Here is a 115,343-nt window from a genome sequence, read left to right on the forward strand (position 1 = left end):
ATTGCCAACTCTTTTGAACTGGCTAAAATTTTGGAGAGTTTAGACAAATCAGGTGTACATGGACATATCGTCATTCGTAATGTCGCTGGTAAAGGATTACGAGGAACGGCTGAAGATTTGGACATGACGATGCTTGATAATGTTTACATCATCGCTTTCTGTATGCCAGAACAACTCAAGTCAGCGGTGGAAAATATCAGACCCGTACTCAATAAATTTGGGGGAACTTGTTACGTTTCCGATGTGATGGAAATCCGTTCATTAAAATGTGTCGCGTCACTATGAGAAGACAGAAAGCAGAAGGTAATTCCATTAATAAATTGAGGGATTTCAAGCAAGGACACCTTTTGTCTCCACTTTGGAAGTTTCGTAGATGGAAAGAGGCTTCAAGGAAGATTAAAAGATCCTTTTACCCTTTTCTTTTGATAAGTATATTTTCAACACAACTGCCTTTTGCCTCCTGCCCTCTGCCTTTATTGAGTAAAAACCTTACATGCAAGGAAGCTTTTCATGGAACGTCGTGACTTTTTAAAGTGGGGAGCCTTTGGGGGACTGGGTTTGGTGGTAACTGCTAGCGATTTACTCTGGCAGATTAAACAAGTTCAAGCCGCTGAATTACCCGTGACGGCTAGTCTTTCTCTTAGTCCAGATGCTGCACTACAAAGGCTGATGGAGGGAAATCAGCGTTTTGTTCAGCATCAACCCCAATATCCCGATCAATCTCAGGCTCGATTGCAGGAAGTAGCTCAAGCTCAACATCCATTTGCCACTATTTTAAGTTGTGCAGATTCGCGAGTGCCTGCGGAAATTATTTTTGACCAAGGCATCGGTGATATTTTTGATGTTCGCATTGCCGGAAATATTGCTACCCCAGAAGCGATCGGTAGTATTGAATATGCAGTTGCTTTGTTAAATACTCCTTTGCTGATGGTATTAGGTCATGAGCGATGTGGAGCAGTCACCGCCGCAGTGCAAAACGAACGATTACCTGGTGATATCAGCACTTTTGTCAAGGCAATTAAACCAGTCGTAGCCAAGGTCAAATATCAGCCAGGCGATACAGTTGATAATGCTGTAATTGCCAATGTGCATTATCAAATTCAACGGTTAAAGCGATCGCCCCTTTTATCTGAACGTTTACAATCTGGAAAATTGAAAATCGTCGGTGGTCGTTATGATTTAGATACAGGTAGTGTGGGTATTATCACTTAATATCATACTGTTGGTAATTGGTAATGAGCGATCATCTGCGTCATTACCGATTACCAGCCTTGTAAATCAAGATTTGAGTTAAATAACCGCCGCTTCCACAACTGCACCCTGCATTTTCTCAAACGCATCTATTAAGGTTTGCAATTGCTGATCTGCCTTGAACACTCCCAAGCCGCGTACTGTGACTTTTCCTGGTGAATAAACAAAACGAGATTTGAGATTTTCTGGTAAATTTCCTGCTAACAAATTCCAAGCAGGTTCTTCCATTGGTGTTTCTAAAACAACGTGTTGTTTTGCTTCTGGTTTAATGCGACTAAAGCCTAGTTTTTTAGCTAATTGTTTCAATTCCATCACCCGCAATAGTTGACTAGCAGGTTTGGGAATCGTACCGTAGCGATCGCTCCACTCAGCAGCAATTTGTGTTAGTTCTTCTTTAGATTTGGCAGCAGCTACCGCACGGTAAGCACTCATCTTTTGATCGATATCGGGGATGTAATCAGCAGGAACAAAGGCTGTGAGGTTGAGATCAATTTGGGTGTCCTCAACTTTGGGTATTTCTTGTCCCCGGATTTCCCGAATGGCTTCTTCCAACATTTCCATGTATAAATCGAAACCAATTGCTTCCATTTGCCCTGATTGTTCTGCACCCAATAAGTTACCAACACCGCGAATTTCCATATCCCGCACGGCTAATTGATACCCGGAACCCAATTGTGTAAATTCCTGGATGGCTCGTAGGCGTTGGCGGGCAGCATCAGATAATGTGCGTTGTTTCGGGTAAAATAGCCAAGCGTGAGCCTGAATCCCTGCACGTCCTACCCTTCCCCGCAACTGATACAACTGTGCTAAACCAAAACGATGGGCATCTTCTATCAAAATTGTATTGACGCGGGGGATATCTAAACCAGATTCAATAATTGTGGTACAAACCAAGATATCTGCTTCCGCACTACTGAAGGAAAGCATAATCGATTCTAATTCGCCTGCTTCCATTTGTCCGTGAGCGATCGCTATTCTCGCCCCTGGGATCATTTCCCGCAGCTCCTCTGTTCTTTTTTCGATACCTTCGACACGGGGTACGACATAGAACACCTGTCCGCCTCTGTCGAGTTCTTGCCGAATGGCACTGCGGACTGTTTCTGGGTTCATTGGTGCAAGATGAGTTTTGATCGGACGGCGGGATGGTGGCGGTGTAGTAATCAAACTCATTTCCCGGATACCCGATAAAGACATATATAAGGTACGGGGGATGGGTGTGGCTGAGAGAGTCAGTACATCCACCTGAGTTTTCAAAGTTTTAATTTTTTCTTTTTGGTTCACCCCAAAGCGCTGTTCTTCATCCACCACCAACATTCCCAAATCTTTGAAATGTACGTCTTTACTCAATAGTTGGTGTGTACCCACTACTACATCTAATTCACCCGTTGTCAAGCGTTTTTGAATATCGCGGCGTTCTTGGGGACTGCGGAAGCGGTTAAGTAAACCAATGTTAATCGGGTAAGGCGCAAAGCGTTCTTTAAGAGTGTGATAGTGTTGCTGCGTTAGGATAGTAGTAGGTGCAAGGAGTGCCACTTGTTTGCCGGCGGTGACTGCTTTAAAGATAGCGCGGATAGCCACCTCAGTTTTACCGAAACCGACATCGCCACACACTAAGCGATCCATTGGGCGATCGCTTTCCATGTCCCGCTTCACATCTTGTACAGCTTTGAGCTGATCGGTTGTGGGTTGGTAAGGGAACGAATCTTCTAGTTCTTGCTGCCAAGGCATATCTGCCGGAAAGGCAAAACCTTTTTGTTGCGATCGCGCTGCATATAATTTCAGCAAGTCCACCGCCAGTTTCTTTATGGCTTTGCGGACTTTGTTCTTGGTATTTTCCCAAGCCTTACCAGTCATTTTATTTAGTTCTGGTGGCTTATCGCTGGTGGTACGAAAGCGTGATAAAGCATTGACTTGATCGGCTGCTACCCGTAACAAACCATCTGCGTATTGCACGACTAAATAATCACGGGTTTCATTGTTAACCGTGAGACTTTCCAGCTTGAGGAATTTACCGATACCGTGATTTCTGTGAACTACATAATCACCGGGACGGAGTTTGTTGGGGTCTACTTGCTTAGAAGCAGCTTGACGACGCTTACGGATATAACCGAAAGTTGCCAGAGTATGTTGTCCGTAAAATTCCCGGTCAGTGACAATCACTGTGCGAAAAGTCGGCAGGATAAAACCTTCCAACTCTGCCAAACCGGAATATTTCAGAGCAACTGGTACGTGATTAATTTGTAACTTGTCGATCGCCTGGTAGTCGCGGGGATTCGGGATAAACTGGGCAGGACAATCGTGTTCTTGCAACAGCGAGACGGAACGGCTAGGTTGTGCCGAAATTAACCAAATCGAGAAATGGCGATCGCGCTCTTGTCTAAGGGTTTCAGCAATTTTGGCATAAGCGTGGGGCGTCGTTGGTAGTCCACGACAAGCAAGATTTATACCTTGATTTTCTTCAGCAATTTCTGATAAATATACTTTCTTAAATGCTTGGGAAGCAGCCAAACAATCATCAAACCAACAATGAATTTTTGGTAAGGCAATTAAAGCTGCTTCTAAAGCTCGATCACCTTCGTCCTCATCTGCTCCCTTGCTGCCTAAAAGTAGCCACTGTTCCTCGGCATTTTCTACCCAGCGATCGCTATGAGCATGACACTGTTCTGGTTCATCAATAGCAATTAAAGTATTTGCTGGTAAATAATCTAATAATGAAGCTGGTTTTGTGAAAGCCAAGCCTAAAAAGCGACGGCTACCTTCTAAAGATGTACCTGCTTCAAACTGTTCTTTTTCGACTGCGCAAAGATAGGTTTTGACATTTTCTAGCCTTTCCCCACTCAAAGCTGCCATTACCACAGGCGCAAAGCTAGTGGGAGTGAGAATTAATTGGTCGATTTTATCTAAAGCTGAACGTTGAGTTGCCGGATCAAATTCTCGGATTTGCTCGATTTTGTCACCAAACCACTCTAAGCGGACTGGCAGTTCAGAGGACACAGGAAACACATCAACAATATCACCCCGGCGACTCCACTGCCCTTCTGTTTCTACTAATGCAACCCGTTCGTACCCCAGACTCGCTAATTTTTCACTGAAACTATTTAAATCCAATTCCATCCCTTGTTTGAGGGTAAAACAGAAAGGAGCAAAGCTTGTTGGCGGTGGTAGGTGGGGTTGTAAGGCGGCGTGGGTGGCGACGATGGCGAACTTAGGAGATGGGGACAAGGGGGACAAGGAGGAATTTTCTTCCTTGTCTTTGCCTTCCCATTGATACTTGACCAAATCTGCCAATACCTGCATCTGTCCCCAAGTCATTTCGGTTTCAGGGTCAAAAGGTTCGTAGGGGGATGCTTCGGATGTGGGATAAAAATGTATAGTTTGCCATCCCATCGCCTCCAGTTGTGCTGTCCAGCGTCCAGCTTCCTCCAAAGTGGCACAGACCACAAATAAATTCTGTCCCTTAGTTTGAGCTAATGCCGAAGCTAGCAAGCCTTTTGGCAAGCGAGGAATGCCATTTAAATGTAAATCTTGTTGCCGATCCAGCTTGGAGATAAATTCTGTGGTGAGCGGCGATCGCCCTAGAGCGCGCACAATGGAAGAAAATGCCATAACTTTTTAAATAGGTGGGAGTCGTTCTGACCAGCAATGCACAATCATAGCGTTTACTTTAACTATTTTAGAAATGTCAACGATAATCGAGCCTTATTTGAAAATAACAGAGGGTAGATGGGGTAAGAATTTTCATGTTTGGTTGTGTACCAACATTCATGAATGGCTTACTTGAAAATATGTTAGTCCCTAGTACAATTACGACTGGACAATAGCTAATATACCGAAACAGTCTTTAACAGTCTTTCTTGACTGATTAATCACTTAATGAATAATGACTAATGGCTGGGTTTGTCTACATAACTCTTTGAGGTGTCTATAGTCAGGTATCCAGGGTCAATTGTCCATAGTAAAGATTTATTTTACGATTGACGATTGATTTTTGACCTAACTGAACACAGACGCGCCTTCTTCGGCTTCCGACAGGATAGCTAAGTAAGTGTTAGATACCGGATACTAATTCAGATTAAAGTTTAAAATGTGGTTGCCGATAGCATCGGTAATTTTAAAGAATGTCACCAACTATCGAAATTCTAATTATTCTTCTACTAATCTTCGCCAACAGCCTGTTTGTCATGTCTGAGTTGGCGATCGTCTCAGCTCGAAAAGTGCGTCTGCAACAGCTTGCCGAACGCGGGGATCAGAAGGCTCGTGTTGCTTTGGAACTGGCTTCCTCTCCCAACAAATTTTTGGCTACTGTTCAGGTAGGCATTACTCTGCTTGGTATTTTATCCGGTGCTTTTGCTGAATCGACCATAGCCAGAAGACTAGAGCCTATTTTAGGTTTTGTCCCTTGGTTGCAACGCTATGCTGATGCGATCGCCACTGTCATTGCTGTTTTGATTATCACTTACCTGACGTTGATTCTTGGCGAATTGGTTCCCAAGCGATTGGCATTGAACCACCCAGAACCAATTGCCTCTATAGTTGCTATTCCGATGCGGATGTTGTCAACAATTGGCTCACCAATTGTTTCTTTATTAAGTATTTCTACTGATGCAGTGCTGCGTATATTAGGAATTAGACCATCCACAGAACCACAAATCACAGAAGAAGAAATCCGGGTTTTAATCGAGCAAGGTACTGAAGAGGGGACTTTTGAGGAAGCGGAACAAGATATGGTAGAGCGAGTATTTCGCTTAGGTGATCGCCCTGTCAGTTCTTTTATGACACCGCGTCCGGATATTGTCTGGCTAGACTTGGATGATTCTCCCACAGAAAATCGTCAAAAGATAATTGAAAATGGTTATTCTCGGTATCCGGTTTGTCAAGGAGGACTAGATAATGTCCTTGGTATAATTGCTGTGACTGACTTGTTGGCTCGGAGTTTGTGTGGAGAACAGCTAGATTTAACTGCAGCCTTGCGAAAGGCTGAATTTGTCCCAGAAAGCACCCGTGGCTTGAAAGTTTTGGAGTTGTTCAAACAAACTGTCACTCACATGGCTTTGGTGGTAGATGAATACGGTGTGATTCAGGGATTAGTCACTCTCAACGACGTGATGATTGAAATTGTTGGTGATGTTCCCACAGCCGATGAACTGGAAAATCCCCAAGCTGTACAACGGGAAGATGGATCTTGGTTATTAGATGGAATGTTATCTGTAGAAGAATTTTTTGAAATGTTCGACCTTGAGGAATATCTACGAATTCATCAAGGTAATTACCAAACATTGGGTGGTTTTGTGATTACCCATCTCGGCCGAATTCCCGCAGCCGCTGATCACTTTGAATGGCAAGGTATGCGTTTTGAAGTCATGGATATGGATGGTAATCGCGTGGATAAAGTCCTGGTTATACCAAAACAGATGCGATCGGCTGATCAGGAAAAAGGAGATTAGGGTTTTGGGGAGATGGGGTGATGACAGGGGTATGAGGGGTGTGTGGGGTGTGAGAAGTACAAGGATAGAAAATTTTTTTTACTCCTCACACTTCCCCCACTCCACCCTTACCTTAAGCCGCTACGCGTCTACACACTCCCCATACTCCCGATTCTAGGCTGTTTTAAAAAATCTAATAATCTCACGAACATGGTCGAGAAATTGCCCGTCGGTGGAAAGTTGAGCGATCGCAGCCCTTGCTTCTCTTGCTAGGCGTTCGTGTTCTGTTTGATTTGTCGCGCGTAATTCTTCTAAATAAGCAGAAAGACGAGCCAATTCTTTGCGTGTTTCTTCTGTGTAACGTTGTTGATTTGCTACTAGCGAGTAGGAATTTTCGGGGTCTAGTTGTTCTTCTATGCGTTTAATCCTGTCTTCGTTGACATCAAAGCGGTTACGGAGTTCAACAATGTCTTGGCGGGGATATTTCCATTCATTCCCAATCGCAGTTAAGCGTGTATATAAATATTCATAAGCACTGATCGCTGGACGTAAACCTGTTAAGAGTAAAGCCGCGCCAGAACCGAAATATCCGACAGCACTAATACCTTTAAGAGCGAGAATATAAAGACCAGCTGCTGAGATTAAGTGTAAAGTAATGGCAATTAGGAGCGATCGCTTGGCCAAAATCTTCACATAATCCACTTGTTTATCATCAACAGGGATTTCTTTTTCTTTTGATTGCTCTGCCTCTGCTAATACTTCTTTGGCTTTAAAATAGACATTCCAAGGCACTGTCACAATCACTAACAACCACCAAAAACTTGCACCACCAATCACCCAATCCAAAAAGTTACCAGAGGGTAAATGAAACCATTGAAATATACTAAAAATTAGCAATACGGAAACTACAATTCCAATACTAGAACTGAGAAAAAAGTTAAGATACATAATGCTTTAATTCCCATGCAGGTCTTTTTTCCCATCATGGCTTTTAGTTAATAGAAAAACATAAAAGCTTGTGATGGTTTTCAGAGCTACACACAGTTATGGGTAATGCGTATTTAATTGCCAATGCAATAAAAGTAATTACACATTTTGGCATACCCCCCGTTGCTTGAGAAATTGCTTTAGCCTAGCTGTTTTTATTGATTAGTTGTAGGCTTTAGAAATAGCCATGCGACAAAAAATGTGGCTGCTGTGAACAATTGCGTTAAATCCAATGCAGATAGATATCCATCTGCAAACGAAGCAATACTTCTATCTGTAATGCCAAATAACCAAGAAGAGATGCCAAACAGCCAAATTCCATTCTTCAGATAGCCAACAAATTCCTTGGATTCAGAAGGTTGCTGGTTATTCATGCTTTTTTGTCTCCGTTAGTTAAAAAAATACGCAAAGAACCTAGATATGACGAAAAACCACCAGTAGCTGTCTTGGCTACCAGTGAAATACCGATGTGATATTGATTACATGTGCGTTTTTCCTGACTACTATTAATTTCTGTATAACTATATTAATAAATATTTTAAATTATTGACATAACTATCCAAAGGTACATTGTGATCAAACCATGTCAAAAGCAAAAGGTTTGAGGTTAAAGTGACTTTGATGAATTTCCTTTCCCCTTACCCTTTAACCTTTTCCCCTACTGCCAAGCCGCGAAAAATAAAACTTTATACTTGAAGAAGAAAGAGTAGTTTTCAACAGGAGGGGAGAGCAATGGCTCCCAATCCCGCCATCATGCAAGCTGTAGAACGGTTGGGTTATCGTGTCACAGTGGGCGATGTGGCATCCCAGGCAGGATTAAATGTCGAACTCGCAAGTGCTGGACTATTAGCACTCGCATCAGACGCTAGTGGACATATGCAGGTAGCAGAATCAGGCGATATTGTTTACCTGTTTCCGCGCAATTTTCGAGATATTTTGCGTAACAAATACTTGCGGTTGCAGTTGCAGGAGTGGTGGAGAAAAATCTGGAGTGTCCTATTTTATATAATCCGGATTTCTTTTGGTATTTTACTCATAGCTTCTATCGCCTTAATTTACATCACTATCCTCGTGATTATTATGTCTGCTAACTCTGATCGCGATAGTGGCGATCGCGGTAGTGATTTTGGCGGAGGCTTTTTCTATTTTCCCAATTTATTTTGGTATTTCAGTCCCAACTACGACACCTACTACCCAGAAAGACAACAGGAACGAAGACAAAGCGATCTGAACTTTCTGGAAGCAGTATTTTCATTTTTGTTTGGTGATGGGAACCCCAACGCCAACTTGGAAAAACGTCGTTGGCGGACAATTGCAGCAGTAATTCGCAATAATAAAGGCGCAGTGGTAGCTGAACAAATAGCTCCCTACCTTGATGATATTGGTGAAACATATCAACAAGAGTATGAAGATTATATGCTGCCAGTTTTGACGCGATTTAATGGTCAGCCAAAAGTAAGTCCAGAAGGGCAAATTGTCTATTATTTCCCAGATTTACAAGTGAGTGCTGCGAAAAAACGCGATCGCTCAATATCACCCTATCTAGAAGAATTACCCTGGCGTTTTAGTGCAGCTTCTTCCGGACAAATTCTCCTCAGTGCTGGGTTGGGTGTCGTCAATATTGTCGGTGCTTTAATTCTGGGAAGCTTGTTAAGAGATGGTACAGCAGCAGCTGTTTTAGGCGGATTAGTAGCTTTTGCCCAAGGAATTTATTGGCTGCTGTTGGCTTATGGTATTGGTTTTTTGGGGATACCCTTAGTACGTTATTTTTGGATTCAATGGCGTAATCGTAAAATAACTGAACGCAACCGTACTAGACAAGCACGAGCCAGAGTATTAGCAAGTGCAGATACTCAATTGCAACAAAAAATAGCCTATGCAGGACAATTTGCAGCCGAAAAAATAGTTGGTAAAGAAGATTTAGTGTATTCCACTGAAACCGACTTGCTAGAACAGGAAGTTGAGCGTAGTGATCAAATTGACGCAGAATGGCAGAAGCGTCTTGAGGAAGGGAGTAGGGAATAGGAGATGGGGAGTGTGAGGAGTGTGAGGAGTGTGAGGAGTGTGAGGAGTGTGGGGAGTGTGGGGAGTGTGGGGAGTGTGGGGAGTGTGGGGAGTGTGGGGAGTAAACAACTAAGCACTAACTACTAACAACCAACCACCAACCACCAACAACCAACCACTAACCACCCCATTGTGAAAAGGGGTTTTTGACTAAATTACTGTTGAAATATCTGGGGTCTTCTGAAACTTCTTCACCAATCCAAGGAGGTAATTCAATTTTTTGTGTTTCTTGATTGAGTTCGACTTCTGCTAATATTAGCCCTTTATTAACACCTTCAAATTCGTCTATTTCCCAAACTAAACCACCCCAGCCTATTTTATATCTAGTCTTTTCTATTAAAGGGCGATCGCACAACTTATCCAGCATTTCTTGAGCATCTTCAATCGGAATAGAATATTCAAACTCAGACCTAGAGTAGTTAATACTGGGGCCTTTTATCGTTAAATAACCTTGGTTGCCTACTATGCGGACACGTACAGTAGCTTGTTTTTGTGTAGCAATGTATCCCTGACGATATACACTACCTTTAGCCAGTTTTCTCCACTCATCTCCTTTAACTAAAAATTTACGCTCTATTTCTTTCGCCATAATAATCCCTTCATTAAATTGGTGTTTTGTTGGTAGTAGTTATTAGTTATTTGTTGTATAGAGAAGTGCAATTTTGATATATAAAGTCAATTTACTAAGAGCAATAATATTTCAATAGTAATGAATAATTAACAATCAGCAATTACCATTCAACAATCAACGCATAATCTATCTGTAATCTGTGTTTATCGGTGTTTATCGGTGTTCGCTTTCTAAAACAGAAATTTTCTTACCGCCTTAATTCATATCAGATATAATTTATATTTATTTACATATCATATTTATTTCTGGAATTTTATTTAGCTATCTAGTAGTTCTATCTAAGCTTAAGTTTTTTTGAGAATTGTTTGGGTCTTGCCTTAAAAGTGCATAAATTGATTTAACTGCATCATATAGTTAAATCAGGAAATTTTTGAGAGATTTTGAAGTGTTCCCAAGCACTAGTGTGGGTGATGAAAAAGCTTGACATAAACTCTAATCTATAAAGGAGAATTTATATGTCGAACAATGCCGAGCATGTATTTGTAGATGTTGTAGAGACTAATCACAAATCAGTAGTTCAAAGATATCTACAAAATCCCTTTTCTATTGCATGGTCAAAATTGTCTACCTTAACACAATCTATCCACAGCCGCACAGCAGAAGTACAGCAAGAAAATCAATTTGAAGAAGACAGACCAGATTCTACCCAAGAGCGATATTTATACCGTCCCTTTACAGATCGCATCGACCCATCACTTTACTATGCGATTTTCTTTCACAACCAACACTTATAAGCTTGAGTGAATATAAATTAAAAGCTGTTTATTTATCCAGTTAGCTTGTGTTTGTACCCATGAGTAGCCATCATTTTTAAGCGATAGGCAATCAGTGTCTTGAAAATGGGCGTGAGGGTGTAAGGGTGTAGGGGCGAGGGAGTTCAATTTTTTATTGCCTCATTGTGTAATTTATCACATGAGTGTCTAGCTTTGTTATTCCTGTAGAAAATAAGCAGCTTTTACTTTTTACAACCATATCACTGCCTCATTTTAGTGAAACCTATATTGAAAATAGGGTAAAGGTTGAAGGGACAACAAGCTAGCTAAAGTGCTTGCTGTATGAGATTCATGCTTGGTGGTGAGTAAAAATTTTTTATTGGGACTGGCTTCTACTTATTTCCGGTCTATTTGTGTAAAACGTGTAATGATCTAGTAAGTGCTAAGTACTTAGACAGAATTAATTACACAGATTATTTCTTTATTGCCTATTGCCTATTGCTGCCTATTGCCTGTCTCCACGAATGAATTTAATTTTGTCCAACTACTTACTAGATGCTGCTTGTGCAGTTACACTACCATTGTTAAAGCTAGAATAATTTTTATTTATAGATCGTGAAGAACAATCTTTCCTGGGAGTTAATTAAAATTCTTCACTTCAATTCCCAAACACACCAAGAAGAAGTACATGCTCCGCCATTATCGGCCCTTAAAGAGCGTGACTGGAAGGCATTGAAAGAACTTTTTGACAGGAAAGATGGTGATGAAATTGAAGCAGATATCAACAGTAAATTGTGTTTGATGGTTCCAGAACCATGTTGGGAAGATGAACCCTTTGATTTCTTGCGCGAATATCTTTAAATGATTTGTTGGTGGTTAGTAGTTAGTGGTTAGTGGTTAGTAGTTATCTCTTACTGCTCACACTCCCCACCTCCCCACCACTCCATTCAGGCGACTCAGAAAAGTACGCAGGCGATCGCTAAGGCGGCTAATTTTAATGTTAATTTCCAGAGTATACCGTTTGATGGGATTATCCCAGCTTTACAAGCAAAAACAGTGGATGCAGCGATTAGTTCGATCACTATTACGGAGGAGAGGGCGAAAGCTGTTTCTTTTTCGCGTCCTTATTTTAAGGCGGGGTTAGCGATCGCTGTTCGTGCTGACAATCAAGATATTACTAATTTTGCAAGTTTGCAGAATAAAAGAATTGCTGTGCAAATTGGTACTACTGGTGCAAAGAAAGCTCAAAGTATTCCAGGGGCGAAAATTCGCAGTTTTGATTCTGCACCTTTGGCATTACAAGAGTTGGCAAATGGTAATAAAATAATAGACACACATCGATAAACTATCTGTGTGCATCTGTGTGCATCTGTGTTCGATTTTCATGGATTTTTTCTGGTTGTGAGTTATCTCATAAGTCCAATATTTTTTGGGAAGGCGAACACCGATACACACCGATAAACACTGATGATTTATCGCCTTGTACTGTGTTCATCTGTGTTCGTAATCATTTAATATTTTTTGCCTTTTAGCTTTGAGATTTTAACTTATACAAACTTCTATATTCCCAAGGTTTCACAAATTTGGCATCGCTCCAAACGCCTCTTTGATTTGCTTTGGCTTCGGTTTCGGCTTGTTGAATGATCTCTTTACTAGGACATTTATTTAAATAAGGACGATAAACTAGTGCTAACCCTTCACGTACTAACAATTCTTGAATAAAAGTACCATTACGTAATCTAACTTCTGCAACTTTGCGCCCATAGCGATCGCTATCTGTAACTGTTAAATTAACGCGATCGCCTGCTTGGTTGATTAGTTCTTGCACTCTTGCTTGCGCTTTTGTTCCCCAAGTAAATTGGTTGCGATCGCTGGCGGCTTTACTTTGTCTTTCTTTTGTGGAATGAGGTATTTCTGGTGCATCCACACAAGCAAAGCGGACGGTAAATTCATTACCTTTTGTATCTTTGATTCTGAGAGTATCACCATCGCTGACTCGTTCTACCATGTCGCCTGAAGGAAACAGGCGATCGCATCCCATCAAACCAAAAATTAGGATAGCCGTACAAAGCCAAAGTAAAGGTTGTTTACTTATTTTCACAACGCTAAAATTCATAGTCCTCCTTGTCTGGTTGCTTGCCAAATGTATCAGAATTACGGCGCATCATCACGTAGACAGAAGTTGAATAGATATTGAGCGTTAGTATAAGAAATGTAAACTCCCAACAGTAAGTATAAGTTTCTCATGAACTTTTTGACTTACGTCATGCATCTTGTGGGTTCGGGTGCAGTTGCATACTACAGCGCCGCACAAATCCGTGACTCTAAAACCCGTCCTAATGTTCTCGCAGGTTTTCAGTTAGCAGAATCTGGTTCTGTGCCTTTTTTGACAAAACTTAGCGATCGCGCCGCCGCAGAAGGCGATACATGGTTAGCAGAAAAATTGGCAAAACATGCAGCAGATGAAACCAGACATGGTCAAATTTTTGCCCATGCTTTAAAGCAGCTGAATAAACAAGTGATTGATTTCAAAAGCTTACCGCAAGCAACTGAGGAAAACAAATCACAACAAAGACGTAGCCCATTTTTTGCTGCGTACTACGATGGTTACACTCAAGAACAGTTAAAACCAGATGTGATTGACTGGGATGTTTTCATGGGTAGCACCTACATCCTAGAACTAGACGCCAGTAAGGATTTTGCACGGATGGCAAACGTGTTGCCTGATGATGATCCAAAAAGTCGTAATCTCAAGTTAGGGATGTTGAGTGTTGCCAAGGATGAAACTGGCCATGCTGGATATCTCTACGAAGCAATGATGCGACGCATGTCTGCTGTTGAGGTGCAAAAACTAGTAGATGAGTGGCGTACTCGTAAAGTAAACGCTTTGTTGGCGTTTGCGAGTAATATATTGCAAGGTAAAGGACAAACTCGTTCTTTAGTACAAGATAGTGCTGCTTCGGAAAGTGACTCCGAACTAATTGTCGCTTAATAATTGCGCAGGGGAATGTAGGGAGAAATAATTAGATCTCTTGCACAAATATTTTTTACCCCACCCTAACCCTCCCCTTGTAAAGGGGAGGGAACTATATATGATTTATGAGAATCGCAAAACCTAGATACCCAAATTTTTAGAAATGTCGGGGATCTTTGTTGTATGAACTTTTTTACAATTAGAATCCAGTATTATTTACATTGTCATTTAAAAACTACACAATTTCGTAAATTTTTGAAGAACGCATTACTAAATATACTGATCCCGAATCAATAGTTTGATATGCTGTTACAGCATATCAGTCAAAGCTGCTTAAGTACACACTTAAGTAGTATCTAGGTTTTTATTTTTATGTTTTCATTAGATCAAAAAAAGAGTTCAAAACAATCTTTTCAATCTCCGGCAAATAAAGTGTCTTGGTATTATCGAAATATAGTCTTTGTGAGTGTGTTTTTTGCTGTTATATCCACTTGCATCTATGGGATTTATTCCTTGAAATTCACTTTAATTACTTCTAATTTGAGTCGTTCATCTCAATCATTTCACCCCACATCTATTCCTTGGCTAACTAATAAAGCTGATTGTGAACATAATCTTAGTCGAGTCTGGCGTGAAGGTCATTGTTGGGATTATGAACACGATCCTAGTTTTTGAAGTACATAAATGATGACGATAAGCTCCAAGTAACCATTTAGCTAATTTTACAAGAGTTATTATGGGGCGGGTACACCAATAATACTTGCAAATTGGCTTTGGGTATCTAGATAAAACGAACACCGATGCACACAGATACACACGGATGGATCATGGGTTTGCTGTTAAGTTAATTCCTAATCCCAAATCCCAAATCCCTATTTTCAAGACATTTTCATCGGAAATTTATTAACCACACAGATTACTTGGAGTTTTGCCTAATTCAAACAGAAGCAAACATTGTCACCAAAATTAACATTACAGCCAAACCGCAAACCCAAAGTATTAAAGATCCCCAGCTAACAGAATCTTGTTGTATTTTCTGCCATAAACTATTTTCTGAATTATTGCGAGTTGCCATAATTCCTAACCTCCAATTTTTGATTGCGCCTCAATACACATTCAGTTGCTCAGCAGTGATATTTACAGCAGATTTCATCTGAGTAAGGTACGGAAGAACCCCACCCTCAAGGAGTTTTAAGGAGGGTTGTACTCCATCTTGATGCAAAGAGCCGTAAATCACTACATACGTAATTAGCAGATGCTTGCTTTTATTAAGCTTTTTCTACTTAAAAAGATGATCAATGTTATTTGATTATGTTTTTTATTCTGCTATAACAAGCGATCACACAATCAAGTATGTGAACATTCTTAATATATTTTGTGGTTAGCTCATTAGTTGCAGCATTTTTCTTTTCACTATGGAGTGTATTGCAAGCAATTGTTGGTAAAAAAAAACTGATTCTCATAGTTGATGAAATATCATCTCATACCAATTCCAAAAATGTTTGCAATAGATAACTCCACCCGCCTAACAGCACCCTTCCCGCTCTCGCTATACATCATCTTACTTAAACAAAAAGATGCTTCGAGTCAATAAAGACAAGAAGCATCCAATATTAGTGTTTTGACTTTGGCGATTTCACCATTGACAGTACTATTGTACTAAAAAAAGGTGAATCGCGACCACAAAGTGATAGCGGAAGGTAGTTACCCTCTTGTTAAACGGACATGTTCTAGAATTCGCTGTTTGCGGTCATTTGAACTGGAGTTCAGCGTAGGCTTTATAAAGTCGTTTGTACTCCGAGCTAGATGCTCCATGATTCGCTTTTGACGGTCAGATTGTGTAGCCATAATCTAGTGTAAGATAATACTCGATTCTTAGACTGTGGGCTTTAACCAATCATTTGTCTTAGTACGATTTTAGCGAAATACTAAAAATAAAATCGGATGATATACCCTAACATTTAATTCTCTAAGCAGAGTATTTTTACTCTCTATCTTATCTGCTGATTTTTGCCAACAATTGCTATGAGACTTTGATGCTAGCCAATAATGAGAACTAGGTTAAAAGAAAGTAAATATTATTCAGACTTTACCAATCAAAAATGACGAACCTTAGCACTTAACTTTAATTTGTGCTGAGAGAATTAGTAAAATTGAACAAACTAAGAAAAAATTTGCACAAAATAAAATTAAGCTTCAAGATGTCAAGGCAAATTTAGCTATCGAGGAACAGATTTTAAATAAAATTAAAATTAAAATTTTAGCAGAAGAAGGTGCGATCGCTCAACTTCAATGCCACCAGATCAAACACATCCTTATTATCGTTTTCCAGCAAATGAATGACGTGTCACCTTTTGTAGAAGATGGCACTTACCCTTTTACTAGGCGTTTATTCATCGTAATTCGCCGGGATGGTACACCTGATCGAACTGCTGGGATTGCCTACGTTAATATGTTACTATCCAAAGAAGGTCAAAAGCTCGTTGAAAAAGCAGGCTATGTCCCTCTACGTTAATTGTCTGAAATACATAAGATACGATTTTGCAAGATGTCTACTTATTTAGCCTTCATCCTTCTTCTGATGCTTCAATGAGTTTCATCAGACTATCTAAAGTTTTTGTCAGCTGCGATATTCTTTGCAGTGAATGATCCTGTGTTTCAGCCAGAGTTTGTACTGCGTCACACAATGCTAAGATTTGATAGCCCTGCTGTTGCAACTGTTTTCCTTGTTCTTCAACTTGGGTGCTAAGATTATCCACTCTTTGAGCTAAACGTTCAATAGTTTCTGTAGTGGCTAGTACAGCTTCTCCAATTTGCTCAACAATAGATTCTAAGCGACCTACTTTAATTTCCGCCCCTGCTATAACCATTTATCCAACTCCTTAATTTTGAGATCGCATCACAGTAAATTTTTTGTTGCTTAATTTTTTAATAAGTTGAATACAAGCAGCTGTTGCCACTTTATATATTAGTCTGTGATTTTTCCAGACTTCAATTAAGATAAGTTACGCTCTAGGAGCAAAAAGTTTCAACTCAAACATCATCTATCTCAGCAGGAAAACACTCTACAAAAACAAAGTGTTATTTCTAGCCACCACCATATACGATTTTTGACTTTTAGGGAGAAAATAAATGCTAGATTTACTGTATGTTTTTGCAATGATTTTGCTTTTTATACAAAGCAATTTTGCTTTTCTCCAACCTTGATAGATATCAATGTTTGAGTGGGGATTACAAGCTGATATTCTTAAGTAACATAACTGACTTTAGTGTTTCAATGTTAACACTCAGTTGATAGCAAATTTTAACACAATTAGTTGTGATATCCAGATGAAAAACGTTTTTTCATCCACCATAAGATATATTAAATACGCTTTATGTGAAATTTATAAAAAGTGATGATCCCTATCTACTAGATGAAGATTCAGTGAATATACGGTTGTATTTGAATCTTAATAATAAGGGTGAGTCTATAGTCGAAATAAAGGTACGTAAAATAACTTTTTCGCTCAACACTCGGCTTGACAATGTACGAAATACCATTTACAACCGTTGTTGAAGGTGCAACTTCTAACACATGGAACCTATCATTTCATCCTCACCCCTCAGTAACGTCTAAATTTAAACGTTGTTTAGATATTCTGGGTGGCATCATTGGGCTATTTATACTAGCTATTGTATTTATCCCGATCGCGATCGCGATCAAACTAGACAGTCCTGGCCCTATTTTTTTCGTACAAGAACGTTACGGATTACAAGGACGGCCATTTTATATTCGTAAATTCCGCTCAATGGTTCCTGAGGCTGAACAGTTAAAATACTTAGTTAGAAATGAAGCTAACGGGCTTATATTTAAAAATAAGAATGACTTCCGAGTAACCAGAGTAGGACGTTTTTTAAGAAGCACTAGCTTAGACGAACTTCCGCAATTTTGGAATGTCCTGATTGGGGAAATGAGTTTAGTAGGAACACGCCCGCCCACTGCTGACGAAGTAGCACATTACAATCAACGTCACTGGCAACGTTTAAATGTTAAACCAGGTCTAACTGGTGAGTGGCAAACTAGCGGTCGCTCCCATGTGAAAGACTTTGAACAAATTGTAGATTTAGACTTGCAATACCAAAAGAAATGGCATCCCTTATATGACTTGTTATTGATTGCTAAAACTTTCTATATTCTAATGGGTAGAGTAGGAGCTTTCTAATTAAACGAGTCGATAGTTAATAAACAATACAGAGGTCTAATAAATAAATGCCAAGCAACACAATATTTGTTACTTGGCAAATTTTTTCACTCACTTTGCCTTGTTAAAACTAATACCAAGTTGCATTCATAGACATTACATCACCCCGCCTTTGGCACCCCCTCTGGTGAACCCGCACAGAGGGGATGGGGTGAGGTTTTCTGATATTTTGCACCTACGCCATATCCCGCCGATATCCCGCCGATGAATAAATTCCAAGGCTAATAGCACAAGTCCGTGTTAGTCAGATTTATCTGACTTTGGCTATTAGCCAATAAATTTATTGAGTTAAAAATGTCTATAAATTATCATAACAATAAAATCCCATAGAACTTTAGGATCTAAACACGCAAAAACGCCTGACAAAAATGCCAGGCGTCTTGTTGCAAAATTGTAAACAGAACAAGTATTTGCAATTAAATTTACGGCCCCTCGGTTTGTTCAGTAGAAATAGCACTTACTTGTGTGCTATCAACTGTTTTAGCTTGCAAAGTAGGGATATCGGTAACGGAATTGTTAGCCAAGGTAAATAATGGATTCGACAAAATTCCGGCAATGGAAGTGGCGATTAAAGTAGTTATCAAACCCACTTGCAAAGGTCTAAACCCTGGCAAATTCCAACTAATTGCGGGATAATTCTTCACAGAATTGGACATTTCTTGGGGTTCTTTAACTACCATCATTTTCACTACCCGAATGTAGTAGTAGATGGAGACAACACTAGTAATTAAACCCAACAAAACTAACCAGTAAAGACCTGCTTGCCAACCAGCCCAGAATAGGTAAATCTTTCCGAAGAACCCAGCTAAGGGCGGAATACCACCTAACGACAACAGGGAAATACTTAATCCCAAAGTCAACAGGGGATCTTTCTGATATAAACCAGAGTACTCGGCAATTTGGTCAGTTCCCGTCCGCAGAGAGAAGAGAATCACGCAGGTAAAGCCGCAGAGGTTCATAAATAGATAGACCAACAAATAAAATATCATGCTGGCATATCCGGCTTGGGTGTCAGCAATCAAGCCAATCATCACAAACCCAGCTTGGGCAATGGATGAATAAGCTAACATCCGTTTCATGCTGGTTTGTGCTAGGGCGACGACGTTACCCAACACCATACTCAGCACAGCTAAGGCGGTAAAGACGAATTTCCACTCTTCGGCGACAAGAGGAAAAACAGTTGTCAGCAAACGAATAGCAAGGGCAAATCCAGCAGCTTTGGAACCAACAGATAAAAAGGCAATGACTGGGGTAGGTGCGCCTTCGTAAACGTCTGGTGTCCACTGGTGGAAGGGTGCTGCGGAGATTTTGAAGCCAATACCTGCAATGGCAAATACCAGAGCAATCACTATACCCAATGATTGAGATAGGTTTGCACTAGCAATACCATTAGCGATCGCATTGAGTTCCGTTTGTCCACCAGACAAACCGTACAGCAGAGAAACGCCATACAAAAATACCGCCGTACTTGCAGCACCAATTAACAGGTACTTCAGTGCTGCTTCATTAGAACGGGGATCGCGTTTGGTATAACCGGTCAGCAAATAAGAGGAAATACTCAAGGTTTCTAGCGAGACGAAAATCATCACCAACTCACTAGCGCCTGATAAAAACATTCCTCCCAAGGTCGCTGTCAGCAAAATCGCTATGAATTCTGCTAAAGCGGTGCCACTTTGTTCAACGTAGCGAATTGACATCAAAATTGTCACAGCTGCGGACAAAGCCACAATACCGCGAAAGACAATACTGAGGTTGTCACCGTTAAAAGCACCGGCAAAAAACAGGGGATTGGCATTATCCCATTCAAAATAGAGGGCGACTATGGAGGCTAACAAACCTGCGATCGCCAGATATCCAATCCAGCGTGAAGAATTGCGCCCCAAAATCAAGTCCACTATCAAAACCCCCAAGAAGGTTAAGACTACAATTCCCTCTGGTAATATAGTTCCAGCATTCAACTGGGATGCAACATTAGCAAAATCCATGAGCTGTATAGGTTTTGGCGATTAGACATTTAAGGAACCAACTGTGTTAATTCTATTGTGTTTTTAACTAAAGTTTCCTAAATCTGTCTGTATTACGGGATCAATAGCATCAAATTAATTTATAGTTAAATTTGTTATTTGTAGATAGTTGATTGTTGATTGGAAAACCATCTACCAACAATCAACCATGAACCACTAACCCATTTCCAAACAATAAGCAGATTCAGTATGTCACTGAATCTGCTGTTCTTAAGTATTATATTGCGCTTGGCAAATGGTTATTATTTATGCCTTCTAGCAATTGCTCTTTAGGTGTTGAACTCTATAAGTTCATTCAAGCCTTAATAACGTCGAGAGTATCCACCGCTGTTACTTTTTCCCCAGCTACCACCGCCGGAGCGTCCACTTTTTTCCTCCCGAGGTCTTGCTTTATTAACTTTCATTACGCGACCTTTCCATTCGGCCCCATCCAAAGCATTAATGGCAGCCGTTTCTGCTGCTTCTGATTCCATTTCTACGAAACCAAAGCCTCGTGAGCGACCCGTTTCCCGATCTGTGGGAAGTTGAACTCGCGTCACAGTGCCATACTCTGAAAATACGTCGCTTAGCTCTTCTTGGCTAACACTGTAGGATAGGTTGCCTACGTAAATTGACATTAATCTCTCCAGAATTCAGTTATGCATATGCAGAGCCGTTCATCCGGAGAGCCACTTGCAGTTTTCAACAAAAACAAGAACACCACCGCCGAACTTTATTCTCCAATCTTATTTTAACATAAATCTTATTCTAGCAAGGCTATATTTACCTTTTTATGGCATATCTTTGAGCAAAATGTATTATTTTTAACGGTTAATCCTATTATTATTGCTTATGCTTCAACTGACACAATAATTTGTCACCATACTAGGTCTTAATAAATAGTAAATATTAGATTTTATAATTATTATTAGTTTGATTGTTTATAGAAAGTTTTCGAGCGATCGCTAAGCTTAATATACTAAAGTGAAAATCTCAAATTATGTCTTAGGCAAGATGTGAAATATTTAATTTTATGAGTTTATTACTTGATTTAACTTTGATTAAAATCAAAATTTTATATTTTCAACTTGGACTTTTAAACATCTAAAATAAAATACCTATTATTTAGTATTGACCTAAAAATAAGTTTTTGTTCATGGATACTGAAGATTCCCTATGTTCACTCAACTGAAAATACAAAGCAATTGTTAACATTTTTACCTAGATTTAAACCATAATTGATGAGAGTGCATGGAAGAATACAGTGTCAGAGGATAAACATTTACGGTGCAGACAATGCAACATACATGCACATACAAGATGGGCAATCATCAAAAATCAAACAGCGATCGCGCACCATAGAATCAATGCTTTTCAATCTGCCACGTACCGCCAACCTTGAGGCTGATACTCCCGCTGAATTCGTACCATCCACGTACCTTGAGGGATAGAAATAGCTTTATGCTCTTCGTGAGCAAGTGTTGCCTCTTTTGAAACGACACGCAGGTACAAAGTACCATCTTTTTCGTATAATTCCGCTTGTCCATCAATGATGCGATGTGTGTGTCCGGTGACTTCACCTGCCGCTAAAATCAAGTGCAGTAGCTTTTGTCCCTTGATTTGCTGTATTGTTTGCTGTACAGGCAGCAAAATCACATCGCCTTGACGAATTGGTTGCATGTCTTTTGTTCTCCTAGAAAATGGTACACAGCCCCATTGACAGTTATCAGTTTCATTAATGGGTATAACTCTCAGCAATTGGACAAGAATGGGTTGGTGTAACGGACTGTGATCCCCAGCATACATCTGATAGCTGTTTACTGTTCACTGAATTTAAGGACTCTCACAAAATTTGATTCAATTTTGCCACAACCTGAAGAAATCAAGTAGGAAAAATCGGGAGATGGGTGAGCTGGAGAGGTGGAGGTAGTATGAGGAGTATGGGGAATAAATAACCACTGTTAGGTTATAGATGTCCTTTCTTACGACTGAGCGCGGGGTAGCATTTGTATGAAAATACTTCGGTTTGATGTCAAGATGCACGTTCAAATGCTATCCCGTAACGGGAGACGTGCGTATAGACGCACACTGCGGGCTTCAAGCTAAGAAGACCCCTACTACCGACCGACCCAATGCCTAAAAAGTGCAATTTTTCAAATAATAGTCGCCAATTATGCCTCAGATAAGTTAAAGATTGAAATAACTGGAAATTCGCAGTTCTACCCCACCCTTTGGGAAATACTACCTGCGGATATGGCAAATGCCTAACGCTGGAATTTAAGGGGATTACTTTGCGAGTAGTTTGTGTGAGGATGAAATCACATACCTCTAGTGACTAATAATCTTGACATTTACCTGCCAATTATTTCAACTTGACTGTTTAGTGACTGTTTAGCTTAGCAGCTATTCTTTTTTTGAAATTTCCATGTCAACTCTTGTCATCGTCGAATCTCCGACCAAAGCTCGTACCATTCGCAACTACCTGCCAAAAAACTATCGGGTAGAAGCATCTATGGGTCATGTGCGTGACCTACCCCAGTCGGCTAGCGAAATTCCCGCCAATGTCAAAGGGGAAAAATGGGCGCAGCTTGGGGTAAATGTAGACGCCGACTTTGAACCACTGTATGTCGTTCCCAAGGACAAAAAGAAAGTTGTCACTCAGCTAAAAGAAGCTCTCAAAGACGCTTCCGAACTGATTTTGGCAACAGACGAAGACCGAGAAGGTGAAAGCATTAGTTGGCATTTGTACCAGTTGCTCAAGCCCAAAGTACCAACTAAGCGGATGGTGTTTCACGAAATTACTCAAGAAGCCATCAAAAAAGCTCTGCAAAACTGCCGCAGTATCGACGAGCAATTAGTTCGTGCCCAAGAAACACGGCGAATTTTGGATCGACTTGTGGGTTATACCCTGTCTCCTCTGCTGTGGAAAAAAATCGCTTGGGGATTATCTGCGGGTCGTGTACAGTCGGTAGCAGTGCGGTTGCTGGTGAACCGAGAACGGGAACGCCGTGCTTTCAAACAAGCGACCTACTGGGATTTGAAAGCTACTTTGACCCCACCGCAAACTGAAAAGAGCAAAGAGCAGTCCTTTACTGCTGTACTTGTCACCTTAGCAGGAACTAGACTAGCAACTGGTAGCGATTTTGACCCTTCCACAGGGAAGATAATCGCTGATCGCAAAGTCGTGCTGCTCAATCAAGCCGAAGCAGAAGCCCTCAAACAACGCCTAAGTGATAAGACCTGGAAAGTTACGGATATTGAAGAACGTCCAGTAACGCGCAAACCAGCACCGCCGTTTACTACTTCCACCCTGCAACAGGAAGCTAACCGCAAATTGCGGCTTTCGGCACGGGATACAATGCGGATTGCCCAAAGTTTGTATGAACAGGGATATATCACCTACATGCGTACAGACTCGGTGCATTTGTCGGAACAGGCCATAGCAGCAGCCCGTAGCTGTGTAGAACAGCTTTACGGTAAGCAGTACCTTAGCCCCCAACCCCGACAGTACACCACCAAATCTAAAGGCGCACAAGAAGCTCACGAAGCGATTCGTCCGGCGGGTAGCAGCTTCCGTACTCCCCAAGAAACAGGCTTGAGCGATCGCGAACTCAAACTCTACGATTTAATTTGGAAGCGTACCGTCGCCTGTCAAATGGCTGACTCTCGCCAAACCCAAATCACCGTGCAACTGCAAGTGGAAGACGCTGGTTTCCGTTCTTCTGGCAAACGCATCGATTTTCCTGGCTACCTAAGGGCGTATGTCGAAGGATCTGACGATCCCGAAGCTGCACTAGAAGACCAAGAAATCATTTTGCCTGATCTCAAAGTCGGGGACCACCCAGACTGTCAAGACTTAGAAACAGTCAAGCACGAAACTCAACCCCCAGCCAGGTATACTGAAGCTACTTTAGTAAAAACCTTAGAAAGTGAAGGTATTGGACGTCCTAGTACCTACGCCAGCATTATTGGCACAATTATTGACAAAGGTTACGCCCAACTGACTAATAATGCCCTCATTCCCAGTTTCACTGCTTTTGCTGTCACTGAACTGCTCGAAAAATACTTCCACGATGTCGTTGATCCCAGTTTTACCTCCAAAATGGAGCAAACTCTCGATGATATCGCTGCTGGTGAAGCTGAGTGGCTACCATATTTGCGGCAATTTTATCTAGGAGATCATGGTCTAGAAACCCTGGTCAAACAAAAAGAAGACCAGATTGATGCCAACCAAGCTAGAACTGTAGAACTAGAAAACTTAAACGCCAAAATCCGCATCGGTAAATTTGGCCCCTACATTGAAGTTGAAAATGGTGATGGTGTCGTTACAGCATCGATTCCTCGAGATTTGACTCCTGCTGACCTCGATCCCCAAAAGGTAGAAACCTTACTCAGGCAAAAAACCTCTGGTCCGGACGAGGTAGGACGTCACCCTGAAACAGGCGAACCAATTTACCTACTCATAGGTCCCTACGGCCCTTACGTGCAATTGGGTGACAAGTCTGATGAAAATCCTAAACCTAAACAAGCTTCTCTACCCAAGGGTGTCAAGCCAGAAGATGTCACCTTAGACATGGCTGTTGGTCTTTTATCCCTACCCCGGACACTAGGCACACATCCAGAAACAGGCGCAACCATTCAAGCTAATTTGGGACGCTTCGGCCCCTATATCGTCCATAACGCCAAGGAGGGCAAAGACTATCGTTCCCTCAAAGCAGGTGACGATGTATTGACAATTTCCTTGGAACGTGCATTAGAATTATTGTCTGAACCGAAAAAAGGACGCAGTACAAGTAGTAAATCTAAGGCGGCTTTACGGGAATTGGGAGCTCACCCAGAAGATGGAGAACCTGTAAACATCTATGATGGACCATACGGGCCTTACATCAAGCACGGCAAAACCAATGTCAGTCTTCCAGAAGGTACATCACCAGAAAATATAGCGCTGGATACAGCATTGGAGTTGCTAGCAAGCAAAACATCAAGCGGTAAATCCACTCGCAAAACCACTAAATCTACAACTAGTTCGCGTAGCAAATCAACGAAAGCCAAATCATCAACGACTGCTGCCAAAAAAACTAGCGAAAGACAACAGTTAAATCAGTGAACAGTTATCAAACCCATGGTGTTTCGCTAGCAATGAAACTGCTAACTGATAACTGCGAATAGGGCATAGTCCGCAGTCTGACTATTGGCTATCTATATGTATGGGCGAAGCTTTTAGGTAATATTTTATTAACTGAGTGAAAATATTTATTACTTATCAAATGCTTCGCCCCTAATGACTATTGCTATCAATAATATAAACAAAACTTCCATAAACTTAAATGATTTTGGATTTTGTAAAAAGTTTGTAGATGAGGTAGCTCACACCTAAGGGGGTTCTACCCATGAGCAACTGGCGTTACCCATCGTGCGCTCATACGAATAATTATCGGTAATCATAAATCTATTGAAAAAACTTATATAGCAAGTACTTACTTACAAAATAGTCTGGATGACAAAATTATGTTTCTTTTGCCAAAAATAAAGTTTTTTCCCTTTTTATTCTTACTTTGTTTTCATAATACTTACTGATAAAAAATCTTTTCCGCCAGTTGCTTTATTGCGGGGAAAGAGTCTACCACAGTCGCTTCCCTTATCTTCCTTTTCCTCCTGAGTCTAGTCGCCAAATTTATTAGACTCACAATGAGACGGTATTATTCTCTAATCCCTAGTCCCTTTTTTCAAAAAGCTATCTTTAGTAAGATGAGTCGTCTAGGTAAGGGATGTGATAATCTAAAAAATAAGGGAGAAAATAACACTATAATTTTAAGAAATGGCTCAAACCCGAAATACGGGAACAAAAGTTAGCCGATCAAAAGCCAAAGTGCAAAAAAGCTAGTTTCTCCGTAGCTGATAACCGAAAAATCGAGTTAGTATTTCAGGAGCGGTCAGTCCAATGGACTATATTGAAAAGGTGCTAGAAAAGCTTAAGGAGTTGGCACGCAAGCTGATTGAAGCCCTTTTAGGGCCAGAAGCTGAGCCAGAACCGGAGCTAATTCCAATTCCTGTAGATGATCGCTCGCGCCGTCGCTAAGAGAGCAAAAGTGCAGGAGTTAAAATTAGATCCCTTAAGCGTTCTGGTGCTGCATGGGCCAAACCTGAATCTGCTAGGACAGCGAGAGCCTGGTATTTATGGCTCCCTGACTCTGATCGAAATCAACCGCCAGTTAGAAACAGAAGCACAAAAACTGGCAGTGAAAGTATTCACCATGCAGTCAAATCATGAAGGGGTATTGGTAGATGCAATTCATGATGCCTTGGGAAAACACCAAGGCATCTTAATTAATGCTGGGGCTTACACCCACACCAGTATAGCATTGCGAGATGCGATCGCTGCTGTAAATTTACCCACAGTAGAGGTACATCTAAGTAACATTTACAAGCGAGAAGAGTTCCGTCATCACTCCTACATAGCCCCCATTGCCATTGGCCAAATCAGCGGTTTTGGCGCACAAAGTTATATTTTAGGATTACAAGCGTTAACGTTTTATTTGAGAAAAAATATATAAGATTAGTTAATGGTTAGTACCAATGCCAAATGCCCACTTTTCACACTTCCCCAATCCCCGATTACCGATCCCCATGTCCTATTAGATTATGCATTATTCTCTTGTCAGCCGTACTAGAGGAACCATATTAGGGGCTTTAATTGGGGAAAATTTGGCCTTTCAAGGCGGACAAGTGCAAAAGTTGGCATCTAGCTATTGGCAAAAAATCGCAATTCTGAGTGCAGAAAGTTTAATCGAACTGGGTAGATTTGACTTAGGCGACTGGAGTAGGCGTCAGCAACAATCAGGAATTATTTTAGAGAATCATCCAGACACTTCGTTACAAGTAATTTTAGCTACACTACCAGTAGCATTTTTTTTTCATGAGCATCCTATCAAACTGCGACAAAACTTGCTAGATGTAGTTAAATTTTGGCAAAATAACCAAGCTGTAGAGGATTGGGCGCTAGCAGTAGGCTATGCGATCGCTCAGTCTCTGACAGAAAAACTTACTCCTGCTACTCTCATCCCCCAAATGATTAGCTTTTTGGGAGAAACAACCACATCTGTGCCACAGACTTTATTGAAATTACACAATTTGTTAGAAAAACAGGCGGGGTTAGAAATAACGCAAGCTGAATTGTGTACAGAAGAAAAGCTGAATCATGCCTTAGCAATTGCTTTTTATTGCTTTGTTAGTAGTTTAGAAGACTTTCGCCTTTCAGTTTTACGGGCTACTCAATTTACCTCCCGTTCGATTTATATCAGTACAATTACTGCTGCTTTATCAGGAGCTTATAACGCTACAGCAGGCATTCCTGTGAGTTGGCGGTTTTTATTGGCTAAAAATAGGGCGGCACAATGGCAAGTCACGGATTTATGCCAAATGGTAAAATTAACGGATATACTCATTGCTACCTGGTCGGGGGTGTATGATTCCACTTTGCATCAAAGCGAGGTAAATGCAGAATGGCCCATAACTCTGAGTGATCTACCTCTAGAGGCGATCGCAGCTCCCCGCGTGATCCGGTTGCGTTAATCTCACTTCTACCTTACTAATGATACAAAGTATAAAACATAGAAATTTTCTATTACAATAAATTAAATTTTAGTAAAAAAATATACTATAGTTTGGGGAAACATTAAAATTCAATCGGGTTCTGTAGGTAGCAATTGTGGCAAGCAGGCTTCAAGTGTTTTGACTCAAAGCAATCAAGCAAAAAACTGCGATCATAGACAATGAAAACGCAGCCATTTTTTCATCTTTGACTTAAGCGATTTATTCACTGGAAGCAACTTTACCAAAGCCCTATGCCGTTTACATTTATCGAAACCAACTGTGAAAGGCAAAGATAAAAAACAAAGAGCGCCAAAACCAAAGGTAACTAGTGGTAGTTTACCTGGAAAACCTTCTCCTGTTGTTTTCGTAATTGCAGTAGTGTCTCTGACTGGAATCATTGGGCAAAATTTCTACAACCAGCCTCAGTTGAAAATAGGAACCACCGCACCAGAAACAATTAGAGCGCCCTATAGTAGCTTAATCGAGGATACAAAAAAAACAGAAGCACAGCGCAGAAATGTCAGCAAAAAATTTGTGCCTGTGTTAATGGTTGATGAAAATATTAATAAAAAAATCAAGAAAAATTTACAAACACTTCTAGCTCAGGGTAATGAAATTCGATCTGCTGCCGGTTCTTTTCCTTTTTTTGATACTTTTGTCTTGTCAGTTTCTAGTCAGCGTTATCTGCGCTCCTGTGCTGACTCAGAATGGGAAGACTTGTTGGTGGCTCTAGAACATACCAATCAACAAAAATCAGGAGTATTAACTCAAAACCTCAGAAGCATTTTCATTAAAACTAAACAGCAGAATCAAAACGCAAATAAGCAAAGAGTTGGAGATACGGAGAATGTTTCCGTACCATCGCGTTTGGGTATCCCTATATCCTCTTCATCGAAGTCAGAGACTTCCTTGCTCAGCGTTTCCTCCACTCCAGAAGTAAAACCCAATGATTCGTTCCAAAGTGCAGAATTTGCCCAAGCAATGGCAGAATTAGAAGCTTATCGCCTCAAGACTTCTACGCAAAACTTGGTTTCATTATTGAGTAAAGTTGCTCAAGCACGCCAAGGCTATACCCAAGCCACCGTCAAGTTGTCACAACTGCTGAGTGAAAACCCCCAAACTGCTTATGAAACTACTTCTTTCCTGAATTTCTCTGATGAAGACTGGGCAAAAACCCAAATAGGGGTACAACTGAGTGCTGAGCGGATTTTAGCTCAAGGTATTCCTCAAGGACTACCCCCCAGTGTTTTACAAAATGCAGTCAATTTGCATGTGCATAAATTAGTACCACAACCAACAGAATCTTTTGCTAAGAAACTGCTGTTGGAGGTTTTGGAACCGAATCTTAAGCAAGATGAAGAACAAACCAAAATACAAGCAGCAATAGCAGCAGCAGAAGTTAAGCCTGTAATCGTGGCTGTGGAGCAAGGTGAGATAGTTGTCCGCAAGGGCGATCGCATTACATCTTGGCATTTAGATGTATTGGAACACTACCACCTGCTACGCCGAGAAATTAACTGGTTGGGATTAATGTATTTGGCTGGAAGTGTCAGCTTTTCTATAGGAATTTTTACTTTTGTTGAACGGAGTATTAAGTATCGATGGCGACACAGCGATCGCCTGTTAGTATTATTGCTGACTTTGAGTACCCCTTTGGTAGTGACGATGGGTACGCCTTATACTACCTGGAGTGGCGTGGGTTTATTGCTGGGTAGCTTTTACGGAGCAACCGCGGGTGTGACAGTGGTAGGGCTGCTGGTAGCATTATTAGGTATGAGCCTAGAAATCAGCAAAATTTCCCTGTTGGCAGGTGCAGCTGGGGGAATATTAGGCAGTTGTATGGCCCATAGGTTGCGATCGCGCGAGGAATTAGCACTATTAAGTGTAGCGATCGCTTTAACTGAAGGTGGTGTTTACCTACTCATTCAAATCTTTTTGGGTGCAGCATTTGGCCCCTATTTTTACGTTGTCCTCAAAGAAGCAGGGATTTTTGCTTTATCTGCTTTAGCTTGGAGTATTGTAGCCTTGGGGTTAAGCCCTTATTTAGAAAAATTATTTGATTTAGTTACCCCGATTCGCTTGGCAGAATTGGCAAATCCCAACCGTCCTTTATTAAAAAAACTGGCAACAGTTGCCCCTGGGACTTTTCAGCATACGCTATTTGTCGCTACTCTGGCTGAGGCTGCCGCCAAAGAATTAGGATGCAATATTGAATTAGTGAGAGCTGGTACATTATATCACGATATTGGCAAAATGCACGACCCTCAAGCCTTTATTGAAAATCAAATGGGGGGGCCAAATAAGCATGATACAGAAATCAAAGACCCTTGGCATAGTGCCGACATCATTAAAAAGCATGTCAGCGAAGGCTTAGTGATGGCAAAAAAACACAGTTTGCCTTCTTCTATTCAAGCTTTCATTCCAGAGCATCAAGGCACAATGCAAATTGCTTACTTCTATCACCAAGCTCAACAGATTGCTAAAGAAGATCCCAATTTGACAGTAGATGAAGCAGACTTTCGCTACGATGGGCCAATTCCTCAATCACGGGAAACAGGAATTGTGATGTTAGCCGATTCCTGCGAAGCAGCATTGCGATCGCTCAAAGATGCTAGTTGTGAACAAGCTTTGGTGATGGTTAACAATATTCTCCGTGCCAGATGGCAAGACAAGCAATTAGTAGACTCAGGACTAACACGAGAAGAGATGAGCAGAATTGCCGAAATTTTTGTAGAAGTTTGGCAACAATTTCATCACAAACGTATTGCATATCCCAAGTTAAAGGCTGGGAATTAAGGTGTGTAGAAACGTAGCATTGCTACGTCTCTACAAAATGTAGACAAACACAATTCATGACCAAATTCAGCAACGCCATAATTTTATTGTCGCGTGGGCTGGTAATTGGTAATGGGTAATAAAGATACTAACTATTCATTTTCCTATGCCCGATGCCTAATAACCGATACTAGTCAATAGGCAATAGACTTGATATTAACTGATCACTGATAACTGATTATCTGTAAATCACCACAGGCTCTGAACAACGTTGTTTCCAACCAACTTGTTCCAGCATTGGTTGTCCATCATAGTCTGTAGCAGGTTTTCCTATACAAAGATAACCTAGTGGTTCCCAATCATCAGGAACACTAAGTACTTGTTTGAGTTGATCATAATCGAGAATGGAAACCCAACCCGCACTGTATCCTTGCTCTGTTAGGGACAGCCAAAGATTTTGGATCGCGCACACACAGCTCCATTTCAACGTTTCATCAGTCCAAACAGTGCCTATTGTGTAGTTTTCTTTAGGGTACTCGCAAAATACTGCTAAACCAATCGGAGCATCTTCAATCGCTTCTAGCTTCAGACTTTTATGAAGCTTGAGCTTGTCTTGCTCATTTGCCAGATTTGCTTCTGCTTTTGCCCTGATTTTCACAAAAGATTGCTTGAGTATTGCCTTAGTCTGTTGATTACGGACTACCACAAATCGCCAAGGTTCACTCAAACCAACTGAGGGAGCGCAGTGAGCAGCAGTTAGCGCTTTTTTCAATACAGTTTCAGGGACATCGTCTTTTAGGAAATGCCGTGTATCACGCCTCAGCTTCAAACACTGTTCCAATTCCATAAAGCTCTACTTTCCCCTAAATACTCATCAACAATAGCTTAACCGAGTTAGTTGTCTAGTTGTACTTTTACAAATCTAACAACTTGAGCATATTACTAAGCATATAGCCAAATAATCATTTGGTAAATCTTGTAATCATGCCCAAGATATGCAACGAATCTCAAACGGGAGCATCCCTATTTTTTTCAATATACGGCTGAGGGTTTAAATCCTCAGCTTCATAGCTAAAGTCGTCTGAAGACGAGTCAAATAAATCAAACAACAGATTTAAGCTATGAGACTGCGGTTTAAATTGCAGGCGGTTTTTTGAATATTTGAGATCTGCATCTCAAACCCTTTATTGTTATGTTTAGAAATCTATTAATCACTGTTAAATAGCATAAAGTGCCAGCTCATGTAAATAGGAGCTGGCACTTTATTAGTTTTTAGCTTACTTGTTATATTTAGGGCCTTTATTTTGCTGACCCCAATGTTATCTATAGGTAAATGATCCCCTATTTTTGTAGTAAACAAAGATTTTTTAATTTTTTCTTTAGATTTACTTTCCTGACTATTTGTGAAGCTTTGTAAATCGGCGTTTTGCTGGGCTGATGGAGGCTCCCATAATTTCAGATACCCAAACTTCAAAGTTACGGAGTGGGTGCGAGCGCAAAGCAACATCAGGATGAACTATTGGTTCAACCAAAATCGTAAACATTCCCAGCCGATTACCAGCTAACACATCGGTAAATAAGCGATCGCCCACCATTGCGACTTGTTCCGCGGGCAAACTCATGGCATTGAGTGCTGCTCTGATCTTACGTCGTGAGGGTTTAGCAGCGCCCAAGTAGTAAGGTAAATCTAATGACTGAGCAATATTACCGATGCGGACTTCACTTAAATTATTGCTTACGAGATACAGAGTTGCTACCTGACGGATTTCCTGAACCCAATTTCGTAGTTCTGCTGAAGCCGATACTACTCTAATTGGTACTAATGTTTCATCTACATCCAACACCAGCCCCTTCAGCCCATATTGTTGGATAATACCAGGTGTGAGATTCAACACTGAACCTTCCAAAATTAAATCAGGCTGTAGGAGGTTGTTCCAGCGCATAGTTTAGGCAGAAGTCAATGGTCAATGGTCACTAGTAAATAACTCTTGACTATGGACACTGGACTATAGACATAATTTCTCAGAAATCTATGCAATAGCTAAAACATTTGGCAAAAAGACTGTCAAATGCTTATGCCCATAGTTAATAATAATTAAAAATTCCTCATGTAGAGACTAAATATTGCCGTTTTTGTTTTGAATTTTTAATTTTATTCAACTCCATTAAACAAATGCTCTTCTAAGAGCGGTTGCACTTGACGGAATTCTTCTGGCGAAAGCAATTCAGGTTTACCAGTTTTAGATATCCGTGCAAAAAACAGCAGTGGATCAAGAGGGGTATAAATTGCATACTCCTGCTCTTCATGGTAAAAGCTAGCTAGCAATTGTAATTGCTCTGGTTCCAAATCTGATTGTTCGTCTTCGATTTCTAAAGTGAACAATTCTGATTCTTCAACTGGCGGTAATTCACCTGCAACAGTTAAAGCATAAGCTGTATTTTTGAGGACTAGATTTTGCTCCGATAGTACAGCTTGGGCAGTGCCAAAAATTTGTTCGATCGTGGCATCATCTTCTACGAGAACAGCCTCTTCTTCTTCCTCACCTTGCCACGCAAAGATTTCTACAGGTGAGTCAACAGGAAGAAGCAAAAAGTATCCTTGCCCATTTACTTCTAGTGAATGCTCAATGTAACATTCGAGCGATCGCCCTTTGTCATCGCTCAAAGTGATGGTGCCAGCAGATTCGCGATCGTGTTCGTCCGAAAAATAAGAAAAAGACATAGCCGAGATATAAACTGTATGACTACCAGCTACTTGATAGAGGGGGAAAGGGGATTAGGGATTAGGGATTAGGGATTAGGGGTTGAAAAAATGAGCGATATCCTAATTACCCTTTTTCCGTTCCCTGTTTCTCTTTAACCTTCAATTGTTTCCTACCTTTGCTGGCTAACAGATTTCAGAATATCATGCGACAAGGTATGCTTACTCAGCAGATAATTCTGTAGATTGTAAGCCAGCTCGCCGTGTATCTAACCATTGCTGCAAAATTAAAGCTGCTGCCTTACGGTCAATTAAAGCTTTATGGCGTGATGGAGAGCGGTTTTCAGCAATGAGCAACTGCTCTGCTTGAAAAGAGGTTAATCGCTCATCTACATACTCTACAGGCAGCTTCAGAACTTTGCCTAATCGTGTGGCAAACTTTTGCACTTGTTTGGCTTGAAACCCCAAAGAACCGTCCATTGAATAAGGTAAACCAACGACTAAAACTTCTACTTCTCGTTCATTGACCAGTTTTTGTATTTGTTCTACATCTTGCCCAAAAGATGTGCGTTCTACAGTCGTAATGCCAGTGGCTATCAACCCCAAGCGATCGCACCCCGCCACACCAATACGTTTACGACCAACATCTAACCCTAAAGCAGAAACATATTTAGAGTTAAGGTAAGACACACAAGAGGGAGGAGACAGGGGAGAAAGATTACTTCCTTGTCCTCCTTGTCCTTGTTCAATATCCACACAACTACTCCTGCTGTTGTCCATCAGCTGAGTCTGGCTGACAAAATGGTTCTAGGTGAGAATTTTTGCAAGAAAAGGAAATAGTTTCTTTTGATGGATTGGGTTGTGCTGGTCTGTCTGGAGAAGTTTGCTGATGCGGTGGTAACCATGACATTCCCCCTGGTATGGGTTTGCGTGCTGGTTGCAGACCTTGTAGTACTTCGGGTAACTGAATTCCTTCCAATGAGACAAATTTAGATTCTCGTACTTTATGCCACACCGAGCGAGACATAATTAGAGTGTGTTCTATACGACTTGCTCCTATTTGTTCTAAATACTCTTCTCCTTCTGGTTGATAGTCTGCCGAAGCTAGTTGCAATGGTTGCTGAGGAAAATCCTGGGCAATACGAGCAAGTTGAGTCAACAACTCTGGATACAGCCAAGTGTATGCTGGGTGGACTGTTAACGTCGCCCAATGTGGTTCTTCACCTTTGCGGTCTAGCATAATCTGAAAATAACCGATCGCTGCTTTACGTTGGGGTTCAAACACGTAACCGGTTACTACTTCTGTTTTAGTCACCCATTGTTTGACAGCATCAACCAAGGCACTAAATAAGTTGGTTTTAAAGTCATCGGTTTGGCGGTCAAATACCTGCCGTACCAAAGGTGGCATTGATGCTGTATCTAGCTGATATAGCAGCTGAGCATCAGCGTTACTTATAGGCAGCAAATTAGGCAAATCTGGGTTAACCTGTGCCAATTCAGCTAGCAGTTCTGGTTTAATTTCCCAATAGGTCATTTCAGCTAGACGCTGAAAACCGTTTTGTCGATACAGTGCCAGTGCTTCTGTATCGTTGATGTTTACTTCTAATATCCAAGTCCGAGCCTCTAAAATTGACTCAAAGCAGTAACGCAAAAGCTGCGAGCCAATTCCTTGCTTATCGGCAGCACGCTCTAGAATCACACGGTCTACGCGCCAAGTGCTACGCGTACGATTAAATGGCGAGACTTGGATCATTCCTAAAAGCGATCGCCCCTGTTCTGCTACATAACCACAGAAAATGTACTGTAATGGGTTGGGAAACCAACTTAAAAATTTCAACAATCCATACCAGCGGCGCAGCCATTGCATTTGCCGCATAGCAAAATCGGCTCCTTTTCTGGTTTTAGCTGCGAATGAATCTAGAGCTAGACGTCCAATACTATCCAAATCTCGATATTGGATTGGTCGGATCACAACGCTAAGATTTTTCTGAAGTAATGAATTCATTTTCATTCGAGCCGCCATTGCGCCTTAAGTAACAGAAACAGAGGTACTGCTGCATTAATATTAACGGCTTTCCACCCCTTTCTATTGCTCCAAAAGAGTGATTTTCACAACTCAATATTAAAAAGCAGACTAGTTGATGACTACATTAGCCTAGGCTCAACAAGTTCTGCTTTGATTTTATTTAAATTTTATTGAAGATTTGTATAGATATAGATTATGAGCTAGATAGCTCGGCGAGAACGAGAAATTAGTTTTTCAAAATTAGCTTGGGTTTGATGGAGTAATTGCTCTCGGCTGTCTACCTGTGTATGCTTCAGGGATGGAACCAAATTACGAGCTTGCAGAGCCATGTGCATTTGGAGGTGGGCAACATATTCACTAAAGTCTTCTTCAACGATTACATTTGTACCCTTGAGGAACTGTGATTCCATCGCCACTGTTTTCTCCTTTGTTTGTTAATCCCTAAGTTACTGATTCACATTATCAAAACTTATCATGTCATTTTACCTGGCTTGTTAGGTTTGCAATGAAGTTTAACGGTTTTTACAAAGATTATGGAGAAATGTAAATTATGGTAAATGGTTAGTGGTTGGTTGTTGGTTGTTGGTTGTCAGTGGTTAGCAGTTATTTAGTTAGTAATTAATTTATTATTAACCCCTCACACCCCTCATACTCCTCACACCCCTCATACTCCCCACACCCTCCCTCCAACACTTATGCCTAAATAAACTTGGTATGCAATGATAGCGAGGTGTTAAAACTTACTTTTTTAAACGTAGGTTTGACAGCGAAGACATTTTTACAATATTATTTAAAACTTAATTGATTTAAGTATAAAAATTAATTTTGGAATCAAAAATTTATTTAATCAAAATAAAATGCCTAAAGCCTATAATTAAACCCTTGTTGTACAACAACAGTAGCCATAATAAGGTGATAAACAAGCAACAATTTAGGGAGTTGGAGTTGCGGCTCTATAACTTCTAGCTACCAATTGTTCTGGTGCTGAATTATACTAATACTCAAATGCCACTCTTCAGCTTTTTCAATCAAAGTACTGAGCAACAATCTAACCCGCAAATAGTGGGACGGGGTGTGAGGTTGCAAGCTAGTTACTCAAAACTACCTTTAAGCCAAAGAATTATCATGCCCTTTATGCTGGTATTCTTTAGCATTATGGTGGTAGCTGTGATTAGCTTTGCTTTTTGGTTTACCAGCCGAATGGAACACCAGATCAAAAATTCTGTTGCATCAAGCGCAGCGGTGATTTTGCAAGAGTTGCAAACAGAAAAACAAGACTTGGGTTCTTGGGTGCAGCTAATAGCAGAACGAAATGATGTGCGTACCGTACTGCAACAGAAAGATACTCAAGCACTGCTGAAAATCTTAGTTTCACATAAGACTAATTTGGGATTAGACCTGATCAAGGTTGTCAATCAAAATGGTGGAGTAGTGCTAGATCTGAGAGAGCCAAGATTAAATGAATCACACTTAGAAGATAGAACAACTATTTCTCAAGCATTGGGTGGGATGTACCCTTTAGATGTAGTCAGTGTTGAAAAACAACGAGGACAAACACAGTTAATTTTAGTAGGTACAGCTCCAATTAAGTCTAACGAAGAAGAAGTGATTGGTGCAGTTGAAATTGGTATTCTCATCAATAACGAATTCCTCAAAAGTCTAATAGCAGCCAAAGATGAGTACTTGATTGTATTCAACAAAGATAAAACAGTTGTTGTTTCTACATTAACATCAGTCACTCATAGAAATTGGCAGTTACCACCTACTTCTGTTCCACCAATGCGCATCTTACTTACAAATAAGCATTATGTAGCCAAAAGTATTTTTCTACCTGGACTAAGCAACACCTCTTTAACAGTGGTATTGCTAAAATCGCTTGCTGATCTCAACCATACAGTACAGTATTTATGGTTGAGATTGTGGGGTTTTTTCCTAGTGGGGGGTTTGATTTGTACCTTGGTGGGTAAGAATATAGCGCGAAATATTTCTGGACCTTTATTGACTGTGGCGAGAGTTGCTCAAAAAGCTACTCAGGAAGGGAATTTTGATTTGCAAGCTCCTGTAACAAGAAATGATGAAGTGGGAATTTTAGCTACTTCTCTTAATAGCTTAATTCGGCGAGTTGCAGAATACACTCAAGAATTAGAACAAGCTCGTACAACTTTAGAAAAGCGAGTTGAAGAACGCACTCACCAACTTTTACAAAAAAATCAGGAATTAAATCTAGCTTACGATCAACTTAGCTATGCTATTCAAGAACTTCAGCAAACTCAAGCACAGTTGATTCAAACCGAAAAAATGTCTTCACTGGGTAATATGGTAGCGGGGGTTGCTCATGAAATAAATAATCCTATTAGTTTTATCTATGGCAATATTAGCTATGCCAAAGAATATATTGAACAACTATTAGAATTACTTCATTTATACAAAAAAGAATATCCTCAACCAACTGCTGCGATTCAAACTTGTCTAGAAAAGACCGAGCTAGATTATATTAGCGAAGATTTGCCTAAAATTTTATCCTCAATGAAAATGGGAGCGCAGCGAATCAGGGAAATTGTGTTGTCTTTACGAAATTTCTCACGATTGGACGAATCTGAGAAAAAAGCTGTGAATATCCACGAGGGAATTGACAGTACTTTGTTGATTCTCAATCATCGCTTAAAAGAAGGAATTCAAGTAATTAAAGAATACGAAGAAACACTACCATTAATTGAGTGTTACCCAGCACAATTAAATCAAGTGTTTTTGAATCTCTTGAGTAATGCAATTGATGCTTTAGAAGAGTCATTCTTGAATAATTTCTCATTGGAAGATAATAAAGTCAATCCCCAAATACTAATTCATACAAACAAAGCAGCAGGAAATCGCATTTATGTACGAATTACAGATAATGGTTGCGGAATTGAACCACAAAACCAAGATAAAATTTTCGACCCTTTCTTTACAACTAAAGAAGTGGGTAAAGGTACTGGATTAGGATTGTGGATTTGCTATCAGATTATCCAAAAACATCAGGGTAAGATTGAAGTCAATTCTTTACTTGGCGAAGGAACTACTGTTACGGTGACACTCCCGCTTGTACAAAAATCATAAGTGTATCAGTGCGATCGCACCCAGATATCCCACTTTTGATAAAAGTCGGGGAGCTTGTTTAAAAATTCAAGTTCTCAACCAGAAATCCCTTATTTTAACTTTATATGCAAACATAAAAATCCTTCGCGTTCTTCGCGCCTTTGCGGTTTAATAATTATTTTTGATCCACGAAGACGCGTCAGCGGCTTCCCGCAGGGTAGATGCAAAGTTCGCGAAGAAAGACTCCGTACTTAACCAGCTAACGCTTCTGTTTTTTCCTTCTCTGGTACATAGGGCTTTTCTGCACCTTGGGCGAGATATTCCGCCAACTGGGATTCAATTTGATCACGAACAATTTGGCGATACTCTAGGAAATGTTCGTTGTGGGCGCAGGTAGCCAGGTAATGTTCGGCAACACTAGGGTTATGCTTAATAATGCTAAAGAGGTGATGCCAAAATTTCCAACGGGTTTCGCGTTTGATTCCTTGTCGCCAAATCACAATCAACAATGCTTTGACAACTACCCACTCTGGCATTTTGAAGGGTGCTTTCCATTTTGGTGTACCCATCATCATAAAACAACGATAGGTGCGGTCTAAATATTTGACTGGGTCATATAAAGTACAAAATGCCTCAACATATTCTCTAGCAATTTCTTCCAGGGGACGGGTAGGAATAAAGTTCATCAAAGTGGTTTGGTTAATGTTACCGTCTTTGTTTTCCCGTAATCGTCCTTCTTTTTTGAGGCGATGCCACAAAGCGGTATCTGGTAGCGCTTGTAACATGGCAAAGGTGGTGGAAGGAATTGCAGCTTGTTCGGCAAAACGGACAATGCGATCGCCTGCACCTGCTTTTTCACCATCAAAACCAATAATAAATCCAGCCATTGGCCGCAACCCGGCTTTGATGATGGATTGCACAGATTCAACTAGGGAACTGCGGGTATTTTGAAATTTTTTCGTTAGTTGTAGACTTTCTTCATCTGGTGTTTCGATTCCCAAGAACACCGCCGCAAAACCACAATCAACCATCAATTCCATCAATTCTGGATCTTGGGCTAAATCAACGGATGCTTCAGTGTCAAAGCGGAAGGGATAATTATGTTGCTGCATCCAAATTTTTAACTCTTTGAGCAACAGCTTGACATTGCGTTTGTTGCCAATAAAGTTATCATCTACCATGAAAACACCCCGCCGCCAACCCAATTCATAGAGGTAGTCTAATTCTGCTAATAATTGGGCAGGAGTTTTGGTACGGGGTTTGCGACCATAAAGAACAATAATGTCACAAAATTCGCACTGGAAGGGACAACCGCGCGAAAATTGAATTGACATCATGTCGTAGGCATCAAAATCTAGCAAATCAAAGCGGGGTATGGGGGTTGAGGTGACATCTGGTTTTTCTGTAGCGCGCAAAGTACCAGATGTTTCTCCCCGTTGAATTGCTTCAACAAACATCGGTAGAGTAATTTCTCCTTCATCCAGAATGAGAAAATCTGCACCAGCTGCTTTTGGTTCGCTAGGTGTAGAAGTGGGATAAGGACCACCGACAGCAACTAACTTACCACGTTTTTTTGCTTCCCGAATTTGTTCGAGCAAATCTTGTTTTTGCACAATCATCGCCGAGAAGATGACTAAATCTGCCCAAGCCCATTCTGCTTCTGTAACAGGACGAATGTTACGATCTACTAATTTAAATTCCCATTCTTGGGGCAAAATCGCTGCTACAGTTACCAAGCCCAAGGGTGGCAGCAAAACTTTCCGATTTACTAATGCCAATATCTTTTCGTATGACCAAAAGGTTTTGGGAAATATCGGATAGACTAGTAAAACTCGCATAAAGTCTCAATCCTCCTCACACTTTGATTATTAAATTATGCTAACTAAATAAAGAGTGTAATTTACTGTATCTAAATTTGTTATATTTTAACATTATTAATTTTTCTCTCGAAACATATAAAGTTTTACTTCTTATATATCTATTTTTGCTCATCATTGCACCTAACTTATTTTGCAACAGATGAGTATGAAATTTAGATTTGCCTAATTTGAGCTAATAAAACTTCTTGTTTAGCAATCAAACTCAGTTTGCAATTGATCAACTTACTAGGTTTAGAAGTGATCTTGGATAAACATAGCTAGGATGCAAAGATAAAAAATCCAGCGTTTTCAACCTTAGATTTGCAAAAAAAAATCTAACTACTGTTGGCTAAATCATATTGATGTATGTGTAATATCATGTCCGACTAATTGCTTATGATACAAAGCTTGGGCATTGGCTATTGGGCATGGGAAAATCATCAATATCTTAATTACCAATTACCAATTACCCATTACCAATTACCGACCCTACTAATTAAGGCTGAGGAGGTGCAGGGGGTGCATCTGGGATTTCTGCATCTTGTCCTTGTCTTTGCAGATATTTACTCAATACATAAGCCATATCACCACGAGTCATGGGTTTTAATGGGTAAATATTTCCTTGAGTGTCTGTATTGACAAATGCTTCGGCTACTACTGTAGCGATCGCTTTTCTAGCCCAAGGAGGAATAGATGCTGCATCTGGATGGGGAGCCAGAATTTCATTGACTGTCTCATCGGGAAACTGAAAAACACCATAGGCTTGAGCAAAAATTGCTAAAGCTTCTGCTCTTGTCACTCTTTGGTTGGGGAAAAATAAGTTACCCCGATAGCCTCTCATGATATCTGTTTTTAAGACAGTTTGAATATCTTTATAAGCCGGATGAGAGGGTGGTACATCTGGAACTACAAAATTTTCTTTGCTTGTTGCTTGTCGTTTATCTAGTCGAAATGCTTTCACCATGATCGAGGCTAAATCTGCTCGACTGATTATCCTTTCTGGATAAAATTTGTTATCTGGATAGTTAGTCATCCAGTTCGCAGCTAACACCATCTGAATTGGATCGGATGATTGCTTGGCTTGTGGTTGAACTTGGGCAGAAACAACAATTGGAAAGGATTGTATTAATGTCACTAAGGTAAGAACACTTAAAAATCGACGCATAAATGTAAATTTAAAAAACTGTAGTACTGAAAAATAACACCAACTCTGTTGTACCCCGATCCGGAAACAAACCAGATTTTTTTAGTATTTTATGATCAATTTTCTTGGTGTGGGTCAAATCAAAAAACGGGTGATTGTGTATTGTTTAACACAATATTTCACCCGTATAGTTACACAGTTTAGTAAATTTCTATCAACATAAAATTGATTTCAATCAACCTAGTTAAACTTGAGTAGCATCTTCCTGATTGATTTGCTGTTCAAGATTAGCGATCGCACCATTTAAACCAGCAAGCTTTGTTTCTAGGTCATCACGCATTGCCTTGAGAAATCTTAGCTTGCGCTCCAAACGATTTTTCCGAGAAACAGGCTCCATATCGTAGCAAGAGTTATACCAGAAATTAAAGGGAAACATAACTACCTTTCCAAATCAAAGCCTACTTAAATTCTGGCGAAATTATTTTCAAATTAGGGGAAAGGTGATGGGAGGAAAACCGATCCAATGTTGATTGTTGGTTGGTTGTTGGTTGTTGATGGTTAGTAGTTAGTGATTCTTCTATACTCCCCCCATCTCCCCACAGCCCCTAATCCCCACCAGGGGCTCCGAGTTTCCCATAGTGATTGCTACCAACTAGAACTAGAATTTGATCATGGCAGGAAGGTAAGGCACATAGTTTTGCATAGACACAGCCGATTGTAGTTGCATGGTGAATCTCAAATTCTTCTATAAAACTATCTGTTCACCTCGTTCAGTGAAGCGAACATCTTTAATTCCCCATTGCGGATTACTTGTGAGAGTTTTGCGGAGACTACCAAATAAAGCAAACTGTTCACAACTTGATAGGGAAGTGATTTGCCGTCGAGACTTAGGATCTAGGCGTAAATCTACTGTTGCAACACCGTCTTTGATATTAACTCGATATCCAAAAAAGCTAAAGTCACCGTTATCCCGTTGTTCCAAAATTTTACCCACCGCATCTGTCACGGGTTGTTGTGCTGCTACCGTGATTGTTTGCGGAACTAGTTCTTGACATTGTGTATCACTTATGTATAAAGTCACATTCACAGTTTTATCTGTCATAAGTGATTCACTCCTGGGTTGAACATTGAGCCTGGCCGTACTTTGAGTTGGTGATTGGGTAGTCGATGCAGGAGTTTCACTGTTTGGCGTTGGTGATGTTGTGATCTTAAATTTACCTTCATAAGTAGGGTTAAAACTACAACTGCTAAGACTGGCAGCTATGGTCAAAAATATGGCAGAGACAATATATTTCTTGCTAGTCTTGCTAACTTTGTTCATCTTCTTTTAGCCCCTAGTTTCCTTTACAATTCGCTTTTGCTGACAGCAAACCAGTAGAAATTTAACATTTAGAAAGGATGAAAATTCTTTGTGTCTTGGAGTCTTAGTGGTTGGTGTTTTTTTACCACCAAGGCACAAAGGCACTAAGAAGCTAAACGATTATGTGGTAAATCACACAACGAGGAGAGGAAATATTGAATTGGATCTATATATCCTCAGCTCTTGTGAGGATATTTCCCAAGAGCAAGCTAATAGGATAATTGCTCGAATGGAAGCAGCAAGAGATGATGTACTTCAGCGTGTCGAACGCATCCAAGTCTTAAAAAACTCCTATTACCTAATAAAAGCCTGCTGATGCAGGCTTTTTGGTTTTTCTGAAATATAGAGTTAAAAAATTTTACCTGGAACGAGAACCGCTGTTACGGCGCTGTTTGTGTCTAGCAACGGCTTTACGCTTTTCTTTTTCTAATGGAGTCTCAAAGTGACGCTTTTTCCTCATATCTTGGAATATACCAGCTCTGGAGACTTGGCGCTTGAATCGTCGTAAGGCTGATTCAATCCCTTCGTTTTCTCCTAATACTACTTGCGCCATTTTTATTACTCCTGGTATGGGTGGATACTTTGCATCAACTAAAGGAAAAAATATTCCAGCAGAGTTGAGTCATTGATTAAATCTGCTGGAGACCTAATATTTAAAATTTTTTATATAAATTTAGTAACGGCGATTATTGCGACCACTGTTACCCCAATTTCCGCCACCAGAAGAGTAACTTCTTTGACTGTTTCTTTCGGGACGAGGTCTTGCTTTGTTAACTTTTAAATCTCTTCCCATCCATTCAGCACCATTTAGCGCTTCAATAGCACGCTCTTCTTCTTCGTCTGACTGCATTTCTACAAAAGCAAAACCACGTACCCGTCCAGTATCACGGTCTGTAGGTAGCTGAACTTTCTTAACTGTACCATATTCAGCAAAAACCTCCCTCAGATCTTCTTCTCTAACCTGGTAGGATAAGTTACCGACGTAAATAGACATAGGGCATCTCCCAAATCAATTGCTGTAGAGAGTTAGATTCGGAGAGACGCTTGTGAAAATCAAAACGAAATTCTCAACCGAAAATAAATCCTGTTACTGGGAGTATAGCAAAAAAATTCTTTGACTACATCGCTGAATAAATGAATGTGTCTTCAAGGTTATAAAGACAGATAATACAAGCGGATTCACCAAAAACCTACGACAGCGGATATACTTTCCCGTAACAGACAAAAACTACCAACAATCAATGCTAGCTTCTACCCTACTTTTTCTGTGTAAAGACAACAAAGTTATGTTTGGCTAATTCTTTTTTTCCGGATTGGCTCCTGGCATAATTCACAAATTCTTGTACAGACTTTGCTGGTGTTTTTTTAATAGTAATTCCAATCGGTATAATCATTGGATACTTATTATTTTTAATATTTTCAAGGCTAGGTTCCACACCATTAAGACTAAGGTGGTTCACTGGTAATTTGTGATAAATAGCATATGCTAAAGAAAAAGCACCAATACTATAAGGTGTATTTTGAATGGCTGCAATCAATTCACTTTCTCTACGCAGAACAACAGCTTCTGATGAGATTTTAAGGTCTTGACCAAGATAGTATTTCCGCAATAAATTTTCAGCAGCTTCTTTTGGTATATCTAAGACAACAATCTTAGCATCAGGCCCACCTAATTCTTGCCAGTTCTTGATACTACCACTATATATTCCTTTCAGTTGCTCAGTAGTCACATTAATTATATTTTTAACACTGGGATGGGTAGCAACTAAAAAGCCGTCTTTAGCAAGTAAGTAATATTCTAGTTTGTCTGCTTTTTCCTCTTGCTGCAATTCTCGACTGAGAGTTCCAATGTCTAACAATTCATCTTTAACTCCAGCAATACCTGCTTTTGATGAAGAAGGTGTGAGTATTGAAACTTTGGTAGTGGGATTTTTCACCTCGTAAGCACTAGCTAACACCTCCAAAGCTGGATAAACACTATTAGAACCAGCAATTTTAATTTCTTGCTCTGCTTGAGTGTTTATGGCAGAATTGGATCTAGTCGCATTAGTATTAATAGCACAGCTAAAAAGTCCTAAAATTACAGCCCCCATTGCAAATATAAATAAGCTTTTCGTTTTCATATCATCTGCCTTGATCAACCAAATAAAGTTAAAACCATATCTGAGAACATAGGAAAATTCAAACTAATTTTACTGGTTAGTATTTTAAGTTTAATAATCTCCAACTACTTAACTTTCCTTGAAAAATAAAGCCCAGCCACTAAGATAGTGATGAACAAACTACTAACTGCTAGCGAAGTTCGGCAATTGTGTCGCCAGGGAAAATATCAAGCCCCAACTCCAGGAGTTGCATCTGGATATGTACAGGCTAATTTAGTCGTCTTGCCTCAGTCTGTTGCCTTTGATTTTATGTTGTTTTGTCATCGCAACCCCAAACCTTGTCCATTATTGGATGTAACTGAAGTCGGCGATCCCGAACCTCGTATGATTGCACCAGGTGCTGATCTGAGGTCAGACTTACCTCGTTACCATGTGTTTCGCTATGGTGAACTGGTAGAAGAAGTTACGGATATCAAACAATTGTGGCGTGATGATTTTGTTGGCTTTTTGATTGGTTGTTCATTTTCCTTTGAGGGGGCGCTGTTGAATAAGGGAATACCTGTGAGACATATCGAAGAAAACAAAAATGTACCGATGTATAAAACTAGCCTGAATTGTATGCCAGCTGGGGTCTTTTCTGGGCCTTTAGTGGTTTCCATGCGTCCTTTATCGCCCCTTGACGCTATTCGTGCTGTACAAATTACCAGTCGTTTTCCCAAATCCCATGGTGCGCCAGTACATCTGGGTGATCCAAATGCGATCGCGATCGCAGATATCAATTCTCCTGATTTCGGTGATCCAGTTACTATTCATGAAGGAGAAATTCCTGTATTCTGGGCTTGTGGTGTGACAACGCAAACTGCAATAGTTCAGGCGAAACCAGAGATAGCGATTACTCATGCTCCTGGACACATGTTCATCACGGATATTAAAGATGAATAAACCTTCTGTCAAAATGGGGGAAAGGTTAAAGGGTAAAGGCCAAGAAATCATTGACAAAATCACTCAACTAGAATCAATTTGTGGGCAAGATGTTGGCAGAGGAATTCAACCCTTAGTAGAAGCAACAAGGGGAGGACTACTCAAAACTGCTCGTTCGATCGCCCAACATCCTGCTCCCCATGTGGCGATTATGACAGGCTTTTTTTTACCCTACGGTAATCCTCCTGCACCGGAAACCGATGGTCCGATTGGTTGTGCGCTGTTAGCGGCAGGTTTGCTGAGGGCGGGAATTCCTGTAAGAATTATTACAGATTCTCTTTGTTTTCGTGCCGTCAAAATAGCAGTGCAAGCAGCAGGAATAACAGCCGAAATTCCCTTTGATATTGTGCCAGTAGAGACAACAAAAAATCAGCAAGCGGTTTCTTCACTCCTGAGCTTATGGGAATCTTTAGAAACACCTATTTCTCATCTGATTTCCATAGAAAGACCAGGTCCTAGTCATGATGGTATTGTCCGCAATATGCGAGGACAAGACATTACAGCCTATACTGCACCTTTACATCTTTTATTTGCATCTAAAAATATCATCACAGTGGGGATTGGTGATGGTGGAAATGAATTAGGTATGGGCAACATTCCTCAAGATATAATTCGTCAACATATTCGGCATGGCGAAAAAATTGCTTGTATTGTTAGTTGTGATTATTTAATAGTATGTGGTGTTTCTAATTGGGGGGCAACTGGTTTATTAACAGCTTTATCTTTACTTCGTCCTGATTGGAAAATAGCAATTCTTTCTGGCTTAAATTCAGAAACAGAGTTTTATATTTTGGAATCAATTGTGAAGCATGGCCCTGCAATTGACGGGATTAAAGGTGTGCCAAGTCTTTCTGTTGATAATTTACCTTTTGAATATCATGCCCACATTATGAAAGTAGCCACTCAATTAATTTAGTTGGTTGTTGATGGTTGGTGGTTAGTAGTTAGTGGTTATTTGTTTTACTCCTCACACCCCCACACCCCACCTCCCCATTACCTTAACTCTTAACTCTATCCCACTCTGCTAAAATCTTTTCTCCTTCCCGACAAAGTATTTCATGAAATTGACCGTTACTAGCTAATAAACCACCCCACTGGTTAATATCTCCGGTGTTGTATTGTAATGGTCTGCCATCGAAGTGGGTGAATTGACCACCAGCTTCTGTTAGGATTAATTCAGGCGCAGCCATATCCCAATCTTTAGGCGCAGATTTCCCAGAAAGAGAAATATAAATATCTGCTTGTTGTTCAACAATAGTCGAAATTTTACAGCCGACACTGCCAACAGCTTTTTGATTTTGGCAAGGTAGATGTTGCAGCAAATATTCGAGTCTGTCATTGCGGTGGGAACGACTAACAACGAGGGTTAAATCTTCGATGCGTTCTCGTGATGATACTTTTAAAGGCGTAGTTTGGCGATCGCGAGTTTCTACAAATGCCCCGCCACCTTTAGTCGCATAATATAATTTATCTGCTTCAGGAACTGCGACCACGGCTAACACTGGACGATGTTCCTGTACTAGGGCAAGGTGAATGGCATACTCACCTGTTTTTTCGATAAAATCCCGTGTACCATCCAAGGGATCAATGATCCATGACCATTGACAACTTGGATGCTTGGCTTGTTCTTCTTTATAGGTTTCTTCACTAATATAAGCAAAGTCTTCATTACCCAAAGCTGCTTGCAATTTCTCCAAAATAAAGTGATTGACGGCTAAGTCAGCAGCCGTAACAGGATCATTATCTTTATACTGGACATCGAGATTTTTTTGAGTTCCATTGTAATAAGACCGCAGTATCTCTGCTGCAGCCCAACCAACAGAACGAGTGAGTTCGAGTATATTTTGTAAATCTGGCATTAATTTTGTCCTATATTCTACTAACCTGAAAACAGGGAAAGGGGATCGGGGATCGGGAATCGGGGATTAACCTAACAGCCAACCCATAATCCATCGGTGTGCATCGGTGTTCATCTGTGTTCGTTCCCTTTAACCTTTTTCCGGACTTCTTATCCAATGGCGTGTGCCAAAAAATTGACAGGAAAAAGCAGCTATTTTTGCTGCTGATGCTAGTGCATCAAGGAAATTTTCCCGTAATACGTAATAACAAAAAGCACCGTGAAAAATATCTCCAGCCCCCAGTGTATCAACAGCAGTAGTTTTTGGCACGTCTACAAAGCCACTTGCACCCGTTTCCTGTATAAGATACTTAATCGGTTTTTCACCCTGGGTAATGGCGATGTGAGGAATACCAAATTTACTGAGATAGGTAAAGACTTGTTCCTGAGTCTGGCAATTGGGAGGATGGAAATTGGCAGAGCAAATGGCGTAATCTACAAAAGGTAAAAGTTTATCAAAACCAGGTTTCCAGCTACCACCATCTATGACTACTGGGATATTATTTGCTTTTGCCATTTGGGCTATTTCTATTCCTACTGTCATTTGGTGTCCGTCAATTAAAACAATATCAACATTTTGTAAAATGTCTGGTGGGATAGCCTGGCTATTGGCTTGAGTTTTGACAGCATTGATGGAAATTACTGCCCGTTCGCCACTGGCTTGGGTAACAATAATAGAAGAAACTGGTGGTGGATTGGTTGTAGCAGGATCAAGGTCAATTATTTCTACTTGATATTTTTCTAAGTCTCCACGAATTAACTGTGTCATCGGATGAGAACCTACTACACCCAACAATTCAGATTGATTACCCAAATGGCTAAAAGTAACAGCAGCATTAGTTGCAGGACCACCTGCGGTAACAGTATAGTCAGCAGCAACTATTTTTTGATTGTTTCTCGGGGGAGATTGGGCGAGATAAATTAGATCGAGGGTTACTAAACCGACAAATAAGCCATAATTGGTCATTGGTTAGTGGTTAATGGTTAGTGGTTAATGGTTACAAACCAATCACAAACTACTAACTACTATCTACTAACTACTAACTACTAACAACTTTTAATTTTCATGCAAACTGATCCAAAACCAGGAACACTTTACATCGTCGCCACCCCCATTGGGAATCTGGAAGATATGACTTTCCGAGGAGTGCGAATTTTACAAACGGTGGATCTGATTGCGGCGGAAGACACACGTCATACGGGGAAGTTGCTACACCATTTTCAAATCAAGACTCCACAAATTAGCTACCACGAACATAATCGTAACAGTCGTATCCCAGAATTATTAAGGCAGTTGGGTGAGGGTAAAGCGATCGCTTTGGTGACAGATGCAGGTATGCCAGGTATTTCTGATCCTGGTTATGAATTAGTGAAAGCGTGTGTTGCAGCAGAAATTTCTGTAGTGCCAATTCCTGGTGCAAACGCTGCAATTACGGCATTGAGTGCAGCAGGATTACCAACGGTTCGGTTTGTGTTTGAAGGATTTTTACCAGCGAAAGCTCAAGGGCGACGAGAACATTTAGAATTTTTGAAGACAGAATCCCGCACTCTAATTTTCTACGAATCTCCCCACCGTTTGCCAGAGACTTTACAAGATTTAGCAGATATTTTTGGCAGCGATCGCCAAATTGTGTTGGCACGGGAATTAACTAAATTGTATGAGGAATTCTGGCGGGGAACCCTAGCACAGGCGCTTGCTTATTGTAGTGATAAGGAACCTCAAGGAGAATATACTTTAGTTGTGGCAGGAAGTCCACCCAGCGAACTGGTGCTGTCAGAAGTAGAATTAAAAGCTGAGTTAACAAAACTCATTACTCAGGGAATGTCGCGATCGCAAGCCAGCAGAGAGTTAGCAAAAGTAACTTCCCTACCCCGCCGCCAACTTTATCAACTGGCTCTTAGTATAGAGATTGGGGATTAGAAGGGAGACAAGGGAGGTGGGGTGTAGACGCGCAAGCGGCTTCCCGTAGGGTAGGGGTGATGGGGGGGAGTATGAGGGGTGTGGGGAGTGTGAGGAGTAATTATTAAATAACCACTAACTACTAACTACTAACTAATAACAAATGACCAATGATAATTGACAATCGCCCAATACTCTATCCCTGATACCCAATTCCCAATACCCATTACAATGGATCATGATTGATAATGAGGACAAAGAATGACCCAGGTGGTTTTAGGAGAGAATGAAGGAATAGAGTCAGCTCTGCGTCGCTTTAAGCGTCAGGTTTCTAAAGCTGGCATCTTAGCTGATGTTAAGTATCATCGGCATTTTGAAACACCATTAGAAAAGCGCAAACGCAAAGCAGTAGCTGCTAGACGTAAACGGCGTTTTAAATAAAAACATCGGCACTGACGTTGCTTGACAAGATTAATGTTAAAACAGCTACAGAGCCTCCGTTATCATTTTGAAAAAAAATAAGCAAGAAGAACCACCCCTCAAATAGGGGTGTAAATTAATAGCCTTGCCAAGTTACGGAGTGCGCCGAGTGTCCGATTATGGTTAGATGGAGCAAGCTAAATTGCTGCCCATCAACCTAACTATATAAAAAAGACAAACATATTTTTCAAACTAATTAATAAAATTCTTTGATTTTATTCTGGAAATATACGTAAAATATAAGTCATACTTTTTACGTATTTATTATTTGATAGTTTCAGGTTCATGATAGACAAGACCGTTGCTGTTACAACGATTCATTGCTTTTTCCACTCCTTGTTTGAGGCATAATTCTACGCATTCACAGACAAAGTTTAATACCTCAGAAACAAACTTCGTTTCAGTTGTCGAAAATTTTCCCAACACATAAGACACAGTATTTTCATCACCATTAGTAGCACCTTTGGGTCTACCAATACCAATACGTAGGCGAGGGAAATTTTGTGTTCCCAAATGTGCGATCGCACTTTTCATCCCATTGTGTCCGCCAGCTGAACCCGACAAGCGCAGACGAGTTTTCCCAAGAGGTAAATCCATGTCATCATAAATGACTAACACAGATTCGGGCGGTAATTTATACCAATTAGTGACAGCTTGTATAGCTTGTCCAGAGCGATTCATATAAGTGAGTGGTTTCAGCAGACGAATTTTGTCGTTAGTAGGTGCAATACCTTCACCGTACTCACCTTGAAATTTGCGATTTTCTGCCAAAGGAATCTGCCAAGAACGGGATAGAACATCCAAAGCAGCAAAACCAACATTATGGCGTGTTTGGTCATACTTTGGCTCTGGATTCCCCAACCCAACAATTAATTGGGGAATCACCAAAGTTGTTTTGGCAGTAGCTTCTGTCATTTGAAGTATGAATTATGAAAATGAAGTCTTTAATATCTTATCCTCCTGCCAACTGAGCCTCCTGCCTTTTGTTCACACTTCTTCCTTTTGAGGTGCTTCTAATTGTTTTGGTTCCAGTTCAGCAGTAGTTTTGACAGCTGCTTCTATTTGAGCTGCTTCTTTTTGAAATTCATTTTGAAATTCCTTAGAAGCGTCTTGAAAACCGCGAATTGCTTTTCCTAAGCTACGACCAATTTCCGGCAATTTCTTCGGACCAAATATTAACAATGCCACCATCATAATTAAAGCCATTTCCGGCAGACCAATACCAAATACGTTCATTTGTGCTTTCTCCTGTCAACTTAAAAACTGCTACAGAAACCCATAAATTTAGTTTAGACATTAGTTCTGGTTAGTGGTTGATAGTTCTTTGTTGGTTGTTCATGGTTGTGGGAAGAACCAACAACAAACTTAACAAAAAAACCCGGAGTGACCGGGTGGGGAAGCTTTTTAATACAAGTGTAAAGGTTCTTTCTCAATTAACGTCCTAAACTCCGCCAATCCACACTGACGTCCTGGATAATTATTGACTTGTTATAGAGTTGCAGAATAATCAGCAGAAACACGAAAAATAGGCCCATAAAAACAGCCATCAGGGGAGTAGTACCCCAACCTGGGGCAACTTTACCATATTCAGAGTTCAGGGGTCTGAGAATATCTCCTAACCGCGTCCGTTGTGCCATATCTCACCTTAAGATAGTTGCCAAAGCATTTTTTAATCTTCTGTAATATTCTATAAGAATAGCACTCATAATCTATCCTTTTATGATGGAACCCGCAACAGTTCTTAGCATTTCCGTTGGCGCGATTGTGATCGTCATCACAGCGCTATCTATTTATACTGCTTTTGGTCCTCCTTCTAAGCAATTGAGCGATCCTTTTGAAGACCATGAAGATTAGACAAGAACTAGGAACTAGAAACTAGGGGTTAGAGGTGAGTGACTAGAGGCTACTAGCAACAAACTAGTAAAAATTTCATTAATAACTAGTCACTTCCTATTTCTTGGTACAGCTTTGTGTCAAATCGTAGCGATTTCAAACGCAAAGGGACGCAAAGTCAGCGCAGAGGGACGCAGAGTCTTGGTGCCAAAATTTTGCCATGGATTTATGCAATTTTGTACTCAGTCTGTAATTCACTATCCATTCATCTAAATTTAGGAGTTGAGTTGTAATCAAGTAGTTGCAGAATCACTCATTTGTAACTTTAAATTAACTATTTTCCAGGGTTTGATAGTGAATTTTTGATCAATAGCTGTAGATGAAAATTCAGAAGTAGAAAAAGGACGCTCCAACAAATCCACAGATTCCTCCAAACTCAGCCCCAGATTATTCTGTAAAGACAAATCGGCTGTTTCTCCGTGACATTCATAACAACGCAAAATCCACTTGTGTGGGTCATCTTCTGCCTGTTTAAATGACATTAAGATTAAATTTTCTGCTGATAAATCTAAGAAACTTGCTTCTAATCCATCTCCATTCACTAAAAGGGGAGGATTCGCAGGACACACTATTACTTGCAAAGGTACATTTAATTCAGACCCGCGTCGGACTGTGTGGGCTGATTTCCAATCACCAGCATGGGGATACAAAGCATAGGTGAATTCATGTACACCTCTGTCTGCTTGAGGGTCAGGCCAGTTAGGACTTCTTAAAAGTGTTAGCCGTAGTTGATGTGGTTGAGCATCATAACCGTACTTACAATCATTTAGTAAACTAACACCGTAAGGATTTTGGATTTTGGATTTTGAATTGTGGATTGGGGATTGGGGATTGGTAAAAAGTTCTTCCTTGTTCCCCTTGTCTACTTCTTCTGTCAAATCTGCCCAACGCAAGGCGGGGACTTCCCATTTTGCCTTTTCTGCTGGGGTTTGAGGTTTGGTTGGACGGCGAATTGCACCACAGGGAATTTCGTAAGTAGCAAAGTCTGCTTCAAGATTGAGAGGAAAAGCTGCTTTCACCAATACATGTTCTTGTTGCCAATCTACCTTCATGGCGATTTTCAGCATAGGTGAAGTTGTTGACAGAATGTAGTCACAGCAAAACTCTGATTCACCAAGTTGCTGTACCACACGCAAGCGGTGTTGTACTGGTCCTTGTTCTAGCCATTGGATAGATTGAAGAGTAGCTGGTGGTAGAGGGTGCTGGGCATAATTAGGGTCAATATTCCACGCATCCCAATATTGACCACTATCTTGAAAAGCTTGTAATAGATTCCCGCCTGCTTGATTGAGAACTTCTCTGTTATTAACCTTGTCAAAAACACTAGATAAATTACCAGTTTGTTCATCAATGATGACTCGCAAAAATTCATTTTCCAAAGTCAATCTTTCTGGCGAAAATTGTTCTTGCTTTTGCAAACTCAAATTGGTATCATCAGACTGGGTTGTGTTATGTGGATTTTTAGGCAGAGAAGGACACAGCCAAAAAACACGGTAGCCAACAGACGGAATATCCCTAGCCAAAAACAGTAGTGTGGAAGCTTCACCTAACTGGGAAACAATTTGGTTGCCAGAATGGTCGTAAATCTGCCATACCTGATTGAATGCAGTCGTAGAGGGTAAGGGAACAGTGACAACCTCAGAACGCTTCCAGTTTAAAGAGTTGAAGACAACCACAGGTAAACTATCTGGCTGTGGCGGTGTTGGGAAAGAAATTTGAGCTGCGATCGCTCGCAACGACTCCTCCAATATCCCCGTACCAACCTTTTCCACTTCCTGCCACTGTGATAAAGCATCCTCATAAACTTCAGTAATTGAGGAACCAGGCAAAATATCGTGAAACTGGTTAAATAAAACTTGCTTCCAAGCAGTTTCCAATTCCGCCTTTGGATAATTTACCCCACAGCGAATAGTGGCGATCGCTGCAAACAATTCCGCTTGATACAACAAATTCTCACAGCGACGATTCCAACGTTTTTGATCGCCGTGGGTAGTATAGCAACCGCGATGGAATTCGAGGTAGAGTTCGTCATCCCAGGTGGGGAGAGTGTGAGAATTGATTATTGATTGCAGGTGTTGGAGATACTTTTCAGCAGTTGTAAATTCTAACTCTGGGAATAGGGGGGATTTTTGCCAGCGTTGGGCAGTTTCTAACATATCACGGGTGGGACCGCCGCCGTGGTCGCCGACACCAGGAAGCCAAAGTGAGTGTGTAAATCCAGTTTGAGTTTGCCATTCAATGGCATAATCAGCCATTTTCACTGGATCAATACCTTCACCCACAGGCGCGGACATTAAACTCAATATTTTACTGCCATCAGGAGAACACCACCAAAACGCACCGTAAGGAAACTTTGTTGTATCATTCCAACGTAACTTCTGCGTGACAAAATACTCAATTCCTCCCTGTTCCATAAACTGTGGCAAAGTTGCACAAAAACCAAAAGTATCAGGAACCCAAACCACACTCACTAGCTTGCCAAACTTTTCTTGTACATAGCGCTGACCATACAACAACTGCCGTACAATCGATTCACCAGTAATTAAATTTAATTCCGGTTCCACCCAAAAACCACCAACAACCTCCCAACTTCCCGCTACTACTTTTTCTTGAATAGCCCTAAATAAATCCGGGCGATTTTCCTCCACCCAAGCATACAAAGCCGGCGTCGAATGGCAAAAAACTAACTCCGAAAAATCCACCTGTAACTGCAAAACCGACTCAAAAGTACTCTGCGCCGCCTCCCAAGTTTCACTCACACGCCACAGCCAAGCCATATCCAAATGAGCATGACCCAACAAATAAATTTTGAATTTTGGATTTTCGATTTTCGATTGCAGTAGATGATTACGTAAAGATAAAAGCCTCCGATCAAACTCTCCCCTCTCTTCCTTGGCGTCCTTCGCGTCTTGGCGGTTCATTACTTCCTCTACCACCACCGCCAAACGATCCAACCTCTCAGGCGCAAACCTTTGCAAAAAACGCTGCGTCACAGCCAACTCATCAGCCACCAAACCAGGATCAGGACACTCCTGTTCATTGGATTCATACATTAAAAGCGATCGCACCAACGCCCCATCACAATGTCCCGGACTCACCAAACGTATAGCTATGAAAAATTCTTCCCCTGGTGTTACCGCCTGACTAACTAAAATCCGAGGCGAACTGTCAAACAAATCTCCTTCACCCACCAACTCCCCATTCACATAAATTTTCGCGGAATTCGCCCACCAAACCAGCGCCAGCCGCAAAGACAAACCCTGTAGTGCATAACCTTCTAAATCCTGGGGAATCACCAATTTCTGTGCTAACCACAAAACTTTTTGTCCCCCAGCCCAAACAATATAGCCCTTAGCATTAATTTGGGCGGGTGTCCACTCAGACAACAAAGATGCACTCACATCAGTCACAGCCAAATCACCTGCAAAACAGCGCCAATGTGGGAGAATATTCGCTTGGCAAAAAGAGCGCAATTTCTCAATTGCTGCTGAGATGATTTTGGTATTGGATGGCGATACGGGAGAGGTCATTCGATTTGAGATTTTGGATTTTGGATTGACTCCACAGATAAATCTAGAGGCTTATACCATCAAAGATATATCTGTCATAATTTTCGCTATTATTGATGGCGTAAATATAATGTATTTCTCTTGTAATGTTAATGGATAGTAGTTAGTAGTCAATTACTAACTACTGTACAGGCGAAGTATTTGGATTACCACCAACCAACAACCAACAACTATTCACTACCATGCCTTCTGCTTCTTCTGAACGCTATCAAAGCAGACTTTTTAACTTCGTTCACAAACAATCTCGACGTTGGAGTGAAGGAGTAGGGCGCACCTTTCGTCATCTACAGGTTGCTGCCAGTTGGTCTTTAGAAGCACTAATGTACCCCGTATTTATGCTGCTTCAAAAAGTGCGAGAGTCAGCTGGTAAACAACTACACGCTACTGGACAACCAACACAAACTCCACAATTACAAGCAAATTATACCGATTTCCAACCAGAAGCACCGCTAGCACCCGACATCCCCATTCAGCGAGTGCTAAAGGTTGTAGAAAGACTAAGCATCAACCCCTCACACTCACCCCACCTCCCCTACCCTACGGGAAGCCCTTCGGGTAGTTCCCTTCGGGACGCTACGCGAACGCAGTCGCTCATGGGGGAAACCCCCATAAGCCCGCTGTCTCACCGCTTGCGCGTCTACACCCCACCCCCCCACCTATCACCAAACATCCAGGGAATCGCCTCCCAGTTATGCGATCGCCAACTGGTACTCGTCACTTGCAAAAATGAAATTTTAGATATATTAACGCCTCAGCAAAAGCACGAATTAGAAGAGCGAATGATTACAGAAATCGCGAATTACTGGCGTCAATGGCGCTTAAGTCAAGTTAAAGAAGAAACAAAGCTAGTCGGTGAAATTAATCGCTTGATGACAAAGCTGACTGGTAGTAATGGTGAAAACAAAACACCAGCACTACCATTTGTCAATGCAAAACAAAATACAGAGGAATTATCTTTATTAAATGCGAAGCGATCGCTAGCTTTTTTAGATGCAACTATTGCAAAGCTAGAGTCAAATGCTTTAGAGCCGATTTCTCATACTAGCCGTGAACTCATCCAATTCTTACAAACTCAACTGCAAATATTTATTTATGGAAAAGAGCAAATAGCATTTAGTAAACAAACAACAACCGCTCTTGAGAATACCCAAAATCCAACATCAAATATTCAAAATTTGATTTGGGCAGCATTGAATTTCTTTTTTGGAGAACGTCAGAGTAAAAAATTAGATAATTGTAAATCCAATAATCAAACTCCTCCATTTTTGTTAGTTAATCATAAAAAAAGACAACGTTATACACCCAAAAAATTACTAAAAACTTCTAAATTACAAAGCGATGAATTAGTAGAATTATGGCTGAGTGAAAGTGATGTATTTGGTGATGTTCAAGTTATCAGTAAATCTATTCATCATCCCAACAATACAAATAACATAATTAGCAGTACTACAATTTCTACCCAAGCCCTTCCTAGCAGTCAAACAACAAATAATCCTTTGCACAGCCTGATTTATCGCTTGATAAGTTTGACATCACAACCCCAAGGAAGATTAGTAATAAAGCAAAAACCAGTTACCAATATTACTTCTAATCACACAACATCTAACAAAATATCTGTTGTAACAAAAACAGCATTTGCTATTTTTCAGCAGCAACGTCAGCAAACTACAGGTGTAGAAGCAAAACCAGACTGGATTGAAACAAAAGCCAAAATCATTGGTTATGAAAAACATCCATTAGAGCAAATTTTGGCATGGTTAGATGCTGCTATGCTATGGCTAGAAGAAATGATTGTGAGAGTATTTAAATTTTTACAGCGTCTATGGTGTGGAAAATAATTTAGTTAGTAAATATTGTTCTTTGTCCATGCTTGTTTGTTAATTGAAGAACCTCAAACAACCAACAACCAACAACCAACAAATAAAATGATTAAACCTCAACGCATTGAACCTGGTCCCGGACAAGAATCAGTTTGGGATTATCCCCGTCCTCCTCGCCTGGAGGAAACAAATAAGCATATTCAAATAATATTTAATAGTGTCGCGATCGCTGATACTCACCACGCCAAACGTGTTTTAGAAACTAGTCATCCACCTGTCTACTACATTCCTCCAGAAGATATCAAAATGGAATACTTAATTCCATCACCGCAATCTAGCTTTTGTGAGTGGAAAGGAAATGCGAGTTACTACACAATCCGGGTAGGCGATAAAGAAGCGCAAAATGCTGCTTGGTTCTATCCGAATCCCACACCTGCTTTTGCATCCCTCAAAAATCATGTAGCTTTTTATGCTCATTTTATGGATGCTTGTTATGTGGATGGTGAAAAGGTACAGCCACAACCAGGTAACTTTTATGGTGGCTGGATCACAAATGATATTGTCGGGCCTTTCAAAGGTATTCCTGGTAGTTGGGGGTGGTGATTTGCGATGAGGTAACTGAAATATAGCAAAATTTAATCTGACAGCAGTAAAGTTAATTGCTGCGAACATTTTGTTTTTGCAGGTTACAGCGAAGTCCAAGAAAATATAGGTAAAAAATATTAAATTTTTTGTAGGGGCGTAAAACTGTACGCCCTTACTCATATATTTTTATCATCAAAAAAGTGAAATTGTATAAATGAAATTTTATTTGCAAAAGCTTGCGGCTCAAATATGAGATATGTACCTCCCAATCCTTCCACAATTGTGCGGGTATTAGCAGTTAGCATCTTTTGGTAAGTATCTCCATAGTTCCCTGGTTTACCCAGGTTATCAGTTAAAAGTTTCCTTTCTGAAACTTTCACATCTGCTTGTTTGGCAACTGTATTAATAACATTAGAGTTAGTTGTAGTGTCTACAAAAATTGTTGGCACCTTGGATCTTCTGATTTCTCTAGCTACAGCTTTAACTTTTGCTGGTGTAGGTTTAGAATTAGTATTAATACTTTCTAAGGCATTTATAGATGTGATATTGTAGGCTTTAGCATAATAAGCCATAGCATTATTAGTTGTAGCTAGTCTACGATTATTAGCAGGAATACTATCAACACGCAATTTAATCCACACATTTAACTGGTTTAATTCTTTTTTGATTTTTTGAGTATTCCTTCCATATAAAGTAGCATTTTCAGGTATAGCTTTACTTAAGTTACTGCTAATTACCTCTGTCATTTTGATGCCATTTTTAGGATCGTGCCAGACATAAGGGTTGGATACTAACTTGCCGTTCTTTTGATATTTCAATGGTTTAGGAACTGCACGTTGAGCAACCGCTATTTTAGCTGCACCGTTTTTACTAGCTTTAATTAATTTGAATAAACTTGGTTCAAGGTTATAGCCATTGAAAAAAATAACTTTTGCTTGTTCTATTGCTTGACGATCTTCTGGTTTTGGTTGATAACGATCTGGATCTGTGTCGGGTGAAATCAAGCAAGTCAGATTAATTGTATTTTCTGCCACTTGTTTAACTAAGTCACAAAGTACACTAGTAGTAGCAACAACTTTGGGCAGATTATTGTTTGTTTCACTTGAGGATACAGTAGTTGGAGAAGATGGCCCTACTAAATTACCAGCATAATTACAGCCGACAAGTCCAAAACTGAAGGCAACAAGGATAATACACAGAGGTCGGGATAGTAGTAAATTGTTTGACATACATGCTGAATGGCAGTTTATCACAGCTGGTCCGAAACTGAACTTTCAGGTAATCAGCTTAATAATATACAGTTAATATACAGTTTTGTTGTAGTAGCAAACAGCTGTTCACCACTACAAATAATTGTGAATTAAACGATCGCAGTTTTGCCAAGCTATTTATAAGTGGTTACTGTTTTTCTAGATACTTAAGGATACCTTGAGCGATCGCTTCAGCCATTTTATCTTGATACTCTGGGGTTCTCAATCGAGCAGCATCTTCTGGATTATCAATAAAACCTGTTTGTACTTGAATTGTAGGCACAGAATAGTTTTTGAAGACTTGGAAGGCAGATTAATTTATTAGCAAAGCCATAACCTATCCATGTTTATCTGTGTTCATCGGTGTGCATCTGTGGTCGATTTCTAGTTTTTTGGTAGAGGAATGACATTGCGATCGCCCCCATCTTCTCTTCTACCCCCAGGGTAAGCTCATCTATCCGTTTGAAGACTTATCATATCTGTGAAGGCCGGTAATTGGTAATGGGTAATAGGTAATAGGAAAAACCAATTACTTGTTACCTGCAAGACCAACCATATCGTAAGTAATTAGCCGGAATTGATATCAACTACTGCTCGCTCAAATTGTCCAAATCCCCAAGTAACTTAGAGTTGATTGGTATATAGTTGGTACCAGATACCAACCATTAACAAACAACAATTAAATAAATAGCAATTCTGGGCAACTGAAAAAGCAATATTTTTTCAAAACAGAAGTTCAGCAGTAACTTTAGGTAATAGTTTCTGCAATTTATTCTCATTTTTGAGACTTAAGATTTTCTCTAACTCTCTCTGAGTCAGGCTTTTGCAATACTTCAGCCTTGATTTCCTCCCAATAATTAAAAAAATTTAAATCGCATTTATTATCAAAAAAAAAGTGATATGTTGGATACAGAATTGAATTTCGCATCTTTCTGGAGTAGTTGTCCGTAGTCTACTCCAGATTTCTAAAACGCAAAACCGCATAAATAGTAGTACTTTGGGCTGATTGTCATGAGCCTATGAGTGCAACTTAAAGATAAGCTCAAAAAAACTTAATTTGTTTGCAAATCATTGCTGTGACTAGGTTTGAGGTGAGTACAAAAACACTTGTCCCCTTCTCCATAAATACTTGTACTTCCACCCCAAAATACTAGTACCCCTACCCAAAAAAATTTTTTAATTCTTCACAATGCCCTCATAATCAGGGCTGAAAAATTTGAGTACAAACTTAATAAATCTAATAAATCTTATCCAAGTTGCATATCCACCCTCCCTATTTCACGGCTGATATAAAACATATATCGCCAATCACTTGACGCACCAATCAAGGAGCGATGAGTGAGTGGAGGGATGAGATAGCACCATGCCCCTGTGAACAGAAGTCGTGGCTGTCAGCGCAAATTCCACCCGCATCTTCTGCATGACACACCAGCCGAGAAAACGAGGGTTAATAGCCTACCCCGAACCCCGGTGGGCAGCGCTATAAACAGACGCGACTTCCATTCCTTATAAATCAGTGAACAGTTATCAAATTAAGAATAACCTGACAACTGATTAGTGTTTCCATCTCCCACAGTGGCTGCCAAAGTCCATCGACATCTTGCGAAATTCAATGACTCCACCGTCTACAGGACTCGTCACCTCCCCAATTACGGAAACTACAATTGAAGCAAAATCCAGTGGTTGCGGCGGATGCAGCAGCAGCGCCACAGGGGAAATGGATGAAAAACTGCAACAGCGCATAGCCAAACATCCCTGCTATAGCGAAGAAGCCCACCATCACTATGCTAGGTTACATGTGGCAGTTGCTCCTGCTTGTAATATTCAATGCAACTACTGCAATCGCAAATACGACTGTGCTAACGAAAGCCGTCCCGGCGTAGTGAGCGAATTGTTAACACCAGAAGAAGCAGCACACAAAGTTTTAGTGATTGCTGGCAAAATTCCGCAACTGACTGTTTTAGGAATTGCAGGTCCCGGCGACCCCCTGGCAAATCCAGAAAGGACTTTTCGCACCTTTGAGTTGGTAGCAGAGAAAGCACCCGATATCAAACTTTGTTTATCAACCAACGGTTTAATGCTTCCCGAATATATCGATCGCATTAAACAATTAAACATAGATCACGTTACTATCACCATTAATATGGTGGACCCAGAAATCGGCGCTAAGATTTATCCTTGGGTTCACTACAAACGCAAACGTTACAGAGGTATTGAAGGCGTCAGAATCCTCCACGAAAAGCAAATGGAAGGATTACAAGCCCTCAAAGAAGCCGATATTCTCTGCAAAGTCAACTCCGTGATGATTCCGGGGATTAATGACGAACATTTGGTAGAAGTTAATAAAGTTATTCGCTCTCATGGTGCATTCCTGCACAACATTATGCCGTTGATTTCTGCACCAGAACACGGCACTCACTTTGGCTTAACAGGACAGCGTGGTCCTACTCCCAAAGAATTAAAGGCAGTACAAGACAGTTGTGCTGGTAACATGAAGATGATGCGCCACTGTCGTCAATGCCGTGCCGATGCAGTAGGATTATTGGGAGAAGACCGCAGCCAAGAATTTACCAAAGATAAATTCATGGCAATGGCTCCAGAATATGACCTTGCTCAACGCCAAGAAGTTCATGCAGGGATTGACAAATTTAGAGAAGAACTCAAAGCTGCCAAACAAGCTGTAAAGACGTTACATGTAACGTCTCTACAAAACGCGCCAAAAATTTTAGTCGCAGTCGCAACCAAAGGTGGCGGCTTAGTTAACCAACACTTCGGTCATGCCAAGGAATTCCAGGTGTACGAAGTCGATGGTAAGGAAGTACGCTTTATCGGTCATCGTAAAATAGACCACTATTGCCAAGGTGGTTATGGCGAAACAGCCACTCTGGAAAATATCATTGCAGCGATCGCAGATTGCAAAGCGGTATTTGTTGCCAAAATCGGTGATTGTCCCAAAGAAAAATTACACGCCGCAGGCATCCAAACCGTTGAAACTTACGACATGATTGACAAAGCTGCTTTGGAATATTATCAGCAATACGTCCAGGAAACAGTTAGTTAGTAGTTCATAGTTAGTAGTTATTAGTTAGTTGTTAACCACTAACCACTATCCACTAACTACTAACCATCACCATTACCCAGCACTCATTACCCAGAACCCAATCCTCAATCTACTCCCTTCAATGGAGGATAGTCATGGCTTACCAAATTACCAGCGAGTGTATTTCCTGCAATCTTTGTCAATCTGTATGTCCGACTGGTGCAATCAAAATGGATGGCGATCGCCCCTGGATTGATCCTGAACTTTGTACAAACTGCGTTGGCACTATTCACACCGTACCCCAGTGCAAAGCTGGTTGTCCAACAAGCAACGGTTGCGTCAAAGTCCCCAGCGATTACTGGGAAAAATGGTTTAACACTTATTACCCATTAGTAGCAAAATTAACAAAAAAACAAGATTATTGGGAGACTTGGTTTAATTTTTATTCCCAAAGATTCTCTGAGCAGTTACAAAAAAGTCAGCACCAAGTTGCCTAATTGTTGATAGATGGTTGTTGATTGTAACTAACAACCAACAACTAGGAACAAATTTTAAACAGAATTGGAAACAATGCAGAAAGATTGTATTTATTTAGATAATAATGCCACCACCAAAGTAGATCCTGAAGTTGTAGAGGCAATGCTACCGTACTTAACGGATTATTATGGTAATCCCTCTAGTATGCATACTTTTGGCGGGCAAGTAAAAAAAGCACTTAACAAAGCCCATGAACAAGTTGCTGCTCTCCTTGGGGCTGATGAATCAGAAATTATCTTTACTAGTGGTGGTACAGAGGGAGATAACGCTGCTATTCGATCTGCACTGTTGGCACAACCAGACAAACGACACATTATCACAACCCAGGTAGAACACCCAGCAGTCTTAACTCTCTGCAAACAATTGGAAAAGCAAGGTTACAGTGTTACCTATCTATCAGTAAATCACGCAGGGCAGTTAGACCTCAATGAACTAGAAGCTGCACTCACTGGTAACACCGCCCTAGTCAGCATTATGTATGCTAACAACGAAACTGGGGTAGTTTTCCCGATTGAGCAGATAGGTCTCAGAGTTAAAGAAAGCGGCGCTCTTTTCCATGTGGACGCGGTGCAAGCAGTCGGTAAAATTCCGATGAACATGAAAACTAGCACCATTGATATGTTAACCATGTCTGGTCACAAAATTCATGCACCCAAAGGAATTGGTGCTTTATATGTGCGGCGTGGTGTGAGATTTCGTCCGATGCTCATTGGCGGTGGACAGCAACGTGGTAGAAGGGCGGGAACAGAAAACGTTCCAGGAGTTGTAGCCCTTGGTAAAGCTGCCGAATTAGAATTATTACATTTAGAATCAGCGACAGCTAGAGAAAGAAAACTGCGCGATCGCTTAGAAAAAACGATTATTGCAACTATTCCTGATTGCCAAGTCAACGGTGATTCTACGCAAAGATTACCCAACACCACTAACATTGGCTTTAAGTACATTGAAGGTGAAGCAATTCTCCTTCACCTCAACAAACACGGTATCTGTGCTTCATCCGGTTCTGCTTGCAGTTCTGGCTCTTTGGAACCTTCCCACGTTTTAAGAGCAATGGGTTTACCCTACACAATTTTGCACGGTTCCATTCGCTTCAGTCTTTGTCGTTATACCACAGACGCCGAAATTGATGCTGTGCTAGCAGTAATGCCTGGTATTATTGAACACCTACGCTCCCTCTCACCTTTCAAGAATGACGAAGCAAGTTGGCTGCAAGAGCAAGAAAAAGCACTAGCACATCGCTAATAGGTAATCGGTAATACTTCTCATCACCAATTACCAATTACCAATCACCAATTACCAATTGAAAAATAAGCTATGTGGGACTATACAGATAAAGTATTGGAACTGTTTTACAATCCCCAACATCAGGGAGTAATAGAAGACAAAGGTGAACCAGGAATTAAAGTTGCTGTTGGTGATGTGGGTAGCATTGCTTGCGGAGACGCCCTGAGACTGCATCTGAAAGTTGAGGAAAAAACAGAGAAAATCCTTGAGGCGCGTTTTCAAACTTTTGGTTGTACCAGTGCGATTGCTTCATCTGAAGCTCTGGTAGAACTAATCAAGGGTAAAACTTTGGATGAAGCCCTTAAGGTTACTAATAAAGAAATTGCTAATTACCTGGGTGGTTTACCGGAAGCAAAAATGCACTGCTCGGTAATGGGACAAGAAGCGCTAGAAGCAGCTATTTATAATTACCGTGGGATACCCCTAGACACTCATGAAGATGATGACGAAGGAGCTTTAGTTTGTACTTGCTTTGGCATTAGTGATGCCAAAATCAAACGGGTGATTATTGAAAATAACCTCACCACCGCCGAAGAAGTGACAAATTACGTCAAAGCTGGTGGCGGATGCGGATCTTGTTTAGCAAGTATTGATGACATCATTGCATCTGTGCAAAAGGAAAAAGCATCTGTCACTACTGTAAGTAATTCCCTCAGTCAGACCAATGGGAAGTCAGCAGTAAAAACACTGACGCCAGTGCAAAAAATTGCACTTATTCAAAGAGTATTAGATGAAGAAGTCAGACCCATTTTGATCGCCGATGGGGGAGACGTAGAACTATTCGATGTCGAAGGCGTTAGCGAAGCTGGATGCGAAAGCGTCCTTCGCGTCAAAGTGATCCTGCAAGGTGCTTGTGGTTCCTGTTCTAGTAGCATAGCCACATTAAAGATTGCAATTGAATCTAGACTACGCGATCGCGTAAGCAAAGATATTGTAGTTGAAGCAGTTTAGTAATTAGTTCCTAGTTGGTAGTTACTGGTTAGTAGTAAACAACAACCAACAAACAACAAACACCAAAATTATGACAACCATTTTTGCCATAGAGCGAGCACCTCCATCGGTGACGTTCTATGAAAAGCGGTCACTGCTGACCCAACTAAAGTGAACCTAAACACAAATCCTCTAGACCCACCAAACCAACCAATTGCAGGAGAATAAATAATCATGACTGAGAATATCAGACAAATCGCATTCTATGGTAAAGGCGGTATCGGTAAATCTACTACCTCCCAAAATACCCTAGCTGCGATGGCAGAAATGGGTCAGCGCATCCTGATTGTAGGTTGTGACCCCAAAGCTGACTCCACCCGTTTGATGCTCCACAGTAAAGCTCAAACCACCGTGCTGCACCTAGCAGCAGAAAGAGGTGCAGTAGAAGACTTAGAACTCGAAGAAGTAATGTTAACCGGTTTCCGTGGTGTGAAGTGCGTGGAATCCGGTGGTCCCGAACCTGGTGTAGGTTGTGCAGGTCGTGGTATCATCACCGCCATCAACTTCTTGGAAGAAAACGGAGCTTACCAAGACTTAGACTTTGTATCCTACGACGTATTAGGTGACGTTGTCTGCGGTGGTTTCGCTATGCCTATCCGTGAAGGTAAAGCACAAGAAATCTACATCGTTACCTCCGGTGAAATGATGGCGATGTATGCTGCAAACAACATTGCCCGCGGTATTCTGAAGTATGCTCACTCTGGTGGTGTACGCTTGGGTGGTTTGATTTGTAACAGCCGTAAAGTTGACCGAGAAATCGAACTAATCGAAACTCTGGCTGAAAAACTCAATACTCAAATGATTCACTTCGTACCTCGTGACAACATCGTTCAACACGCAGAATTGCGTCGTATGACCGTTAACGAGTACGCACCTGACAGCAACCAAGCTAATGAATATCGTGCATTAGCTAAGAAAATCATCAACAACACCAAACTCACCATTCCTACTCCTTTGGAAATGGATGAACTGGAAGCTCTATTGATTGAATACGGTATTCTTGACGACGATACCAAGCACGCAGACATCATTGGCAAACCAGCTGAGGCTACTGCTAAATAAGTAATGCCGTAGTCAAAGGAGACACGGAGATGCAGAGACATGGAGTATTTCTCCCCATCTACCCATCTCCCCATCTCCCCTTTCTCCCATTCCTCCCTTCTATACCTGCAATTACCCTAACCCATAAGTCTAACCGAGGCAGACTATGACACCTCCAGAAAACAAGAACCTCATAGAAGAAAATAAACAACTAATTAAAGACGTTCTCCAAGCGTACCCTGAAAAATCTCGCAAAAAGCGCGAAAAACACCTGAACGTTCACGAAGAAGGTAAATCTGACTGCGGCGTTAAATCTAACATCAAATCAGTTCCTGGTGTGATGACCGCTCGTGGTTGTGCTTATGCAGGTTCCAAAGGTGTGGTTTGGGGCCCAATTAAGGACATGGTTCACATTAGCCACGGTCCTGTTGGTTGCGGTTACTGGTCTTGGTCTGGTCGTCGTAACTACTATGTTGGTAAAACAGGTGTTGACTCCTTCGGCACCATGCACTTCACCTCCGACTTCCAAGAACGTGATATCGTCTTCGGTGGTGACAAGAAACTGGCCAAAATTATTCAAGAAATTGAAGAACTCTTCCCTCTCAACCGCGGTATCAGTGTTCAGTCTGAATGTCCTATTGGACTGATTGGAGATGACATCGAAGCTGTAGCAAAGAAAGCTGCTAAAGAAATTAATAAGCCCGTTATACCTGTACGTTGTGAAGGTTTCCGGGGTGTATCTCAGTCCTTAGGACACCACATCGCTAACGATGCTATCCGTGACCACATGTTCCCTCGCTATAACAAAGCGAAGAAGGAAAATACACTCACTATTGAACCTGGCCCCTACGATGTAGCCCTAATTGGTGACTACAACATCGGTGGTGATGCTTGGGCAAGCCGCATGTTACTAGAAGAAATGGGCTTGCGTGTTGTTGCTCAGTGGTCTGGTGACGGTACTGTTAACGAATTGGTTAACGGTCTAGCAGCTAAATTAGTTCTGATTCACTGCTACCGCTCCATGAACTACATCTGCCGGGCTTTGGAAGAAGCTTACGGTATGCCTTGGATGGAGTTCAACTTCTTTGGTCCTACCAAGATTGCTGCTTCTCTACGTGAAATTGCTGCTAAATTTGACTCTAAGATCCAAGAAAACGCAGAGAAGGTTATAGCTAAGTATACCCCAATCATGAATGCGGTAGTCGAGAAATACCGCCCCCGCCTCGAAGGTCATACCGTTATGTTATACGTTGGCGGTCTGCGTCCTCGTCACGTTGTACCTGCTTTTGAAGACCTGGGTATCAAAGTTATCGGTACTGGCTACGAGTTTGCTCACAACGACGACTACAAGCGCACCACCCACTACATCGACAACGCCACCATTATTTACGACGACGTTACCGCCTACGAGTTTGAGGAATTCGTCAAAGCTAAGAAACCTAGCCTTGTTGCTTCTGGAATTAAAGAGAAGTATGTATTCCAGAAGATGGGCTTACCTTTCCGCCAAATGCACTCTTGGGATTACTCCGGTCCTTATCACGGTTATGACGGCTTCGCTGTCTTCGCTCGCGATATGGATATAGCACTCAATAGCCCAACTTGGGGATTAATTGATGCTCCTTGGAACAAGAAAGAACCTAAGGCCAAAGTTGCCTAAGTAAAGTCTAAGGACTAGGGATTAGGGAGTGGGGATTAGGAATTAGGTTAGAATTCTTCCCCAATTCCCATTCCCCGATTCCCAATCACTAATCCCTGGTCTGCGATCTGTAAACACCATTACCCACCCAGCAAGCAAAAGAGATACAAAAATGCCACAGAATCCTGACAAAATTGTAGACCACGTAGACCTATTTAAACAATCAGAGTACACTGAACTCTTCAAGAGGAAGCACGAACAATTTGAAGGTGCACACTCTGACGCAGAAGTAGAAAGCGTTTCCGAATGGACAAAAAGCTGGGACTACCGTGAAAAGAACTTTGCTCGCGAAGCACTAACAGTTAACCCAGCCAAAGGTTGCCAACCAGTAGGTGCAATGTTTGCAGCCCTTGGCTTTGAAGGAACTCTTCCTTTTGTCCAAGGTTCTCAAGGTTGTGTTGCATACTTCCGTACTCATCTCAGCCGTCACTACAAAGAACCTTGCTCTGCTGTTTCTTCTTCTATGACAGAAGACGCAGCCGTGTTTGGTGGCTTGAATAACATGATTGAAGGTTTGAGTGTTGCTTATACACTCTACAAGCCCAAGATGATTGCTGTTTGCACCACCTGTATGGCTGAGGTTATCGGTGATGACTTGGGTGCATTTATTACCAACGCTAAGAACGCTGGTTCTATTCCTAAGGACTTCCCTGTACCCTTTGCTCACACCCCCAGTTTTGTTGGTTCCCACATCACTGGTTACGACAATATGATGAAGGGAATTCTATCTTACCTAAGTGAAGGTAAGAAGAAAGAGCAAACTAACGGCAAAATCAATTTCATCCCTGGTTTTGACACCTACGTAGGCAATAACCGGGAACTCAAGCGGATGCTTGGTTTGATGGGAGTAGATTACACTATTCTCTCTGATAGCAGCGATTACTTTGATTCACCTAATAATGGTGAATATCAAATGTATCCAGGTGGTACTAAGTTAGAAGATGCTGCTGAAGCTTGCAACGCTGAGGCTACTGTTGCTCTGCAAGCCTACACCACTCCCAAGACCCGTGAATACATTGAAACCAAGTGGAATCAAAAAACTAAGGTCTTACGTCCCTTCGGTGTCAAGGGTACAGATGAATTTTTGATGACACTGTCAGAAATGACTGGTAAGCCCATTCCCCAAGAATTAGAAATCGAACGTGGTCGCTTAGTTGATGCGATGACCGATTCCTACGCTTGGATTCATGGCAAGAAGTTTGCAATCTATGGCGAACCAGACTTGATTATCAGTATTGTTAGTTTCTTGTTGGAATTGGGTGCTGAACCAGTACATATTCTTTGCCACAACGGTGACGAAGAGTTCAAGAAAGAATTGCAAGCTATTCTTGACGAGAGTCCCTTCGGTAAGCAAGCAACTATTTGGCTCGGAAAAGATTTGTGGCACTTCCGTAGCTTGCTGTTCACCGAGCCTGTAGACTTCTTTGTTGGTAATTCCTACGGTAAGTACCTGTGGCGTGATACCAAGATTCCAATGGTACGGATTGGTTATCCTATCTTCGATCGCCACCACTTACACCGCTATTCAACCATCGGTTATCAAGGCGGTATCAACCTCCTTAACTGGGTTGTCAATACCATTCTCGATGAAATGGATCGCAACACCAACATCACCGGTGTAACCGATATTTCTTTTGACTTGATTCGTTAAGAATCTCATCAACTCGCGGCGTGCCAATGAAGTAAAAAGTTAAAAGTAAAAACTCTAAAGATGATTCTTTTAGCTTTTTACTTTTTCCTTTTTACTTTTTCCTCGAAATAGAATTATGGAATCGATCAATCATACTCATGCTCACCCTAATTATCACCCGCCTAATGCTCAAAAATCTGGCGGTTTTGATCTTCTACATCCATTACGTCGATTAATCGATAGCATCCAAATCAAAAATTATCATCTTGCTCATTTAATTTGCCAAATGATTCCTTGCTGTTGCCCCTTTGAGCGAGATATTCACTTGTTTGGGTGCATATTTCACATTCCTTCGCTCTGTAAACTTAATCCTTTATATGATAATTTTGTAGGATTGCGTTTTCGGGCATTATCTTACCTCAGCGATGAATGTGGAGAAGATGTCTCGAAATATATTTGCTAGTCGTTACGAATTACTCATTATTAATACTCATTATCCATTACTAATTAGTTAGTGCTTATTGGTTAGTAGTTAGTGGGGAAACAATCAACAAACAACGATGAACTACTAACTACTGTCTACTAACTACTGTACGGGCGAAGCATTTGTATGGGTATCTTGAATTCAAAACGAAATATTTTCGTACAAATGCTTCGCTCCTACTACTAAAAATTCATCCAGCGCGAGGAAACAGATGATAATCACCCAAGGCAAAATCAACGAGCTGCTCTCTGAGCCAGGATGCGAACATAATCATCACAAAAACGGGGAAAAGAAAAACAAGTCTTGCACGCAACAAGCTCAACCTGGAGCCGCTCAAGGGGGTTGTGCCTTTGATGGTGCAATGATTGCCCTAGTACCCATCACTGATGCTGCTCATTTAGTTCACGGGCCGATCGCCTGCGCTGGTAATTCCTGGGGTAGTCGTGGTAGCCTATCTTCTGGGCCTCAACTTTACAAATTTGGCTTCACCACCGATTTGAGTGAGAATGATGTCATCTTCGGTGGTGAAAAAAAGCTTTATAAAGCCATCCTCGACATTCACAAACGCTATAGTCCCCAAGCAGTTTTTGTGTACTCCACTTGTGTTACTGCTCTCATCGGCGAAGACATGGATGCAGTCTGCAAAGCTGCTAGCAATAAAATCGGCATTCCTGTTATCCCTGTCAATTCACCAGGGTTCGTAGGTAGCAAAAATCTTGGCAACCGCATCGGTGGAGAAGCTTTACTAGAATACGTAGTTGGTACTGAAGAACCAGAATACACCACACCCTACGACATCAACCTCATCGGTGAATATAACATCGCTGGTGAAATGTGGAATGTATTACCGTTATTTAAAAAATTAGGTATTCGTGTTTTAGCTAAAATTACAGGTGATGCTCGCTACAAAGAAGTATGTTGCGCCCATCGTGCCAAGCTTAACGTGATGATTTGCTCTAAAGCTTTAATCAACATGGCGCGGAAAATGGAGGAACGTTACGGTATTCCCTACATCGAAGAATCTTTCTACGGCGTAGAAGACATGAATCGCTGTCTGCGGAATATTGCGGCAAAATTGGGTGATGCTGATTTACAAGCAAGAACAGAAAAGCTGATTGCTGAAGAAACAGCCGCCCTCGATGCTAAACTTGCTCCCTATCGCGATCGCCTCAAGGGCAAGCGTGTTGTCCTTTATACCGGAGGTGTGAAAAGTTGGTCTATTATCTCCGCCGCTAAAGACTTAGGCATGGAAGTCGTTGCTACCAGTACTAAGAAAAGTACTGAGGAAGATAAAGCTCGTATCAAGCAATTACTCGGCAAAGATGGCATTACTCTAGAAAAAGGTAATCCCCAAGAAATTCTACGGGTGATTAACGAAACTAACGCAGAGATGCTGATTGCTGGCGGTCGTAACCAATACACCGCCCTGAAAGCCCGGATTCCTTTTCTCGACATCAATCAAGAACGCCACCACGCCTACGCAGGTTATAGCGGCATGGTAGAAATGGCTAGGGAATTAGATGAAGCCCTCTACAGCCCTGTGTGGGAACAAGTCCGCAAACCAGCACCTTGGGAAGACGACTCGGAGACACGGGGACAAGGAGATACAGGAAAGTTCTCCTCTTCAACACACCTGCCCATCTCTGTATCTTTTGAGGAGGAGGACTACTAATGGCAAAAGTTGTCACTCCTAACAAGCCAGTGATAGTTAATCCCCTCAAGCAAAGCCAAACTTTAGGTGCAGCCCTAGCCTTTTTGGGTTTGAAAGGGATGATGCCTTTACTCCACGGTTCCCAAGGTTGTACTGCCTTTGCCAAAGTTATACTGGTGCGGCATTTCCGAGAAGCGATACCCCTTTCCACGACAGCGATGACAGAAGTCAGTACAATCTTGGGTGGTGAGGAAAATGTGGAACAAGCAATTCTAACTTTAGTGCAGAAGTCCCAGCCGGAAATTATTGGTTTGTGTACAACTGGACTAACGGAAACCAGAGGGGATGACATGGACGGGATTCTTAAGGATTTCCGCAAACGTCATCCGGAGTTGGATGAGTTGCCAATTGTACTTGTCTCCTCACCGGATTTCAAAGGCGCACTGCAAGATGGATTTGCAGCAGCGGTAGAAAGTATCGTCAAAGAAGTTCCCCAACCGGGAGAACCAAAGGCGCAGCAGGTGACAATTTTGATGAGTTCCGCCTTCACACCAGGAGATGTGCAACAAATCAAGGAAATTGTCAGTACTTTTGGGTTAATACCAATTATAGTCCCTGACCTTTCAGCTTCCTTGGATGGTCACTTGGATGACTCCTACAGTCCGATTACCGGGGGTGGAACAACTTTAGTACAACTGCATAAAGTCGGTAGTTCTGTGTATACCCTAGCACTAGGTGAAAGTATGCGGGGTGCAGCCAAAATTTTAGAACAAAAGTTTGGCACACCTTACGAAGTGTTTACTGAACTGACTGGATTAGAAGCGGTAGATAAGTTTATGCAGTTTTTGGCAAATTTGAGTGGAACCGCAGTTCCAGAGAAATATCGCCGTCAACGTCGCCAATTGCAAGATGCGATGTTAGATACCCATTTTTACTTTGGCAGGAAAAAGGTGTCCTTGGCGCTGGAACCAGATTTACTCTGGTCAACGGTATATTTTCTGCAATCAATGGGTGCGGAAATTCAAGCTGCTGTCACCACAACGCGATCGCCACTATTGGAAAAACTGCCCATCGATAGTGTCACCATCGGCGATTTTGAAGACTTTGAAAACTTAGCAGTTGGTTCTGATTTGCTGATTGGTAATTCCCATACTCAGGCGATCGCTAAACGTTTAGGAATTCCTCTGTATCGCCAGGGTATTCCGATTTTTGATCGCTTAGGTAACGGTCAATTTACCAAAGTCGGCTACCGTGGCACTATGGAACTCTTATTTGATATTGGGAACCTCTTTTTACACGCAGAGGAAACGAAAGTCAGAGATAGAGATGTGCAGGGGGATTAGGGAAATAGGGGGAGTGTGAGGAGATGGGGAACTCGGAGCCCCTTCTGGGGATTAGGGGCAGTAGGGAGTAAACCACTAACAACTAACAACTAACTACTAATCAAAAAATGAAAATAGCCTTCACAACTAGTGATCAAGTTCATGTCAATGCTCATTTTGGTTGGGCAAAGATGATTGATGTTTATGAAGTTTCCAAAGATGGTTATCAATTTGTAGAAACTATCAAATTTAATGGAAACCTCAAAGAAGATGGTAACGAGGATAAACTTGTTCCTAAACTCAATGCATTAAAAGAATGCACAATTGTGTATGTTGCAGCAATTGGTAGTAGTGCTGCTGCCAAATTACTGAAAACAGGTGTCACTCCAATTAAAGCACGCTCAGAGCAAGATGAAATTGCTGATACGCTCAACAAATTAGTTGAAACTCTCAAAGGTAGTCCACCACCTTGGTTACGCAAAGCTTTGCAGCAAAAAAATCTGAATTTTGATGAATTGGAACTGGAAGAAGAAACAACTGTATGAGTACAACTAATAGTGTCAACGGAACCGCCCAAAATCAAGTTATAAATTCGCCTTTTTTGCAAGCGATCGTCCAACAAATTCGTGGTCAAGATAGTTACGGTGTGTACCGCAATTGGTCGGATGAATTAATTCTTAAACCCTTTATAGTTAGCAAACAAAAGAAACGCGAAATTTCTGTGGAGGGTGAAGTTGATCCAGTAACAATTGGGCGAATTATGGCATTTTATCGCGCTGTCGCTGCCTGCATTGAAAAAGAAACAGGTTTGTTATCTCAAGTTGTAGTTGATTTAAGTCATGAAGGTTTTGGCTGGGCGCTAGTTTTTTCTGGTCGTTTGTTGTTGGCAGTTAAAACCTTAAGAGATGCTCATCGTTTCGGTTTTGAATCGCTGGAAAAAGTAGCAGAAGAAGGAGAAAAACTAGTTCAAAAAGGTGTGGAATTAGCTCAAAGATTTCCCGAAGTGGGAAGGTTATGAATAGTCATTAGTTATTGGTCATTAGTCATTGATAAAAGAAAATAACGAATGACAAATGATAAAGGACAAAGGACAAATGACAAATGACGAAAATTGAAGAATTAAAAACTCAAATCAAACGCCTCAACAGTAAAGCAGGTCAAATGAAAATGGATCTGCATGATTTGGCAGAGGGGCTACCAACAGATTATCAAAAAATCATGGATGTAGCTGCTGCAACTTATGAAATTTATCGCCAGATGGATGAACTAAAACAACAACTAAAAATTATGGAGCAAAAGCAATGAGCGAAGATTGGAGTAAATTCCAAAAGCTCACACAAGCAGAGGAATATTTTGATTTTTTTGGTTTACCTTATGACCAAAAAGTTGTAAGTGTAAATCGCCTACATATTTTGAAAAAATTCTCTCAATCTATTCAAGAAATTGATGAGAATTATACTGACTTGAGTGTAGAAGAGAGATTAAATAAATATTGTGAGGCTTTGCAAAAAGCTTATCAGGTTTTTCTGGAATCCACACCTCAAGAACAAAAGCTGTTCAAAGTATTTAAACAGAAGCCTAAAAATGTAGTCACGCTGACAGAAATCACTTCTGATTAGGAGGTAAAAAGTGATAGACCTAACACCTACCGAGTTAGAACGTTACCGTCGCCAAATGATGCTCCCAAATTTTGGCGAAGTAGCGCAGAAGCGTCTCAAGTCAGCAACTGTTCTGGTGACGGGTGTGGGAGGATTAGGTGGTACAGCAGCGCTTTACCTAGCAGTAGCAGGCGTTGGTCGGTTGATCCTAGTCCGGGGTGGTGACTTGCGACTAGATGATATGAATCGTCAAATTTTGATGACGCACGATTGGGTTGGTCAGCCAAGAGTTTTCAAGGCAAAGGAAACTCTCGAAGCCATCAATCCTGATGTCAAGGTGGAAGCGGTTCATGAATATATTAATCAGGAGAATGTAGACTCCTTGGTGCAATCTGCTGATATGGCACTAGACTGCGCCCATAATTTTACGGAACGCGATTTGCTAAATGCAGCTTGTGTACGTTGGCGTAAGCCAATGGTAGAAGCAGCAATGGACGGGATGGAGGCTTACCTGACTACGATTATTCCTGGTGTGACACCTTGTTTATCTTGCCTATTTCCAGAAAAACCAGACTGGGATAGACGTGGGTTTGCAGTTTTAGGTGCTGTATCGGGTACTCTTGCTTGTTTGACGGCTTTGGAAGCAATCAAGCTGATCACTGGTTATAGTCAACCTTTGTTATCGCAACTACTGACGATGGATTTGACCCGCATGGAATTTGCTAAGCGCCGTTCTTATCGCGATCGCTGCTGTCCAGTATGCGGTAACGATGCACCTTGGAGATACTTGCAATCAAAATCCACAGTCATTAGTCATTAGTAAATTGTTGTTTGTTGTTTGTTCTTTGTTGTTTGGAACAACTAACAATCAACTACCAACTACCAACAAACAACTAATTTTTAAAAGTCAGGAGGTCTAATGACTGTTACTTTGACAGAAAAAGCAGAATTTCGTCTACGGGCATTTTTAGCAGGTTCTGCTCCTGATGCCAATGGCGCTACAAAAGGTATCCGCATATCTGTTAAAGATGGTGGTTGCAGTGGTTATGAATATGCAATGGATGTCACTAGTCAACCAAAACCAGACGATCTAGTTATCCAACAAGGTAAAGTAATCCTTTACGTTGATGCTAAAAGCGCGCCATTACTTGAAGGAATCGTCATCGATTTTATCGACGGTGTAATGGAAGGTGGCTTCAAATTTATCAACCCCAATGCAACAGAAACTTGCGGTTGTGGCAAATCATTTAAAACGAGTGATTGCTCATCAGCAGGTGTACCTTGCAGCTAATTAATAAATGTTGCTTGTTCTTTGTTGCTTGTTGTACCCTGCGGGAAGCCGCTACGCGTCTATGGAACGAACAACTATCAACTAACAACTAACAATCAAGTTTTTTTGAGGAGAACACAAAAATGGCTACCTACCAAGTAAGATTAATCAACAAAAAAGAAGACCTTGACGCCACAATTGAAGTTGATGAAGATACTACTATCTTAGATGCAGCAGAAGAAAATGGTATTGAATTACCCTTCTCTTGCCACTCTGGTTCTTGCTCTAGCTGTGTTGGTAAGGTAGTTGAAGGCGAAGTAGATCAATCTGAGCAAATCTTTTTAGATGATGAGCAGATTTCTAAAGGATTCGCATTACTTTGCGTTACCTATCCCCGTTCTAATTGCACAATTAAAACACATCAAGAACCTTATCTTGTTTAAACCTCTCATTTTTTTCTCCCTTTTATTTTTCTTTCCTTAGCTATTCTTGAGGTCATAGCTATTACACAGCTATGACTTCTTTATTAATGAAGAATAAGGATTTTATACTGACTGAAGTGAGTAGTTTATAACAACTATTTTTCAAATATTGTTCCTAATTATAGGATAACGTAATTTTATAGATTTTGGTTTATTCTTTAGTTTTATTTTACAACTAACTTAAATATCTAGTGAGGACTTACGCAAAAACACTCTGAAAGCCTGTTTCCTTTGCGTTCTTTGCGTCCTTTGCGGTTCATTTTACCGTGACCACTGCGTAACTCCTACTAGTATTTTAACCCTACTAACCACTAACCAATTTAGAGACATGCCATGGCACGTCTCTACAACAATCAACAACCAACCACTAACTACTAAATGTTTAACGGTTTCAATGTCACTGGTTCTTCATTAGAATTACTGAAAATAGGAGAGCAAGGAATTATTCAATTCTGTAACACTCAGGACGAAAAGATTCTAAATCAAGTGATATCTTTAGGTCTAACTCCAGGAACATACTTTACTGTAGAACAGGAATTTCCTAATGTTGTGATCAACCTCAGGCAAGGAAGAATAAAGATTAGTAAGGAAATTGCTCGTAACATTTATGTCCGAATTGTGAATAGGTAATTATATGTTTGTTATGAATTAGGTTATTGGTTGATTTTTAATTATTTTTAGAATATTTAGATATTGCACCTCAATTTGAGTATGCCTGGAACTAAAGTTCCACGCTTATAGCTAAAGTCCGTTGTAACGGACTGAAAAATATGTAGATATGCCTTCTACTATATTTTCAAGACAATCAATCACGGGAAAATCTCCACAAGCAAATATGGAAATATAACTTTTCCTACACCCTTACACCCCACGTCCCATTTAATAGTAAAAATATGACAGGGAATACCGTCACGCGCCACTATCACAACTTTTTACAAGTCGTTCATAGTTACTATCAATTAACAAAACCTCGAATTATTCCTTTGCTATTGATTACGACAGTTGCTAGTATGTCGATCGCATCTGAGGGGAAATTAGATCCAATATTGCTACTGGTAACTTTGGCTGGTGGTACTTTTGCTGCTGCTAGCGCTCAAACTTTTAATTGCGTCTACGATCGCGATATTGATTATGAAATGGAACGCACGCGCCATCGTCCTTTACCTTCTGGTCGTGTCCAACCTAATCATGCTTTAATATTTGCGATCGCTTTAGCTTGTATTTCTTTTACATTGCTGACAGTCTTTGTAAATTTGCTCAGTGCTTTACTAGCAATGTCGGGGATTTTATTTTATGTAGGCGTCTACACTCATTTACTCAAACGTCACACACGGCTGAACATTGTTATTGGTGGTGCAGCTGGGGCTGTTCCCATGTTGGTGGGTTGGGCAGCAGTCACTGGTACACTGAGTTGGACAGCGTGGTTATTATTTGCGATCGTTTTTTTATGGACACCTCCCCATTTTTGGGCGCTAGCCTTGATGATTAGCGAAGATTATGCCAAGGTAGGTGTACCCATGCTGCCTGTGGTTACTGATAATATCACAGCCGCCCGGCAAATTTGGGTATATACTTTAATGCTTGTCCCTGCTACATTTTTGTTGATCGATCCTCTACAAGCAGTAGGTACTGTCTATGGCTGTATAGCCTTTATTATGGGAGCTATTTTTTTTAAAAAAGCCTGGGCGCTTTTGCAAGATTCACAGAATAAACAATCAGCGCGATCGCTTTTTCTTTACTCTATTCTTTACATGATGTTGTTGTGTGCTGCTATGGTAGTTGATAGTTTATCAATTACCCAAAATTTTACTCAAGCAATGATGAAATTAGTTAATGGTTAGTAGTTAATGGTTAGTGGTTAATATTCTCTACTAACTACTAACTACTAACTATTTTTTTAATCAACAGCAACCATCACATCTGTTGCTTTTACAACTGCATAAGCTTCTTTACCTTCAGCTAGCTGCAAACTATCTGCTGAAGCTTTTGTAATAATAGCAGTTACCTCTACTCCAGGTGCTAATTCTAATGTCACTTCGGTGTTTACAGATCCTGGCACGACTTTTTTCACAGTAGCTTTTAGGGTATTACGAGCGCTGATTTTCATCTTTTTGCATCTTCGGTTATTTTCTTAACTTATGTTATCTATTTAAGAAAATTAGTATGTATTTCTTTAGATTTTTTTCAGAAGCTAGTTTTTTATACTTATTTAACTCCTAGACAAGTTATTACTTTTGCTCAAATTTACTTTTATCAAGCATATTATCCTATGTTAATGTGACTGTAAACCTTTGGTTATTCAGTAGCTGTTATGCCAATTAGCAAAATTTTGCAAAATTCAATATTGCGATGTTTATACTGAAGGTTACAATGACATAGAATATCAATAATGGAACAATTTTAATCATCTATTATTGACAATAAACATATCTAAATATCATTTAAATCAAGCATGACTACTTACTATGAAAATGGCAGTATCTATCTGAAATTTAGTTTTTATTAATGTTCTATTAACTAATATTAGTGCAAAGTTTTATAACTAATCTCTTGCTTTATTTTGTTATCAATATAAGATATGAATGTAGGATAAATTGTTTCCTAAAAATCTAAATATTCAGTAGTAAAAAGTAATTACACTTTCTAAATTAATGATTTTCTAAACTTTGACTAAATTCTCAATCTAGAGAAATCAAAATATATTTCAGATAATTAATGATGGGCGAAGGCGTAAATCTTATTCTAAAAAAGTCAAAGTAATTTAGAAATCATAAAACAAAGATTGACTAAATTTAGTAGTAATCACTTTTTGCAGCAGTGATTTTCAGGAATTGCAATTTAACCTAATTATTTAGACAAGGCGTGTATCTTCGACGCTCACGCAGCTAGGAAAGAATCACAGAATAAATTTCCTTGCATAAAGGAAAAGGAGCATAAATTATGAGAGCCAAGCATATTATGACTCAAGATGTAGCTACTATTCGTGGTTCGGCTACTGTAGCAGAAGCAGTCAAACTCATGAGGCTTAAAGAATTACGGGCGTTGATTGTAGAACCTCGAAATGACGCAGATGCATACGGTATTGTGACTGAGACAGATATTGTATCTAAGGTGGTTGCTTATGGAAAAGATCCCAAAAAGGTACACGTCTACGAAATCATGAGTAAGCCTTGCATCGTCGTCAATCCCGATCTTGATGTAGAATACGTAGCACGACTATTTGCTAATACGGGTGTTTGGCGTGCGCCTGTCATTCAAGGTGAATTACTTGGCATTATTTCTGTTACCGACATTATTACCAAAGGTGACTTCCTGGAAAAACCCAAATTAGCTTTCTTGCAAAAAGAACTCCAAAAAGCCATATCAAATGCTCGCTCAATTTCCAGTAACTACGGCGCGGATTCCAAAAAAGCTGTAGAAGCTTGGGATTTTGTAGACGAACTCGAAGCAGAAGCATGTTTTTATGGCGCACCCAAGCCAGAAAAACCAGCCAGACAACTATTCTCTAATGGATGTCATCAAGTGAGCGTAGGTTAATAAATAGAAACTATGTAGCTATTATGAGGTGCGTTAACGCGGTGTAACGCACCCTAAAACTAAAAATTTAAGATTTACTTTATTAATAAGCTTTTAGTGTAATTATCTTTGAAAAATTTTCTCAAAGCTATTTTTATAAATTAATAGTCAGTTTTTATAAGCAAAAGGCTCTTGATTGAGCCTATTAAGGTGTAGTTTTCAACAATAGATAGTGTAGCAGTTTGCTTTTATGATTTAGAACTTGAGAATTATTTTCTAACATAGATATAAAAATCCATTGATATTAACTTGGAGATCATTATTTTACCCAGCAATAGTATCAATGGATTCTTTTTTTTAATTATTTGTGTTTATTATAAATCTAGCTGGAACTATAAAAGCCTGAAGTATTGCTTTGTAGATAGAAAACATCAATAATCTATGTAAACTTGCTGCTTCAGCCTTAATCTAGACAGAAACCTAAAATAAATTTTAATTTTAACGTCAGTACAACGAACCTCTCCCTTCGCTCTCCTACTCCTAAAACATAGGAATGGAGTAGTTAAAATTAGGTTTGTTAGTCTCTATCAGTCCATGAAAAAGGTTTAACGAGAGGTAAATCTATACCCTTAAAACTCACGTTAATTTTAATATATTTACTCTTGCCATCTAGAATGACTGGAGGTTTTAATGTAACCGTTGAGAGTAATAAAAACTGTAATCTCAACCATTGTGAGTGTAAATTCTATATAGTCATTAAGAGAGAAGGAGATGAATAAGGAATTTTTACCAAAGGATGATTTTCACCCTCTTCAGCTAACTTCAGCAGACATTATATTGCGCCAACAACTAGAAAGTTCTATTAGTAGTTATTTTTTTAATGCTTGCGATCGCACTATTCAAAACTTATTATCTAGTTGTCGCTGGTACATTCTTAGTCATGCCAATGCTTTGACTTTAGTAGTCGAATGTCCAGATCAAATTACTAACTGGCGTGTTCTGCAAAAAATCGTGCCAATGGCAGCAATTTTAGGCGACATTATCAGTAGCGCCAAAATTCGCATTTGTCCACCGAAAAAAGAGGGAATGCCTTTTGAGATGAGAGTAGATGAGTTATCGGTTTATCGGGATATGGCGTAGTGGTTCTTAGTTGTTTGTTGATCGATAGACACTAACTACTAACCACTAACCCCCTATTCAATCATTGCTTTAATTTCTGCAAAAACCAAGTCGGCAGAATCTTTAACAGCAGGACTCAACTCCCAACCAAAATCAAGATTCGCCGCTTCAATTAAATAAACTATCACCTCTTGAGCAAAATCATTCTGAAAGATTTTTCTGCCTGCGGCTAAAGCATTATCCCAACGAAAATCATGCAAATTATAACTTGCTTCTGGCAGGGCCTCTAGTTCTTTTCCTGGAACTTTAAATACAGCGCCCGGTTCGGAACCTGTTGTACTTGCATCAATAATAATTAGCTGTTTACAACCTCTTGCTTGAAACATCACTTCCATCCCAGCAGTACCACAATCATAAACTTGCACATGAGGATGGGGATGTTCAGCAAGATATTGCTGTAGGCGTTGAGCGACTATGACACCCACAGCATCATCACTGCGGTTAACATTTCCGCAACCAATAATAGTTATGTGTCGTTTGTCATTTGTCATTTGTTTTTCGTAAAGTTAGTGGGGTGCATTAGGCTAAATAAATCTAATGCATTATCTTTTCCAAAACTCTTTCAGCATATTGTTTTAATTCACATCAGGTGGAAATTACGAAAATAGAAAAATTACCTGATGTTTTTATTTACAAACATAAATGAATTAGTATTATACCATTATTTTTAATAAAAATTACTGAAAAATACTTTTATTAACTCGCAAAATTTTTATATTAATGCATTATTAATAATAGTTCATTATTCACATTTAGCAATTACAATTCTGATTAAAAAATACATTTTTTAGCTTTGTTTAAGAATATTATAGTTGTATGCTAATTATTAAGTTTTGATTCTAAAATTTAAACTAAATTCATCCTATTCTACAACCAAGCTAACTCTTAATTAACCAGATTTCGCCGCACAGAAATTATAACCAAATTGGTTAGGTATGAATGCTGGTAATGATATTTTGAAATGCCAATCTTGGAACTTGAGCTTATATGCAGCAGATATACCCAGGAGAATTTTATGCTTGAGTATCTAACGCGTTTGAACGACCACAATCTACCCTATCCAGATACGATTCATCCAATTGTTGTTCACTTTGTCATAGCAATGGTGTTGTTTGCCTTCTGCTGTGATGTGATAGGTTATTTTAGCCGCAATTCCCGGCTATTCGAGGTCAGCTGGTGGAACATGTGTCTTGCTACCGTCGCCATCTTTGTGGCGATCATTTTTGGTCAGTTTGAAGCAGGTTTGGCAAAGCCTTATCACCTAGCAAAGTCAGTACTGAATATGCATACTCTGATTGGCTGGTCACTTTCAGGAATTATTGCTGCAATTACAGCTTGGCGTTATGTAATTCGTACGCGCAACCCCCAGAAATTACCCATTGGATATTTAGGAGTAGGACTACTACTAGTCACCATCGTTGGTATGCAAGTATATCTGGGAGATCAACTTGTTTGGGTGTATGGACTGCACACAGTACCAGTAGTTGAAGCAGTAAAGGATGGTATTTTGCGATGAACACAGAACTGATTGATCAATTGGGGGCTAAGCTAGGCGCAAACGGACTACCTTACACCATTCCTATTCATCCCAACTTAGTTCATCTGACCTTGGGTCTGTTCATCATTGGGATTCTCTTTGATATTGTCGGTGTATTTTTCCCCCTACATAAATTCGTCTACAAATATTTGGCATTACCAGTCGAACGCGCGAACTTCTTTGATGTTGGCTGGTATAACATGCTGGCTTCAGCCATTATCACTTTTTTTACAGTAGCAGCAGGCTTTTACGAAATCATGCTTGCAGAAGCACCAGTGGATGTTAAAAGTGCCTGGGGTATGCAAGCGATGGAAACAATGCTGTGGCATGGTGTGGGTGGTGTTTTACTCTTAGCGCTAATCGTTGGTATGACTGTTTGGCGCGGATTCCAGCGCTTTATTTTGCGCAAAGACGAAGATAGACAAGTGCAGCTGAGTTATCTCGCTGTCGGAATGGCAATCATGTTTGTGATGTATATCCACGGTACTTTGGGAGCGCAAATGGCTGCGGAATTCGGCATACACAACACCGCCGATCAATTGCTCAGAGTCGGTCAAGACCTCAACGCAATTATAAAAGGTTAGTGGTTAGGGGCGAAGCATTTGTATGAGTATCTTTGTTAAAAACTATAGATCTTCGTACAAATGCTTCGCCTGTACAGTGGTTAGTAGTCAAGCAGCCACCAACCAACCATCAACAACTAACAACAAACTGTTGTATTGCTATGAAAATCCAGAAATTACTAAAAATACTGACCTTTGTAACGAGTGCGATCGCACTGACTACTACCAGTCTCTGGATTGGGAAACAAGCTTACTCCTGGCTTCCTCCCCAAGCGGCTGCGGAATCGCGACTAGTTGATGATTTGATTAGCTTCTTGGTAACACTCGGAGCATTTATCTTCCTGGGTGTCACCGGAACTCTGATGTATTCCGTAATTTTCCATCGAGCGAAAAAAGGTGAAATTGGTGATGGCCCACCAATTGAAGGAAATATTACCCTCGAAGTCGTCTGGACAGCCATCCCGATTATGCTGGTGCTGTGGATTGCTGGTTACAGCTACCAAATCTACGAACAAATGGGGATTCAAGGCCCAAATGAACACGTCCACTTCCATATGCCGATGGGGATGGAATCAGCTTATGCAGCACCAAAAGACGCATCTGTTAATGTCACCACTGCACCTGTAGAAAAAATCGACGTTCTTGCTAAACAATGGGCTTGGGTCTTCCACTATCCAGAAAAGAATGTCACCAGTAGCGAACTGCACCTACCTGCTAATAAAAGAGTGCGTTTAGCATTACAATCTGAAGACGTTCTACATGGCTTATACGTACCAGCTTTTCGCCTCAAACAAGACATAGTTCCCAACCAAACCATAGACTTTGAATTCACTCCCATCCGGCTGGGTAAATATCAACTCACTGATTCTCAATACAGTGGTACGTATTTTGCAACCATGCAAGCCGATGTTGTAGTTGAATCACCAGAAGATTACCAGCAGTGGCTGACCAAAGCTGCAACCCGCAAACCTTCTCCAGCCAAAAACCAAGCAGTTTCTGAATACGCTCAAGCAGATGGCTGGACAACCGTCGCCCCTGCTGCACCTCCTCTAGTTAATTATCCTGGCTAAAAGGAAACAAAGCGATGACCAACATTACCATCGAAAGTATGGGTATCGCAGGTGAACAAACCCATCACCCCAGTCCCGATAACTGGAAACGATACTTCAGCTTTAGCACCGATCACAAGGTCATTGGTATTCAGTACCTTGTTACCTCATTTATCTTTTTCCTAGTTGGCGGTATCTTTGCAATGATACTGCGGGGAGAACTCATCACCCCGGAATCAGATTTGATTGACCGCACCATGTACAACGGTATGTTTACCATGCATGGTACAGTCATGCTGTTCCTGTGGACATTTCCATCCCTAGTTGGTATAGCTAACTACCTTGTACCTCTAATGATTGGGGCGCGGGATATGGCATTTCCTCGCCTCAACGCTGCCGCTTTTTGGATGGTTCCAGTTGTGGGAATTCTATTGATGGCTAGCTTTTTTGTCCCTGGTGGCCCAGCTCAAGCCGGCTGGTGGTCTTACCCACCCGTCAGTCTCCAGAATCCCACAGGTAACTTAATTAACGGACAAGTCATCTGGTTGTTGGCAGTAGCCATCTCTGGTGTGTCTTCGATTATGGGAGCAGTCAACTTTGTTACTACGATTGTGAAGATGCGCGCACCAGGCATGACCTTCTTTAGAATGCCCCTATTCGTTTGGGCTGTATTCAGCGCTCAAATTATCCAACTTTTTGGACTCCCAGCTTTGACAGCAGGTGCAGTCATGCTGTTACTTGACCTCACCGTTGGTACTGGCTTTTTTAACCCAGCCAATGGTGGAAATCCAGTCATGTTCCAGCACTACTTCTGGTTCTACTCCCACCCTGCTGTGTATGTGATTATTTTGCCCATCTTTGGGATTTTCTCAGAGATATTCCCGGTTTATGCTCGTAAACCCTTATTTGGTTACAAAGTAGTCGCCGTTTCCTCAATCTTAATTGCCGTAGTCAGTGCGATCGTCTGGGTACACCACATGTATGTCAGTGGTACTCCTGGTTGGATGCGGATGCTTTTCATGCTGACAACCATGTTTGTCTCTGTACCTACTGGTATTAAAGTATTTGCTTGGGTAGCAACAATTTGGGGCGGTAAACTGCGCCTCACTACACCCATGTTGTTTGCTTTGGGTGGATTGGTGTTGTTTGTCTTCGCCGGAATTACAGGGATCATGCTTTCCTCTGTCCCTGTAGATGTCCACGTCAACAATACCTACTTTGTCGTTGGTCACTTCCACTATGTCCTTTACGGGACAGTAACTATGGGGATGTATGCAGCCATCTACCACTGGTTCCCCAAGATGACAGGCAAAATGTACTACGAAGGCTTGGGTAAGTTGCATTTTTGGTTAGCCCTCATTGGTACTAACCTCAACTTCTTCCCCATGCACCCCTTAGGATTACAAGGGATGTTGCGTAGAGTGGCTTCCTACACTCCAGAGTATGAGTTATGGAATATTGTTGCTAGTGTTGGTGCATTTATGCTAGGTATGTCTACTCTACCTTTTATTCTGAATATGATTAGTGCTTGGATAGGTGGCGAACCAGCATCGGCTAATCCTTGGCAAGCTATTGGATTAGAATGGGAAGTTTCTTCTCCACCACCTGTAGAAAATTTTGCAGAGATTCCTGTGGTTGTAAGTGAGCCTTATGGATATGGAAAATCAGAACCGTTAGTTGCTCAAACTCATAGGCATAACTATCTGTCTACTAACTCTACTTTGACGAGTGTAGACTGATCAATCTTCGCGTTCTTTGCGCCTTCGTGGTTCAAAAATAATTATTAAACCGCGAAGACGTGAAGGACACGAAGGTAAAAAATTTTAAAGGAGAATTTCAGGAATGGATGGTTATATGATTTCAGAGGAGTTGCATCTGCATCACGCAGAGCATACTCACGATGAAGAAGGCAATAAAATGTTTGGCTTCGTCGTGTTTTTGCTATCTGAAAGTGTTATTTTTCTCAGTTTTTTTGCCGGATATATTATTTATAAACTCACAACTCCTAATTGGTTACCATCTGGAGTTGATGGGTTGGAAGTGGTAGCCCCTGCTGTTAATACGGTGGTTTTGGTTGCTAGTAGTTTTGTGATTTATTTGGCAGAACGTGCGCTGCAACGTCATAATTTGTGGAGATATCGCTTGTTTTTGTTGGTAACGATGGCGATGGGAACTTACTTTTTGATTGGACAGGCGATTGAGTGGAGAGGTTTGGAGTTTGGTTTTACTTCTGGCGCGTTTGGTGGAATGTTCTACTTGCTTACTGGTTTCCACGGTTTGCATGTTCTCACAGGTATTCTCTTACAGTTGATTATTTTGGTGCGTTCTTTTATTCCAGGTAATTTTGAGTCTGGTCATTTTGGTGTGAATGCAACTTCACTTTTCTGGCACTTTGTTGATGTGATTTGGATTGTGTTGTTTGTGCTTCTCTATATTTGGCAGTAGATGTAGATTGTCAGAAAGTTAATGTTTTATAGCTGATATTGAGATCACCTCAAAATCAAAATCAACTATGAACCGTCTTGAGGATAGTTATACTCTCAAGCGGTTTATTTCAGTTTTGCTTTAAGTGCGATCGCTCCATACACAACTTTACATAAAGCTGGTCGGTTGTGCCATAATATGATTGCTCATCACCTATGGTTTTCTCCAATTAGAGACCAAGGTTCACTTAATTCATGCACAGCATTTGCGGCGATCGCTTTTTGATAATTAGCAAGCTACGGTGATTTACATGAATAATTGAAACTTTGCAAACTGTTATTTTGCTAAAAATTCATCTGTTTACATATATTTCACCAGAGGTTAAATTGCTTTTAATCAAATATCAATAAAGCAAGCATGAATTGATGATTTATTTTCCCCTGGTTTTTACCTATTTCAATATTAGAGTATATGTCTTCAAAATGAAAAGTAGATACTTAAAAGTAAGGAAGTTACCAAAAAGTTATTATTCTCACATTAAATTACAATCAAATATTAAAGTATAAAAAAGGGTACGTTGTATTGAGCATAACGTACCTAAAAAATTTGTTCTTTGTTGATTTTTGGCAATTATTTACTACATATGCCACATAACTACTTACTACTAACTAATAACTACATTGTCTTAATTATTTAGCAGCAACTTTTTCTTTGGTTTTAGCAGTTGTAGTACCATTTTCTGATTTTACTTCTGCTGGTTGCAAATGAGCTTCTAAGAACCACAGTCGCTTGTCAATAGTGCGAGATACTTCGGTGTAAAGATCGGCTGTATCTGCATCACCTAAATCATCAGTTATGTTGATCGCTTGTCTGATGTGTTTAGCATAAGGTGCAAAGCGCTCTGTCAATGCGGTAACATGCTGCATACCATCCAAAATATCAACTGGATATTCTGGCAAAATTGAATTAGCTGCTGCCATCCGGGCTGTACCACAAGCATAACCACCTAAAGCGGTGATTCTTTCTGCAAACATGTCAACATACTCTTCTAACTCATCTGCAATTTCATCAAATAATTCATGCAGTTGGTAGAAGTCGGTTCCTTTGACGTTCCAGTGCGCCTGTTTTGTCTGAGTTTTCAAATCTGTTGTTGCGGCTAAAGTTTGATTGAGAAGTTCAACAATTTTGACGCGTGCATCAGCAGGCAGGTCAATGCGGCTGGGGTAAAGACGTGATGAAAGCTTATCTGCCATAGTTCTAACTCTCTTTGTTCTGGTTCTGTTGTTTTTGAACGACAAGACAAGTCTACAGATTGTACCCTGCCGTACGAAACTCTCTGGCGATAGATAGTATTTTTCTTTTGTGGATATACAATGAGCTAGAGTTGATGGTTGTTTGTTGGTGGTTAGTGGTTTATTAGTAACTAATGACCAATGACCAACGACCAATAACTATGAACTACTACGTAATCTACGATGGAAATTGCAATCTTTGCGTTACCTTGGTGCAACTACTGGAAAATCTAGACCAGGGAAACCAATTTCGCTACATCCCTATGCAAGATCAGCAAACTCTTCAACAATGGGGAATTACACCCCAAGATTGTGAGTTGGGTATGATTTTGATTAATGCTAATGCGCCAGAACAACGTTGGCAAGGTAGTGCTGCTGCTGAAGAAATTGGCGGTATATTACCATTTGGTAGTATTTTTGTGCATGCGTATCGGGCCTTACCAGGGGTGAAATGGGCAGGCGATCGCATTTACGAACAAATCCGCGACAATCGTTATACTCTGTTTGGTAAGCGTCCTAGTACATATCAATCAGTATATTGTGCTGAAAATAATTGCAAATTTTGAAGTGAGTTATCAGAGGGAACAGAGAACATGGAACTGTTATCTGTTCCCTGTTTCCTGTTAACGTTTAGAACGCTGTTGTTGATAATAGCTAACTACCTGCTGTACATACTTACCAGTAAAACCACTGTTGCAGCCTGTGTAATTACCAGTCATCCACCAACAAGCAGCCCCACGTACAGCACCAATTTCATTATTTTTGTTAGCTGCATACTGAGTATTTAACTCACGCCGTACAATACACGAAACAACTTGACGGGCTAATTGGGGACTATTTTCAAATTGTGTTGGTGTCACTTCTTTTTTCAAACAATATCTAGACCAACCTTTGAGGGTTTCTGGTTTGACTTGCCAGTCGCTGTAGTAGCCATCGTTGGCTTTACCTGTATTGGGTGCAGCTAGTCGTAATGCTTCTACCATCGCCGCAACTTGGGCATCAGATACCTGGTTTTGCGTCTGCGCTAAAACTGGCAATGGTAAAATTCCTAAGCTAGCAATGACTCCCCACAGTAGAAATCGCATGTTTCTCCTCATCAATCCATCTGTTTTTGCAATGTAACAAATTATGACTTCTTTATATGACGAGTTCCCTGTTCCCTGTTCCCTGTTAACGACCTTTTAGTTTGTTCAGGTCATCACCACTAATAAAGTAAGCCGCACCAAAACCAATTACAAAGCGTCCCTCTTTGGGAGTGAGCTTAAACATGCGAAAATCTTGTAAGCCGCTCAATACTTCCATAATTTCACCAAAACGAGCGTGAAAATTATTCATGATTTCCCGCCACTTATCGGAATCACGCTCAATCAAAGCTGCTGTACACTCAAAAGTTAGACGACGACGGGCAAAAATTTGCTCTGTCTTATCCTCGTCCTCAATCAGCATCACACTAGCATGAGGATTAACAACTAAGTTTTGGGTGTGAGTTGACAGACCACTGATATAGATATAGATATTCTTAAACTCATCAATTACAAAGGGAGCATAGCTAGCATTCGGGATTCCTTGCACGTCAGATGTAGCAATGATCGCACTTTGAAACGTTTGAATAAAAGCTTCATATTCCGTCTGGGCTTGTTCTAGACTGTTCATAAAACAATAAGGGATAAACTAATTAGCTTCCCCCTCATGTTGCCATTTCCTTTGCTTCCACTTCAATTGACATATAGCAAAACTCTGCGCCCCTTTGCGCCCTCCTTTGCGATCCTCTGCGTTTCCAAAACACTACAATTTTACCCAACCCGTACCTAAAAAGATACTTTAACACTACTAGTGACGCGTAGAACAGATTCTTGTTGAAATGTCTTTTTATAACTTGCTATTATCTCTTCAATCTTCTGATTTTGAGTTTGGCTATTTTCATAAATCAGAATAACTAGTTTGGTTTTTTCCCTGGTTAGTTTGCCATAACTGTCTAAATACTGTCCATAGACATCCATCACAGTTAGTCCATCAGGAAGCCGAGGTGTAATCACACGGTTCAAAAATAGCTGCCATTCAACCTCAGATACTGTCTTTCCTCCTGGTTTAGATAAACCAAAGTACAACTCATCTTTAATCAGAATCTTTGTACTTGCATGAGAAATAGAAGTTTGAGAGGATTGAGCGGGAACAGGAGTACTTGTATAGATAGGACTGATAAAAAGCAAGCCTGTAATAATTAAACTGTTTAAACTTTTTTGCAAAGTAATCATAATGTAGTATTGATATCACTAAGGTATAGCTTCACATTTTGATAGTCATGTTCCGATTTTTTAGAAAGATAAAGATCCCCAACTTTTCTAAAAAGTTGGGGATCTTTGTAGTTCATGCTACTTTTTGCGTCCTATGTGGTTCGTTTCTAACGAAAGCCAAAATTAACCAATCAAATCAGCTGGTTCAACTAACTCTTCCGTTTCTCCTGACTGTTTATTAAATGCCAACCGTAAGAAAGGCGGTGCTAAAAAGGTCGTGAGAATTACCATGATAATAATCGCTGCTTGCAAAGGTTTATCGATCGCACCACTAGCTGCACCAATACCAAGGAACACCAAACCCACTTCACCCCGAGGAATCATCCCGACACCAATCGCCAAACGGTTAATTCCGGGCTGACCAAACACTGACCAACCTGTGACTACCTTACCAATAATTGCCACTACTACCAAAAAGATCGCAATTATTAATCCTTGTTGATTTTCAGGAACAATGGGATTGAGGACACCTAAATCAACCCTCGCACCCACAGTCACAAAGAAAATCGGCACTAATATATCAGCAATGGGAATCACTTGTTGATCTAATTCTTTGCGTTTATCGGTTTCATCTAACACTAATCCAGCAGCAAACGCGCCTAAAATTGCTTCTAAATGGATGGCGTTGCCAATAAAAGCCATGAAGAATGCAAAGATAAATGCTGGAATAACTAGTTTCCCGCGTGTTTGTAGTTTATCAGCAATGGTGACAAAGGTTTTATTAAAGAATTTACCCAGGAGAATTGAACCAATCAGAAAAACAGTAGCGCTGACAATCAAGTAAATCACGTTCAAAATATCTACTTCGCCAGTTTTAGCCAGACTTGCTACTACTGCCAAAACAATAATACCCAGAACATCATCAATTACAGCAGCGCCAACAATAATTTGACCTTCTCGAGATTTGAGATGTCCAAGTTCTGATAAAACTTTGGAGGTAATACCAATGCTTGTAGCGGTTAGTGCTGCACCAGCGAAAATAGCGGGAATTGCTGGGGTGTGAAAGAAAAACATCAGTCCCGCAGTACCAACAGCAAAAGGAACCGCGACCCCAACACATGCGACAATTGCTGCTTGATAACCGACCTTCTTTAGTTCCCGTAAGTCTGACTCCAAGCCAATTTCAAATAAAAGAACGATTACACCCAACTCGGCTAGAATCGAAATCGCCTCACTTTGACTTTGAAAAACAGATGTTACTGCCTCCGGACTAAGATTGCCGATGAATTGCAGTATATTCATGATTACTGAGTCTGTCGCGATCGCACCGCTTTCAGGAAATACCAGCAGATGCAAGGCGGAAGCACCAACTACGACTCCACCAACCAATTCCCCCAAAACTGGCGGAAAGTCCATCATCCTTGACAATTCGCCACCGAGTTTACTGGCAAGATAAATCACAACTAAACTCAGTAATACTCCAGTAAGGACAACAGGAGCATATTCTGATTCGCTTGCTGTTGCTAAAACAGGAAACTGTAAGTAAGGACTCCAGGAAGATACCCAAGTAACTGAATTAACTATTAATTCTGGAAAAATCATTTTTTACGTCTCTGTAGCGACTCACTCAGATTACTGATGCTGATGTAATTTTACATTTGCTAGAGACGTTGCATTCAACGTCTCTTTTTAGTTAGTTACTACTGGACTACAGCAGTGTCACCAAAATCGCTTCGGTATGTGGTGCTTGTTGCAGTGTTCGTATCGGCTACGTAACCATTAACCAAAATAAGTGCTTGTTGCAGTGCTTCTGTACGATTCATTAGTAAGTGATGTGGAGGTAACAATTGCATAATGCCTAATTTTTCTAGGCGCCGCTTAATTTTGCCAGTTGCACCAACTATGAATACATGGCGACCTTTTTCAACTGCTTCTCTGATGGCATTTTCAATTGCCAGTGAAGCAGTAACACCCAACAAAGGTACGTCACTCAAGTCCATAATGACAACATCGCAGTCTTTGATGGCATTATGTTCACGAGCGATCGCTTTGGAAACTCCAAAAACCATCGGTCCACTCAGGTAGAACAGCAATACCCTTCCGTTGGCTTGATCTAACAACTGCTTTTCTTGTTCGTTCAAAACAATGGCATCATCAGCGTCAGTAATAGTTTTAACTTCCTCTGATTGCAAGCTAGAAAGACGTTCAATGGTCAAGATATTAGCAATAAACACCCCAACGCCCACAGCCACAATCAAATCCACAAACACTGTCAGGAACATCACCCCGTACATAATGATTGTTCCTTTCAGGGATACTTGATGAGCGCGTTTGAGGAAACTCCAATCGAGAATATCAATACCGACCTTGAGGGCAATACCTGCTAACACCGCCATTGGAATAGTTTCGGTCAAATTCGCAGCCCACAAGACCACCACTAGCAAAATAATCGCGCGAGTTATACCAGATAAAGCTGTTGTCGCTCCTGTTTGAATATTGACCACAGTTCCCATTGTGGCACCTGCACCGGGTAGCCCACCACATATACCAGAAACCAAGTTACCAATACCTTGACCAATCAATTCCTTGTCAGATTTGTGTTCGGTGCGAGTCAAACTATCTGCAATTACCGCAGTTAACAAAGTATCAATACATCCCAGCATCCCCAACATTGCCCCATCAATGAGCATGACGGTGATTTGTGATGGAGTAAATGTAGGCATTTGCAATTGTGGCAAACCCATTGGGATGTCATTGATGCGTCTGATATCTGCATTCCCAAAGAAAACCAGTGAAACCACAGTACCGACAATTAATGCCACTAGTTGGGGAGGAGCATAGCGCTTGAATTTCGACGGCATTAAGAAAATAATTGCCAGTGTCAGTACTCCCAAAAGGGTTTCGATGGGATTGATATTTGATAGCAGTTGGGGCAGGTTTTGCACCATCCCCAGTACACCACCTTTGGGATTAGGCTGTCCCACAAAAGGAGCAATTTGCAGAATAATCAAAATTATGCCAATTCCAGACATAAAGCCTGAAATCACGCTGTAGGGCATGAGGGTGATGTATTTGCCCAGCTTGAATACGCCAAATAAAATTTGAAATATCCCTGCTAGCATCACCACAGTAAATGCCATTGCCAAGCCATTCTCTGGGTTATTTGCAGTCATCGTGGCGACAATACCAGTCATGACTACGGTCATCGGCCCAGTTGGCTCAGAAATAAGGGTCGGCGTACCTCCAAACAGCGCCGCAAAAAACCCGACACAAACAGCGCCATAAAGACCAGCCACAGGTCCAGCACCAGAGGCGACTCCGAAGGCTAACGCCAATGGTAAAGAAACAATTGCGGTTGTTAGACCACCAAAAAGATCACCACGTAAATTTCGGAAATGGATAGTATTAGTCAGTTGCATGGATGGGGATTTAATCACAACAGAACTGTGAATTCACAAGCTTCCAGCCTGGATTTAGCATTCAAATATGCCAAAACATGCACCTGCCTCAAACCTCAAAAACTTGCTTGCTTAAGTTCACTGCTATCATGCTACACTTAGCATTAAGTAGATATTTTTGTGCAGCAATGAATAGCCGACTCACCTGTGCAAATAATAATCTGTTTTTGAGGTAAATAGCAGTTATTATTTTGGCATATTTTTGGCAAAAATAAGCTTAATACAAGATATACGAAGACATTTGTATCTAGAAAAACTTCTTCAATCTTGTAAAAACTGCTTTGTTATACAACTTTAGTTTGCCAAAACATCTTATTGAAATATTTGATTGTGCTATTTCATTGGTCGCTCCAATCTCCACAAAGCTGAAAAGCAGGAATTGTATTTATTGCAAGCAAAACGTTACAAGAAATATATTTTATTTCTTGCTCCAGATGGCTTGTTTCCAACACAAGCGCAGCTTGCGCCGAGTTAAGCTTAAAAAGCAGACTCCCGCAATTTTATAAAATTAGCTGATGTTCGCAAAAACCGCTTTATGCGTAAAGCGTATTTAATTTTATAAAAATAGCATACAACTTTTATTGCCTAAAAAGTTAACCTTTAGGCAATAATTCTTAAATAAAAATTAGATAGCTTTGATAAGTAATTGCTTATGGTTCCTCAGGAAATGATGCTCTAAGAGTATATGGATAGATAATTATCTATGATATTCATGAGTGAAGCTGAGGATAAATACTTCTTTAGCCTCTACAAACCAAAAAGACATTCAGCACATAAAATTAGTTCCTTTTCAAACGATCAAAAAATGCAACGTAGAAGCGAGTTTCTCCAATAGACGTCTCCAGAAATTAATTATGGGTTATGTCAAGTTCGTATGATTATTTAAATTCCCGTTTACCTCACCCCGCCTTCGGCACCCCTCTCCTTGCTAAGGAGAGGGGCTGGGGGTGAGGTTTTTGATTATAAGTGATTAACCGAACTCAATATTACCTGGAATCCTTGTAGAGACGCAAAATTTCGTGTCTCTAGATTCTTTTTCAACAAATGTCTAATTAATAGACTCTTTAGATAAACCTGCCCTATCCTACGTCATCGTGAGCATAGCGGTTAAATAGGAAATCTAGGGCATAGTTACGCAATTTGTAGTATTGCGGATCTTCCATAATCCGGAGTCTATCACGGGGACGGGGAAATGGAATTTCCATGACTTCGCCGATTTTAGCGCGGGGACCGTTGGTCATCATTACCAACTTATCTGCTAAAAACAGCGCTTCATCAATGTCATGGGTAATCATCAACACTGTACAGCGGTTTTCATTCCAGATTTTCAGCAGTTCTTCCTGTAACTCTTCTTTGGTAATAGCATCTAGCGCCCCGAAAGGTTCATCCAAAATCAAGACTTTTGGACGAATTGCTAAAGCACGGGCAATAGAAACCCGTTGTCTCATACCACCAGACATTTGAGTGGGTTTCTTGTCCATAGCGTCTGCTAACCCCACCATTGCCAGGTGTTCCCTGACAATTGCTGACTTTTCTGCTTCCGGTTTGTTAGGATAAACCGCGTTGACAGCTAGGTAGATATTTTCAAAAGCAGTCCGCCAGGGTAGTAGAGCATAGTTTTGGAATACCACCATTCTGTCTGGCCCAGGTTTGGTAATGGGTTTCCCTTCTAGCAAAACTTGTCCATTGGTTGGTTGGTTAAACCCAGATACCATGTTGAGAAGGGTAGATTTACCACAACCAGAGTGACCAATTACACAAATAAATTCTCCTTCACCAACATTGAGGTTGACTCCATCTAATACGGTAAAAGGGCCATTTTTTGTGGGATAGACTTTGCTAACATCTTTAATTTCTAAGTAAGGTTGACGGTTGCAAGTTGCAGTTACTAGGGGTCTTCCCAGGGTATTTGCAGTAGTGTCGGTAATTGTAAAATTGCGATTATGCATGGTGGGTAGTTAGGGATAGCGTGGGGAGTGTGGGGAGTGTGGGGAGTGTGGGGAGTGTGGGGAGTGTGGGGAGTGTGGGNGAGTAACAATATTGTCCCCCTTGGTCCCTTAATCCCCAGAGGGGACCCCGAGTTCCCCCTTGTCTCCCTTGTCTCCCAAATTAGGCTACTCTCCTGACTGGTGTGTCAAGAATAACTTCCGCAACTGAAAAATCACGTTTAATCTTGAGGCTGTTTAGATAGGCGATCGGGTCATCAGCGTTGAAGCTGGTGCCATCGAACAACTTGATTGGTTGACGGGTATAACTAATATCCATACCCAATTCACGGGCAGCAGTACTAAACACACCAACTCGACATACTCGTTCGACAATTTCTACCCAATTTCGGGGGAAAGGCACTTCACCCCAACGCGCCAATTGCGTCATAATCCATATCTGTTCTGTGCGACTGGGGCGGTTAATGGCAGATTCCCCGTAAAATTGGTGATGGGCATATTCCCGCATGGGGTGATCTAAGTCACAGGTGCCGTTATTTGGATCTTCAATTTGGATATACTCCATATCAGTGCTGACATATTCCCGTCGTGCCAAAATCTGGCGAATTTCTTCAGCGTTTTCCGGGAGTGAACAGTAATAGCAAGCTTCTAGTAAAGCTTTAGTCAATGCTATATAGGTATTAGGATAAGCTGCTGCCCAATCTTCCCGTACACCCAACACTTTACCTGGATGTCCTAACCAAACTTCTAAGTCTGTGGCGATCGTAAAGCCAATACCTTCGGAAGCAGCGCGGAAGTTCCAGGGTTCACCTACACAATAACCATCAATACTTCCGGCTTGCAAGTCTGCTACCATCTGGGCTGGGGGAATGGTTTTAATATCGACATCTGCGTCAGGGTCAACACCTCCTGCTGCTAGCCAGTAACGCAACAGTATACTGTGCATTGAGGAAGGATGTACTACTCCCATGATGTGGGGTTCTGTACGGGTACTTTTCAGATACTGTTTAAATTCAGCAATGGTTTGTATCCCTTGGTCGTAAAAGCGTTTTGCTAAGGTAATAGCGTTACCGTTGCGTGTCATGGTGAGGGAGGTAACAACAGGTAGAGGTCGGTTATCATTTCCTCCCAGAGTTAACCAAATCGGCATTCCGGAGGGCATTTGGGCAGCATCTAAATATCTGCCACTTATACCATCGACAATACCACGCCAACTGGTTTCGCGGACTAAGTTGACATCATCTAAACCGTGTTTAGTGAAAAAGCCTTTTTCTTTGGCTATTGCTAGAGGCGCGCAAGCTGTAAGCGGTACAAAGCCGATCTCAAGATTGACTTTTTCTAAACCGTGTTTGGAGACAATTGTAGTTTTGCGCGCCCGAATTTTTTTGATGCGTTTTTGTTGATTGAGGAAGTAAATCATTTCACTCCGCAAGCTATAGTAGCTGGGATGTTCAACTACTTCCATCCGTTTACGGGGTCTGGGAATATCTACTTCCAAAATGCCACCAATTTTTGATTCTGGCCCATTGGTGAGCATGACTATTCTGTCAGAAAGTAGCACTGCTTCGTCTACATCGTGTGTCACCATGACGGCGGTGACTTCGTTTTCTTCACAGATTTGCATTAATTGTTCTTGCAAGTTACCCCGTGTGAGGGCATCCAATGCCCCAAAGGGTTCATCTAATAATAGTAACTTGGGGCGAATGGCTAAAGCGCGGGCTATAGCTACCCGTTGTTTTTGTCCTCCTGATAACATTCCGGGTGGTTTGTCTGCATGGGGACGCAAACCGACCATATCTATATGTTTTTCGACAATAGCCCGACGTTCCCCTGCAGGCAAATGTGTCATCACAGAATCTACTGCTAAGGCGATGTTTTCTCTGACTGTTCGCCAAGGTAATAGAGAATAGTTTTGAAACACCACCATTCGATCTGGACCTGGTTTGGTGATGCGTTTTCCTTCTAAGGTGACTAAACCTTCTGTTGGTAGATCCAAACCTGCAATCATATTTAATAAGGTGGATTTACCACAACCAGAGTGACCAATTAAGGAAACAAATTCGCCTTTTTTAATTTGGAGGTCAATTCCTTTGAGGGCAATATATTGACCCCCACCAGTGAGATTAAAAACTTTATCAATTTGGTCAACAGCAACGAATACGCTCATCTTTTTTTGTTGATGGTTGATGGTTGATGGTTGATGGTTAGTTGAACTGCCTAATAACTACTAACCACTAACTCCTAACTAATAACTACTTTTGTTCTGCTGGAACGATTAGTGTTTGAATCCAAGCCATGAGTTTGTCCAGCAACAGACCGACAATACCGATATAAACCAGGGCTAGTATAACTTCGCTGACGTCGTTGTTTTGATAAGCATCCCAGATGAAAAAGCCAATTCCCACAATCCCGGACATCACGATTTCCGCAGCAATAATTGCCAACCAAGCAAGACCGATCGCAATTCTTAAACCAGTGAAAATGTAGGGCAAAGCAGCAGGAATGAGGATATTAAAAAAGTAATCTTTTTTATTGAGTTGCAGAACTTTGGCGACGTTGTTGTAGTCTTGAGGAATTTGAGTCACGCCTACATAGGTATTGATTAAGATTGGCCAAATAGCGGTGATAAAAATCACGAACAATGCAGCAGGTTCGTTTTGTCTTAAAGCTGCCAAAGAAATGGGAACCCAAGCTAAAGGTGGTACGGTTCGTAATAACTGAAAGAGGGGATCTAATGCTTTGTAAATTGTTTTATTAACACCGATCGCAATCCCCACTCCAATACCAACGATCGCAGCTAAAGTGTAGCTAATTGCAACCCGTTGCAGACTTGCCCAAATCTGCCAAAACAGTCCCTTATCGATACCACCTCTGTCATAAAAGGGATACATAATTAACATCCAGGTATCTTGAATAACCTGGATTGGGCCAGGTAGTGTTGCCCCCGGAAGCCAAGAGAAAGTCTGCCAAACAACAAGAAAGATAATAAGGGCGATCGCAGGAGGTATCAGATCAGGAAATTGTTTTTGTAAACGAGATATTAAACTACTATCAAAATTTGTATTATTACGGCGTCTGCTGGCTACTGTCATTGCTCTTTTCCTTTGTACGGTGGTTGATGCTTGGGGAATAGTAAATACTGGTTGGTGGTTGATGGTTGATAGTTAGTTCCAAACAACAAACAACAACCAACTAAACACTGACTTTCTTGATTTGCAAACTCTTTAAATATGCTTCTGGTTGTTTGGGATCAAACTTAACGCCATCAAAGAATTCTTCTACACCACGAGATGTACTTGTGGGGATATCAGCCGCTGCTATGCCTGCTTCTTTTGCTGCTTCTTTCCAAATATCTTCGCGGTTGACTTTATCAATTAATGCATTTGCTTTTGTTAAATAATCTTTTGGTAAGAAACCCCAACGAATGCTTTCTGTGATAAACCACAAATCATGACTCTTGTAAGGATAAGAAACGTTTCCTTTCTCATCTTTCCAGTAGTAAGGAGCCATTGATTTATCATCAATTGTGCGCCCATCTCCCATGTCATACTTGCCTTGGAATGGCCCTGCCAAGATTTCTTCGGGAAGGTTAAAATAGTTGCGTCCAGACAGAATTGCAGCAGCTTCTTTACGGTTGTCAAAGTTATCCAACCACTGCTGTGCTTCCATAACGCCTTTAAGTAGCGCTTTAGTCGCTTTCGGATTTTTATCAACCCAGTCTGCCCGTATGGCAAGGTACTCTTCGGGGTGATTCTTCCAAATTTCTGCTGTTAATGCTGCCAAAAAGCCTATTTTATCTTTCACAATACGGTAGGGCCAAGGATCACCTGTACTGAAAGCATCCATTGTCCCCGTTTTCATATTGGCGACAGTTTGAGCTGCTGGAACTGTTAGCAGTTTGATGTCAGTATCTGGATCGATACCACCAGCGGCTAACCAATAGCGAATCCAAAAATCTTGGTTGACTGCGGGAAATGTTTGAGCTGCGGTAAAAGGTGTGTTGGTTGATTTGAGTTGACTAAATAAAGACTTAGCACCAGCAAGTCGTAAGCTAATACCCTTACCTTGATGTTTATTCGCAATAGCTATTCCATTCCCATGGGTATTTAACTGTGCTAAAACATACATGGGAATTTTTTGATTACCTTTGGTGATTATACCTTCTGTGATCAGATGTGGCATTGGCATCTGCCATTGACCACCATCAATACCGCCGCCAGCAGAGCCAATTTCGACGTTATCTCTGGCTGAACCCCAAGAAGCTTGCTTGGATAGTTCAACATCAGTCATGCCATATTTAGCAAAAAAGCCTTTTTCTTTAGCAATAATTAAAGGCGCTGCTTCCACAATTGGGACATATCCCAATTTGACAGTTTTCGTTTCTGGTGTTTGTTCTGGGCTAATATTGGCAACTGGCTGTGCTCCTGATTGGGTTTGAGCGCTACCTCCACCTGGTTCTGGTGGATTACCCAAACAACCCTTGAGAAATACTGCACCCGCGGAAGCAGTAGCTGTAACTATAAACTTGCGGCGAGAGATGTGATCAAAAATTTCTGACATAATACTCCTTTTTTTGTGAATTTCATCTTTATACGCATGAAAATTAGGCACAGGAAACAGTAGATGTTTCTTGTACAAGAAAAATATGCATGATAGTTTACATCAGCCCATATCATTCAAAGAAAGGCGACGAAAATCCCTTGTAAAAACTTTGCGTTTGCAAGTACAGTCGTGTGTATCTTCCTGAAACAATCATTAAACAATCATTAAGCCTGTTGAAAATAGCTTACAGCTTTTCCCATCAAAATGGTTCATTTCTAAACCATTTTTATTAAAAAAATATTGGATTAATTAGATAAGAAAAAGTTTATATATATAGTCAGACCATAGTTTGAGATGTATTGAATATTTAAAAAATTATGATGTATATAAGTTAAAGTCTATGCTTAATCCAAAGCTCAGTAAAATCGAGGTTCAGAGATAAAAATCAACAACATGCACAGTCTTGAGCAAATTACTAGGTTTCTCAATTTTAGTTATTAAGAGATATAAAGTTAATTAGCGATCGCGCACATAAACTGCTCTGAAAGTTGTTGAATTTAATATAGTTTATGAAAAATCTATAGTAATAAAAGATTTTTTCTATGAATTAGGTAAGACTATAAAAACCTACCTCTTTTAGAGTGTGTTATAATGATTGGAATATAAACTAAAAGGCGATCGCACTGATAAATTTGTATGATAACTCTAGTGCATCATCACTTCAATCAAGTGATCGCCAACCTTTATGACGACAAATTAATGTTTTGGAAATTAACCACCGATCTAGACGCTAAGCGGCTTGTTGTAGATGGGTAAAATTTAGTTATTCTTTGTCAATTGTTTGCCAATAATATTAATGGCGTTGACGACTGCTTGCGGCTGGGTTTGGGGAATGGCATGGCCTGTGTCGGGTAAAATAAGCAATTGCGAGTGAGAGAGGCGATCGCGCAATCGGTAAGAATTTTCTTTAGCAGAGACAAAACTATCACTGTCACCCACAACAATCACAACAGGAACATCAATCTCGCTGTAGCGCTTTTTCATTTCCTCCAAGGCTGATGGCAAGTTTTTACTGTCTTCTAGGGAAGCTTGAATTTGAATTGGTCTTGTCCATAACGCTTGTGCTGCTTTGAAATAATCTACATTTGGGGACTGTGGTAAAAATCCTTTATTTAAGTGTGCAAAAAGAAAATACCCTACCAAATTAGGTGGAATAAATTTGAGCAAAAATTCCAACAATGAGGACTGGGCAAAATTAGCTAGCGGTAAAAGTGCATGATCAGCCTTATAAGCTATTGCAGAAAGGAGAACAATACCCGCAACCTCTTGAGGATAACGCAGTGCATAGGCAAGGGCGATCGCGCTACTCCAAGAATATCCAACTAATATAGGTTTCTCGATACCAATTTTTTGCAAGGCGCTACGCAGTAATTGAGCTTGTACAAGTGGTGTGGCTATAGCTGGACGGTCACTGTAACCATGTCCAGGCAGATCAAAAGCATAAACACAATATTCTTGAGCAATGCGATCAATAGTTTCGGGTGGGTAATCTTGCACAGAACCAGGATTACCATGTAACAAAACCACTGCTTGCTCAGAACCTTTGCAAACATAGTGTAATCTTACTCCAGCCACTTTCACATATTTTCCCTGGGGAGGAAAATCAGCTTCAGCTTGTCGGATAGCTCGGTCGGTGTAAAAAGAACCAGCAATCGCAACTGCTATCAAAATCCCCAATAGGGGTATCATAAGTATCAGCCAGAGCATTGATTTACCTTTGCAAATTTTCTGCTTTCAGCTCCAGTCTACTCCCTTAAAAAACTATCTTGCAGCAATGCAACTACACAGAAAAAATAAGTAATACTTTTTTTACAAAAACCTAGCTCCACACAACAAAAGTTAACCAGTCAGACTCATCAATCCACCGAATCAACAGTAATTTCCACCAAAAAATAAGATCATCTTTATCTCTTTGTGTCTTAGTGTCTTGGTGGTTCAAAAAAATTTTTACCACAAATTTACAAAGACACCAAGTCTTTTCATCAGCTAGACTGGTGATCGGGTCTATGACTATTCCCCAGATGTGATAATTGAGCGATGAAAGCTGATGGTTTGACGATCAAAGAACTCACTGAAGCAGTCGGGGGTGGGATTACGCCCCGGATGGTACGACATTACCATCAGTTAGGATTATTACCCCAACCCATGCGATCGCACAGCAACTATCGTCTCTACACAGAGACAGATGTCATTCGGTTGCAACGGATTGTGGCGTTAAAGCAACAGGGTTTTCAACTTAACCACATTCGCCAAATTCTAGAAGTCGAACCACCAAACAATCCCAATGCCAATTTGATGTTGCAACTACAACAGCAATATCGAGCAGTTATCCAGCAAATTTCCCAACTGCGGCAAACTGCATCAGCATTAGAGGGTTTGTTGGGACGCGATCGCGATTGTCAAATTATCCAAGCTGAAGTCCTTGCCCAACTTAAGTTAATCGAGGTAGAAACAAAAGTCGGACTAGGGGAGTTAGAAAAACTCTGGAGTGGTTTAGACGCCCAAATTCATGCTCACCCAGAAGATTTTCATGAATCATTAAAGCATGTATTACCAGATTTATCGGCTCGTTCTGAAATTGAACAAGAACTGATTTCTCAACTAGTGTTAGCGTGTGGAGATGTGAGTTTAGCCTCGTTTGTCAAGTTGAGTCAGCAAGCGATCGCAGCAAGTCGTGATGCTCTCAAATTAGGATGTGAGATTATTGCAGATATTCCTACGGTCGCAGCTGCTTTGGATCAAACCCGACTATTTCATTTGGGATGTCGTATCGAAACCTTAATTGATAATCCTCACGTTACTACTGCTGTTGAGGCAGAACAAGCTTTTTGGCAGCAGCAACAATGGCGGAAAAAGTTACAGCAAGTAAAAAAAGGTTGCATTTTTGTGGTTGGCTATGCACCTTCAGTATTACTATCTATCTGCCAAGCTATCAAACAACAGCAAATTCAACCAGCATTAGTTATTGGTATGCCTATCGGCTTTAGCCATGCACCTGCTGCCAAACGGCAACTTATGCAAACAAACGGTGCTTGGATTGTGGTTGAGGGAACTATCGGAGGTGGCTTGTTAGCAGCTACTGCTCTCAATTCCTTGGTTGAGTCAGTGATTGAGAAACCTGATTGTCATTGTTATTTGAGCCATTAGACTTGTTGCAAAGGTAAAATTAACCCCCATTTACGGGTTACGGTGTACACACAAATCTGAACTTTACCCCAATACAGCAATGTAGAGACGTGCCATGGCACGTCTCTACATCTGGTTAAATAACGAAAAATCGTTCGATGAGGATGTCACCCCTGATTTGCCAGCTGCATCTTGTAAAGGGTAGGAAACTGGACTCTGGTAAGTATTTATTACAGACTGATTGACAACTTGGGCTACACAGATAATATGTTAATTTCAATACAAAAATTTTGTTAAACATATTGCTATACAAATGTATCTTGATAAAAAGCATTACACTGGCATAAGTTGACAAAGTATGCTTTTTAGCAAAAAATTCTGTTTAGCCACGCCAACAATCAAATATTTTAAAAAAATTTATTTTTAAAGGAGAATGTCTCAACTACAATACAATCCAAAAATCATATGTCAAATAACTCTCGACAATCAGGCATTATCTGCAAAAGTCACTCAACAAGTATTTAATGAGAGTGTCTGATATCCTGGTATTCGTTTAAAGTAAAGCCCTAAGCATTGAATACAATTCTCCGCTCAGAAGTATAATTAGCGCCTTTACTCTACCTAGTTTCCTCTAACTACTTGATCAGAGGGCATATGTGGCAAAAAGAAAAAAAAGATAACTCAATAGTCAGCTTGGTGTTATTGCTAACATTAGCAACGACCCCAATGGCGGCTTCTGTTGTAGTGTCCGACTTAGCACTGGCACAATCTAATGATGTTCCGTCTTTTGAACTGCCCAAAGCAGTGCAAAGTGGCACTACAGTGCGGATTGATGGCTCGAGTAGCTTGTATAAGATTAATCAAACCATGAAAGAACGGTTTGAACAGAAGTTTCCTGGCACGAGAGTAGAAGCTGCTGCTAATGGTGCGGATGTGGCGTTAATAGCTTTGAAAGAAGGATTAATAGACATAGCAGCAATTGGTCGTGGTTTAACGCCAGAGGAAAAAAAACAAGGTTTAGAACAACTGCGCTTACGTCGAGAAAAGATTGCGATCATAGTTAGCGAAGAAAATCCCTTCCAAGGAAACCTGACTAACCGGGGATTTGCCAGAATTTTTCGAGGAGAAGTTACAGATTGGTCAGAATTAGGAAGAGCTAGTGGTAAGATTCGGGTTATAGATCGTCCGCTGAATAGCGACATACGCGAGTCTTTTCGCAGCTACCCAGTCTTCAAGAATGCCAAGTTTGAAACCGGTGCAACTGCTGTTCAGCTAAATGAAGATAGCCCAGTTGAAGTAATCAAACAGTTAGGCAGAGACGGTATTGGCTATGTTTTGGCTCATCAGGTATCGAAACTCCAAGGTGTGCGTGTCCTGAGGGTGAGTCGAACCTTACCAGACAATCCCAATTATCCTTTTTCCCAGCCTTTGGTGTATGTCTACAAAAAAAATCCTGGTGTGAATGTGGCTGCTTTTCTTGGCTTCGTCACAAATGCACCAGGACAGGAGGCTATAGAAGCAGCAAGAACAACAGAAGCGGAAGCGATCGCAGCTGCAATGACTGCTGAGTCTCCAACAGCAACCACAACTGACACTGCTACTACTTCACCCAGCGCGGATATTACATCTGCTGCTGGTGTCTCACCATCGTCAGCTGATGAAAACAATATCACTACTGCTGATAGTTATACGTTAGCGGCTCCCACCCAAAGCAATCAAACCAGCCAAGATCACAAATTGCTGTTGTGGTCAATTTTGGCAGTATCAACTGTAGCTATTGCCGGGTTATTATTGTGGTTTTTACGTAAAAAGCGCCCAACTGACAGCAAAGCCACAGATACTACGATTAAATCTAGTCCCCCCGATTCTCCTGTAGATGCAAGCACACCACAGCCAACAGCGAATGTCAGTTCTGCTACGCAAGCAACACCTAGTGATCTTACACAAGACACAACCATTGTCCCATCTGAGCAAAATACAGCCAAACATTTGACTCCTACTATAGCTGCTAGCATTGCAGGTGGCGCTGCAATAGCAGCAGGAAGCACATTAGTATCAAAATGGTCTGAAAAAAATTCAGAAATCACGGCTGAAGATCAGACAGAGGTAAATCATTCATCTTCTGTGCAAGTTCCATCAACTGATGGATCTCCATTAGACTTAGAAGCACCAGTAACGGTTGTTAATGCTGCCTATCCGCAGGTGTCGGATAGTTTTCATGCTTCTAATCCGGAAGCAACATTGTTGCAAGACAATACTCAGATATTATCTGCCCATCACTCAGATGTCACAGATCACCAGACACCAGCAAATGTTGATGTCACCGAAGTGCAAGCCCCACCAGCAGGAACGGAAAATTCATATTCTCCACTGCCAGATCTTTGGGAAGATGCAACCCAAGTACAAATACCGTTAGCATCAGCATCACAACCTGAAATTACCGAAATCACATCTACGGAAGAAACACCAACTATTGCCCAGCAGCCAGATTTAGAGTTACCTGAAATTACCGAAATCACATCTACGGAAGAAACACCAACTGTTCCCCAGCAGCCAGATTTAGAGTTACCTGAAATTACCGAAATCACATCTACGGAAGAAACACCAACTATTCCCCAGCAGCCTGAGACAAATCAAGCAGCTTTGGATTTGGAAACGCCGCCGACAGTCGTAAATACTGTATATCCTCCACTTCCAGATGTTTGGGATGATACACCCACCCAACAAAATAATACTGTTGTCCCAGATGGAGAAACGACCCCAGAGCAACCACAGGCATCCGTAGAGTCATTAGATGTGGTAGCGAATACAGCCGAACCTACTGTTAATTTAACGGAGGAAGTAGCCCAAACTACCCCAACAGCAGATTCCTCTGTAATTAACTTTCACCCCCCAGAACAAGCAACTCCATCGACAGGTGCAGAAATTGGTACATGGGCTACTATTTATGGGATTGGCAACAATCAAAACTTAAATGCTGACTCACCACAAACACATAATATTGTGGATGAAGCTACCCCAGTCACCACAGCAACTGCCAAACCAAAAGATGTAGAGTCAGAAAATATTATTGTTCTCACACCGCGTACTCCCAAATGGGCTTATGTTTCTTGGCAAGTGTCTGATGATGCCAAACAAACACTGCGATCGCAAGGTGGATCGCAATTTATACTGCGACTATATGATGTTACTGACATTGACCTGAGTTATCAAACTCCTGTACTTGTGCAGCAGTATGAATGTGAAGAGATAACAGAAGACCGATATGTAGCAATTCCGACGAGCGATCGCAATTACATGGCTGAGATTGGTTATACTACAGCAGACAATCAATGGTTATTACTTGCCCGTTCAGAAATTGTTCGTGTTTTCAGTCGTCCAGAGAAAGATTTCTGGTTTATTGCTGACGCAGAGTTAATTATTCATGGGGCGACTGAACCTGGTTCAAGTGTTGCTGTTGCTGGTCATAACATTAAACTCAAACCAGATGGTACTTTCCACCTGCGTATTCCTTTTACAGACAGCTTAATTGACTATGTGATGACTGCAACAGATGCTGATTGTCAAAATGCTAAAACCATTCGTGTACATTTTTCTCAGGATGATCCCGAAGGTTGAAGAAGACAGGAGGCGGATAATAAATAGTTACAGTTCCCATGATTACTTAATAATTCCCGTTTAACCTCACCCTAATCCCTCTCCTTAGTAAGGAGAGGGGTAGTGAAGGCAGGGTGAGGTTTTTTTATTATTAAGTGATTAACCAAACTCGATATTAATTGTTTGCTGTATGCATCCTCTAGGCGCAAAGCGCCCTATCAACAATCAACAAGCAACCCCCAACACTAACATTTTTGTGTTAACTCCAGATAAATATGCTCTAATCTGATTGGCTGTCGTGAAATAGAGTCAATATGAATGCCATCAAAACGTGCAATAATTTCCTTTAATTCTAAATGCTCCGGTAGCCAAAAAGCCAAGTCATTACCATAACGCCGGGGTGTAAAACCACATGCAATTGCTCGTGCGATCGCTTTTTCTGCTTCTGAAGTTTGCACCACTAAAATTTCTCTAGCTGCAATACAAGTACGTAACTCCTCAAGGCTACCTTCTGCTAAAATCTGACCATTTTTTAAAATACCAATTTTATTACACAGGCGCTCTGCTTCATCTAAAAAATGAGTAGTTAATAAAATAGTAATTCCTTGATTTTTTAATTGTCTAATTAACTCCCAAATCTCATATCTTGCTTCAATATCTAACCCTGTAGTTGGCTCATCTAAAATCACTAACTTCGGCTGATGCACCAAAGCTACAGCTATATTTAGGCGTCGTTGCATTCCCCCACTGAGGGTTTCTACCGGACTTTTGGCTCTATCTAATAAATTTACAGCCTTAAGAGTTGCCTTAACTTGTTTTTGTCTTTCTATTCTGTTTAAACCATAAATTTTGGCAAAAAATTTGATGTTTTCTTCACAAGAAAGGCCTCTATATAATAAATTTTCTTGTGGGGCAATACCGATGATTTTTTTAGTTGCTTCTGAAACTAACTGATGATTAACTTTGACTATACCGCTATCCGCTTGTAATAAATTACAAATAATATTGATTGTAGTAGTTTTTCCTGCTCCATTTGCACCTAGTAAACCATAAATTTCTCCAGGGGCAACATATAGTGTTAAATCCTGAAGGACTTGCCTATCTTTAAAAGACTTATTGAGCTTTTCTATATACAGCATATTTAATTTAATAAGTAGCTCTAAAATAACTGCTTACACCTTTGATCCTTCACCCTTCACAGCCTTTTTTCTAGCATTACCATCCTTCGATAAGAAAACCATCCACCCAAGATCATCATCAAAGTAAACCCTGATAAAAATTGGAAGTGAGACGCAATATCTTGTACATTATCCCCCTGGGTTGATACTGCTAAAAGAGCTTGATTCATGTGATAAATAGGATTTATTTTGGCAAGTTCAAGTAGTGTTTCTGGTAAAAAACGAATTGGGAAAAAAGCTCCCCCCAAAATCAACAAAGGTACACCAAAAGCAGCTACCAGAGAATTTACATCTTCAGTACGGCGTGCTAATTGAGTACCCAAAATAAAGCCTAAACCAACATAAGCGACAATACTCATTAATATAATAATTGCACCCAAAAATACAGAACCTTTAAATGTAGTACCCCAAAAAGCAGCAATAGTATAAATAATTAGTGTTTGCCCAAAACCAATACAACTATGAGCTAAAAAAATCCCCAAAAAATAGGATGTACCACTTAAAGGCGAAATAAATAAGCGTTTGAGGGTTTGCTGTTCTCGTTCTGAGACTACAGTGGCGACACTACCACCCAAACAACTAAAAAATAGTGCTGCTCCTACCAAAGTTGAGGGTGCAGCATATGCAAAACCCTCTTCTGTGGATAGCTGCATACTTTCTGCTAACACAAATCCATTGATCAGCAGAATAGAGATAGGGAAAATAATCCAAAAAATTAAACTGCGTCTTCGCCGCAAAAGTTCAATTAAAATACGCTGAGTTATAGCGATCGCTTCACACCAGAATTTCATATTCTTAATTTATTTGCAACAGTATCTAGTTAACAGTTCAATTTACCAGAGTACCAGTTCCCCATCTGACACCACTTTGGTAAGTGTTTTTTGTAATTAATACTACCAAGTACTCTGTTTTTGCTCAAGCAAAACCAACTTTTTTCAACTAGATACCCTCAACTTAACATAAATGTTAAGTAATGTTGCGTAGGCGTGTATATTGCCGATGAATCTAAAAAATAAGCCTTATCGCTTCATACGATTAGGCTTCTTTGTAATATCACAATAAAGTAGTAGAAAGTAGTAGTCCGCTATGCAAATTATAAGAGGTCATAGATCCCCGACTTTTTAAAAAAGTCGGGGATCTGAACACCCGCGACCTGTCAAAATTAATCGGATGCAGTAGTAGTGAACTGACACAACTAAAATTCTGCAAAAATCTCCTCTTCTATCTCTGTGTTCTCTCTTGCCTCATGCGGTTTATTAATGCACTATTTTAAGGCAGTTGCGCCAGTAGAATAATCCCAAAATAAATTCAACTTAATTCATCGAATCTAAATCGAGGGATTGTATTCCTCGCCGTTCCACAAAAGACATCATGCTTCCTAACTGGAACCATACTAACAGTGAAGTCAAAATAGTTACTGGTATACCGACTGCATAAGCAAGCAAGGGTGGAAAACCAAATATTTCAAACCCAGAACACATAAATAACGCCACACCGACAGTTATTCCTAGAAATGGCACAGATAACTGTTTAATTGACAACTGAGTACTGGATTTCTCTGCGCCATCACTCTGCCATTTGTTTACAATTACCTTTAGTGTTCCGGCTAATGCCAAACCAGAGGTTAATGCAGCAAATAAACCAATAATGAGTAGTAAATATGGCGGTTGTGAAGGGTAGTAGTACATAAAACTCCTGATTGGTATGGATTTTACAAGGTAAAAGTGCAGATTAAAAAGTCAAGAGTCAAACATTAACTTTAAATTGTTGACTCTTGACCCTCAAGTGTCTTTCTGTATAAGGGTTTTTAGCGTTTCATGCCAAAAGTGGTGATCGCAGTTACTGAAGGTAATATGGCTGCAACTCTCTGTTTGGATAAATCTGTCAAAACTCCGATCGCCACATCTAATAATCGATTCGGTTTTAAATCATCTTTGACTAAGTTCCACAAACTTTGAACTTCTTCGGTATGTAGGCGATCATCTTCGGTAAGAGCTAATATCAGCTGACGCCATAGATATTTGCCTTCATCAGATAGGAGGTATTGTAGCCCCAGTTTAGCTGTAGGTAAGACATCAAAATTCTCATCGGTACGGGCGATCGCAATTAAATTTTCTAAGCGCTGCCATTGGAATTTACCATCTTTGAACAGCACGTCTAATAACCGTCGGCGTAATTGTGGAGATTCGCCCATCAACAGACGCCTTGCGACGTAGGGATAAGCTACTTCCACAATTTTAAAGTTGGGGTTGAGGCTGAGGGCAATACCTTCTTGAGTCACCAAAGAACGAATAATTAAAGCAAACTTAGCGGGGACTCGGAAGGGATAATCATACATCAATTCTGAGAATTGATCGGTGATGGTTTTGAAGTTAAAATCTCCGACATTTTTGCCGATCGCATTGCCTAATGTTGCTTCTAGGGCTGGTACTATAGGACGAATATCTGTGTCTGGTGTTAAAAATCCCAGCTTGACATAATCTTTGGCTAGATCGTTGTAATCTTTGTTAACTAAATGTACAACTGCATCTACTAGAGTTTCCTTAATGTTTTCATCTAGCTGATCCATCATGCCGAAGTCAATATAGCCCATTCTGCCATCTGGCATGGCAAATAAATTGCCGGGGTGGGGGTCAGCATGGAAGAAACCATGTTCTAATAATTGTTGTAGACCTGAAGTCACGCCGATTTCGATGATCGCTTCTGGATCTAAACCAGCTTCCTTGACTTTTTGAGTATCGGTTAACTTAAATCCATTTAGCCACTCTAGAGTCAAAACTCTGGTGGAAGTATAGCGCCAGTAAATAGCCGGAACTTTCACACGTGGGTCGTTGCGGAAGTTAGTAGCAAATTTTTCGGCGTTGCGACCTTCGTTGAGATAATCTATTTCCTCAAATAATTTGGTGCCAAATTCATCCACGATCAACCTCAGATCGTGACCAAGATTCAGAGGTAGCCAAGGGGCTAACCAACCCGCCGCCCACCGCATTAAATAAAGATCGAGGGTAATAACTGGGCGTAGGTTAGGGCGTTGTACTTTTACCGCTACTTCTTCACCAGTGTGCAAACGACCCCGGTAGACTTGTCCCAAGCTAGCAGCAGCAACGGGACTAGGTGACAGTTCGCTGTATATTTCCTTGACTGGACGACCGAGTTCGGTTTCAATCAATTGGTAGGCGATCGCATTATCAAACGGTGGTAACTGGTCTTGCAGTTTCACCAGTTCTTCTAAAAAATCTTTACGTACTAAATCTGGTCTTGTTGATAAAGCTTGACCTACTTTGATAAAAGTTGGTCCCAGGCGCGTTAGTAACTGACGTAATTGGGCTGCGCGTTTTGATTTGTTCTGTTCAACTTGATTTTGCCACTCATCCCACTTCAAGCTAAATATAAACGCAGCAAAAGACCAAATGATGTTCAGCGCCCGCGCCCAAGCTAGCCAAGGACGATAGCGGTAATAACTAGCGATCTCATCGGGATCGTAACGTCGATTGTTTTGTATAGGGGTTTGCAGGCTCACTCCCTTATTTACCTCTTCATTTTAAATAAGAATTTACCTCTTTCGAGGTCAACAAATATCTACCTGACTATTTCTCTGTAGCTTTATAGAATTTAGTCAAGCTTTACTAAAAGTTACTTTCTTATCTTTTATTTTATATTACTACATAAAAGTATATATACTTATTGCGATAGAGAAAATTTTTGCTGTTAGTCATCTCAAAAATCAATACAGTGATAATTTTATCCTGTATGTCGGCCTGGAATCATAGAAATATGGCTCAATTAGCTTATTTGCAAAACATACTATCTTTTCAAGATAGTATGTATAATTAATGACCTAACATTAAAATATTCGGTAATTACACCAAAGCATTCGATGAATCGAATATATTGATATTTCCTGAGCCACGAATTTAATATCAAGTTCACATGATTACTTATAATTCCCGTTTACCTCACCCCGCCTTCGGTACCCCTCTCCTTACCAAGGAGAGGGGCTAGGGGTGAGGTTTTTTGTTATAAACCAAACTCGATCTTATAAGGTTCAGGGATCAAAGTTAAAGTTATAGCTATCAAATTAATCTAAATAGCTACTTAACAAGAAATATAAGCGTTTTCAAGCTACGAGAATCAAACTTGATCTACTTAAGATTAAATGTATATTTAAAGTTTTATTTAGAAAAATTGCAATTTAAAAAGTAATTGTTATTGAACTACATAATCCCAATAAGTATAAAGACGCCAAATTACTGTTGCGAGTAATGGGGAAAAACACTAATTACCAATTATGGTTGTTTTGTATACACCTAATTTTGTAGTAAATACACTACAAATAGAATCATAAGCTACTGCAAGTAATATCAACTCAGCATTTAATCAGAGATAATCTTTAAACCCTTAAAAAAAATTATGTTAAGTATCTCTATAAATAAGCACTTACCAAGCTCGCCTTACTTAGTTACTTCTTTACCGGGGCCGCGTGCGAGAGAAATTATCGAACGCGATCGCGCTGTGACTTCTCCTTCCTATACCCGTGACTATCCCTTAGTTGTGAGTCGTGGTGAAGGTTGTATGGTCGAAGATGTAGATGGCAATGTCTTCTTAGACATGACGGCGGGAATTGCTGTCACCGCCACAGGACACGCCCATCCAGAAGTTGTGCAAGCTATCCAAGCACAAGCCAGTAAGTTAATACACATGTCTGGTACGGATTTTTACTACAAACCGATGGTAGAACTGGCGGAAAAGTTAGCTGCACACGTAGAATTTCCTGGCGGTGCGCGAGTATTTTTTACTAATTCTGGTGCGGAATCTAACGAGGGTGCAATCAAACTGGCTAGACACTACACCAAACGTTCCCTAATTATCGCCTTTTTAGGAGCATTTCACGGGCGCACCTATGGAGCAATGTCTCTGACTGGTTCCAAAGCTGTACAGAGAGCAGGTTTTGGCCCTCTCGTTCCAGGAGTGACGCATATTCCTTATGGGACTCACGCCAGCTTAGATTACCTAGAAAAACAACTATTTCCCGCCATGCTACCACCCCATGAAGTAGCAGCAATTGTCGTTGAACCCATTCAAGGCGAGGGTGGTTATGTTGTGCCAGAGAATGGATTTTTACAACGGATTCGGGAGATATGCGATCGCTACGGCATTTTGATGGTAGTGGATGAAGTGCAATCGGGAATGGGGCGTACGGGTCGATTGTTTGCGATCGAACATTGGGGCGTCACACCTGATATTATTACTACTGCCAAGGGTATCGCCAGTGGTTTACCTCTAGGTGCAATTCTTGCCCGATCAGAAATCATGACTTGGCCACCTGGTTCCCATGCTACTACTTTTGGTGGCAACCCTGTTGCTTGTGCTGCTGGGCTTGCGACTTTAGAACTATTGGCAGGCGGCTTGATGAGAAATGCTACCGAAATGGGAGAGTTATTGCAAGCTGGCTTAGTAAAGTTACATCAACAGTTTCCCAAAGTTTCCTTACCTCGTGGTAAGGGTTTGATGGTGGCAGTAGATTTATTAGATGATCAAGGAAGTTTGGATCGGGAGTTACGCGATCGCATTTTACAAGCAGCTTTTTTGCGAGGTTTATTATTGCTTGGTTGTGGGAAAGCAGCAATTCGCTTTTGTCCACCGTTAGTAATTGATAGTGAGCAGGTTGAAACTGCTTTGGAGATTTTCGCTAGTGTATTAGCAGAGGTTTAATGCTGTAGAAATCGAACACAGATGAACACAGATGAACACCGATGGACGCAGATAGATCATGCGTTAGTGGTTAGTGGTTAGTGGTTGGTTTTTCTTCCTTTTCCCCTTGTCTTCCTTGTCTCCCTTGTTGTCCCCCTTGTCTTGCGCAGTTCACAAAATCTGATATGAACCCTGAAATTGCTTGTCATCTATGGGAATTACTTTGGCGAGAATATAGCAGTAGGGTAAGTTATGCTCAAACCTACGCACAAATGATCACTAAAGCAGGCGGTACTGTTGCTAATGATCACATCGCCTTTCGGTCTTTACGTATGACTGTGGATAGTCCACAGGGTAAAGTCAATTTGGGAATTGAGTATTTGGGGCAAGTTGCCGAAGCTTTAGGTTATGAGGTGGCTGGAGAGTATACTTTTAGTGAAACCCATCTCTATGCTCGTCATTATCGCCATCCGCAACAAGAAGCATTTGACTTACCCAAGTTGTTTATTAGCGAGTTGATTGTAGATGAATTGCCAGAAGAGACTATTCAACTCATTCAACAAACGGTAAAAGGTGTCAATTTACTAAGTCCTTCAGCAATATTTAAGAATTTTGATGATAATACAAAACGTCTTGCCAAGGAACTGTGGAAAATTTTTACTTGCCCTTGGCAACCTCCCCGACGTTCTGTAGTAGAACAGGTGAATAAAGTCACTCAATATGGCGCTTGGGTATTATTGCACGGTTACGCTGTGAACCACTTTACAGGCTATGTGAATCGCCAAAATACCCCAGAATATCCAGACATTGATACTACCGCCCGTCGTTTGGAGAATTTAGGCGTACCGATGAAACCAGAAATTGAAGGGGATGTTGCTTGTGGTTTACGACAAACAGCAACGCAAGCAGTAACGGAGATAGTAACAGTATTGGATGAATTGACTGACACAGAAATTCAGATTCCTTGGACTTACGCCTATTATGAAATTGCCCAACGCTATATGGTGGAAGAATCAGGTAAGCAAGTATTGTTTGATGCTTTTTTAGGCAGAAATGCCCAACAATTGTTTGAAATGACTCGAATTAATAACTAGTTTGTTGTTTATAGTAAACATACCAATTACCAGCCAACCACCCACGGAAAATCCATCTGTGTCATCTGTGTTTATCGGTGTTCATCTGTGGTCGATTTCTAAAAAAACGATTTTTTACCAGATGCAATCTTCCTTGCATTCTCTATATCAATTTACATCAGATGTCAATTTTGCTCTGGGATTTCATCGTCTGATAATTGATACGACTCCAAAATGCCACTGCGAATTATTAATTGTGGCCAGATTAATAAGAAAAAACCCATCCATGTCAGCACAGGAATGGCAATTAGAACTGTTAGCCAAACTGTCTTGAATATTATCCAGCTTGCACTAATTAGCAGTATACCTGTGAGCAAGATAGACCAAGGCTGACACCACCAAGGTTTGAATTTCCAAGGACTTATAGATTTGCGTTCAGACATTTGCTTCAGTTCTCAGTTCGGTAAGACTGGGAATTCAGGCGTTGCTGGTAATGGGGAATGGGGAAGAAAACTACCAATTACCAATTACCAATTACCAATCACTGATTTAA

The 115,343-nt window shown here is 40.7% G+C and carries 102 protein-coding genes and 2 pseudogenes (1 of these 104 running past the window's edge); 54 read left to right on the top strand and 50 right to left on the bottom strand.

The annotated features are described in order from the left end of the window. Together NIES592_RS15145 and NIES592_RS15150 are read left to right on the top strand one after the other, a co-directional pair. Positions 1–285 (top strand): P-II family nitrogen regulator (locus NIES592_RS15145; RefSeq protein WP_256678147.1); only part of this gene is annotated, 285 nt, incomplete at its 5' end. Positions 286–510: 225 nt separating this feature from the next. After that, complete coding sequence (locus tag NIES592_RS15150) at positions 511–1,212, top strand: carbonic anhydrase (RefSeq protein ID WP_062246824.1); 702 nt, start codon at positions 511–513, stop codon at positions 1,210–1,212. A 78-nt stretch (positions 1,213–1,290) separates the two neighbouring features. Here the strand turns inward: NIES592_RS15150 and mfd are convergent, their stop codons facing one another. Then, a complete protein-coding gene (gene mfd, locus NIES592_RS15155; RefSeq protein WP_062246826.1) occupies positions 1,291–4,857 on the bottom strand; it encodes a transcription-repair coupling factor in 3,567 nt (1,188 codons plus the stop codon). A gap of 512 nt (positions 4,858–5,369) precedes the next feature. On the opposite strand from mfd, the gene NIES592_RS15160 reads away from it, so the two are divergent. Continuing rightward, a complete protein-coding gene (locus NIES592_RS15160; protein WP_073556189.1) occupies positions 5,370–6,695 on the top strand; it encodes a hemolysin family protein in 1,326 nt (441 codons plus the stop codon). Between the two features lie 153 nt (positions 6,696–6,848). On the opposite strand, the gene NIES592_RS15165 is transcribed toward NIES592_RS15160, so the two are convergent. Both NIES592_RS15165 and NIES592_RS15170 read right to left on the bottom strand, forming a co-directional pair. Further along, a complete protein-coding gene (locus tag NIES592_RS15165; RefSeq protein WP_073556190.1) occupies positions 6,849–7,622 on the bottom strand; it encodes a hypothetical protein in 774 nt (257 codons plus the stop codon). Between the two features lie 194 nt (positions 7,623–7,816). Further along, positions 7,817–8,035 (bottom strand): hypothetical protein, encoded by a 219-nt coding sequence (locus NIES592_RS15170; protein ID WP_062246832.1) that lies wholly within the window; start codon positions 8,033–8,035, stop codon positions 7,817–7,819. A 358-nt stretch (positions 8,036–8,393) separates the two neighbouring features. On the opposite strand from NIES592_RS15170, the gene NIES592_RS15175 reads away from it, so the two are divergent. After that, the gene (locus tag NIES592_RS15175) at positions 8,394–9,686 is read left to right on the top strand and encodes a hypothetical protein (RefSeq protein WP_073556191.1); all 1,293 of its coding nucleotides are present in this window, start codon (positions 8,394–8,396) and stop codon (positions 9,684–9,686) included. A 157-nt stretch (positions 9,687–9,843) separates the two neighbouring features. Here the strand turns inward: NIES592_RS15175 and NIES592_RS15180 are convergent, their stop codons facing one another. After that, positions 9,844–10,314, bottom strand: coding sequence for a CYTH domain-containing protein (locus NIES592_RS15180; protein WP_062246835.1), 471 nt, complete (start codon positions 10,312–10,314; stop codon positions 9,844–9,846). A 497-nt stretch (positions 10,315–10,811) separates the two neighbouring features. Here NIES592_RS15180 and NIES592_RS15185 point away from each other — a divergent pair, with 497 nt between their 5' ends. From NIES592_RS15185 to NIES592_RS15195, 3 genes and pseudogenes are all read left to right on the top strand, one after another. Further along, positions 10,812–11,090, top strand: a complete 279-nt coding sequence (locus NIES592_RS15185) for a hypothetical protein (protein WP_073556192.1) — start codon at positions 10,812–10,814, stop codon at positions 11,088–11,090. A 594-nt stretch (positions 11,091–11,684) separates the two neighbouring features. Then, the gene (locus NIES592_RS15190; RefSeq protein ID WP_009453664.1) at positions 11,685–11,930 is read left to right on the top strand and encodes a hypothetical protein; all 246 of its coding nucleotides are present in this window, start codon (positions 11,685–11,687) and stop codon (positions 11,928–11,930) included. Positions 11,931–12,038: 108 nt separating this feature from the next. Further along, a pseudogene (locus NIES592_RS15195) lies at positions 12,039–12,389 on the top strand (transporter substrate-binding domain-containing protein); the annotation flags it as partial. 208 nt (positions 12,390–12,597) lie between these two features. Here the strand turns inward: NIES592_RS15195 and NIES592_RS15200 are convergent. Then, the gene (locus NIES592_RS15200; protein ID WP_062246844.1) at positions 12,598–13,185 is read right to left on the bottom strand and encodes a thermonuclease family protein; all 588 of its coding nucleotides are present in this window, start codon (positions 13,183–13,185) and stop codon (positions 12,598–12,600) included. 129 nt (positions 13,186–13,314) lie between these two features. Between NIES592_RS15200 and NIES592_RS15205 the strand changes: the two genes are divergently transcribed. Continuing rightward, the gene (locus NIES592_RS15205) at positions 13,315–14,061 is read left to right on the top strand and encodes a hypothetical protein (protein ID WP_062246846.1); all 747 of its coding nucleotides are present in this window, start codon (positions 13,315–13,317) and stop codon (positions 14,059–14,061) included. 919 nt (positions 14,062–14,980) lie between these two features. Here the strand turns inward: NIES592_RS15205 and NIES592_RS25260 are convergent. Continuing rightward, complete coding sequence (locus NIES592_RS25260) at positions 14,981–15,118, bottom strand: hypothetical protein (protein WP_178379558.1); 138 nt, start codon at positions 15,116–15,118, stop codon at positions 14,981–14,983. A 1,260-nt stretch (positions 15,119–16,378) separates the two neighbouring features. Here NIES592_RS25260 and NIES592_RS15215 point away from each other — a divergent pair. Next, the gene (locus NIES592_RS15215; RefSeq protein WP_062246848.1) at positions 16,379–16,558 is read left to right on the top strand and encodes a hypothetical protein; all 180 of its coding nucleotides are present in this window, start codon (positions 16,379–16,381) and stop codon (positions 16,556–16,558) included. A gap of 52 nt (positions 16,559–16,610) precedes the next feature. On the opposite strand, the gene NIES592_RS15220 is transcribed toward NIES592_RS15215, so the two are convergent. Beyond that, positions 16,611–16,913, bottom strand: coding sequence for a hypothetical protein (locus NIES592_RS15220; RefSeq protein WP_062246850.1), 303 nt, complete (start codon positions 16,911–16,913; stop codon positions 16,611–16,613). 657 nt (positions 16,914–17,570) lie between these two features. Between NIES592_RS15220 and NIES592_RS15225 the strand changes: the two genes are divergently transcribed. Continuing rightward, positions 17,571–18,248 (top strand): sugar transferase, encoded by a 678-nt coding sequence (locus NIES592_RS15225; RefSeq protein WP_062246852.1) that lies wholly within the window; start codon positions 17,571–17,573, stop codon positions 18,246–18,248. 461 nt (positions 18,249–18,709) lie between these two features. Here NIES592_RS15225 and NIES592_RS15230 read toward each other — a convergent pair whose 3' ends face one another. From NIES592_RS15230 to NIES592_RS15240, 3 genes are all read right to left on the bottom strand, one after another. Next, positions 18,710–20,272: an NAD(P)H-quinone oxidoreductase subunit N gene (locus NIES592_RS15230; protein ID WP_062246853.1), complete on the bottom strand. Its 1,563-nt coding sequence runs from the start codon at positions 20,270–20,272 to the stop codon at positions 18,710–18,712. Between the two features lie 341 nt (positions 20,273–20,613). Beyond that, complete coding sequence (locus tag NIES592_RS15235; protein WP_009459299.1) at positions 20,614–20,928, bottom strand: RNA recognition motif domain-containing protein; 315 nt, start codon at positions 20,926–20,928, stop codon at positions 20,614–20,616. A 736-nt stretch (positions 20,929–21,664) separates the two neighbouring features. Then, positions 21,665–21,970: a hypothetical protein gene (locus NIES592_RS15240; RefSeq protein ID WP_009459297.1), complete on the bottom strand. Its 306-nt coding sequence runs from the start codon at positions 21,968–21,970 to the stop codon at positions 21,665–21,667. Between the two features lie 745 nt (positions 21,971–22,715). Between NIES592_RS15240 and topA the strand changes: the two genes are divergently transcribed. The 5 genes from topA (at position 22,716) to NIES592_RS15265 (ending at position 30,679) form a co-directional block, all read left to right on the top strand. Continuing rightward, entirely contained in the window at positions 22,716–25,397 is a 2,682-nt protein-coding gene (gene topA, locus NIES592_RS15245) for a type I DNA topoisomerase (RefSeq protein ID WP_073556194.1), read from the top strand. 834 nt (positions 25,398–26,231) lie between these two features. Next, entirely contained in the window at positions 26,232–26,369 is a 138-nt protein-coding gene (locus NIES592_RS25265) for a hypothetical protein (protein ID WP_009459292.1), read from the top strand. Further along, positions 26,347–26,844 carry a type II 3-dehydroquinate dehydratase gene (aroQ, locus tag NIES592_RS15255; RefSeq protein ID WP_231936504.1) on the top strand — a complete coding sequence of 166 codons (498 nt, stop codon included), beginning with the start codon at positions 26,347–26,349 and terminating at the stop codon, positions 26,842–26,844. Before NIES592_RS25265 ends, aroQ begins: the two co-directional genes overlap by 23 nt. A gap of 88 nt (positions 26,845–26,932) precedes the next feature. Beyond that, positions 26,933–27,862 carry an ADP-ribosylglycohydrolase family protein gene (locus NIES592_RS15260; RefSeq protein ID WP_073556195.1) on the top strand — a complete coding sequence of 310 codons (930 nt, stop codon included), beginning with the start codon at positions 26,933–26,935 and terminating at the stop codon, positions 27,860–27,862. A gap of 300 nt (positions 27,863–28,162) precedes the next feature. Continuing rightward, the gene (locus tag NIES592_RS15265; RefSeq protein ID WP_073556196.1) at positions 28,163–30,679 is read left to right on the top strand and encodes an HD family phosphohydrolase; all 2,517 of its coding nucleotides are present in this window, start codon (positions 28,163–28,165) and stop codon (positions 30,677–30,679) included. A gap of 217 nt (positions 30,680–30,896) precedes the next feature. On the opposite strand, the gene bluB is transcribed toward NIES592_RS15265, so the two are convergent. The 6 genes from bluB to NIES592_RS15295 all read right to left on the bottom strand — a co-directional run bounded on the left by bluB (position 30,897) and on the right by NIES592_RS15295 (position 35,795). Beyond that, positions 30,897–31,505, bottom strand: coding sequence for a 5,6-dimethylbenzimidazole synthase (gene bluB / locus NIES592_RS15270; protein ID WP_062246863.1), 609 nt, complete (start codon positions 31,503–31,505; stop codon positions 30,897–30,899). Between the two features lie 550 nt (positions 31,506–32,055). Beyond that, the gene (locus NIES592_RS15275) at positions 32,056–32,601 is read right to left on the bottom strand and encodes a YqeG family HAD IIIA-type phosphatase (RefSeq protein WP_062246866.1); all 546 of its coding nucleotides are present in this window, start codon (positions 32,599–32,601) and stop codon (positions 32,056–32,058) included. A 209-nt stretch (positions 32,602–32,810) separates the two neighbouring features. Beyond that, on the bottom strand, positions 32,811–33,380 hold the full coding sequence (locus tag NIES592_RS15280) for a DUF3727 domain-containing protein (protein ID WP_073556197.1): 570 nt from the start codon (positions 33,378–33,380) through the stop codon (positions 32,811–32,813). A 201-nt stretch (positions 33,381–33,581) separates the two neighbouring features. Then, a complete protein-coding gene (gene ruvX, locus NIES592_RS15285) occupies positions 33,582–34,115 on the bottom strand; it encodes a Holliday junction resolvase RuvX (protein WP_084552331.1) in 534 nt (177 codons plus the stop codon). A gap of 4 nt (positions 34,116–34,119) precedes the next feature. Then, positions 34,120–35,382 carry a GNAT family N-acetyltransferase gene (locus NIES592_RS15290; protein ID WP_009459269.1) on the bottom strand — a complete coding sequence of 421 codons (1,263 nt, stop codon included), beginning with the start codon at positions 35,380–35,382 and terminating at the stop codon, positions 34,120–34,122. Positions 35,383–35,585: 203 nt separating this feature from the next. Further along, on the bottom strand, positions 35,586–35,795 hold the full coding sequence (locus NIES592_RS15295; protein WP_073556199.1) for a hypothetical protein: 210 nt from the start codon (positions 35,793–35,795) through the stop codon (positions 35,586–35,588). Positions 35,796–36,390: 595 nt separating this feature from the next. Between NIES592_RS15295 and NIES592_RS15300 the strand changes: the two genes are divergently transcribed. Further along, entirely contained in the window at positions 36,391–38,481 is a 2,091-nt protein-coding gene (locus NIES592_RS15300) for an ATP-binding protein (RefSeq protein ID WP_073556200.1), read from the top strand. Positions 38,482–38,711: 230 nt separating this feature from the next. On the opposite strand, the gene NIES592_RS15305 is transcribed toward NIES592_RS15300, so the two are convergent. From NIES592_RS15305 to NIES592_RS15340, 7 genes are all read right to left on the bottom strand, one after another. Beyond that, the gene (locus tag NIES592_RS15305) at positions 38,712–40,298 is read right to left on the bottom strand and encodes a B12-binding domain-containing radical SAM protein (protein ID WP_062246873.1); all 1,587 of its coding nucleotides are present in this window, start codon (positions 40,296–40,298) and stop codon (positions 38,712–38,714) included. Between the two features lie 517 nt (positions 40,299–40,815). Further along, positions 40,816–41,484, bottom strand: a complete 669-nt coding sequence (locus tag NIES592_RS15310; RefSeq protein ID WP_016871844.1) for an S-layer homology domain-containing protein — start codon at positions 41,482–41,484, stop codon at positions 40,816–40,818. A 223-nt stretch (positions 41,485–41,707) separates the two neighbouring features. Further along, positions 41,708–41,899, bottom strand: a complete 192-nt coding sequence (locus NIES592_RS15315; protein WP_009459257.1) for a hypothetical protein — start codon at positions 41,897–41,899, stop codon at positions 41,708–41,710. Positions 41,900–42,208: 309 nt separating this feature from the next. Beyond that, positions 42,209–42,784 carry a GerMN domain-containing protein gene (locus tag NIES592_RS15320; protein WP_073556201.1) on the bottom strand — a complete coding sequence of 192 codons (576 nt, stop codon included), beginning with the start codon at positions 42,782–42,784 and terminating at the stop codon, positions 42,209–42,211. 397 nt (positions 42,785–43,181) lie between these two features. Next, a complete protein-coding gene (gene rpsU, locus NIES592_RS15330; RefSeq protein ID WP_009459252.1) occupies positions 43,182–43,376 on the bottom strand; it encodes a 30S ribosomal protein S21 in 195 nt (64 codons plus the stop codon). A gap of 120 nt (positions 43,377–43,496) precedes the next feature. Beyond that, positions 43,497–43,817 carry an RNA recognition motif domain-containing protein gene (locus NIES592_RS15335; RefSeq protein ID WP_073556203.1) on the bottom strand — a complete coding sequence of 107 codons (321 nt, stop codon included), beginning with the start codon at positions 43,815–43,817 and terminating at the stop codon, positions 43,497–43,499. 262 nt (positions 43,818–44,079) lie between these two features. After that, positions 44,080–44,946, bottom strand: a complete 867-nt coding sequence (locus tag NIES592_RS15340) for a substrate-binding domain-containing protein (protein ID WP_073556204.1) — start codon at positions 44,944–44,946, stop codon at positions 44,080–44,082. 150 nt (positions 44,947–45,096) lie between these two features. Here NIES592_RS15340 and NIES592_RS15345 point away from each other — a divergent pair, with 150 nt between their 5' ends. Together NIES592_RS15345 and NIES592_RS15350 are read left to right on the top strand one after the other, a co-directional pair. After that, complete coding sequence (locus tag NIES592_RS15345) at positions 45,097–45,867, top strand: putative hydro-lyase (protein ID WP_073556205.1); 771 nt, start codon at positions 45,097–45,099, stop codon at positions 45,865–45,867. Continuing rightward, the gene (locus NIES592_RS15350; RefSeq protein ID WP_073556206.1) at positions 45,860–46,822 is read left to right on the top strand and encodes a DUF4392 domain-containing protein; all 963 of its coding nucleotides are present in this window, start codon (positions 45,860–45,862) and stop codon (positions 46,820–46,822) included. The genes NIES592_RS15345 and NIES592_RS15350 overlap by 8 nt, the downstream gene beginning before the upstream one ends. A gap of 82 nt (positions 46,823–46,904) precedes the next feature. On the opposite strand, the gene NIES592_RS15355 is transcribed toward NIES592_RS15350, so the two are convergent. Together NIES592_RS15355 and NIES592_RS15360 are read right to left on the bottom strand one after the other, a co-directional pair. Continuing rightward, the gene (locus NIES592_RS15355) at positions 46,905–47,765 is read right to left on the bottom strand and encodes a 3'(2'),5'-bisphosphate nucleotidase CysQ family protein (RefSeq protein ID WP_073556207.1); all 861 of its coding nucleotides are present in this window, start codon (positions 47,763–47,765) and stop codon (positions 46,905–46,907) included. Positions 47,766–47,894: 129 nt separating this feature from the next. Beyond that, positions 47,895–48,770 (bottom strand): sugar kinase, encoded by an 876-nt coding sequence (locus tag NIES592_RS15360; RefSeq protein ID WP_073556208.1) that lies wholly within the window; start codon positions 48,768–48,770, stop codon positions 47,895–47,897. A gap of 99 nt (positions 48,771–48,869) precedes the next feature. On the opposite strand from NIES592_RS15360, the gene rsmI reads away from it, so the two are divergent. Beyond that, on the top strand, positions 48,870–49,724 hold the full coding sequence (rsmI, locus tag NIES592_RS15365; protein ID WP_073556209.1) for a 16S rRNA (cytidine(1402)-2'-O)-methyltransferase: 855 nt from the start codon (positions 48,870–48,872) through the stop codon (positions 49,722–49,724). 240 nt (positions 49,725–49,964) lie between these two features. Continuing rightward, positions 49,965–50,144 (top strand): 30S ribosomal protein S21, encoded by a 180-nt coding sequence (rpsU, locus tag NIES592_RS15370; RefSeq protein ID WP_009459242.1) that lies wholly within the window; start codon positions 49,965–49,967, stop codon positions 50,142–50,144. 303 nt (positions 50,145–50,447) lie between these two features. On the opposite strand, the gene pth is transcribed toward rpsU (NIES592_RS15370), so the two are convergent. From pth to psbH, 3 genes are all read right to left on the bottom strand, one after another. Further along, positions 50,448–51,098, bottom strand: a complete 651-nt coding sequence (gene pth / locus NIES592_RS15375; RefSeq protein ID WP_062246892.1) for an aminoacyl-tRNA hydrolase — start codon at positions 51,096–51,098, stop codon at positions 50,448–50,450. 72 nt (positions 51,099–51,170) lie between these two features. Beyond that, complete coding sequence (locus tag NIES592_RS15380) at positions 51,171–51,419, bottom strand: TatA/E family twin arginine-targeting protein translocase (protein WP_009459239.1); 249 nt, start codon at positions 51,417–51,419, stop codon at positions 51,171–51,173. 197 nt (positions 51,420–51,616) lie between these two features. Continuing rightward, positions 51,617–51,820: a photosystem II reaction center phosphoprotein PsbH gene (psbH, locus tag NIES592_RS15385; RefSeq protein WP_009459237.1), complete on the bottom strand. Its 204-nt coding sequence runs from the start codon at positions 51,818–51,820 to the stop codon at positions 51,617–51,619. A gap of 85 nt (positions 51,821–51,905) precedes the next feature. Here psbH and psbN point away from each other — a divergent pair, with 85 nt between their 5' ends. After that, positions 51,906–52,037, top strand: coding sequence for a photosystem II reaction center protein PsbN (psbN, locus tag NIES592_RS15390; protein WP_016871838.1), 132 nt, complete (start codon positions 51,906–51,908; stop codon positions 52,035–52,037). Between the two features lie 272 nt (positions 52,038–52,309). On the opposite strand, the gene NIES592_RS15395 is transcribed toward psbN, so the two are convergent. Beyond that, positions 52,310–55,606 carry an alpha-mannosidase gene (locus tag NIES592_RS15395; protein WP_073556210.1) on the bottom strand — a complete coding sequence of 1,099 codons (3,297 nt, stop codon included), beginning with the start codon at positions 55,604–55,606 and terminating at the stop codon, positions 52,310–52,312. A 221-nt stretch (positions 55,607–55,827) separates the two neighbouring features. Between NIES592_RS15395 and NIES592_RS15400 the strand changes: the two genes are divergently transcribed. After that, on the top strand, positions 55,828–57,483 hold the full coding sequence (locus NIES592_RS15400; protein WP_073556211.1) for a hypothetical protein: 1,656 nt from the start codon (positions 55,828–55,830) through the stop codon (positions 57,481–57,483). A gap of 87 nt (positions 57,484–57,570) precedes the next feature. Then, positions 57,571–58,068, top strand: coding sequence for a DUF427 domain-containing protein (locus NIES592_RS15405; RefSeq protein WP_062250569.1), 498 nt, complete (start codon positions 57,571–57,573; stop codon positions 58,066–58,068). Positions 58,069–58,226: 158 nt separating this feature from the next. Here NIES592_RS15405 and NIES592_RS15410 read toward each other — a convergent pair whose 3' ends face one another. Together NIES592_RS15410 and NIES592_RS15415 are read right to left on the bottom strand one after the other, a co-directional pair. Continuing rightward, positions 58,227–59,279: a metal ABC transporter solute-binding protein, Zn/Mn family gene (locus NIES592_RS15410; RefSeq protein WP_073556212.1), complete on the bottom strand. Its 1,053-nt coding sequence runs from the start codon at positions 59,277–59,279 to the stop codon at positions 58,227–58,229. Between the two features lie 169 nt (positions 59,280–59,448). Further along, positions 59,449–59,595 (bottom strand): annotated as a pseudogene (locus tag NIES592_RS15415) (N-acetylmuramoyl-L-alanine amidase family protein); the annotation flags it as partial. Positions 59,596–60,912: 1,317 nt separating this feature from the next. Between NIES592_RS15415 and nifB the strand changes: the two are divergent. The 19 genes from nifB to NIES592_RS15510 all read left to right on the top strand — a co-directional run bounded on the left by nifB (position 60,913) and on the right by NIES592_RS15510 (position 78,166). After that, positions 60,913–62,361 carry a nitrogenase cofactor biosynthesis protein NifB gene (nifB, locus tag NIES592_RS15420; protein ID WP_062246902.1) on the top strand — a complete coding sequence of 483 codons (1,449 nt, stop codon included), beginning with the start codon at positions 60,913–60,915 and terminating at the stop codon, positions 62,359–62,361. Positions 62,362–62,495: 134 nt separating this feature from the next. Then, positions 62,496–62,837 (top strand): 4Fe-4S binding protein, encoded by a 342-nt coding sequence (locus NIES592_RS15425; RefSeq protein WP_062246904.1) that lies wholly within the window; start codon positions 62,496–62,498, stop codon positions 62,835–62,837. Positions 62,838–62,910: 73 nt separating this feature from the next. Continuing rightward, complete coding sequence (gene nifS / locus NIES592_RS15430; RefSeq protein ID WP_062246906.1) at positions 62,911–64,119, top strand: cysteine desulfurase NifS; 1,209 nt, start codon at positions 62,911–62,913, stop codon at positions 64,117–64,119. Between the two features lie 72 nt (positions 64,120–64,191). Beyond that, entirely contained in the window at positions 64,192–65,112 is a 921-nt protein-coding gene (gene nifU, locus NIES592_RS15435; RefSeq protein ID WP_062246908.1) for a Fe-S cluster assembly protein NifU, read from the top strand. Positions 65,113–65,322: 210 nt separating this feature from the next. After that, positions 65,323–66,213: a nitrogenase iron protein gene (gene nifH / locus NIES592_RS15440; RefSeq protein WP_172451471.1), complete on the top strand. Its 891-nt coding sequence runs from the start codon at positions 65,323–65,325 to the stop codon at positions 66,211–66,213. Positions 66,214–66,358: 145 nt separating this feature from the next. Further along, complete coding sequence (nifD, locus tag NIES592_RS15445; RefSeq protein ID WP_073556213.1) at positions 66,359–67,849, top strand: nitrogenase molybdenum-iron protein alpha chain; 1,491 nt, start codon at positions 66,359–66,361, stop codon at positions 67,847–67,849. Positions 67,850–68,000: 151 nt separating this feature from the next. Further along, positions 68,001–69,539 carry a nitrogenase molybdenum-iron protein subunit beta gene (gene nifK, locus NIES592_RS15450; RefSeq protein WP_073556214.1) on the top strand — a complete coding sequence of 513 codons (1,539 nt, stop codon included), beginning with the start codon at positions 68,001–68,003 and terminating at the stop codon, positions 69,537–69,539. A 115-nt stretch (positions 69,540–69,654) separates the two neighbouring features. Beyond that, complete coding sequence (locus NIES592_RS15455) at positions 69,655–69,981, top strand: Mo-dependent nitrogenase C-terminal domain-containing protein (protein ID WP_071846744.1); 327 nt, start codon at positions 69,655–69,657, stop codon at positions 69,979–69,981. Positions 69,982–70,213: 232 nt separating this feature from the next. Next, complete coding sequence (nifE, locus tag NIES592_RS15460) at positions 70,214–71,674, top strand: nitrogenase iron-molybdenum cofactor biosynthesis protein NifE (RefSeq protein ID WP_073556215.1); 1,461 nt, start codon at positions 70,214–70,216, stop codon at positions 71,672–71,674. After that, positions 71,674–72,996, top strand: coding sequence for a nitrogenase iron-molybdenum cofactor biosynthesis protein NifN (gene nifN / locus NIES592_RS15465; protein WP_073556216.1), 1,323 nt, complete (start codon positions 71,674–71,676; stop codon positions 72,994–72,996). The genes nifE and nifN overlap by 1 nt, the downstream gene beginning before the upstream one ends. A 107-nt stretch (positions 72,997–73,103) precedes the next feature. Beyond that, positions 73,104–73,520, top strand: a complete 417-nt coding sequence (gene nifX, locus NIES592_RS15470) for a nitrogen fixation protein NifX (RefSeq protein ID WP_062246914.1) — start codon at positions 73,104–73,106, stop codon at positions 73,518–73,520. Then, positions 73,517–73,993 carry a NifX-associated nitrogen fixation protein gene (locus NIES592_RS15475; protein WP_062246916.1) on the top strand — a complete coding sequence of 159 codons (477 nt, stop codon included), beginning with the start codon at positions 73,517–73,519 and terminating at the stop codon, positions 73,991–73,993. The genes nifX and NIES592_RS15475 overlap by 4 nt, the downstream gene beginning before the upstream one ends. Before the next feature lie 83 nt (positions 73,994–74,076). Continuing rightward, on the top strand, positions 74,077–74,280 hold the full coding sequence (locus NIES592_RS15480) for a CCE_0567 family metalloprotein (protein WP_062246919.1): 204 nt from the start codon (positions 74,077–74,079) through the stop codon (positions 74,278–74,280). Further along, entirely contained in the window at positions 74,277–74,594 is a 318-nt protein-coding gene (nifW, locus tag NIES592_RS15485; protein ID WP_009459207.1) for a nitrogenase-stabilizing/protective protein NifW, read from the top strand. Before NIES592_RS15480 ends, nifW begins: the two co-directional genes overlap by 4 nt. A 10-nt stretch (positions 74,595–74,604) precedes the next feature. Further along, entirely contained in the window at positions 74,605–75,393 is a 789-nt protein-coding gene (locus NIES592_RS15490; protein WP_009459206.1) for a HesA/MoeB/ThiF family protein, read from the top strand. Positions 75,394–75,492: 99 nt separating this feature from the next. Further along, positions 75,493–75,864: a HesB/IscA family protein gene (locus tag NIES592_RS15495; RefSeq protein ID WP_009459205.1), complete on the top strand. Its 372-nt coding sequence runs from the start codon at positions 75,493–75,495 to the stop codon at positions 75,862–75,864. 122 nt (positions 75,865–75,986) lie between these two features. Beyond that, positions 75,987–76,286 (top strand): 2Fe-2S iron-sulfur cluster-binding protein, encoded by a 300-nt coding sequence (locus NIES592_RS15500; RefSeq protein ID WP_009459204.1) that lies wholly within the window; start codon positions 75,987–75,989, stop codon positions 76,284–76,286. Positions 76,287–76,703: 417 nt separating this feature from the next. After that, positions 76,704–76,955 (top strand): FeoA family protein, encoded by a 252-nt coding sequence (locus NIES592_RS15505; RefSeq protein ID WP_062246924.1) that lies wholly within the window; start codon positions 76,704–76,706, stop codon positions 76,953–76,955. A gap of 263 nt (positions 76,956–77,218) precedes the next feature. After that, entirely contained in the window at positions 77,219–78,166 is a 948-nt protein-coding gene (locus NIES592_RS15510; RefSeq protein ID WP_073556217.1) for a heme o synthase, read from the top strand. Between the two features lie 56 nt (positions 78,167–78,222). Here NIES592_RS15510 and NIES592_RS15515 read toward each other — a convergent pair whose 3' ends face one another. Beyond that, positions 78,223–78,432, bottom strand: coding sequence for a TOBE domain-containing protein (locus NIES592_RS15515; protein ID WP_009459201.1), 210 nt, complete (start codon positions 78,430–78,432; stop codon positions 78,223–78,225). A gap of 833 nt (positions 78,433–79,265) precedes the next feature. Between NIES592_RS15515 and NIES592_RS15520 the strand changes: the two genes are divergently transcribed. Together NIES592_RS15520 and NIES592_RS15525 are read left to right on the top strand one after the other, a co-directional pair. Then, a complete protein-coding gene (locus NIES592_RS15520) occupies positions 79,266–79,862 on the top strand; it encodes a CBS domain-containing protein (RefSeq protein ID WP_073556218.1) in 597 nt (198 codons plus the stop codon). Between the two features lie 750 nt (positions 79,863–80,612). Beyond that, on the top strand, positions 80,613–80,981 hold the full coding sequence (locus NIES592_RS15525; RefSeq protein ID WP_062246928.1) for a hypothetical protein: 369 nt from the start codon (positions 80,613–80,615) through the stop codon (positions 80,979–80,981). A gap of 53 nt (positions 80,982–81,034) precedes the next feature. Here NIES592_RS15525 and NIES592_RS15530 read toward each other — a convergent pair whose 3' ends face one another. Then, positions 81,035–81,511, bottom strand: coding sequence for a hydrogenase maturation protease (locus NIES592_RS15530; protein WP_073556219.1), 477 nt, complete (start codon positions 81,509–81,511; stop codon positions 81,035–81,037). 524 nt (positions 81,512–82,035) lie between these two features. Between NIES592_RS15530 and NIES592_RS15535 the strand changes: the two genes are divergently transcribed. The 5 genes from NIES592_RS15535 to NIES592_RS15555 all read left to right on the top strand — a co-directional run bounded on the left by NIES592_RS15535 (position 82,036) and on the right by NIES592_RS15555 (position 86,614). After that, positions 82,036–82,536: a DUF2231 domain-containing protein gene (locus NIES592_RS15535; RefSeq protein WP_062246933.1), complete on the top strand. Its 501-nt coding sequence runs from the start codon at positions 82,036–82,038 to the stop codon at positions 82,534–82,536. Next, entirely contained in the window at positions 82,533–83,141 is a 609-nt protein-coding gene (locus NIES592_RS15540; RefSeq protein ID WP_073556220.1) for a DUF2231 domain-containing protein, read from the top strand. The genes NIES592_RS15535 and NIES592_RS15540 overlap by 4 nt, the downstream gene beginning before the upstream one ends. A gap of 140 nt (positions 83,142–83,281) precedes the next feature. Beyond that, on the top strand, positions 83,282–84,190 hold the full coding sequence (locus NIES592_RS15545) for a cytochrome c oxidase subunit II (protein ID WP_062250571.1): 909 nt from the start codon (positions 83,282–83,284) through the stop codon (positions 84,188–84,190). Between the two features lie 14 nt (positions 84,191–84,204). Beyond that, entirely contained in the window at positions 84,205–85,908 is a 1,704-nt protein-coding gene (gene ctaD / locus NIES592_RS15550; protein WP_062246935.1) for a cytochrome c oxidase subunit I, read from the top strand. A gap of 103 nt (positions 85,909–86,011) precedes the next feature. Next, positions 86,012–86,614, top strand: a complete 603-nt coding sequence (locus tag NIES592_RS15555) for a cytochrome c oxidase subunit 3 (RefSeq protein WP_062246937.1) — start codon at positions 86,012–86,014, stop codon at positions 86,612–86,614. 668 nt (positions 86,615–87,282) lie between these two features. On the opposite strand, the gene dps is transcribed toward NIES592_RS15555, so the two are convergent. Next, entirely contained in the window at positions 87,283–87,846 is a 564-nt protein-coding gene (dps, locus tag NIES592_RS15560) for a DNA starvation/stationary phase protection protein Dps (protein WP_073556221.1), read from the bottom strand. Between the two features lie 200 nt (positions 87,847–88,046). Here dps and NIES592_RS15565 point away from each other — a divergent pair, with 200 nt between their 5' ends. Next, positions 88,047–88,451 (top strand): thiol-disulfide oxidoreductase DCC family protein, encoded by a 405-nt coding sequence (locus tag NIES592_RS15565; RefSeq protein WP_073556222.1) that lies wholly within the window; start codon positions 88,047–88,049, stop codon positions 88,449–88,451. A 57-nt stretch (positions 88,452–88,508) separates the two neighbouring features. Here the strand turns inward: NIES592_RS15565 and NIES592_RS15570 are convergent, their stop codons facing one another. The 10 genes from NIES592_RS15570 to NIES592_RS15615 all read right to left on the bottom strand — a co-directional run bounded on the left by NIES592_RS15570 (position 88,509) and on the right by NIES592_RS15615 (position 101,814). After that, the gene (locus NIES592_RS15570; RefSeq protein WP_062246942.1) at positions 88,509–88,970 is read right to left on the bottom strand and encodes a hypothetical protein; all 462 of its coding nucleotides are present in this window, start codon (positions 88,968–88,970) and stop codon (positions 88,509–88,511) included. 85 nt (positions 88,971–89,055) lie between these two features. Continuing rightward, the gene (locus NIES592_RS15575; RefSeq protein WP_062246944.1) at positions 89,056–89,538 is read right to left on the bottom strand and encodes a HugZ family pyridoxamine 5'-phosphate oxidase; all 483 of its coding nucleotides are present in this window, start codon (positions 89,536–89,538) and stop codon (positions 89,056–89,058) included. A 155-nt stretch (positions 89,539–89,693) separates the two neighbouring features. After that, the gene (locus tag NIES592_RS15580) at positions 89,694–90,140 is read right to left on the bottom strand and encodes a DUF3574 domain-containing protein (protein ID WP_073556223.1); all 447 of its coding nucleotides are present in this window, start codon (positions 90,138–90,140) and stop codon (positions 89,694–89,696) included. 162 nt (positions 90,141–90,302) lie between these two features. Continuing rightward, the gene (locus NIES592_RS15585) at positions 90,303–91,721 is read right to left on the bottom strand and encodes a cation:proton antiporter (protein ID WP_062246948.1); all 1,419 of its coding nucleotides are present in this window, start codon (positions 91,719–91,721) and stop codon (positions 90,303–90,305) included. Positions 91,722–91,819: 98 nt separating this feature from the next. Beyond that, on the bottom strand, positions 91,820–93,538 hold the full coding sequence (gene bicA / locus NIES592_RS15590; protein ID WP_073556224.1) for a bicarbonate transporter BicA: 1,719 nt from the start codon (positions 93,536–93,538) through the stop codon (positions 91,820–91,822). 1,118 nt (positions 93,539–94,656) lie between these two features. Then, positions 94,657–95,526, bottom strand: coding sequence for a nitrate ABC transporter ATP-binding protein (locus NIES592_RS15595; RefSeq protein WP_073556225.1), 870 nt, complete (start codon positions 95,524–95,526; stop codon positions 94,657–94,659). Between the two features lie 160 nt (positions 95,527–95,686). Next, positions 95,687–97,690, bottom strand: a complete 2,004-nt coding sequence (locus tag NIES592_RS15600) for an ABC transporter ATP-binding/substrate-binding protein (RefSeq protein ID WP_062246954.1) — start codon at positions 97,688–97,690, stop codon at positions 95,687–95,689. Positions 97,691–97,775: 85 nt separating this feature from the next. Then, positions 97,776–98,615 carry a nitrate ABC transporter permease gene (gene ntrB, locus NIES592_RS15605; RefSeq protein ID WP_062246956.1) on the bottom strand — a complete coding sequence of 280 codons (840 nt, stop codon included), beginning with the start codon at positions 98,613–98,615 and terminating at the stop codon, positions 97,776–97,778. A 100-nt stretch (positions 98,616–98,715) separates the two neighbouring features. Then, positions 98,716–100,083: a CmpA/NrtA family ABC transporter substrate-binding protein gene (locus NIES592_RS15610; protein ID WP_062246958.1), complete on the bottom strand. Its 1,368-nt coding sequence runs from the start codon at positions 100,081–100,083 to the stop codon at positions 98,716–98,718. A gap of 801 nt (positions 100,084–100,884) precedes the next feature. Beyond that, the gene (locus NIES592_RS15615; RefSeq protein WP_062246960.1) at positions 100,885–101,814 is read right to left on the bottom strand and encodes an alpha/beta fold hydrolase; all 930 of its coding nucleotides are present in this window, start codon (positions 101,812–101,814) and stop codon (positions 100,885–100,887) included. A 348-nt stretch (positions 101,815–102,162) separates the two neighbouring features. On the opposite strand from NIES592_RS15615, the gene NIES592_RS15620 reads away from it, so the two are divergent. Beyond that, a complete protein-coding gene (locus tag NIES592_RS15620; protein ID WP_062246962.1) occupies positions 102,163–103,272 on the top strand; it encodes a precorrin-8X methylmutase in 1,110 nt (369 codons plus the stop codon). 633 nt (positions 103,273–103,905) lie between these two features. Further along, a complete protein-coding gene (locus NIES592_RS15625; RefSeq protein ID WP_073556226.1) occupies positions 103,906–106,869 on the top strand; it encodes a DUF4912 domain-containing protein in 2,964 nt (987 codons plus the stop codon). 224 nt (positions 106,870–107,093) lie between these two features. Here NIES592_RS15625 and NIES592_RS15630 read toward each other — a convergent pair whose 3' ends face one another. The 4 genes from NIES592_RS15630 to NIES592_RS15645 form a co-directional block, all read right to left on the bottom strand. Next, on the bottom strand, positions 107,094–107,987 hold the full coding sequence (locus NIES592_RS15630; protein ID WP_062246966.1) for an ABC transporter ATP-binding protein: 894 nt from the start codon (positions 107,985–107,987) through the stop codon (positions 107,094–107,096). 56 nt (positions 107,988–108,043) lie between these two features. Further along, entirely contained in the window at positions 108,044–108,817 is a 774-nt protein-coding gene (locus NIES592_RS15635; protein ID WP_073556227.1) for an ABC transporter permease, read from the bottom strand. A gap of 522 nt (positions 108,818–109,339) precedes the next feature. Continuing rightward, positions 109,340–109,714, bottom strand: a complete 375-nt coding sequence (locus NIES592_RS15640; protein WP_073556228.1) for a hypothetical protein — start codon at positions 109,712–109,714, stop codon at positions 109,340–109,342. A gap of 119 nt (positions 109,715–109,833) precedes the next feature. Beyond that, positions 109,834–111,546 (bottom strand): ABC1 kinase family protein, encoded by a 1,713-nt coding sequence (locus NIES592_RS15645; RefSeq protein WP_073556229.1) that lies wholly within the window; start codon positions 111,544–111,546, stop codon positions 109,834–109,836. An 890-nt stretch (positions 111,547–112,436) separates the two neighbouring features. Here NIES592_RS15645 and NIES592_RS15650 point away from each other — a divergent pair. Together NIES592_RS15650 and NIES592_RS15655 are read left to right on the top strand one after the other, a co-directional pair. Further along, on the top strand, positions 112,437–113,738 hold the full coding sequence (locus NIES592_RS15650) for an acetyl ornithine aminotransferase family protein (protein ID WP_073556230.1): 1,302 nt from the start codon (positions 112,437–112,439) through the stop codon (positions 113,736–113,738). A gap of 164 nt (positions 113,739–113,902) precedes the next feature. Then, entirely contained in the window at positions 113,903–114,811 is a 909-nt protein-coding gene (locus NIES592_RS15655; RefSeq protein ID WP_062246979.1) for a DUF1338 domain-containing protein, read from the top strand. Between the two features lie 164 nt (positions 114,812–114,975). Here the strand turns inward: NIES592_RS15655 and NIES592_RS15660 are convergent, their stop codons facing one another. Further along, positions 114,976–115,233 carry a DUF6737 family protein gene (locus NIES592_RS15660; protein WP_073556231.1) on the bottom strand — a complete coding sequence of 86 codons (258 nt, stop codon included), beginning with the start codon at positions 115,231–115,233 and terminating at the stop codon, positions 114,976–114,978. 106 nt (positions 115,234–115,339) lie between these two features. Then, positions 115,340–115,343, bottom strand: partial view of a hypothetical protein gene (locus NIES592_RS15665; RefSeq protein ID WP_062246983.1) — the final stretch only. The gene runs 440 nt beyond the window's last position; the window shows 4 of its 444 coding nt (coding positions 441–444); its start codon lies off the right edge, out of view — the gene reads right to left on this strand; its stop codon occupies positions 115,340–115,342.

Origin of the sequence: Fischerella major NIES-592, assembly GCF_001904645.1 — a bacterium.
Lineage (GTDB): Bacteria > Cyanobacteriota > Cyanobacteriia > Cyanobacteriales > Nostocaceae > Fischerella > Fischerella thermalis.

Bases quoted from the DNA above. Each gene is read 5' to 3' on its own strand.
- NIES592_RS15515 (WP_009459201.1), bottom strand. From the start codon at position 78,432: ATGAAAATCAGCGCTCGTAATACCCTAAAAGCTACTGTGAAAAAAGTC.
- NIES592_RS15580 (WP_073556223.1), bottom strand. From the start codon at position 90,140: ATGATTACTTTGCAAAAAAGTTTAAACAGTTTAATTATTACAGGCTTG.
- NIES592_RS15410 (WP_073556212.1), bottom strand. From the start codon at position 59,279: ATGTCAAACAATTTACTACTATCCCGACCTCTGTGTATTATCCTTGTT.
- NIES592_RS15650 (WP_073556230.1), top strand. From the start codon at position 112,437: ATGTTAAGTATCTCTATAAATAAGCACTTACCAAGCTCGCCTTACTTA.
- NIES592_RS15505 (WP_062246924.1), top strand. From the start codon at position 76,704: ATGTTTAACGGTTTCAATGTCACTGGTTCTTCATTAGAATTACTGAAA.
- NIES592_RS15620 (WP_062246962.1), top strand. From the start codon at position 102,163: ATGAAAGCTGATGGTTTGACGATCAAAGAACTCACTGAAGCAGTCGGG.
- rpsU (WP_009459252.1), bottom strand. From the start codon at position 43,376: ATGGCGCAAGTAGTATTAGGAGAAAACGAAGGGATTGAATCAGCCTTA.
- mfd (WP_062246826.1), bottom strand. From the start codon at position 4,857: ATGGCATTTTCTTCCATTGTGCGCGCTCTAGGGCGATCGCCGCTCACC.
- NIES592_RS15180 (WP_062246835.1), bottom strand. From the start codon at position 10,314: ATGGCGAAAGAAATAGAGCGTAAATTTTTAGTTAAAGGAGATGAGTGG.
- NIES592_RS15170 (WP_062246832.1), bottom strand. From the start codon at position 8,035: ATGAATAACCAGCAACCTTCTGAATCCAAGGAATTTGTTGGCTATCTG.
- NIES592_RS15545 (WP_062250571.1), top strand. From the start codon at position 83,282: ATGAAAATCCAGAAATTACTAAAAATACTGACCTTTGTAACGAGTGCG.
- NIES592_RS15240 (WP_009459297.1), bottom strand. From the start codon at position 21,970: ATGCAACCAATTCGTCAAGGCGATGTGATTTTGCTGCCTGTACAGCAA.
- NIES592_RS15260 (WP_073556195.1), top strand. From the start codon at position 26,933: ATGCATTATTCTCTTGTCAGCCGTACTAGAGGAACCATATTAGGGGCT.
- NIES592_RS15530 (WP_073556219.1), bottom strand. From the start codon at position 81,511: ATGACAAATGACAAACGACACATAACTATTATTGGTTGCGGAAATGTT.
- NIES592_RS15280 (WP_073556197.1), bottom strand. From the start codon at position 33,380: ATGTCTTTTTCTTATTTTTCGGACGAACACGATCGCGAATCTGCTGGC.
- psbN (WP_016871838.1), top strand. From the start codon at position 51,906: ATGGAACCCGCAACAGTTCTTAGCATTTCCGTTGGCGCGATTGTGATC.
- NIES592_RS15185 (WP_073556192.1), top strand. From the start codon at position 10,812: ATGTCGAACAATGCCGAGCATGTATTTGTAGATGTTGTAGAGACTAAT.
- NIES592_RS15380 (WP_009459239.1), bottom strand. From the start codon at position 51,419: ATGAACGTATTTGGTATTGGTCTGCCGGAAATGGCTTTAATTATGATG.
- nifX (WP_062246914.1), top strand. From the start codon at position 73,104: ATGAAAATAGCCTTCACAACTAGTGATCAAGTTCATGTCAATGCTCAT.
- NIES592_RS15455 (WP_071846744.1), top strand. From the start codon at position 69,655: ATGGAATCGATCAATCATACTCATGCTCACCCTAATTATCACCCGCCT.
- nifS (WP_062246906.1), top strand. From the start codon at position 62,911: ATGCAGAAAGATTGTATTTATTTAGATAATAATGCCACCACCAAAGTA.
- NIES592_RS15160 (WP_073556189.1), top strand. From the start codon at position 5,370: ATGTCACCAACTATCGAAATTCTAATTATTCTTCTACTAATCTTCGCC.
- NIES592_RS15340 (WP_073556204.1), bottom strand. From the start codon at position 44,946: ATGAAAACGAAAAGCTTATTTATATTTGCAATGGGGGCTGTAATTTTA.
- NIES592_RS15425 (WP_062246904.1), top strand. From the start codon at position 62,496: ATGGCTTACCAAATTACCAGCGAGTGTATTTCCTGCAATCTTTGTCAA.
- NIES592_RS15350 (WP_073556206.1), top strand. From the start codon at position 45,860: ATGAATAAACCTTCTGTCAAAATGGGGGAAAGGTTAAAGGGTAAAGGC.
- NIES592_RS15225 (WP_062246852.1), top strand. From the start codon at position 17,571: ATGTACGAAATACCATTTACAACCGTTGTTGAAGGTGCAACTTCTAAC.
- NIES592_RS15630 (WP_062246966.1), bottom strand. From the start codon at position 107,987: ATGCTGTATATAGAAAAGCTCAATAAGTCTTTTAAAGATAGGCAAGTC.
- NIES592_RS15360 (WP_073556208.1), bottom strand. From the start codon at position 48,770: ATGACCAATTATGGCTTATTTGTCGGTTTAGTAACCCTCGATCTAATT.
- NIES592_RS15660 (WP_073556231.1), bottom strand. From the start codon at position 115,233: ATGTCTGAACGCAAATCTATAAGTCCTTGGAAATTCAAACCTTGGTGG.
- NIES592_RS15570 (WP_062246942.1), bottom strand. From the start codon at position 88,970: ATGCGATTTCTACTGTGGGGAGTCATTGCTAGCTTAGGAATTTTACCA.
- NIES592_RS15310 (WP_016871844.1), bottom strand. From the start codon at position 41,484: ATGCGTCGATTTTTAAGTGTTCTTACCTTAGTGACATTAATACAATCC.
- nifN (WP_073556216.1), top strand. From the start codon at position 71,674: ATGGCAAAAGTTGTCACTCCTAACAAGCCAGTGATAGTTAATCCCCTC.
- NIES592_RS15625 (WP_073556226.1), top strand. From the start codon at position 103,906: ATGTGGCAAAAAGAAAAAAAAGATAACTCAATAGTCAGCTTGGTGTTA.
- nifE (WP_073556215.1), top strand. From the start codon at position 70,214: ATGATAATCACCCAAGGCAAAATCAACGAGCTGCTCTCTGAGCCAGGA.
- NIES592_RS15510 (WP_073556217.1), top strand. From the start codon at position 77,219: ATGACAGGGAATACCGTCACGCGCCACTATCACAACTTTTTACAAGTC.
- NIES592_RS15395 (WP_073556210.1), bottom strand. From the start codon at position 55,606: ATGACCTCTCCCGTATCGCCATCCAATACCAAAATCATCTCAGCAGCA.
- nifD (WP_073556213.1), top strand. From the start codon at position 66,359: ATGACACCTCCAGAAAACAAGAACCTCATAGAAGAAAATAAACAACTA.
- NIES592_RS15290 (WP_009459269.1), bottom strand. From the start codon at position 35,382: ATGGCGGCTCGAATGAAAATGAATTCATTACTTCAGAAAAATCTTAGC.
- NIES592_RS15320 (WP_073556201.1), bottom strand. From the start codon at position 42,784: ATGAACAAAGTTAGCAAGACTAGCAAGAAATATATTGTCTCTGCCATA.
- NIES592_RS25260 (WP_178379558.1), bottom strand. From the start codon at position 15,118: ATGGCAACTCGCAATAATTCAGAAAATAGTTTATGGCAGAAAATACAA.
- NIES592_RS15305 (WP_062246873.1), bottom strand. From the start codon at position 40,298: ATGCGAGTTTTACTAGTCTATCCGATATTTCCCAAAACCTTTTGGTCA.
- bicA (WP_073556224.1), bottom strand. From the start codon at position 93,538: ATGCAACTGACTAATACTATCCATTTCCGAAATTTACGTGGTGATCTT.
- NIES592_RS15300 (WP_073556200.1), top strand. From the start codon at position 36,391: ATGCCACTCTTCAGCTTTTTCAATCAAAGTACTGAGCAACAATCTAAC.
- NIES592_RS15355 (WP_073556207.1), bottom strand. From the start codon at position 47,765: ATGCCAGATTTACAAAATATACTCGAACTCACTCGTTCTGTTGGTTGG.
- NIES592_RS15405 (WP_062250569.1), top strand. From the start codon at position 57,571: ATGATTAAACCTCAACGCATTGAACCTGGTCCCGGACAAGAATCAGTT.
- NIES592_RS15235 (WP_009459299.1), bottom strand. From the start codon at position 20,928: ATGTCAATTTACGTAGGCAACCTATCCTACAGTGTTAGCCAAGAAGAG.
- NIES592_RS15150 (WP_062246824.1), top strand. From the start codon at position 511: ATGGAACGTCGTGACTTTTTAAAGTGGGGAGCCTTTGGGGGACTGGGT.
- NIES592_RS15205 (WP_062246846.1), top strand. From the start codon at position 13,315: ATGAACTTTTTGACTTACGTCATGCATCTTGTGGGTTCGGGTGCAGTT.
- NIES592_RS15215 (WP_062246848.1), top strand. From the start codon at position 16,379: ATGAATGACGTGTCACCTTTTGTAGAAGATGGCACTTACCCTTTTACT.
- NIES592_RS15540 (WP_073556220.1), top strand. From the start codon at position 82,533: ATGAACACAGAACTGATTGATCAATTGGGGGCTAAGCTAGGCGCAAAC.
- NIES592_RS25265 (WP_009459292.1), top strand. From the start codon at position 26,232: ATGGACTATATTGAAAAGGTGCTAGAAAAGCTTAAGGAGTTGGCACGC.
- NIES592_RS15615 (WP_062246960.1), bottom strand. From the start codon at position 101,814: ATGATACCCCTATTGGGGATTTTGATAGCAGTTGCGATTGCTGGTTCT.
- NIES592_RS15655 (WP_062246979.1), top strand. From the start codon at position 113,903: ATGAACCCTGAAATTGCTTGTCATCTATGGGAATTACTTTGGCGAGAA.
- nifB (WP_062246902.1), top strand. From the start codon at position 60,913: ATGACTCCACCGTCTACAGGACTCGTCACCTCCCCAATTACGGAAACT.
- NIES592_RS15635 (WP_073556227.1), bottom strand. From the start codon at position 108,817: ATGAAATTCTGGTGTGAAGCGATCGCTATAACTCAGCGTATTTTAATT.
- NIES592_RS15175 (WP_073556191.1), top strand. From the start codon at position 8,394: ATGGCTCCCAATCCCGCCATCATGCAAGCTGTAGAACGGTTGGGTTAT.
- rpsU (WP_009459242.1), top strand. From the start codon at position 49,965: ATGACCCAGGTGGTTTTAGGAGAGAATGAAGGAATAGAGTCAGCTCTG.
- NIES592_RS15585 (WP_062246948.1), bottom strand. From the start codon at position 91,721: ATGATTTTTCCAGAATTAATAGTTAATTCAGTTACTTGGGTATCTTCC.
- NIES592_RS15595 (WP_073556225.1), bottom strand. From the start codon at position 95,526: ATGCATAATCGCAATTTTACAATTACCGACACTACTGCAAATACCCTG.
- NIES592_RS15200 (WP_062246844.1), bottom strand. From the start codon at position 13,185: ATGAATTTTAGCGTTGTGAAAATAAGTAAACAACCTTTACTTTGGCTT.
- NIES592_RS15315 (WP_009459257.1), bottom strand. From the start codon at position 41,899: ATGTTTCCCTTTAATTTCTGGTATAACTCTTGCTACGATATGGAGCCT.
- NIES592_RS15520 (WP_073556218.1), top strand. From the start codon at position 79,266: ATGAGAGCCAAGCATATTATGACTCAAGATGTAGCTACTATTCGTGGT.
- NIES592_RS15400 (WP_073556211.1), top strand. From the start codon at position 55,828: ATGCCTTCTGCTTCTTCTGAACGCTATCAAAGCAGACTTTTTAACTTC.
- NIES592_RS15480 (WP_062246919.1), top strand. From the start codon at position 74,077: ATGACGAAAATTGAAGAATTAAAAACTCAAATCAAACGCCTCAACAGT.
- NIES592_RS15565 (WP_073556222.1), top strand. From the start codon at position 88,047: ATGAACTACTACGTAATCTACGATGGAAATTGCAATCTTTGCGTTACC.
- nifU (WP_062246908.1), top strand. From the start codon at position 64,192: ATGTGGGACTATACAGATAAAGTATTGGAACTGTTTTACAATCCCCAA.
- NIES592_RS15640 (WP_073556228.1), bottom strand. From the start codon at position 109,714: ATGTACTACTACCCTTCACAACCGCCATATTTACTACTCATTATTGGT.
- bluB (WP_062246863.1), bottom strand. From the start codon at position 31,505: ATGGAATTGGAACAGTGTTTGAAGCTGAGGCGTGATACACGGCATTTC.
- NIES592_RS15220 (WP_062246850.1), bottom strand. From the start codon at position 16,913: ATGGTTATAGCAGGGGCGGAAATTAAAGTAGGTCGCTTAGAATCTATT.
- NIES592_RS15335 (WP_073556203.1), bottom strand. From the start codon at position 43,817: ATGTCTATTTACGTCGGTAACTTATCCTACCAGGTTAGAGAAGAAGAT.
- NIES592_RS15165 (WP_073556190.1), bottom strand. From the start codon at position 7,622: ATGTATCTTAACTTTTTTCTCAGTTCTAGTATTGGAATTGTAGTTTCC.
- topA (WP_073556194.1), top strand. From the start codon at position 22,716: ATGTCAACTCTTGTCATCGTCGAATCTCCGACCAAAGCTCGTACCATT.
- rsmI (WP_073556209.1), top strand. From the start codon at position 48,870: ATGCAAACTGATCCAAAACCAGGAACACTTTACATCGTCGCCACCCCC.
- dps (WP_073556221.1), bottom strand. From the start codon at position 87,846: ATGGCAGATAAGCTTTCATCACGTCTTTACCCCAGCCGCATTGACCTG.
- NIES592_RS15275 (WP_062246866.1), bottom strand. From the start codon at position 32,601: ATGCGCTGGAACAACCTCCTACAGCCTGATTTAATTTTGGAAGGTTCA.
- NIES592_RS15295 (WP_073556199.1), bottom strand. From the start codon at position 35,795: ATGGAATCACAGTTCCTCAAGGGTACAAATGTAATCGTTGAAGAAGAC.
- NIES592_RS15345 (WP_073556205.1), top strand. From the start codon at position 45,097: ATGAACAAACTACTAACTGCTAGCGAAGTTCGGCAATTGTGTCGCCAG.
- nifK (WP_073556214.1), top strand. From the start codon at position 68,001: ATGCCACAGAATCCTGACAAAATTGTAGACCACGTAGACCTATTTAAA.
- ntrB (WP_062246956.1), bottom strand. From the start codon at position 98,615: ATGACAGTAGCCAGCAGACGCCGTAATAATACAAATTTTGATAGTAGT.
- NIES592_RS15500 (WP_009459204.1), top strand. From the start codon at position 75,987: ATGGCTACCTACCAAGTAAGATTAATCAACAAAAAAGAAGACCTTGAC.
- NIES592_RS15610 (WP_062246958.1), bottom strand. From the start codon at position 100,083: ATGTCAGAAATTTTTGATCACATCTCTCGCCGCAAGTTTATAGTTACA.
- psbH (WP_009459237.1), bottom strand. From the start codon at position 51,820: ATGGCACAACGGACGCGGTTAGGAGATATTCTCAGACCCCTGAACTCT.
- NIES592_RS15230 (WP_062246853.1), bottom strand. From the start codon at position 20,272: ATGGATTTTGCTAATGTTGCATCCCAGTTGAATGCTGGAACTATATTA.
- NIES592_RS15475 (WP_062246916.1), top strand. From the start codon at position 73,517: ATGAGTACAACTAATAGTGTCAACGGAACCGCCCAAAATCAAGTTATA.
- ctaD (WP_062246935.1), top strand. From the start codon at position 84,205: ATGACCAACATTACCATCGAAAGTATGGGTATCGCAGGTGAACAAACC.
- NIES592_RS15575 (WP_062246944.1), bottom strand. From the start codon at position 89,538: ATGAACAGTCTAGAACAAGCCCAGACGGAATATGAAGCTTTTATTCAA.
- pth (WP_062246892.1), bottom strand. From the start codon at position 51,098: ATGACAGAAGCTACTGCCAAAACAACTTTGGTGATTCCCCAATTAATT.
- nifW (WP_009459207.1), top strand. From the start codon at position 74,277: ATGAGCGAAGATTGGAGTAAATTCCAAAAGCTCACACAAGCAGAGGAA.
- NIES592_RS15555 (WP_062246937.1), top strand. From the start codon at position 86,012: ATGGATGGTTATATGATTTCAGAGGAGTTGCATCTGCATCACGCAGAG.
- NIES592_RS15495 (WP_009459205.1), top strand. From the start codon at position 75,493: ATGACTGTTACTTTGACAGAAAAAGCAGAATTTCGTCTACGGGCATTT.
- NIES592_RS15525 (WP_062246928.1), top strand. From the start codon at position 80,613: ATGAATAAGGAATTTTTACCAAAGGATGATTTTCACCCTCTTCAGCTA.
- aroQ (WP_231936504.1), top strand. From the start codon at position 26,347: ATGATCGCTCGCGCCGTCGCTAAGAGAGCAAAAGTGCAGGAGTTAAAA.
- NIES592_RS15535 (WP_062246933.1), top strand. From the start codon at position 82,036: ATGCTTGAGTATCTAACGCGTTTGAACGACCACAATCTACCCTATCCA.
- NIES592_RS15600 (WP_062246954.1), bottom strand. From the start codon at position 97,690: ATGAGCGTATTCGTTGCTGTTGACCAAATTGATAAAGTTTTTAATCTC.